This is a genomic window from Veillonella parvula, from assembly GCF_036456085.1.
Taxonomy (GTDB): Bacteria; Bacillota; Negativicutes; order Veillonellales; family Veillonellaceae; genus Veillonella; species Veillonella parvula_E.
In genome coordinates this window covers 1,092,672-1,208,014 of sequence record NZ_CP138632.1, presented here as the reverse complement: position 1 = coordinate 1,208,014, position 115,343 = coordinate 1,092,672, and the positions used below count along the sequence as shown (strand labels likewise).

121 protein-coding genes, 17 tRNA genes and 1 pseudogene (2 of these 139 cut by a window edge) are annotated in these 115,343 nt (G+C 40.6%); 129 read left to right on the top strand and 10 right to left on the bottom strand.

Annotated features, from left to right (window positions below; translation table 11 throughout):
* The 6 genes in view from atpF to atpC are tightly spaced (at most 18 nt apart) and all read left to right on the top strand, a layout consistent with a single transcriptional unit that may run on beyond the window.
* Positions 1-343: the 3' portion of a F0F1 ATP synthase subunit B gene (atpF, locus tag PK1910_RS05810; RefSeq protein ID WP_004697511.1), read on the top strand. The gene continues 155 nt to the left of window position 1, outside the view; 343 of the gene's 498 nt are visible here — the last part of the coding sequence; its start codon lies off the left edge, out of view; it ends in the stop codon at positions 341-343.
* Positions 344-347: 4 nt separating this feature from the next.
* Positions 348-899 (top strand): ATP synthase F1 subunit delta, encoded by a 552-nt coding sequence (gene atpH / locus PK1910_RS05805; RefSeq protein WP_004697545.1) that lies wholly within the window; start codon positions 348-350, stop codon positions 897-899.
* 16 nt (positions 900-915) lie between these two features.
* On the top strand, positions 916-2,454 hold the full coding sequence (atpA, locus tag PK1910_RS05800) for a F0F1 ATP synthase subunit alpha (protein ID WP_004697546.1): 1,539 nt from the start codon (positions 916-918) through the stop codon (positions 2,452-2,454).
* A 3-nt stretch (positions 2,455-2,457) separates the two neighbouring features.
* The gene (gene atpG, locus PK1910_RS05795) at positions 2,458-3,312 is read left to right on the top strand and encodes an ATP synthase F1 subunit gamma (RefSeq protein ID WP_004697537.1); all 855 of its coding nucleotides are present in this window, start codon (positions 2,458-2,460) and stop codon (positions 3,310-3,312) included.
* Positions 3,313-3,330: 18 nt separating this feature from the next.
* The gene (gene atpD, locus PK1910_RS05790; protein WP_004695069.1) at positions 3,331-4,755 is read left to right on the top strand and encodes a F0F1 ATP synthase subunit beta; all 1,425 of its coding nucleotides are present in this window, start codon (positions 3,331-3,333) and stop codon (positions 4,753-4,755) included.
* Between the two features lie 3 nt (positions 4,756-4,758).
* Positions 4,759-5,166: an ATP synthase F1 subunit epsilon gene (atpC, locus tag PK1910_RS05785; RefSeq protein WP_024060190.1), complete on the top strand. Its 408-nt coding sequence runs from the start codon at positions 4,759-4,761 to the stop codon at positions 5,164-5,166.
* 47 nt (positions 5,167-5,213) lie between these two features.
* Here the strand turns inward: atpC and PK1910_RS05780 are convergent, their stop codons facing one another.
* The 4 genes from PK1910_RS05780 to PK1910_RS05765 form a co-directional block, all read right to left on the bottom strand.
* Positions 5,214-6,122, bottom strand: coding sequence for a hypothetical protein (locus PK1910_RS05780; protein WP_058948096.1), 909 nt, complete (start codon positions 6,120-6,122; stop codon positions 5,214-5,216).
* Between the two features lie 109 nt (positions 6,123-6,231).
* Positions 6,232-6,307, bottom strand: a tRNA-Val gene (locus PK1910_RS05775).
* Positions 6,308-6,311: 4 nt separating this feature from the next.
* Positions 6,312-6,386: transfer RNA gene (locus PK1910_RS05770), tRNA-Glu, on the bottom strand.
* Positions 6,387-6,390: 4 nt separating this feature from the next.
* A tRNA-Asn gene (locus PK1910_RS05765) sits at positions 6,391-6,466 on the bottom strand.
* A gap of 740 nt (positions 6,467-7,206) precedes the next feature.
* On the opposite strand from PK1910_RS05765, the gene PK1910_RS05760 reads away from it, so the two are divergent.
* The 4 genes from PK1910_RS05760 to PK1910_RS05745 all read left to right on the top strand — a co-directional run bounded on the left by PK1910_RS05760 (position 7,207) and on the right by PK1910_RS05745 (position 11,149).
* The gene (locus PK1910_RS05760; RefSeq protein WP_004695072.1) at positions 7,207-8,049 is read left to right on the top strand and encodes a fumarate hydratase; all 843 of its coding nucleotides are present in this window, start codon (positions 7,207-7,209) and stop codon (positions 8,047-8,049) included.
* A 19-nt stretch (positions 8,050-8,068) separates the two neighbouring features.
* A complete protein-coding gene (locus PK1910_RS05755) occupies positions 8,069-8,629 on the top strand; it encodes a Fe-S-containing hydro-lyase (RefSeq protein ID WP_004695073.1) in 561 nt (186 codons plus the stop codon).
* Positions 8,630-8,800: 171 nt separating this feature from the next.
* On the top strand, positions 8,801-9,352 hold the full coding sequence (locus tag PK1910_RS05750) for a TIGR01440 family protein (RefSeq protein ID WP_058948095.1): 552 nt from the start codon (positions 8,801-8,803) through the stop codon (positions 9,350-9,352).
* A 9-nt stretch (positions 9,353-9,361) separates the two neighbouring features.
* Positions 9,362-11,149: an LPO_1073/Vpar_1526 family protein gene (locus PK1910_RS05745; RefSeq protein WP_058948094.1), complete on the top strand. Its 1,788-nt coding sequence runs from the start codon at positions 9,362-9,364 to the stop codon at positions 11,147-11,149.
* Positions 11,150-11,314: 165 nt separating this feature from the next.
* Here the strand turns inward: PK1910_RS05745 and PK1910_RS05740 are convergent, their stop codons facing one another.
* The gene (locus PK1910_RS05740) at positions 11,315-12,040 is read right to left on the bottom strand and encodes a Crp/Fnr family transcriptional regulator (protein WP_004695080.1); all 726 of its coding nucleotides are present in this window, start codon (positions 12,038-12,040) and stop codon (positions 11,315-11,317) included.
* A 272-nt stretch (positions 12,041-12,312) separates the two neighbouring features.
* On the opposite strand from PK1910_RS05740, the gene hcp reads away from it, so the two are divergent.
* The 24 genes from hcp to rplL all read left to right on the top strand — a co-directional run bounded on the left by hcp (position 12,313) and on the right by rplL (position 32,225).
* The gene (hcp, locus tag PK1910_RS05735) at positions 12,313-13,878 is read left to right on the top strand and encodes a hydroxylamine reductase (protein WP_004695081.1); all 1,566 of its coding nucleotides are present in this window, start codon (positions 12,313-12,315) and stop codon (positions 13,876-13,878) included.
* A 1,008-nt stretch (positions 13,879-14,886) separates the two neighbouring features.
* Complete coding sequence (sdaAB, locus tag PK1910_RS05730; protein ID WP_058948093.1) at positions 14,887-15,549, top strand: L-serine ammonia-lyase, iron-sulfur-dependent subunit beta; 663 nt, start codon at positions 14,887-14,889, stop codon at positions 15,547-15,549.
* Between the two features lie 11 nt (positions 15,550-15,560).
* Entirely contained in the window at positions 15,561-16,433 is an 873-nt protein-coding gene (gene sdaAA, locus PK1910_RS05725) for an L-serine ammonia-lyase, iron-sulfur-dependent, subunit alpha (RefSeq protein WP_178886035.1), read from the top strand.
* A gap of 68 nt (positions 16,434-16,501) precedes the next feature.
* Positions 16,502-17,920 (top strand): CCA tRNA nucleotidyltransferase, encoded by a 1,419-nt coding sequence (locus PK1910_RS05720; protein WP_058948091.1) that lies wholly within the window; start codon positions 16,502-16,504, stop codon positions 17,918-17,920.
* The gene (locus PK1910_RS05715) at positions 17,920-19,887 is read left to right on the top strand and encodes a penicillin-binding transpeptidase domain-containing protein (protein ID WP_058948090.1); all 1,968 of its coding nucleotides are present in this window, start codon (positions 17,920-17,922) and stop codon (positions 19,885-19,887) included. Before PK1910_RS05720 ends, PK1910_RS05715 begins: the two co-directional genes overlap by 1 nt.
* Positions 19,888-19,987: 100 nt before the next feature.
* Positions 19,988-20,815: a bifunctional 5,10-methylenetetrahydrofolate dehydrogenase/5,10-methenyltetrahydrofolate cyclohydrolase gene (locus tag PK1910_RS05710; protein ID WP_004695088.1), complete on the top strand. Its 828-nt coding sequence runs from the start codon at positions 19,988-19,990 to the stop codon at positions 20,813-20,815.
* Positions 20,808-21,149: a hydrogenase maturation nickel metallochaperone HypA/HybF gene (locus tag PK1910_RS05705; RefSeq protein ID WP_008714928.1), complete on the top strand. Its 342-nt coding sequence runs from the start codon at positions 20,808-20,810 to the stop codon at positions 21,147-21,149. The genes PK1910_RS05710 and PK1910_RS05705 overlap by 8 nt, the downstream gene beginning before the upstream one ends.
* Positions 21,150-21,164: 15 nt before the next feature.
* Entirely contained in the window at positions 21,165-21,818 is a 654-nt protein-coding gene (hypB, locus tag PK1910_RS05700; RefSeq protein WP_004697543.1) for a hydrogenase nickel incorporation protein HypB, read from the top strand.
* Entirely contained in the window at positions 21,815-23,236 is a 1,422-nt protein-coding gene (locus PK1910_RS05695; RefSeq protein ID WP_004697547.1) for a hypothetical protein, read from the top strand. Before hypB ends, PK1910_RS05695 begins: the two co-directional genes overlap by 4 nt.
* Before the next feature lie 28 nt (positions 23,237-23,264).
* Positions 23,265-23,729: a BREX-3 system P-loop-containing protein BrxF gene (gene brxF, locus PK1910_RS05690; protein ID WP_004695092.1), complete on the top strand. Its 465-nt coding sequence runs from the start codon at positions 23,265-23,267 to the stop codon at positions 23,727-23,729.
* A gap of 447 nt (positions 23,730-24,176) precedes the next feature.
* Positions 24,177-24,252 (top strand) — tRNA-Thr (locus PK1910_RS05685).
* Positions 24,253-24,262: 10 nt separating this feature from the next.
* A tRNA-Tyr gene (locus tag PK1910_RS05680) sits at positions 24,263-24,347 on the top strand.
* A 5-nt stretch (positions 24,348-24,352) separates the two neighbouring features.
* Positions 24,353-24,428: transfer RNA gene (locus PK1910_RS05675), tRNA-Met, on the top strand.
* Between the two features lie 31 nt (positions 24,429-24,459).
* A tRNA-Thr gene (locus tag PK1910_RS05670) sits at positions 24,460-24,535 on the top strand.
* A gap of 5 nt (positions 24,536-24,540) precedes the next feature.
* Positions 24,541-24,617 (top strand) — tRNA-Met (locus PK1910_RS05665).
* Between the two features lie 180 nt (positions 24,618-24,797).
* Positions 24,798-25,985, top strand: coding sequence for an elongation factor Tu (gene tuf, locus PK1910_RS05660; RefSeq protein ID WP_012864763.1), 1,188 nt, complete (start codon positions 24,798-24,800; stop codon positions 25,983-25,985).
* Between the two features lie 335 nt (positions 25,986-26,320).
* Positions 26,321-28,558 (top strand): nitric-oxide reductase large subunit, encoded by a 2,238-nt coding sequence (locus tag PK1910_RS05655; protein ID WP_004693527.1) that lies wholly within the window; start codon positions 26,321-26,323, stop codon positions 28,556-28,558.
* A gap of 277 nt (positions 28,559-28,835) precedes the next feature.
* Positions 28,836-28,985, top strand: coding sequence for a 50S ribosomal protein L33 (gene rpmG, locus PK1910_RS05650; protein ID WP_004693530.1), 150 nt, complete (start codon positions 28,836-28,838; stop codon positions 28,983-28,985).
* Positions 28,986-29,028: 43 nt separating this feature from the next.
* The gene (gene secE / locus PK1910_RS05645; RefSeq protein ID WP_004693531.1) at positions 29,029-29,250 is read left to right on the top strand and encodes a preprotein translocase subunit SecE; all 222 of its coding nucleotides are present in this window, start codon (positions 29,029-29,031) and stop codon (positions 29,248-29,250) included.
* Positions 29,251-29,262: 12 nt separating this feature from the next.
* A complete protein-coding gene (gene nusG / locus PK1910_RS05640) occupies positions 29,263-29,799 on the top strand; it encodes a transcription termination/antitermination protein NusG (protein ID WP_004696753.1) in 537 nt (178 codons plus the stop codon).
* Between the two features lie 101 nt (positions 29,800-29,900).
* Positions 29,901-30,326 carry a 50S ribosomal protein L11 gene (gene rplK / locus PK1910_RS05635; RefSeq protein WP_004693535.1) on the top strand — a complete coding sequence of 142 codons (426 nt, stop codon included), beginning with the start codon at positions 29,901-29,903 and terminating at the stop codon, positions 30,324-30,326.
* A gap of 76 nt (positions 30,327-30,402) precedes the next feature.
* Positions 30,403-31,113 (top strand): 50S ribosomal protein L1, encoded by a 711-nt coding sequence (rplA, locus tag PK1910_RS05630; protein ID WP_004693536.1) that lies wholly within the window; start codon positions 30,403-30,405, stop codon positions 31,111-31,113.
* Between the two features lie 175 nt (positions 31,114-31,288).
* Entirely contained in the window at positions 31,289-31,786 is a 498-nt protein-coding gene (gene rplJ / locus PK1910_RS05625) for a 50S ribosomal protein L10 (protein ID WP_008602491.1), read from the top strand.
* A 70-nt stretch (positions 31,787-31,856) separates the two neighbouring features.
* Positions 31,857-32,225, top strand: a complete 369-nt coding sequence (gene rplL, locus PK1910_RS05620; RefSeq protein ID WP_004693540.1) for a 50S ribosomal protein L7/L12 — start codon at positions 31,857-31,859, stop codon at positions 32,223-32,225.
* A gap of 42 nt (positions 32,226-32,267) precedes the next feature.
* Here rplL and PK1910_RS05615 read toward each other — a convergent pair whose 3' ends face one another.
* Positions 32,268-33,908: an ArnT family glycosyltransferase gene (locus PK1910_RS05615; RefSeq protein WP_058948089.1), complete on the bottom strand. Its 1,641-nt coding sequence runs from the start codon at positions 33,906-33,908 to the stop codon at positions 32,268-32,270.
* A 262-nt stretch (positions 33,909-34,170) separates the two neighbouring features.
* Here PK1910_RS05615 and PK1910_RS05610 point away from each other — a divergent pair, with 262 nt between their 5' ends.
* The 3 genes from PK1910_RS05610 (at position 34,171) to rpoC (ending at position 44,308) form a co-directional block, all read left to right on the top strand.
* Positions 34,171-35,586, top strand: a complete 1,416-nt coding sequence (locus PK1910_RS05610; RefSeq protein WP_058948088.1) for an aspartate ammonia-lyase — start codon at positions 34,171-34,173, stop codon at positions 35,584-35,586.
* Positions 35,587-35,915: 329 nt separating this feature from the next.
* Positions 35,916-40,076: a DNA-directed RNA polymerase subunit beta gene (gene rpoB / locus PK1910_RS05605; protein ID WP_058948087.1), complete on the top strand. Its 4,161-nt coding sequence runs from the start codon at positions 35,916-35,918 to the stop codon at positions 40,074-40,076.
* 29 nt (positions 40,077-40,105) lie between these two features.
* Entirely contained in the window at positions 40,106-44,308 is a 4,203-nt protein-coding gene (gene rpoC / locus PK1910_RS05600; RefSeq protein WP_004693548.1) for a DNA-directed RNA polymerase subunit beta', read from the top strand.
* A 124-nt stretch (positions 44,309-44,432) separates the two neighbouring features.
* Here the strand turns inward: rpoC and PK1910_RS05595 are convergent, their stop codons facing one another.
* Positions 44,433-46,454, bottom strand: a complete 2,022-nt coding sequence (locus PK1910_RS05595) for a BCCT family transporter (protein WP_058948086.1) — start codon at positions 46,452-46,454, stop codon at positions 44,433-44,435.
* Positions 46,455-46,809: 355 nt separating this feature from the next.
* Between PK1910_RS05595 and PK1910_RS05590 the strand changes: the two genes are divergently transcribed.
* From PK1910_RS05590 to PK1910_RS05325, 54 genes are all read left to right on the top strand, one after another.
* Complete coding sequence (locus PK1910_RS05590) at positions 46,810-47,055, top strand: L7Ae/L30e/S12e/Gadd45 family ribosomal protein (protein WP_004693552.1); 246 nt, start codon at positions 46,810-46,812, stop codon at positions 47,053-47,055.
* 76 nt (positions 47,056-47,131) lie between these two features.
* On the top strand, positions 47,132-47,506 hold the full coding sequence (rpsL, locus tag PK1910_RS05585; RefSeq protein ID WP_004693554.1) for a 30S ribosomal protein S12: 375 nt from the start codon (positions 47,132-47,134) through the stop codon (positions 47,504-47,506).
* Between the two features lie 52 nt (positions 47,507-47,558).
* A complete protein-coding gene (rpsG, locus tag PK1910_RS05580) occupies positions 47,559-48,029 on the top strand; it encodes a 30S ribosomal protein S7 (RefSeq protein WP_004693556.1) in 471 nt (156 codons plus the stop codon).
* 15 nt (positions 48,030-48,044) lie between these two features.
* Positions 48,045-50,120, top strand: a complete 2,076-nt coding sequence (gene fusA, locus PK1910_RS05575) for an elongation factor G (protein ID WP_004693557.1) — start codon at positions 48,045-48,047, stop codon at positions 50,118-50,120.
* A 50-nt stretch (positions 50,121-50,170) separates the two neighbouring features.
* A complete protein-coding gene (tuf, locus tag PK1910_RS05570; RefSeq protein WP_012864763.1) occupies positions 50,171-51,358 on the top strand; it encodes an elongation factor Tu in 1,188 nt (395 codons plus the stop codon).
* Between the two features lie 180 nt (positions 51,359-51,538).
* Positions 51,539-51,850 carry a 30S ribosomal protein S10 gene (gene rpsJ / locus PK1910_RS05565; protein WP_004695100.1) on the top strand — a complete coding sequence of 104 codons (312 nt, stop codon included), beginning with the start codon at positions 51,539-51,541 and terminating at the stop codon, positions 51,848-51,850.
* A gap of 12 nt (positions 51,851-51,862) precedes the next feature.
* Positions 51,863-52,504, top strand: coding sequence for a 50S ribosomal protein L3 (rplC, locus tag PK1910_RS05560; RefSeq protein ID WP_004695102.1), 642 nt, complete (start codon positions 51,863-51,865; stop codon positions 52,502-52,504).
* Between the two features lie 26 nt (positions 52,505-52,530).
* Positions 52,531-53,154, top strand: coding sequence for a 50S ribosomal protein L4 (gene rplD / locus PK1910_RS05555; RefSeq protein ID WP_004695105.1), 624 nt, complete (start codon positions 52,531-52,533; stop codon positions 53,152-53,154).
* Positions 53,154-53,438 (top strand): 50S ribosomal protein L23, encoded by a 285-nt coding sequence (rplW, locus tag PK1910_RS05550; protein ID WP_004695108.1) that lies wholly within the window; start codon positions 53,154-53,156, stop codon positions 53,436-53,438. Before rplD ends, rplW begins: the two co-directional genes overlap by 1 nt.
* A gap of 26 nt (positions 53,439-53,464) precedes the next feature.
* Positions 53,465-54,295 carry a 50S ribosomal protein L2 gene (gene rplB, locus PK1910_RS05545; protein ID WP_004695109.1) on the top strand — a complete coding sequence of 277 codons (831 nt, stop codon included), beginning with the start codon at positions 53,465-53,467 and terminating at the stop codon, positions 54,293-54,295.
* A 23-nt stretch (positions 54,296-54,318) separates the two neighbouring features.
* The gene (rpsS, locus tag PK1910_RS05540; RefSeq protein ID WP_004695110.1) at positions 54,319-54,600 is read left to right on the top strand and encodes a 30S ribosomal protein S19; all 282 of its coding nucleotides are present in this window, start codon (positions 54,319-54,321) and stop codon (positions 54,598-54,600) included.
* A gap of 13 nt (positions 54,601-54,613) precedes the next feature.
* On the top strand, positions 54,614-54,949 hold the full coding sequence (rplV, locus tag PK1910_RS05535; protein WP_004695112.1) for a 50S ribosomal protein L22: 336 nt from the start codon (positions 54,614-54,616) through the stop codon (positions 54,947-54,949).
* A 16-nt stretch (positions 54,950-54,965) separates the two neighbouring features.
* Complete coding sequence (gene rpsC, locus PK1910_RS05530) at positions 54,966-55,634, top strand: 30S ribosomal protein S3 (protein ID WP_004695113.1); 669 nt, start codon at positions 54,966-54,968, stop codon at positions 55,632-55,634.
* Positions 55,634-56,071, top strand: a complete 438-nt coding sequence (gene rplP / locus PK1910_RS05525; RefSeq protein WP_004695114.1) for a 50S ribosomal protein L16 — start codon at positions 55,634-55,636, stop codon at positions 56,069-56,071. Before rpsC ends, rplP begins: the two co-directional genes overlap by 1 nt.
* Entirely contained in the window at positions 56,061-56,264 is a 204-nt protein-coding gene (gene rpmC / locus PK1910_RS05520; RefSeq protein ID WP_004695115.1) for a 50S ribosomal protein L29, read from the top strand. The genes rplP and rpmC overlap by 11 nt, the downstream gene beginning before the upstream one ends.
* 39 nt (positions 56,265-56,303) lie before the next feature.
* Positions 56,304-56,564 carry a 30S ribosomal protein S17 gene (gene rpsQ, locus PK1910_RS05515; protein ID WP_004695116.1) on the top strand — a complete coding sequence of 87 codons (261 nt, stop codon included), beginning with the start codon at positions 56,304-56,306 and terminating at the stop codon, positions 56,562-56,564.
* Positions 56,565-56,588: 24 nt separating this feature from the next.
* A complete protein-coding gene (rplN, locus tag PK1910_RS05510; RefSeq protein WP_004695117.1) occupies positions 56,589-56,957 on the top strand; it encodes a 50S ribosomal protein L14 in 369 nt (122 codons plus the stop codon).
* A gap of 18 nt (positions 56,958-56,975) precedes the next feature.
* A complete protein-coding gene (rplX, locus tag PK1910_RS05505; protein ID WP_004695118.1) occupies positions 56,976-57,296 on the top strand; it encodes a 50S ribosomal protein L24 in 321 nt (106 codons plus the stop codon).
* 23 nt (positions 57,297-57,319) lie between these two features.
* The gene (gene rplE, locus PK1910_RS05500) at positions 57,320-57,859 is read left to right on the top strand and encodes a 50S ribosomal protein L5 (RefSeq protein ID WP_004695119.1); all 540 of its coding nucleotides are present in this window, start codon (positions 57,320-57,322) and stop codon (positions 57,857-57,859) included.
* Between the two features lie 16 nt (positions 57,860-57,875).
* On the top strand, positions 57,876-58,145 hold the full coding sequence (gene rpsN / locus PK1910_RS05495) for a 30S ribosomal protein S14 (protein WP_004695122.1): 270 nt from the start codon (positions 57,876-57,878) through the stop codon (positions 58,143-58,145).
* Between the two features lie 27 nt (positions 58,146-58,172).
* Entirely contained in the window at positions 58,173-58,559 is a 387-nt protein-coding gene (gene rpsH, locus PK1910_RS05490) for a 30S ribosomal protein S8 (protein WP_004695128.1), read from the top strand.
* A gap of 24 nt (positions 58,560-58,583) precedes the next feature.
* Positions 58,584-59,129: a 50S ribosomal protein L6 gene (gene rplF, locus PK1910_RS05485; protein ID WP_004695131.1), complete on the top strand. Its 546-nt coding sequence runs from the start codon at positions 58,584-58,586 to the stop codon at positions 59,127-59,129.
* 17 nt (positions 59,130-59,146) lie between these two features.
* Positions 59,147-59,527 (top strand): 50S ribosomal protein L18, encoded by a 381-nt coding sequence (rplR, locus tag PK1910_RS05480; protein ID WP_005385510.1) that lies wholly within the window; start codon positions 59,147-59,149, stop codon positions 59,525-59,527.
* A gap of 18 nt (positions 59,528-59,545) precedes the next feature.
* Entirely contained in the window at positions 59,546-60,049 is a 504-nt protein-coding gene (gene rpsE / locus PK1910_RS05475) for a 30S ribosomal protein S5 (protein ID WP_058948085.1), read from the top strand.
* A gap of 14 nt (positions 60,050-60,063) precedes the next feature.
* On the top strand, positions 60,064-60,243 hold the full coding sequence (gene rpmD / locus PK1910_RS05470; RefSeq protein WP_004695138.1) for a 50S ribosomal protein L30: 180 nt from the start codon (positions 60,064-60,066) through the stop codon (positions 60,241-60,243).
* 22 nt (positions 60,244-60,265) lie between these two features.
* Positions 60,266-60,712 (top strand): 50S ribosomal protein L15, encoded by a 447-nt coding sequence (gene rplO / locus PK1910_RS05465; RefSeq protein WP_004695141.1) that lies wholly within the window; start codon positions 60,266-60,268, stop codon positions 60,710-60,712.
* Position 60,713: 1 nt separating this feature from the next.
* Positions 60,714-61,976: a preprotein translocase subunit SecY gene (gene secY, locus PK1910_RS05460; protein WP_004695143.1), complete on the top strand. Its 1,263-nt coding sequence runs from the start codon at positions 60,714-60,716 to the stop codon at positions 61,974-61,976.
* A gap of 12 nt (positions 61,977-61,988) precedes the next feature.
* Entirely contained in the window at positions 61,989-62,552 is a 564-nt protein-coding gene (locus tag PK1910_RS05455) for an adenylate kinase (RefSeq protein WP_004695145.1), read from the top strand.
* A 3-nt stretch (positions 62,553-62,555) separates the two neighbouring features.
* Complete coding sequence (gene map / locus PK1910_RS05450) at positions 62,556-63,326, top strand: type I methionyl aminopeptidase (protein WP_004695146.1); 771 nt, start codon at positions 62,556-62,558, stop codon at positions 63,324-63,326.
* 22 nt (positions 63,327-63,348) lie between these two features.
* On the top strand, positions 63,349-63,567 hold the full coding sequence (gene infA / locus PK1910_RS05445) for a translation initiation factor IF-1 (protein ID WP_004695147.1): 219 nt from the start codon (positions 63,349-63,351) through the stop codon (positions 63,565-63,567).
* Positions 63,568-63,593: 26 nt separating this feature from the next.
* A complete protein-coding gene (gene rpmJ / locus PK1910_RS05440; RefSeq protein ID WP_004695148.1) occupies positions 63,594-63,707 on the top strand; it encodes a 50S ribosomal protein L36 in 114 nt (37 codons plus the stop codon).
* Positions 63,708-63,730: 23 nt separating this feature from the next.
* Entirely contained in the window at positions 63,731-64,099 is a 369-nt protein-coding gene (gene rpsM / locus PK1910_RS05435; RefSeq protein ID WP_004695149.1) for a 30S ribosomal protein S13, read from the top strand.
* A 19-nt stretch (positions 64,100-64,118) separates the two neighbouring features.
* A complete protein-coding gene (rpsK, locus tag PK1910_RS05430; protein WP_004695151.1) occupies positions 64,119-64,508 on the top strand; it encodes a 30S ribosomal protein S11 in 390 nt (129 codons plus the stop codon).
* Between the two features lie 70 nt (positions 64,509-64,578).
* Positions 64,579-65,583 (top strand): DNA-directed RNA polymerase subunit alpha, encoded by a 1,005-nt coding sequence (locus PK1910_RS05425; RefSeq protein ID WP_004695153.1) that lies wholly within the window; start codon positions 64,579-64,581, stop codon positions 65,581-65,583.
* Between the two features lie 12 nt (positions 65,584-65,595).
* Positions 65,596-65,931: a 50S ribosomal protein L17 gene (gene rplQ, locus PK1910_RS05420; RefSeq protein ID WP_004695155.1), complete on the top strand. Its 336-nt coding sequence runs from the start codon at positions 65,596-65,598 to the stop codon at positions 65,929-65,931.
* A 283-nt stretch (positions 65,932-66,214) separates the two neighbouring features.
* Complete coding sequence (locus PK1910_RS05415) at positions 66,215-67,123, top strand: energy-coupling factor transporter ATPase (RefSeq protein ID WP_058948084.1); 909 nt, start codon at positions 66,215-66,217, stop codon at positions 67,121-67,123.
* Positions 67,123-67,983: an energy-coupling factor transporter ATPase gene (locus PK1910_RS05410; RefSeq protein ID WP_058948083.1), complete on the top strand. Its 861-nt coding sequence runs from the start codon at positions 67,123-67,125 to the stop codon at positions 67,981-67,983. The genes PK1910_RS05415 and PK1910_RS05410 overlap by 1 nt, the downstream gene beginning before the upstream one ends.
* On the top strand, positions 67,973-68,776 hold the full coding sequence (locus PK1910_RS05405) for an energy-coupling factor transporter transmembrane component T family protein (protein WP_008602525.1): 804 nt from the start codon (positions 67,973-67,975) through the stop codon (positions 68,774-68,776). The genes PK1910_RS05410 and PK1910_RS05405 overlap by 11 nt, the downstream gene beginning before the upstream one ends.
* Positions 68,773-69,558 carry a tRNA pseudouridine(38-40) synthase TruA gene (truA, locus tag PK1910_RS05400; RefSeq protein ID WP_058948082.1) on the top strand — a complete coding sequence of 262 codons (786 nt, stop codon included), beginning with the start codon at positions 68,773-68,775 and terminating at the stop codon, positions 69,556-69,558. The genes PK1910_RS05405 and truA overlap by 4 nt, the downstream gene beginning before the upstream one ends.
* 295 nt (positions 69,559-69,853) lie before the next feature.
* A complete protein-coding gene (locus tag PK1910_RS05395) occupies positions 69,854-71,605 on the top strand; it encodes a 2-oxoacid:acceptor oxidoreductase subunit alpha (protein ID WP_004698101.1) in 1,752 nt (583 codons plus the stop codon).
* Position 71,606: 1 nt separating this feature from the next.
* A complete protein-coding gene (locus PK1910_RS05390) occupies positions 71,607-72,479 on the top strand; it encodes a 2-oxoacid:ferredoxin oxidoreductase subunit beta (protein WP_008602530.1) in 873 nt (290 codons plus the stop codon).
* A gap of 205 nt (positions 72,480-72,684) precedes the next feature.
* Positions 72,685-74,031 (top strand): MATE family efflux transporter, encoded by a 1,347-nt coding sequence (locus PK1910_RS05385; protein WP_058948081.1) that lies wholly within the window; start codon positions 72,685-72,687, stop codon positions 74,029-74,031.
* 107 nt (positions 74,032-74,138) lie between these two features.
* A complete protein-coding gene (locus PK1910_RS05380; RefSeq protein WP_058948080.1) occupies positions 74,139-75,026 on the top strand; it encodes a prephenate dehydrogenase in 888 nt (295 codons plus the stop codon).
* 123 nt (positions 75,027-75,149) lie between these two features.
* Positions 75,150-76,187, top strand: a complete 1,038-nt coding sequence (gene cobT / locus PK1910_RS05375; RefSeq protein ID WP_058948079.1) for a nicotinate-nucleotide--dimethylbenzimidazole phosphoribosyltransferase — start codon at positions 75,150-75,152, stop codon at positions 76,185-76,187.
* On the top strand, positions 76,184-77,302 hold the full coding sequence (locus PK1910_RS05370; protein WP_058948078.1) for a nicotinate-nucleotide--dimethylbenzimidazole phosphoribosyltransferase: 1,119 nt from the start codon (positions 76,184-76,186) through the stop codon (positions 77,300-77,302). Before cobT ends, PK1910_RS05370 begins: the two co-directional genes overlap by 4 nt.
* Before the next feature lie 200 nt (positions 77,303-77,502).
* A tRNA-Gly gene (locus tag PK1910_RS05365) sits at positions 77,503-77,577 on the top strand.
* A 5-nt stretch (positions 77,578-77,582) separates the two neighbouring features.
* A tRNA-Asn gene (locus PK1910_RS05360) sits at positions 77,583-77,658 on the top strand.
* Between the two features lie 3 nt (positions 77,659-77,661).
* A tRNA-Lys gene (locus PK1910_RS05355) sits at positions 77,662-77,737 on the top strand.
* Positions 77,738-77,742: 5 nt separating this feature from the next.
* A tRNA-Glu gene (locus PK1910_RS05350) sits at positions 77,743-77,817 on the top strand.
* A gap of 5 nt (positions 77,818-77,822) precedes the next feature.
* Positions 77,823-77,898: transfer RNA gene (locus PK1910_RS05345), tRNA-Val, on the top strand.
* A 3-nt stretch (positions 77,899-77,901) separates the two neighbouring features.
* A tRNA-Gly gene (locus PK1910_RS05340) sits at positions 77,902-77,976 on the top strand.
* Positions 77,977-77,983: 7 nt separating this feature from the next.
* Positions 77,984-78,059 (top strand) — tRNA-Asn (locus PK1910_RS05335).
* Between the two features lie 8 nt (positions 78,060-78,067).
* Positions 78,068-78,142 (top strand) — tRNA-Glu (locus PK1910_RS05330).
* A 3-nt stretch (positions 78,143-78,145) separates the two neighbouring features.
* Positions 78,146-78,221 (top strand) — tRNA-Val (locus tag PK1910_RS05325).
* Between the two features lie 235 nt (positions 78,222-78,456).
* Here the strand turns inward: PK1910_RS05325 and PK1910_RS05320 are convergent.
* Both PK1910_RS05320 and PK1910_RS05315 read right to left on the bottom strand, forming a co-directional pair.
* Positions 78,457-78,780, bottom strand: a complete 324-nt coding sequence (locus tag PK1910_RS05320; RefSeq protein ID WP_058948077.1) for a YnfA family protein — start codon at positions 78,778-78,780, stop codon at positions 78,457-78,459.
* Positions 78,781-79,002: 222 nt separating this feature from the next.
* Entirely contained in the window at positions 79,003-79,902 is a 900-nt protein-coding gene (locus PK1910_RS05315) for a LysR family transcriptional regulator (RefSeq protein ID WP_004695178.1), read from the bottom strand.
* A gap of 298 nt (positions 79,903-80,200) precedes the next feature.
* On the opposite strand from PK1910_RS05315, the gene rpsD reads away from it, so the two are divergent.
* Positions 80,201-80,788, top strand: coding sequence for a 30S ribosomal protein S4 (gene rpsD / locus PK1910_RS05310; RefSeq protein WP_004695181.1), 588 nt, complete (start codon positions 80,201-80,203; stop codon positions 80,786-80,788).
* 86 nt (positions 80,789-80,874) lie between these two features.
* Here the strand turns inward: rpsD and PK1910_RS05305 are convergent, their stop codons facing one another.
* Complete coding sequence (locus PK1910_RS05305; protein ID WP_058948076.1) at positions 80,875-82,080, bottom strand: MFS transporter; 1,206 nt, start codon at positions 82,078-82,080, stop codon at positions 80,875-80,877.
* Between the two features lie 217 nt (positions 82,081-82,297).
* Here PK1910_RS05305 and PK1910_RS10325 point away from each other — a divergent pair.
* The 37 genes and pseudogenes from PK1910_RS10325 to PK1910_RS05125 form a co-directional block, all read left to right on the top strand.
* A pseudogene (locus PK1910_RS10325) lies at positions 82,298-82,676 on the top strand (WapI family immunity protein).
* Positions 82,677-82,833: 157 nt separating this feature from the next.
* On the top strand, positions 82,834-83,274 hold the full coding sequence (rplM, locus tag PK1910_RS05300) for a 50S ribosomal protein L13 (protein ID WP_004695186.1): 441 nt from the start codon (positions 82,834-82,836) through the stop codon (positions 83,272-83,274).
* A 20-nt stretch (positions 83,275-83,294) separates the two neighbouring features.
* Entirely contained in the window at positions 83,295-83,687 is a 393-nt protein-coding gene (rpsI, locus tag PK1910_RS05295; protein ID WP_004695188.1) for a 30S ribosomal protein S9, read from the top strand.
* A gap of 205 nt (positions 83,688-83,892) precedes the next feature.
* Positions 83,893-84,684 carry a trans-2-decenoyl-ACP isomerase gene (fabM, locus tag PK1910_RS05290; protein ID WP_058948075.1) on the top strand — a complete coding sequence of 264 codons (792 nt, stop codon included), beginning with the start codon at positions 83,893-83,895 and terminating at the stop codon, positions 84,682-84,684.
* A 170-nt stretch (positions 84,685-84,854) separates the two neighbouring features.
* Positions 84,855-85,610 carry a 6-phosphogluconolactonase gene (gene pgl / locus PK1910_RS05285; RefSeq protein ID WP_058948074.1) on the top strand — a complete coding sequence of 252 codons (756 nt, stop codon included), beginning with the start codon at positions 84,855-84,857 and terminating at the stop codon, positions 85,608-85,610.
* Positions 85,611-85,646: 36 nt separating this feature from the next.
* Entirely contained in the window at positions 85,647-85,889 is a 243-nt protein-coding gene (locus PK1910_RS05280; protein WP_004695192.1) for a Sec-independent protein translocase subunit TatA/TatB, read from the top strand.
* 14 nt (positions 85,890-85,903) lie between these two features.
* Positions 85,904-86,212, top strand: a complete 309-nt coding sequence (locus PK1910_RS05275; protein ID WP_021148497.1) for a heavy-metal-associated domain-containing protein — start codon at positions 85,904-85,906, stop codon at positions 86,210-86,212.
* A gap of 68 nt (positions 86,213-86,280) precedes the next feature.
* Complete coding sequence (locus tag PK1910_RS05270) at positions 86,281-86,724, top strand: cupin domain-containing protein (RefSeq protein ID WP_058948073.1); 444 nt, start codon at positions 86,281-86,283, stop codon at positions 86,722-86,724.
* 16 nt (positions 86,725-86,740) lie between these two features.
* Positions 86,741-88,144, top strand: a complete 1,404-nt coding sequence (locus PK1910_RS05265) for a DASS family sodium-coupled anion symporter (protein WP_058948072.1) — start codon at positions 86,741-86,743, stop codon at positions 88,142-88,144.
* Positions 88,145-88,678: 534 nt separating this feature from the next.
* The gene (gene ilvD / locus PK1910_RS05260) at positions 88,679-90,349 is read left to right on the top strand and encodes a dihydroxy-acid dehydratase (protein ID WP_004695202.1); all 1,671 of its coding nucleotides are present in this window, start codon (positions 88,679-88,681) and stop codon (positions 90,347-90,349) included.
* Positions 90,350-90,391: 42 nt separating this feature from the next.
* Positions 90,392-91,615 (top strand): threonine ammonia-lyase, encoded by a 1,224-nt coding sequence (ilvA, locus tag PK1910_RS05255; RefSeq protein WP_024061815.1) that lies wholly within the window; start codon positions 90,392-90,394, stop codon positions 91,613-91,615.
* Between the two features lie 18 nt (positions 91,616-91,633).
* Positions 91,634-93,343: a biosynthetic-type acetolactate synthase large subunit gene (ilvB, locus tag PK1910_RS05250; protein WP_058948071.1), complete on the top strand. Its 1,710-nt coding sequence runs from the start codon at positions 91,634-91,636 to the stop codon at positions 93,341-93,343.
* On the top strand, positions 93,343-93,831 hold the full coding sequence (gene ilvN / locus PK1910_RS05245) for an acetolactate synthase small subunit (RefSeq protein WP_058948070.1): 489 nt from the start codon (positions 93,343-93,345) through the stop codon (positions 93,829-93,831). Before ilvB ends, ilvN begins: the two co-directional genes overlap by 1 nt.
* An 11-nt stretch (positions 93,832-93,842) precedes the next feature.
* Positions 93,843-94,628 carry an ABC transporter ATP-binding protein gene (locus PK1910_RS05240; RefSeq protein ID WP_058948069.1) on the top strand — a complete coding sequence of 262 codons (786 nt, stop codon included), beginning with the start codon at positions 93,843-93,845 and terminating at the stop codon, positions 94,626-94,628.
* Positions 94,629-94,769: 141 nt separating this feature from the next.
* A complete protein-coding gene (ilvC, locus tag PK1910_RS05235; protein WP_004695212.1) occupies positions 94,770-95,777 on the top strand; it encodes a ketol-acid reductoisomerase in 1,008 nt (335 codons plus the stop codon).
* Between the two features lie 173 nt (positions 95,778-95,950).
* Positions 95,951-96,412, top strand: coding sequence for a DUF3290 family protein (locus tag PK1910_RS05230; protein WP_021148487.1), 462 nt, complete (start codon positions 95,951-95,953; stop codon positions 96,410-96,412).
* A 12-nt stretch (positions 96,413-96,424) separates the two neighbouring features.
* Positions 96,425-97,144 (top strand): DUF421 domain-containing protein, encoded by a 720-nt coding sequence (locus PK1910_RS05225; protein ID WP_021148486.1) that lies wholly within the window; start codon positions 96,425-96,427, stop codon positions 97,142-97,144.
* A 120-nt stretch (positions 97,145-97,264) separates the two neighbouring features.
* Positions 97,265-98,992, top strand: coding sequence for a TIGR03960 family B12-binding radical SAM protein (locus PK1910_RS05220; protein ID WP_058948068.1), 1,728 nt, complete (start codon positions 97,265-97,267; stop codon positions 98,990-98,992).
* Positions 98,993-99,001: 9 nt separating this feature from the next.
* Positions 99,002-99,856 carry a purine nucleoside phosphorylase YfiH/LACC1 family protein gene (locus PK1910_RS05215; RefSeq protein ID WP_058948067.1) on the top strand — a complete coding sequence of 285 codons (855 nt, stop codon included), beginning with the start codon at positions 99,002-99,004 and terminating at the stop codon, positions 99,854-99,856.
* A gap of 175 nt (positions 99,857-100,031) precedes the next feature.
* Positions 100,032-100,718, top strand: a complete 687-nt coding sequence (locus tag PK1910_RS05210) for a YggS family pyridoxal phosphate-dependent enzyme (RefSeq protein ID WP_058948066.1) — start codon at positions 100,032-100,034, stop codon at positions 100,716-100,718.
* A 53-nt stretch (positions 100,719-100,771) separates the two neighbouring features.
* Positions 100,772-101,269 carry a cell division protein SepF gene (locus PK1910_RS05205; protein ID WP_004695224.1) on the top strand — a complete coding sequence of 166 codons (498 nt, stop codon included), beginning with the start codon at positions 100,772-100,774 and terminating at the stop codon, positions 101,267-101,269.
* Between the two features lie 26 nt (positions 101,270-101,295).
* Complete coding sequence (gene proC / locus PK1910_RS05200; RefSeq protein WP_058948065.1) at positions 101,296-102,090, top strand: pyrroline-5-carboxylate reductase; 795 nt, start codon at positions 101,296-101,298, stop codon at positions 102,088-102,090.
* Between the two features lie 2 nt (positions 102,091-102,092).
* The gene (locus tag PK1910_RS05195) at positions 102,093-102,878 is read left to right on the top strand and encodes a YlmH family RNA-binding protein (protein ID WP_058948064.1); all 786 of its coding nucleotides are present in this window, start codon (positions 102,093-102,095) and stop codon (positions 102,876-102,878) included.
* Between the two features lie 57 nt (positions 102,879-102,935).
* Positions 102,936-103,583 (top strand): precorrin-2 dehydrogenase/sirohydrochlorin ferrochelatase family protein, encoded by a 648-nt coding sequence (locus PK1910_RS05190; protein ID WP_058948063.1) that lies wholly within the window; start codon positions 102,936-102,938, stop codon positions 103,581-103,583.
* The gene (gene hemA, locus PK1910_RS05185; protein WP_004696829.1) at positions 103,552-104,823 is read left to right on the top strand and encodes a glutamyl-tRNA reductase; all 1,272 of its coding nucleotides are present in this window, start codon (positions 103,552-103,554) and stop codon (positions 104,821-104,823) included. The genes PK1910_RS05190 and hemA overlap by 32 nt, the downstream gene beginning before the upstream one ends.
* A gap of 4 nt (positions 104,824-104,827) precedes the next feature.
* Positions 104,828-105,766, top strand: a complete 939-nt coding sequence (hemC, locus tag PK1910_RS05180; protein WP_058948062.1) for a hydroxymethylbilane synthase — start codon at positions 104,828-104,830, stop codon at positions 105,764-105,766.
* The gene (cobA, locus tag PK1910_RS05175; protein WP_058948061.1) at positions 105,763-107,271 is read left to right on the top strand and encodes a uroporphyrinogen-III C-methyltransferase; all 1,509 of its coding nucleotides are present in this window, start codon (positions 105,763-105,765) and stop codon (positions 107,269-107,271) included. Before hemC ends, cobA begins: the two co-directional genes overlap by 4 nt.
* A 9-nt stretch (positions 107,272-107,280) precedes the next feature.
* Positions 107,281-108,255, top strand: a complete 975-nt coding sequence (gene hemB / locus PK1910_RS05170; RefSeq protein WP_058948060.1) for a porphobilinogen synthase — start codon at positions 107,281-107,283, stop codon at positions 108,253-108,255.
* A gap of 9 nt (positions 108,256-108,264) precedes the next feature.
* Positions 108,265-109,569, top strand: a complete 1,305-nt coding sequence (hemL, locus tag PK1910_RS05165) for a glutamate-1-semialdehyde 2,1-aminomutase (protein WP_008602585.1) — start codon at positions 108,265-108,267, stop codon at positions 109,567-109,569.
* Between the two features lie 46 nt (positions 109,570-109,615).
* Positions 109,616-110,077: a helix-turn-helix domain-containing protein gene (locus PK1910_RS05160; protein WP_008602586.1), complete on the top strand. Its 462-nt coding sequence runs from the start codon at positions 109,616-109,618 to the stop codon at positions 110,075-110,077.
* Positions 110,078-110,243: 166 nt separating this feature from the next.
* Positions 110,244-110,624, top strand: a complete 381-nt coding sequence (locus PK1910_RS05155; RefSeq protein WP_058948059.1) for a hypothetical protein — start codon at positions 110,244-110,246, stop codon at positions 110,622-110,624.
* A gap of 40 nt (positions 110,625-110,664) precedes the next feature.
* Complete coding sequence (locus PK1910_RS05150; protein WP_058948058.1) at positions 110,665-111,552, top strand: immunity protein YezG family protein; 888 nt, start codon at positions 110,665-110,667, stop codon at positions 111,550-111,552.
* Positions 111,553-111,673: 121 nt separating this feature from the next.
* Entirely contained in the window at positions 111,674-112,294 is a 621-nt protein-coding gene (locus tag PK1910_RS05145) for an immunity protein YezG family protein (protein WP_331299596.1), read from the top strand.
* A 156-nt stretch (positions 112,295-112,450) separates the two neighbouring features.
* Positions 112,451-112,882, top strand: a complete 432-nt coding sequence (locus PK1910_RS05140; protein ID WP_058948057.1) for a hypothetical protein — start codon at positions 112,451-112,453, stop codon at positions 112,880-112,882.
* Positions 112,883-112,905: 23 nt separating this feature from the next.
* Positions 112,906-113,295: a hypothetical protein gene (locus PK1910_RS05135; RefSeq protein WP_058948056.1), complete on the top strand. Its 390-nt coding sequence runs from the start codon at positions 112,906-112,908 to the stop codon at positions 113,293-113,295.
* A gap of 201 nt (positions 113,296-113,496) precedes the next feature.
* Positions 113,497-115,194, top strand: coding sequence for a ShlB/FhaC/HecB family hemolysin secretion/activation protein (locus PK1910_RS05130; protein WP_058948055.1), 1,698 nt, complete (start codon positions 113,497-113,499; stop codon positions 115,192-115,194).
* A gap of 44 nt (positions 115,195-115,238) precedes the next feature.
* A protein-coding gene (locus PK1910_RS05125) for a two-partner secretion domain-containing protein (protein ID WP_287511608.1) crosses the window boundary here: on the top strand, positions 115,239-115,343 show its 5' end (the start). Its footprint extends 6,372 nt past the window's final position; 105 of the gene's 6,477 nt are visible here — the first part of the coding sequence; the start codon lies at positions 115,239-115,241; the stop codon falls past the right edge of the window.

Sequence of the window (115,343 nt, the reverse complement as noted above, 5' to 3'; positions counted from 1 at the left end):
TCGCGCAGAAGCAGAGGGGTTTAAAGCTGATTATGCAGCTCAAATTGCTAATGCTCGTATAGAGGCACAACAAATTGTTGAAAAAGCAGTTCAAGAAGCAGAAAATACAACACGTGAACAATTGTCAACAGCACGCGAGCAAATTGAACAAGAAAAAAATCGTGCTCGCCAAGATATCGCTATTGAACGCGATCGTGCTATGAACAGCTTGCGTAACGAAGTGGTATCTTTATCTGTAGCTATGGCTGGTAAAGTTGTTGCTAAAGATATGAACAGCGAAACTAATACAAAATTGATCGAAGACGCTATTCGTCAACTTGATAGTAAAACGATAGGGTTGTGATACGATGAGCATAGAAATTGTAGCAGATAAATACAGTTCAGCTATGTTTGAATTAGCTCAAGAACAAAATATTTTGGAACTCATGGAGGAGCAATTAGGTTATGTAGCGTCCGTTATGGCGGAACAGCCTGAACTTCGTTCATTCCTTGAAAATCCAATCGTTACAGAAGATGCAAAGATTAAGTTAGTTGGTTCTATCTTTGAATCTAGTATCGACAAAGTTGCTTTACATTTTATCTATGTGATGATTAAACGTGGGCGCCATCGTTATATTGCGCAGGCTATTGCAGCGTTTATTCAAAAATCACGAGAAGCTCGTGGTATTTTGGAAGCTACTGTAACTGTAGCAGAACCAATCACAGCTGAGGTAGAAGCATCTGTACAAGCTAAATTACGAGAAGTAACAGGGAAAGATGTTATTTTATCTGTGCGCCAAGATCCATCAATTATGGGTGGTATCGTTATCCAAGTAGGAGATAAACGCATTGATGGTTCTGTATCTCGTCGTTTAGAGGAATTAGAAAAATCTTTATTAAGAACGAACTCTATTAGATAGGGGTGAATGGGTATATATGAAAATGAAGCCTGAAGAAATCACTGCTATAATCAAACAGCAGATTCAGGACTATGATGTTGACCTCAATGTCGATGACGTGGGTACTGTTCTCGACGTAGGGGATGGCATCGCCCATATTTATGGTCTTGAAAGAGCCATGGCCGGTGAGTTGCTAGAATTACCACACGGCGTATATGGCTTGGTTTTGAACTTAGAATTAGATAATGTTGGTGCCGTACTATTAGGTGATGACTTCTTGATTAAAGAAGGAGACCAAGTGCGTCGTACTGGCAAAATTATGGACGTTCCTGCTGGAGATGCCTTGATTGGTCGTGTAGTAAATCCTCTTGGTCAACCTCTTGATGGCAAGGGTGCTATTCAAGCTACAGAACGTCGTCCTATCGAACATCCAGCACCTGGTATTGCGGATCGTCAATCCGTAAATGAACCATTGCAAACAGGTCTTAAAGCGATTGATGCGATGGTACCAATCGGCCGTGGTCAACGTGAGCTTATCATCGGTGACCGTGGTACAGGTAAAACTGCGATTGCCTTAGATACTATTTTGAACCAAAAAGGCAAAGATGTTATTTGTATTTATGTAGCTATTGGTCAAAAAGAATCTACGGTTGCTCGCGTAGTGCAAAAGCTTGAAGAAGCAGGCGCTATGGAATATACAATCGTAGTTTCTGCGAGTGCTTCCACAGGTGCACCTCTTCAATACATTGCACCATATGCTGGTGTTGCCATGGGTGAATACTTTATGTACCAAGGTAAACACGTATTATGCGTATATGATGACTTAACAAAACAAGCGGCTGCATATCGTGCTATGTCCCTATTATTGCGCCGTCCACCAGGGCGTGAAGCATATCCAGGTGACGTATTCTACTTACACAGTCGTCTATTAGAGCGGGCTGCGAAACTTTCATCTGAACTTGGTGGAGGTTCTATTACAGCGTTGCCAATCATTGAAACACAAGCAGGTGACGTATCTGCATACATTCCAACAAACGTAATTTCCATTACTGATGGTCAAATTTTCTTGGGAACAGATATGTTCTATTCTGGTATTCGTCCAGCTGTTGACGTAGGTTTGTCCGTATCCCGTGTAGGTGGTAGCGCACAAACTAAAGCGATGAAGCAAGTGGCGGGCCAATTGCGTTTGGACCTTGCTCAATATCGTGAGTTGGCTGCTTTCGCTCAGTTTGGTTCCGACCTTGATGCGGCTACACGCGCTCAACTTGATCGTGGTGAACGCTTAACTGAAATGTTAAAACAAGGTCAATATGAGCCTATGAGTGTAGCGGAAATGGTTATCAACCTTTACGCTGGTACTAAAGGGTACTTAGCAGATATTCAAGTGGCAGATGTATTGTCCTTTGAAGCTGAACTTTTACGTTATGTAAAAGCAAATTACCCTGAAATCATCACTAACATTGAAACGTCTAAGAAAATTGACGAAGAAACTGAAAATCTATTGAAGCAAGCAATCCCAGAATGTGTTGAAGCATTTGGCTCTACACATACATTAGTGTCTCGTAAGGAGGCGTAATGTATGGCTAGTGCACAAGATTTGCGAAAACGCATAAAAAGTGTTACCAATACGCAACAAATTACAAAAGCGATGAAGATGGTAGCTTCTGCTCGTCTTCGTAGGGCACAAACAAAAGCGGAAGCTACTCGTCCTTACGCAGAAAAGATAGGGCAAATCTTGCGTCATATGTCTAATAGTGATTTAGAAGGCTTTGAAAGTCCTCTCTTAGATGTGCGACCTGTAGAGCGCACTTGCTATATTGTAGTAGGTGCAGATAAAGGTCTTGCAGGGGCATTTTCGTCTAATGTGTTGAAATTTGCTATGGAACAATTACATGGTAAATCTCCTGATACATACCGTGTTATCACGGCAGGCAGAAAGCCTAGAGATAGCATGAAATCTAGAGGTATTCGCATCGATAAGTCTTATGCGGGCTTTTCTGATAAACCGTCCTATGAACATGCGCGTGCCATCATGCATGAAGCACTTTCACTATATGAACGTCATGAAGTAGACGAAGTCATCATGATCTATACACGTTTTGTAAATTCTATGACGCAAATTGCACAGGCTGAGCGCTTGTTGCCAATAGAGCAACCACAAGATGAGGTAAAAGGCGAAGAGTATGATTTTATGCCGTCCGCTGTATCCGTCTTGGAGGCGTTGCTGCCAAAATACTTAGAAATTACAGTTTATAATGGATTGTTGCAATCTGCAGCTAGTGAATTGGGTGCTCGTATGACGGCCATGACATCGGCTACAGATAATGCAGGGGAACTCATTGAGTCCTTAGGCCTTGAATATAACAAGTTGCGTCAATCTAGCATTACAAACGAAATTTCTGAAATCGTTGGTGGCGCTAATGCCTTGCAATAGATAAGGAGACATCTGTCGATGAGTAATAATATTGGTAAAGTTGTGCAGGTCATCGGCCCAGTTGTAGACGTGCGCTTTGATGCTGGTCATTTACCAGCTATCTACAACGCCATCCACATCTACCATGACCACAAGGCACACGATAGACAAAAAATCGTAGTAGAGGTTATGCAACACTTAGGCGACGATACAGTTCGTTGCGTTGCCATGAGTTCTACTGACGGTATGACACGTAATATGGAAGCGGAAGATACTGGTGCTCCAATTTCCGTTCCTGTAGGGGAAGGTGTATTGGGTCGCATCTTTAACGTACTTGGTGAAACTGTAGACCATGATCCAGCACCTGTGGTGGCTGATGAAAAATGGCCTATTCACCGTCCGGCACCTAAATTTGATGACCTTTCTCCAGATACACAAATCTTGGAAACAGGTATTAAGGTCGTTGACCTTATCGCTCCATATGTAAAAGGTGGTAAGATTGGTCTCTTCGGTGGTGCCGGTGTAGGTAAAACCGTATTGATCATGGAATTGATTCACAATGTTGCTACAGAGCACGGCGGTTATTCCGTATTCTCTGGCGTAGGCGAACGTACTCGTGAAGGTAACGACTTGTGGAACGAAATGAAAGAGTCCGGCGTTATCAACAAAACAGCTCTCGTATATGGACAAATGAATGAGCCACCAGGGGCTCGTATGCGCGTAGGTCTTACAGGCCTTACAATGGCTGAATACTTCCGTGATGTGAAAAAACAAGACGTGCTCTTGTTCATTGATAACATCTTCCGCTTTATCCAAGCGGGTTCCGAAGTATCCGCCCTCTTAGGTCGTATGCCATCTGCCGTAGGTTATCAACCTACATTGGCTAATGACGTAGGGGCATTGCAAGAACGTATTACATCTACAAAAGAAGGTTCTATTACCTCCGTACAAGCTGTATACGTACCTGCCGATGACTTGACTGACCCTGCTCCAGCAGCGACATTCGCTCACTTGGATGCGACAACAGTATTGTCTCGTTCCATTGCGGAACTTGGTATCTATCCGGCGGTGGATCCTCTGGACTCTACAAGCCGTATTTTGGACCCACATGTACTTGGTGAAGAGCACTACGCAGTAGCTCGTGGAGTACAAGAAGTATTGCAAAAATATCGCGATCTTCAAGATATTATCGCAATCCTCGGTATGGAAGAATTGTCTGACGAAGATAAACTCACTGTATCTCGCGCTCGTAAGATTCAACGTTTCTTGAGTCAACCATTCTTCGTAGCAGAAGTATTTACCGGTTCTCCTGGTAAATATGTGCCATTGTCCGAAACATTGAGAGGCTTCAGAGAAATCTTGGATGGTAAACATGATGAATTGCCAGAAGGTGCATTCTACATGGTTGGTACCATAGATGAAGCCGTTCAAAAAGCAAAGGAAATGCAAGAGAAGGGGGAATAATCCATGGCGGAACCTATGACCCTACAGATAATTACACCTGATGCGATTGTATTCGAAGGCAAATCTACATTCTTTGTAGGTAAAGCTATCGATGGTGCTTTTGGTATTTTGCCAAACCATGCACCTATGATTATCGCATTAGACTTGGCACCTTTACGCATTGATCAACCAGATGGAACATCTCGTGAATATGCTGTATTTGGGGGCTTCTGTGAAATTGAACATAATAAGGTGAGTATTGTAACCCCTGACTGTCAAGATCCAACATCCATTGATGTGGAACGTGCTCGTCGAGCTAAAGAGCGTGCTGAAGGTCGGTTATCAAATCCTACACCTGATATTGATGTAGAAAGAGCGGAAGCAGCATTGCAACGTGCCTTATTGCGCTTGCATGTTACAAAAATGTTATAAGAAAAAGGCTAGCCAGCTGGCTAGCCTTTTTATCTTTCTAATTTTGATTATAAAACGCTCACACCTTTTAAGGAGTACGCAGTATTCTTAGGTTGTTCTACTTGAAAATCTAGTACAACAGGTGCCTCAGAATTGATACCAGGTGCTTGGTAACGGTCACGGTCTGTTGGAATTCGTTTATATGGTAATTTATCAAGTAATATAGTCATAACTTTGTTCCAAACTGATTTATGTGTTGGCATAGTCAAAGAGTCATCAGTTTGGTTGAAGCCCGTACGAACAGTATGGATTATCTTATCGTTTACATCATAATAGTATAAAAGGGCATTAACCTTTGCGGCGATATAAATTTCATGATTATCCTTATTATACGGATCTGGGCTATTAATAGTATTAACTTGTACATATACGTCTTGTAATGGTACAGGCATAATAACGATTTCAGAATTTTGGGCCTCTGCAATTTGAGCAAGATCAGCGGCTTTAATTTCTGCAGTTGGTGTGTTAGTACTTACGATGGTTGTATTATAGTAAGGATATTTAAGTGTATTTGATAAGCGATCTGTCATGTAGCGACCAAATTGAGCTGTGTTTTCATTGCGCAAATTTGCTGGTACAACAATAGTAACTTTACGGCTCGGAAAGTTTTCTAAGTGTCCATCATGACTTGTACTAGAAGTATTAATTGTGGCTTTTTCTGGAGCTCCAGAAATCGGTGTAGATGTTGGTGTTGCAGCCACTTTTATGACAGGCTCCATATTCGTTTCAGGGGCTAATGTAGGAGCTTCATTACTTGTGCTACTTTGTATAGTGCTAAGAGCTACAGGTTGTGTTGTATTTGGTGTTAACTGACTCAAATCGATCATAGCGGCACTGGCTGTTGTAAATGCAGTTGTGAGTAGTACAGCAAGTACTGTAAGTAGTGGACGTTTATAGAGTCCGAAGTTATGTAACATAATTCCTCCTCTTAATAAAACTCTTTTAAAATTACAAATTATACAATTTATATTATTATATCATATATACAAAAAAAAGAAGCAAGCTTAATAGCTTGCTTCTTTAGTCTGGTGGACGATGACAGGATCGAACTGCCGACATCCTGCTTGTAAGGCAGGCGCTCTCCCAGCTGAGCTAATCGTCCATGGTGGTGACCCGTCCGGGAATCGAACCCGGGATACCGCCGTGAAAGGGCGGTGTCTTAACCGCTTGACCAACGGGCCAAAATGGCTCCTCGAGTAGGACTCGAACCTACGACCGATCGGTTAACAGCCGATTGCTCTACCGACTGAGCTATCGAGGAATGGTACGATTGTTATTATATGTTAGTTTAATTATAAAAGCAAGCATTTTTTTTAGAACACTATAAAATAGATATTGTCAATTATGACTAAAAGACATAACTTTATAAATAAAATTAGTTATCAATAATTTTGATGAGAGAGTCATTAAAATTAATAAAATCTATAGAGCTTATTAACTATAGATATTTACTGCGTTCTAAGGTGATTGTATGGCTCTAAATGAATGGGAGTTAGCAATATAAGTATATTGAAGATAATCGGTATACATATGCATTATAGAAAAGTTTAAAAGATTTAGTTGAAAAGTAGTATCAGTTAAGATGAAAGTGTATTTATCTTATTAGATATAGTCTATGTTTGTGGTTCATTTTAAACCAAATTTATATATAAGAAAGTAGGTAAAAATATAAGATATTAAAATCTTATTGATATGTGATAGACTATGACTTTTATCACAGAATGGGGCTTTTTTAGTGACTGGAGAATAAAGTCTATGTAGGCTATTGAAAAACCGAAATATATACAAAAATATTCATGAAAACAATTCTCAAAAACTGGAAAAGCATTGAGAAAACTGTATAGGTGAGACGTTGAATCCCCTTATATTGTGTGCTACGATTTATGTATAGAGTTAATCTCATCGGTTTGAGATAGATATTCTTTCATATGTTTGAGAATTTTATTTTATCTCATCGGTATTAGAATTAATATTCAACTATTTTCCTGAGGAGGGATTATCTTGCGCGAGATTCAAGTATCTGAAATCACAAAAACAGTCCGTCAAATGTGTATGGACGCAGCTTACCACTTGCCAAAAGACATCTATGAAGGTTTGAAAAAAGGCCGTGAAACAGAAGAGTCTTCGGTAGGTCGTATCGTTCTTGATCAAATTATTAAAAATGCAGAAATTGCCGATGCTGAAGATCGTCCATACTGCCAAGATACTGGTATGACTATGGTATTCTTAAAAGTTGGTCAAGATGTTCATTTCGTTGGTGGTGATCTTACAGAAGCTATCAATGCTGGTGTTGCAGCTGGTTATGTTGAAGGTTATCTTCGTAAATCCGTTGTAGCTGAACCATTGTTCAACCGTAAAAATACACAAAATAACACACCTGCAATCATCTACACTGAAATCGTTCCTGGCGATAAAGTAGATATTCAAGTAGAATTAAAAGGTTTCGGTTCTGAAAATAAATCCGATGTAGCTATGCTCGTACCTGCTGATGGTGTGGAAGGCGTTAAAAATGCAGTCCTTGAAATCGTAAAACATGCAGGCCCTAACCCATGCCCTCCAATCGTACTCGGCATTGGTATTGGCGGTACTATGGACCAAGCAGCTGTTATGTCCAAAAAAGCGTTGCTTCGTGACATTAGTGTACCTCATAAAGATGCAGACTATGCAAAATTAGAAGAAGAAATCATGGAAATGGTTAACAAAACTGGTATTGGACCACAATTGGGTGGCACTACAACTTGTATCGGTGTAAACATCGAATGGGGTGCAACTCACATCGCAGGTCTTCCTGTTGCAGTTACTATTATGTGCCATGCTGCTCGTCATGCTCACGTAGTACTTTAATCGATAGGAGGTAAATACAATGGCTGAATCAATTCGCATTAATACTGAAGAATATAATGAAGAGTTTTCCCGCAAATTAAAAGTTGGTGATAGTGTTCTTATTACTGGTAAAATTTACTCCGCTCGTGACGCTGCTCATAAAGTTATGACTGAAGCTTTAGCGCGTGGTGAAAAATTGCCAATCGACTGGACAAATAAGTTTGTTTATTATCTTGGACCAACACCTGCAAAACCTGGTGATCCAATTGGTTCCGCTGGTCCTACAACTTCCGGTCGTATGGATGCTTATACACCAACAATGCTTGATCAAGGTATCAAAGGCATGATTGGTAAAGGTTCCCGTAAACCAGAAGTAGTTGAATCCATGAAGAAAAATGGTTGCACATACTTCGCAGCAGTTGGTGGCGCGGCAGCATTGATTGCAAAATCCATCAAAAAATATGAAGTACTTGCTTATGGTGAACTTGGACCAGAAGCTTTGGCTGAATTGACTGTTGAAGATTTCCCTTGCATCGTAGTTGGCGATACTGAAGGTAATAACTTCTACGAATTAGGCCAAAAACCTTACAGAAAAATCTAATATCACCATTGAGTGATTGAAAGAGGCTTGCTAAAGCAAGCCTCTTTTTGTTGTTAAGCCATAATCATAAAATGTTCATCCGTTACGTGTAGAGTTTAGTCTACCGATTCTGTCGGTTTTATGATAATATACATATAGATTTTATACATTCAATTTGAGTGAGGCGATAACATGACTTCTGTAGAAACTATTCGTCAGTCAACTCGCAACGCGATGGCTGAATTACTTGATTTAGCAAAGGTTCGCGAAGGTCAATTATTCGTTGTTGGCTGTTCCACTAGCGAAATTGTAGGTAAAAAAATCGGCACTGACTCTCACCTTGATGTGGCTCAGGTCGTATTTGATGAAATATACAATGCTGTTAAGGCTAAAGGACTTAACTTGGCGATTCAATGTTGTGAACATATTAATCGTGCACTTGTTATGGAACGTAGCGCTATGACATGGGAGGAGGAAGTTAATGTTGTTCCTCAACGTCATGCGGGTGGTGCCCTGGCTGTGATGGCGTACGAACATTTTGATGATCCTGTGATGGTTGAATTTATTCAAGCTGATGTAGGCATCGATATTGGAGATACTTTCATTGGTATGCACATGAAACACGTTGCAGTGCCTGTACGTCTTTGTGTGAAAGAAATTGGGAAAGCACATGTGACCGCTTGTCGTGTTCGTCCGAAGAGCATTGGCGGTGAGCGTGCTGCATATAATGAAGCATTGATGTAGGGGGATAGTATGTCAAACCTAATACCGTATTTTGTATTAGCCGTCGTGGCATTGGGATTCTTTGCTGTTTGCTATGCTGTTTTTAGCGGTGGTGATGGTGAAAGTAAGGCAAAAGAAAAATCCTATAAAAACATAAGTAATAAAAATAATCTTAAAGAGCATCATGATGTTATATTTGCAACGGAGTCGCAAGAGGGCAATGTAACAATCACACATACGAGTGGGACTAATGTATATACTGCATCAATTCCGGATACAGTTGAAACGGTGGTCGGTGAAGAGCGAGAACCGGCTGAATCTCTGGTTGATCCTATAGATACCTCTTATAATAGAAGAAGTACTCTAAAGTCTAATTCAAGTCATGTTTCAGAGGGAGAATATGCGTTAGCATTAGGTTCGGATAATGGAACACCAATAGGTTCGGATAATGGAACACCAATAGGTTCGGATAATGGCACACCAATAGGGGATGAAACCATTGTGATGACAGCCGTATCAGATCTTAATCAAGCTAATCAAGCTAATCAAGGTGTTACTCCGTTGGTGGATAAAACTATTGTCCTCGATGTTGTTACAGATGAACTTCTCAATAACGCAAACTCTGTTGAAGATACAATTGCTATGGGTGAATCTGTGGAAGCCTTTGAAGCTTATGAAGCGGGTAGCATAGATGCTACGCAGATGATAGGTGGTGCGAACGAAATACAAACCGCGGAAGGCCCATCGGTATTAGATGAAACGCGTTTGTTTGATGCTTCTGAAATTGAAGCACAATTGGCGGCAACAAGTTTAACTGAAGAGGAGGAACCGCATGGTCAATGGGCAAAAGCGGCGCATGAGGATAAATGCGTTGAGTTGGCTATAGCACCATTTGTTCATTCCTTTGGGGTGTTACATGGTGATACGCAACACTATGTAGAATCTATTACAAGAGATGCTTTAGCAGCTCTCAATATTACAAAAATTGTTGAAGTGAATGCATTACTAGAGAATATTGTTATTCAAGAAGCGTTGATGAGTATGCAAAAGGCATATGCCGCTACAAATACAGAGTGGATGAAGTCCGCTGCGTTAGGTGCTTTTCTAGATGTGGTTCAATCTCCTAAATCTAGTACGCCATACCTCGTAGCTTTTGATGCATTACGTGTATTACCTCATTTAACTTTAGGTCACTTCCAAGTTATGGCCTTAACATTATTGTTACAATATTCTAGAAACTCTAATAACTATGGATTGATTCATTTCCAACATTATGTGGAAAAATATATTGAGCCATTCATCTCTGATTTGCCTCGAAATGATTCCTTCTATCGCCAGCTAGACTATTTACGCTGTACACAAGAAGAACAAGAGCCTATCACTTTATGCCAAGTGTTGTCTAATTCATATCCGTTTGTATTTAACTATCGTGGTTTTTCTAAGGAAGAACTCTTCCGTGCTACAGATGGTCATGGTGTAGATCCACGTTATGTGGTGCGTAGCTTGAATTCCAATCTTTATAAATTAGCCTTGGTAGATGAGTCTTTGGCACCACAATTCTTTAGACAAACACGAATTTCTAATGCGATGGTTCAACGTGATCTTTTAGCTCTGATGAAGAGCAAACCTACTGCTTTCAGGGGCCAAGAGGCGCGTGATATTATGGATGATATTTCACCGGTTCTATTGGATTTAGCTGATGTCTTTGATAGCACGCCAATGTCTAAAATTAGCTTAACATTGTTAGGCCTTTACTTAGGCCGTGCTCATGTGAAAGCAACCATTGGTGAAGAATTTGATTTGTCTCATTGGTTCTGATGTATAATTTTAAGTACTATATAGTTTGAAAAATTATATAATATAGTTATTAATATGGGTATATACTTAAAACCGTTATATACTTTATGAGTCGTGTAATAAAAAAGTCTCTCAAGATAATCTTGAGAGACTTTTTAGTTTGTTAAATTTAATAGCCATTAAGTATTAAAAGGTGTTAAAGCCGAATTCTTCAATGTCTTCAATGTTTTTAATTGTTACGGTGCGCCCTGTAATATCAATGAGACCTTCATCGCGAAGGCGCCCTAGTTCACGGCTAAGGGCTGTGCGAGATACATTGAGTACCTCAGCCATTTGCTCGCGGTTGTGGGGTAATTGAATTGTGTTAGAATGCTGACGTTTATAAATATCTGTTAAGTACGCAAAAATCTTTTCGCGCATCCCTTTTAATGTGAGGTAGTGGACTTTTCTGGTTAATAGAATTGCTTTTTCAGATAAATCCTCTAATAGATTAGATAGGATTTTAGTTTGGCATTGATGACAATCCGGCAATGTTTTAATAAAGGTTTCAAGGGGAATAAACATAATTTTAGTTGCTTTTGTTGCCTTAATGGTAGCAGGCCATAAAGGCTGTTTACTAAATAGTAGTGCTTCTCCGAAAATATCTGATTGTTCTAAGTTTGCCATAATAACCCGTTGGCCCATGACATTTTCACGAGTTAGTAAAGCGCTGCCCTCAAGGATGACGCCGATACCCTCCATAGGATCTCCAGCGAGGGCTATAAAATCGTTTTTTTTGTAACTGTGGATGATAACTTTGGCATTATTTAAATAGCCACGCAGCTCTGGCTCTCCTAATGTATTGAATAAAGGACATTTCACGAGGGTGGGCATATATTGATTAATGATATCGTTTGAAAGTATTTGTTTCATAGGCACCTCCGGTGTGATAAAGTCTATAGCAATTAAAAATGATTATTGTATAATAAAAGTATAAGACCGAATGGTCTACCTGTTCCATAAGGGGAGTCAGGAAAATTTTTGAAAAAGTTTTTATTTGTTGCTCAAGCTACAGAAATTGTATCATCTTTACGTTATACTTTCAAATGTAATCAATCAGACAACTGATAAAACATCAGTGTAATGTATAGGTTTTATATTATCTAGCTTGACTGCGAGGAAGTCTCGCAAAGGAGGATTTTCAAATGAGCATGTTCTGTTATCAATGCGAACAATCTGCAGCACCAGGTGGCTGTACTGTACAAGGTGTATGTGGTAAAACTGCACCAGTTGCTAACTTACAAGACGAATTAACTGCTGCTTTAGTTGGCTTGGCTCGCGCTTTAGACGTAAAGGGTCATACTAAAGAAGGTATCGATTATATTATGCGCGGTTTGTTCATGTGTGTAACAAACGTAAACTTCTCTGAAGACCGCGTTCAAGAATTCATTGACGAAGTAAATGCTTACCATGCAAAAGTGGATAGCGCTCAACAAAACTTTGATTGGGAACAATTGTGGAAAGGTGAAGAAGACATCGTATCCCTTCGCTCCACATTATTGTTAGGTATGCGTGGTATGGCTGCGTACGCATGGCATGCTGCTCGCCTTGGCTTCCACGATGCTGATGTTGACGCTTGGTTCGTTAAAGGCATGGTAGAATTCGCTAAAGATCACAGCGCTGAAGAATGGCTTGATCTTTTGATGGAATTTGGTCAAATTAACTTGAAATGTATGGCTGTTCTTGATAAAGCTAATACTGAAACATATGGTACACCTGTACCAACTACAGTTCCTTTGACTGTAGAACCAGGTCCTTTCATCGTTGTAACTGGTCATGACCTTCATGACTTGAAACAATTATTGGAACAAACTGATGGTAAAGGTGTAAATATCTATACTCATGGTGAAATGTTGCCTTGCCACGCTTATCCTGAATTGAAGAAACATCCTCAATTGAAAGGTAACTTCGGTACAGCATGGCAAAACCAACAAAAAGAATTTGTTGATGTTCCTGGCGCATTCTTGTTCACTACAAACTGCATTATGCCACCAAAAGAAAACTACAAAGCTAATATCTTCACTACAGATATGGTAGGTTTCGATGGTTGTGCACATATCGAAGAAAAAGAAGATGGTACTAAAGACTTCTCCGCAGTTATCAACCGTGCTATCGAATTGGGCGGCTACAAAGAAGCTCAAGAATTCACTGGTATCAACGGTGGTCATGAAGTAACCACAGGTTTCGGTCATGGCACAGTATTGGGTATTGCTGATAAAGTAATTGATGCTGTAAAAGCTGGCGCTATTAAACACTTCTTCTTGGTAGGTGGTTGTGACGGTGCTAAAGTAGGCCGTAACTACTACACTGAATTCGTTAAACAAACTCCAAATGATACTGTAGTATTGACATTGGCTTGTGGTAAATTCCGTTTCAACGACATGAATATCGGCGAAATCGGTGGTATCCCTCGTATCCTTGATATGGGTCAATGTAACGATGCTTACTCCGCTATTCAAGTAGCAGTAGCTTTAGCTGGTGCATTTGAATGTGATGTAAACGACTTGCCATTGACATTGGTATTGTCCTGGTACGAACAAAAAGCGGTATGTATCTTGTTAACATTGTTAGCATTGGGTATCCGTAACATTTACATCGGACCTTCCTTGCCTAAATTCTTCTCCAGCAATGTATTGAACATTTTGGTAGAAAAATTCCAATTACATCCAATTACAACTCCAGAAGCTGACATGAAAGCTATCTTGGGCTAATAGGATCTATTAATCTGTTAACTACAGTCCTACGTCCCCTCTCTTTTATGATTTAGGACTGTTGTTATAAATAACGCACCTAGGGTTATCCTTAGGTGCGTTTTTTTACTATTATTGTGAAAGCTATCTATCGAGTGTTTGTATATTGATGGGGCCAAAAATTATTTCGACAACTTGGTTACTAACAGGCACAACCTATCTCATGCCTCCATACGGCGCGTAAGTCGGCCCTCAATAGGTTGTGCCTGTTAGTAAAACGTTTCTGAAATATAAGTCCCATCAATATACAAACTCATAAAATAGCTTTCATCAGAATAGTGAGGTGAGGGGGAGATATCGCTGCATAAGTATAGTCTTTCCTTTTTATAACTGTAGATATAAAGACGTCCCATCAATATACTACTCTGTAGATAGCTTTATCCAAAATAGTATGTGGTGGTGATAGAGGCGCTTCGGCCCTCAATAGGTTATGCCCATTAGTAAAACGTTTCTGAAATATAAGTCCCATCAATATACAAACTCATAAAATAGCTTTCATCAGAATAGTGAGGTGAGGGGGAGATGTCGCTGCATAAGTATAGTCTTTCCTTTTTATAACTGTAGATATAAAGGCGGCCCATCAATATACTACTCTGTAGATAGCTTTATCCAAAATAGTATGTGGTGGTGATAGAGGCGCTTCGGCCCTCAATAGGTTGTGCCCATAAGTAAAACGTTTCTGAAATATAAGTCCCATCAATATACAAACTCATAAAATAGCTTTCATCAGAATAGTGAGGTGAGGGGGAGATGTCGCTGCATAAGTATAGTCTTTCCTTTTTATAACTGTAGATATGGATGCGTCCCATCAATATACAAAGTTTTAGAACAGCTTTCACAAGAATAGTAGTCCTCTGTAGACAAACAAATATGCCTCTAATGTGCATATAGACAAGGCTCGATATTGGTTGCTATACTATAGGTGAAATAGGATTTTTTCACATGGTTTATGTGTATATAGAGGTATGTATGAACAGTATTTTTGATATTATAGGGCCTATTATGATTGGTCCGTCTAGTTCGCATACAGCGGGTGCTGCTCGGCTAGGCAAGATGGCGCGGTGTATTTTTCGTGCTACTCCCAAAAAGGTAGATTTAACATTATATGGATCTTTTGCAAAAACCTATAAAGGGCATGGTACGGATCGTGCTTTGATTGGCGGCTTATTAGGTTATAAAGAGGATGATGCGAACATCCGAGTTGCCCATGAATTAGCGAAAAAAGAGGGGATGGAGTTTTCTTTTATTGAGTCTCCTCTTGATGTAGGGCATCCGAATGTGGTGCGTTTTGATATGTATGATGAACATAATCGTCATATGACTGTTATTGGTCGCTCTCTCGGCGGTGGTCAGATTATGATTACCGAAGTAGATGGAAATGATATGTCCATTACAGGAGATGAGTTTACGCTCGTTGTGTTCCATGAGGATAGACCTGGTGCGATTTCTCTCGTGAGCCAAGCATTGAGTGAGTCCGATATTAACATCGCTACGATGCGCGTATTCCGTAAGGGCAAGCATAAGGATGCAGTCATGGTTATTACTACAGATACAGTGGTAAATCCTATTACAGTTCAGTTTATGCGCGAGTTTCCAGGCATCCAGGATGTGATGACCTTTGAAGCGTTATAGGAGGGCGAATGATGAGTTATGCATACGATACAATTGCAGATATTATTCGCTTAGCTGAGGAAAATAACATTTCCTTTGGCGATGTAGTACTGCGCTATGAATTAGAGAATTATGATCGCAGTGAAGAAGCGGTTATTCGTGAAATAGAGCATCGTTTAGATATCTTTGAAGGTTCTATTCAGGATGGTATAGACTATGCAGAAAAAACGGCCTCTGGTATGTCTGGTGGCCAGGCGGCACAGCTTAATGGCCAAGCACCAAGATTTATGAGTGATATTGCGTACAAGGCTATGACCTATGCTATTGCTGTTAATGAAGCAAATGCAAAGATGTTCCGCATTGTTGCGTGCCCTACGGCTGGCTCTTGTGGTGTTATGCCTGGTGCGGTGAAAGCAGTAGCGGACCATTACAAGCTAGATAGAGCAACTATGGTAAAGGGCTTCTTGGCTGCCTCTGGCATTGGCAATGTCGTAGCGAATCGCGCTTGTGTGGCCGGTGCCGTTGGCGGTTGCCAAGCAGAAATTGGTACGGCCGCTTGTATGGCTGCCGGTGCTATTGTAGAAATGATGGGTGGTACGCCTCGTCAAGTAGGACATGCTATCGCATTGTGCATGAAAAACTTATTGGGCCTTGCTTGTGATCCAGTAGCAGGGCTTGTAGAGGTACCGTGCGTTAAACGTAATGGTTTCTATGCAGTTCATGCCATTACTGCATCTGAATTGGCTTTGATGAATATTGAAAGTCAAATTCCACCAGATGAAGTTATTGAAGCAATGAATAATATCGGTCGCGCTATGCCAGCAGCATTGCGTGAAACAAGTGATGGCGGCCTTGCGGTAACACCGACGGGTACAGCTATTGCAGAACGAGTGCAATCCTTATAGGATTGCACTTTTTTCATGCTTTCATTTGTAGTAAAATAAAGGTTAGACTAGTTCAGAAAGGAGTGTGCATGATGGAACAAGCCAATCGAATATTGACTGTATTGGAAGAAGCAGGTTATGAAGCCTATATCATTGGCGGAGCAGTGCGTGATATTTTGATGCATCAAAAGCCTCATGACTTTGATATTGTGACGTCTGCACGTCCTAATACGGTAATTGAAGTCCTACGCGGTCAAGATATTCAAACGACAGACTTAGTAGGAAAATCCTTTGGCGTAGTAGTAGCTACACTAGAAGGAAAGCAATATGAAATTGCAACGTATCGCACTGAACGATATGGAGCGGATAGTCATCGACCAGAAGAAATCGCTTATGCCGATACCTTAGAGGAAGACGTGTTGCGTCGTGACTTTACGGTCAATGGTATGGCTATGAATCGTTTTGGTGAGGTCATAGACCTAGTAGGGGGACGCCGAGATATCAAGCATAAGACATTGCGAACCATTGGGAATGCACAGCAACGCTTCGAAGAAGACGCATTGCGATTATTTAGAGCATGCCGCTTTGTGGCAAAGCTAGATTTCTTACCTACCGAAGATTTATTAGAAGCTATGCCAAAGGCATTTCATCGTGTGCCTGGGTTATCTCTCGAGAGAGTCCGTAGTGAACTGGACCGACTCATGTTAGAGCCCGCTGTGGCTAAGGGCCTTGATGTATTAGTACAATCTCGCTTGGCCGAGTGTTCTTGTCGCGTTGTAGAAAATGGCGTCGCTCGTGAAGTGCCTATTTTACCAGAGCTATACCATCTTGTGAATTTACCACAAGAAAAAGACTTTCACGAATTTGATGGTTGGTATCATACATTAGCCGTTGTATCTCATACAGAACCAGATTTAATATTACGTTGGGGTGCACTGTTACACGATGTAGCAAAGGGTATGCCGGCGGTACGAGCTGTTATTAACGGACGTTTGACGGATCGTGGCCATGATACATTAGGTGCTGAAATGACAGAAACCTTGCTTACTCGTTTAGGTTATCCTAAGGCTTTTGTGCGCCGTGTAGCTTGGATTGTAAAAAATCATATGCGCTTTCACTATTTTGTACAAAATGGGGAAGCTAATGAGAAAAAGTGGATCCGTAAAGAGGCTCGCAGCGGTGAGTTTCGAGATAGTCAAATTATGCGAACTGCATGGGAGCAATTATCTAAGGTTTGTGCTGCTGATGTGTTAGGCTGTGGGAAGCCTTATGCATCGACTGATGGAACCTTAGCCTTTGGTGAATGTATGGCAGATCTGAGCCTAGAGATGCCTATCCATACAAAGGATTTAAATTATGATGAACGTGTTATTAAGCTTGCAGGGAATAAAGTGGGGGAAGGATTGCAGTATTTATTAGGTCAGGTACAAAATGGAGTGATTACCAATGAACCAGATGCGCTATATGATGCATTAGACCATAAGTTACGCCGTCCAGTGGAGAAATGATGAAGTTATTAAATAAAGCGTTATTACGCATGAGTGATTGGAGTCGCACTACATGGTGCCTTGCCATACTCATGACCGTTGCTTTCGTCCTTATCGGTCGTTTAGCACAGTTACAGGTCTTTGATACCTTTGACCTAGAGAAGAAAAACTTATTACAAGTTCAAGTAGATAGAAAATTACAATCGCCGCGGGGTACAATCTATGACCGTAATGGCAAGCCATTGGCGATGAGTGTAGTTACAAAATCTTTATATGCGGATCCGAAGATGATTAAACAGTCTCCTCAAGAGATTGCGGAGCTCATCTCACCGTATGTAACGATGTCAAAAGAGAATATTGTAAAAGCTTTGCAAGAGGATACCGCCTTTGTCTGGTTGAATCGTATGATGGATGCAGACAAATCAAAAGCGGTACAACAAGTTATTAAGGATAATAATATTGCAGGCCTTAATTTCGTTGAAGAATCTAAGCGCTATTATCCAAATGGTGTCTTAGCGGCACAAGTATTAGGCTTTGTCGGCACTGATGATAAAGGGCTTGATGGTCTAGAAATGGTTCTCGATGACGAATTAAAGGGGGGCGTACAACAAGAAATTGTAGCTACTGATAATAAAGGGAATGCCATCTTTGGTTCCGTACTATCTAAATTTTTACCAGATAAGGGTAAAAGCGTAACCTTAACCATCGATGCAACAATTCAATTTATTGCAGAACGCGCTCTTGATAAGGCGATGGTTGATACAGGAGCTAAGCATGCCAGCGTTATCGTTATGGATCCAAAGACCGGTGAAATATTAGCGATGGCCAATCGTCCAAGTTATGATCCTAATAACTACAACCAAAGTGGTGAAGAGGCTTTCAAAAATATTGCGGTTACCAATTTATATGAACCAGGTTCTACATTCAAACCTATCATTGCATCTGCAGCTCTTGCAGCAGGCAAATGGAAGTTAGACACTGTGTATAACGATAAAGGGGCCTTCGCTGCCAATGGACATATCATTAGAAACTGGAATGGTGAGGGATATGGTCCTGTTCGTTTGCTAGATATTTTGAAGTACTCTATTAATACTGGTATGGCTGAAATTGGTACATTAACAGGGGCAGATATTCTCTCGAAATATGTACGTGATTATGGCTTTGGTTCTGAAACAGGTATTGAATTGCCTGGTGAAGGAGCAGGTATTTTGTATAATCCAGAGGATATGAGTAAGCTAGACGTTGCTACAATGTCTATCGGTCAAGGTATTGCGGTTACACCATTACAAATGGTTCGTGTCTTTGGTGCACTTTCTAATGGTGGGGCTATGATGAAACCACATATCATCAAGTCTTATAGTAACTCTCAAGGCGATGTAACAAGTACGACTGAAACATCTGTTGTGGGACAACCAGTTCCGGCGGAAACCGCTAAAACCATTGTAGATATTCTAGAAAAAGAAGTATCCGAAGGTGGCGGTACAAAAGCGATGGTAGAAGGTTATCACTTCGGCGGTAAAACTGGTACGGCGCAAAAACTAGATACCAAACATGGCGGTTATCTCGACGGACAATACATTGCGTCCTTTATTGGCTTTGGCCCTGTAGAGGATCCAAAATTTGTAGTTCTTGTCGTTATTGATGACCCACAAAAGGGTTCTTATTATGGTAGTCAAATTGTAGCCCCTGTATTTAAGGACATCGTATCTCAACTTGTACGGTATTACCAAATGAGTCCGTATGTTAAAGAAAGTACACCAGTAGCTGTTAAAGCTGCTAATACATTACCTGAACCAAAACCGGGAAGTGATGGTTCTGTTACATTGCCTAACTTTACTGGTTTTACCTATGGTGAAGTACGTGATTGGTTACATAAGGCGGGGCTTGCGTTTAAGCCAGATGGAACGGGTATTGCCGTTTCTCAAGATGAAAGTGGGGGCACTACTGTTCAACCCGGGACGGCAATTACCGTTCACTTTAGTAGATAATTAGAAATTATAGACAGTTCGTTATATAATAGAATAAGAGACTTTGGTGCCTCTCAGGAGGCACCTTTTTTATAAATAGTTTGAATGAATGGAGATACTTATGATCGAATTACGAGGGAAAGCGGTAGCAGATGCCCACAAGGCGATTTTACAAGAAAAAGTTGCAGCAGTAGGCAACTCTGTGATTACTATGGCAGTGTTACTTGTCGGTGAAGACCATGGCGCTCATATGTATGCTACATTTATGGAAAAAACAGCTAAAAATTTTGGCTATGGTTTTGTGCTAAAGCAATTGCCTGAAACGGCAACGCAAGATGAAGTAGTAGCGGCGTTGCATGAATTAAATACTGATCCATCTATTCATGGAATTTTACCGCTAATGCCAATGCCTAAACACATTGATACAGAAGCTCTTATCGATATGTTAGATCCTAAAAAAGATATTGATGGTCTTACAACATATAACATCGGTTTAGTAACAGCTGGTAAGGGTGGCTTTGCTCCTTGTACGGCTAAGGCTTGTATGGCTATTTTAAATCACTATAATATTCCTTTAGAAGGAAAACATGTGGTTGTAGTCGGTCGTAGCCAAGTTATCGGTAAACCTGTAGCGCTTATGGCACTCGCTGCACATGGTACTGTTACAATGTGCCATTCTAGAACTTCTGATCTAGTAGAGCAAGTAAAGCGTGGTGATATTATTATTGCTGCGGCTGGTCGTGCTCATATGATTACTGCTAATATGATTAAGCCTGGTGCTGTTGTTATTGATGTAGGTATTAATGAACTGGACGGCAAAACTGTAGGTGATGTTGATTATGATGCGGTAAAAGATATTGCATCTGCCATTACTCCTGTACCAGGAGGTGTTGGATCCGTAACAACGACAATGATGCTAGAAGCGGTATACGAGGCATATCATGCATGAGATGTCTATAGCAGAAGGTATTCTTGATGTAGCGCTCGATACCTTACGTCAACATGATGCGACAGTCATTCATTCTATTCAACTAGACTTAGGTTTAATGAGTGGGGTAGAACCGGATTCATTGCTATTTTGTTGGGAAGCCATTACGAAGGGAACACCTGCGGAAGGCTCACGCATAGAAATCAATACAGTTCCTATTGAAGGAAAGTGTTTAGATTGTGATAAAATATTTTTTGTAAAAAATTATACGTTTATTTGTCCTTATTGTGACAGCCATTTCGTACAAACTATAGGCGGTCGCGAGCTACAAGTGACCTCTATAGATATCGATTGATAGAAAGGTTAGGGCATGCAAGTTCAAGTTAAAACTAATGTACTGGCAAAAAACGATGCTATTGCAGAGTCCTTACAACAGTTGTTTAAGGAAAAGAATATATTTGTATTTAACCTGTTAGGTTCACCTGGGGCAGGTAAGACCTCCCTTTTGGAGGCAACCCTACAAGATTTAAAAAAGGATTATCGCTTAGCCGTTATTGAAGGCGATTTATTTACGGCAAAGGATGCCAAGCGCATTCATGAGTTGGGTGTGCCTGTTATCCAGATTAATACAGTTGGTGGGTGCCATCTCGATGCACAGATGATTCAAGATGCCTTAGGTGATCTTAATCTTGATGATCTCGATATGATTATTATTGAAAATGTAGGCAATTTAGTCTGCCCTGCGGAATTTGAGATTGGTGAAAGCATGAAAGTAACGATTTTATCTGTTACCGAAGGTGAAGATAAGCCCCTTAAGTATCCGTTAATCTTTAAAGAGTCTAAGGCCATCCTTATTAACAAGATTGATTTATTGCCTTATGTGCCTTTCAAAAAGGAGCAGGCAATACAAGATATCCGTAATTTAAATCCAAATGGAGAAATTTTTGAAGTAAGTTGCACGGCCCACAACGGTCTTGAAACATGGTTGAATTGGTTGCGTGCACAGTTGGAGAATAATCGATGAACTATTCTATGAAGAGCCGTATTGTAGCAGCCCTCCTTGTGGGCTTGTGTGCTACTACAATCAGTTATGCAGCAGAGCCTGCCATTTCCACTGTTAACCCAGTTGCAGTAGAAACTACTGATGACACTAACGTTGTAGCTCAAGATTCCGCTAATGCGAGCAATGATGGTAGTGTAGATGGAACTGGTGAGGTTGATAGCTTGTCTTACCTTGATAATGCACCAGTTAGAGTTGTTAAGCTAGACCCAAAAACGAAACAGGAAGGTTCTAAAACTGGATGGCTCGCAGAGCAAATGGCTGTAACTGAATTTGGTGATTCTATACAATTCTGGCAAGCGGCTAGTGAGAACGAAGGTCCTTTGCCGAGTATCACTCAGAATAATTTAGCTGATATTGGTAAGTCTTATACGGCAAACAGTTTACCGCCTTTAGGTTCTCAAGATGACTATGCTATTGGCACATACCGATTGGGGAATCAGTTTGAAGTCCCAAAAGATGTAGAAAAAACTGAGGTACGTGATAACTTTACTACGTATTACATGAAAGATGTAGCAGTAACTGTATATACTGGACCTGCTCAAGAATTGTTGGTTAACAATCAATTACGTGGGCAAGGGGCGACTTACTTCTTTGAACCAAATACTATTACAAATATTCATAGTACGAAAAAAGGCGCTAATACAGTACGCGACATTGGTCCTGGTAGCACACGGATGGAATTGATATTTGCCTATGGCAGTCCTAATGCGATGTGGCGTGATAAGAAAAATGAGACGTATATTTTCCTTTATGAGGGGCATTCCGAAAATTCATTGCCTCAAAAAAAGGAGTTTAAGAGTCCCGTAGAGAATACAAATAGTAATAGCCAACAACAATCTATGCTTGGTCAGCAAAAAGAATATATTGCTTTCACCATTAAACAAAGCAATATAGAGGCTGTAGATATTATTAGTGGACAAGTATGGCCTAGATTTGGATTGCCGAAAGCTGAAGTGTATGATTTTGAAGCTGGTACACTTACGGCTGATGATTTTGTATTGCGTGGGTTCAAGTTGAATGACCATTTTGTTAATGATCCTAATAATGATTGGAAACATCAAGGCATATTGTTTGGTTCCACTTTTATTGGCTATAATGAATACGGTGTGAGTGTAGATAAAAAAGATCTTATCAATCGCGTATTATTAAATGTGTATACGCCTACACGTCGTGGAATCGCAATGGGTGATACCAAATATTTATTGCTCTTTGTGTATGGTATGCCAACTCGTATTGTTGAATCTACAACAAAGGCGGGGACGTCTACCGTATATGAATATAAAAATCCAGCGGCAAGCAACTCTTATTTACAGTTTGCCCTAGATGATAAAAACCAATATATCAAATCCGTTATGTTATCTGACCGCCCTGTAAAATAGGATAGGTCACAGCGAGGAGGCAAAGGGTATGGTTACTGTACAAGATGTAAAAGAACGTTGGGAAAAGATTCAAGGTGATGATGAACGTATATTGTTTATCGTTGGTGGTCCAGGTTCTGGTAAAAGTTTGCTAATTCGTGAACTGTCTGAGCAGAAGGGCTGGAAATACTTGGAAGCTAAGCAACTCATCGAGGAAGAGTTTTTGCTCGTGCCTCGTGATGAACGGCCTCAATTAGCGGAAGAAGTTATTTGCCGTGCTCTTAGCCGTAGCGATACGGAAGTAGTTCTGCTAGATGGCATTAATGTATTCTTTGCACCTATCTTAAATCTAAAACCATTTGAGTTGTTAAAAACTATTAGTAAGAAGTATCCTATTGTCGTTGGCTGGCGTGGACATATTGAAGGGGACCAGTTGTACTTAGAACATAACAATAATCCTAAACATGCTGTAGTTAGTATTGCACATCCAGATCATGTTATTGCAATCGACTAAATGTATGTTTGAACATATTGGTTGAATATAGAAAAAACTATAAATGTATAGAAGGAGATAGCGGTCTATCTCCTTTTTTAGTTATATAATTACAGTTATTAGGTAAAAATATAGTTTTGTAACTTCCTATTATTTGATTCTACTAAACCTGAAATATGGATGGTAGTAAGTATGGACTGGCAAGGAATGCAACTATGTAAAGGTATATAAAGAATATACTAGTAAATAAAAGTTGATTACTGGATATATCCTGAAAACAAGGCATTTTATAGAGGATTGATAAAATATAAATTTTTTTTGACAAAATACTTGCATAGGGTATCGTTTCATGTTATTATGATTAAGCACTAAGGGTGACCACAGTGAACGAAAAAACTTCAAAAAAGTTTTTAAAAGGTTCTTGACACTTAGTGTGCTAGGTGATACAATTCATCTTGTCGTAATGATGCTGGCGTAGCTCAATAGGTAGAGCAGCTGACTTGTAATCAGCAGGTTGTGGGTTCAATTCCTATCGCCAGCTCCATTTTATTTATGGAGGGATTCCCGAGCGGCCAAAGGGAGCAGACTGTAAATCTGCCGTCTTCGACTTCGAAGGTTCGAATCCTTCTCCCTCCACCATTCATAGCGGGGTGGAGCAGTTGGTAGCTCGTCGGGCTCATAACCCGAAGGTCGCAGGTTCAAGTCCTGTCCCCGCAACCATAAAAACCACAGTGAAATGATCGTTCATTGTGCTGGTGTAGCTCAGTCGGCAGAGCGTATCCTTGGTAAGGATAAGGTCACCGGTTCAATCCCGGTCACTAGCTCCATACATGGCGGCATAGCTCAGTTGGCTAGAGCAATCGGTTCATACCCGGTGTGTCCGCGGTTCAAATCCGTGTGCCGCCACCATTAAACCTCACCTTGGTGGGGATTTTTTTATTTCTTTACATATGACATGCTATTCTAAGACTTTGTATATATGGTATAATAATAGGTAAGGAAATCTTATATTCCATTGATAAATTAGGGTTAATATATTATATTAATACTAGAATGTAATTTGTTTTTGTGAAGGAGGATATAATCCTAATGGCAAAAGAAAAATTTGAACGTACGAAACCGCATGTTAACATCGGTACAATCGGTCACGTTGACCATGGTAAAACTACTTTGACTGCTGCAATCACTAAAGTATTGGCTGAAAAAGGTCAAGCTGACTTCCAAGATTACAGCATGATTGATAAAGCTCCAGAAGAACGCGAACGCGGTATCACAATCAACACTGCACACGTTGAGTATGAAACTGCTAACCGTCACTATGCACACGTTGACTGCCCAGGCCATGCTGACTATGTTAAAAACATGATTACTGGTGCGGCTCAAATGGACGGCGCTATCTTGGTTGTATCCGCAGCTGACGGCCCTATGCCTCAAACTCGCGAACACATCTTGTTGGCTCGCCAAGTTGGTGTTCCTGCAATCGTAGTATTCTTGAACAAAGCTGACATGGTTGACGATGAAGAATTGATCGAATTGGTAGAAATGGAAGTTCGTGAACTTCTTTCTTCCTACGAATTCCCTGGCGACGAAGTACCTATCGTTGTAGGTTCCGCGTTGAAAGCTTTGGAAGGCGATGCTCAATATGTAGCTAAAATTGACGAATTGATGGATGCTGTAGACTCCTACATCCCAACACCAGTTCGTGATACTGATAAACCATTCTTGATGCCTGTGGAAGACGTTTTCACAATCACTGGTCGTGGTACAGTAGCAACTGGCCGTGTTGAACGTGGTCAAGTAAACGTTGGTGATACTGTTGAAGTAGTAGGCTTGAAAGAAAAAGCTGAACAATACGTAGTAACAGGTCTTGAAATGTTCCGTAAAGTGTTGGATTCTGCAGTAGCAGGTGACAACGTAGGTGCATTGCTTCGTGGTGTTGATCGTAAAGACATCGAACGTGGTCAAGTATTGGCTAAACCGGGCTCCATCAACCCACACACAAAATTCAAAGCAGAAGTATACGTATTGACTAAAGAAGAAGGTGGCCGTCATACTCCATTCTTCTCCAACTACCGTCCACAATTCTACTTCCGTACAACAGACGTAACAGGTGTTGTAAACCTTCCTGAAGGTGTAGAAATGTGTATGCCTGGCGATAACGTAACAATGGAAATCGAATTGATTACTCCAATCGCTATCGAAGAAGGTCTTCGTTTCGCGATCCGCGAAGGTGGCCATACAGTAGGCGCTGGCGTAGTAACAGAAATCGAAGGTTAATACAAGTTTATAGCTCAATGGATCGATACATTAGCTATATAATTGAATTTTAGATTCAATAAAAGGGACCCGTTGGGTCCCTTTTATTTTGTATATATTAATGATTAAGAGTATAGGATTGAATCGCTAATATATTGAAACAATGATGATTTTGTAATGTGACATATACGTTGTATTCAGGCTTCAAAGGATAATCATACTATTGATACAAATTGAGAAGAAATTTTAATATATTGTAACCTTAGATACAACTTTATTTATAAAATTAGTGTATATTATATATGAGGAGAGCATAGGCTCTCTTTTTGTGCTTTTATAGAAAAGGAGGTAATGTGATGGGCGAATACAAAAAGTATTGGATAGCCGTAGTAGCAGTTCTTATTATTGGATTCTCTATTCTTGGCTATTTGGGTACTGATGTATATCATCAAGCGCCACCGGTACCAACCGCGTATGTATCTCAAGATGGACAGGTTTTGTTCACTAAGGATGATATCTTACATGGTCAATCGGCTTGGCAATCTACAGGTGGTCAATCTGTAGGGACCGTACTAGGTCATGGCGCATATCAAGCCCCGGACTGGACAGCTGATTGGTTGCACAAAGAAGTGTCCGTAATGCTTGATATCAAGTCTCAAGAAGCTTTTGGTGTTCTTTATGAACAGTTAGGTGATGTGCAGAAAGCGGCTGTTAAAGAAGCAGTTAAAGCAGAGTACTTTAACAGTGCTGTTCGTGAAGATGGAACTGTTGTGCTTTCACCGGAACGTATTACAGCGATGAATTTAACCGGACAATATTTTATTGAACTTTATGGTGATAACCCTAAATTGTCCGAAACACGCGATCATTTTGCGATGAAAGACAATACGTTGCCAGAATTAAAAGATCGTATTGATATGGCACGATTCTTCTTCTGGACTACGTGGATGGCATCGACTCAACGTCCTGGTACAGATGCAACATACACCAACAATTGGCCTCACGAGCCATTGTTAGATCATAATCCAACACCGGAAAGCGTAGCTTGGTCTGTTGTGAGTGTTATTATTTTACTTTGTGGTATTGGTATTGTCGTATGGATGTGGGCATTCGGTCGCAAACAAGATGAACATGAATTAACACCGCCTGCGGAAGATCCAATTTCCAAATTGCATCTCACACCGTCTCAACGGTCTTTAGGAAAATATTTATTTACGATTTTGGCATTATTTTTACTCCAACTTGGTATGGGTGGTATCATTGCGCACTACACCGTAGAAGGACAGGCTTTCTATGGCATTCCATTGGCGCAGTATTTCCCATATTCTATTGCTCGTACTTGGCATATTCAAGCATCCTTGTTCTGGATTGCGATGGCATTCTTGAGTGCCGGTTTATTCTTGGCGCCGATTATTAATGGCGGTAAAGATCCTAAGTTCCAAAAATTGGGCGTGGATATTTTGTTCTGGGCACTCGTTGTGTTGGTAGTGGGTTCCTTTACAGGTACATATTTAGGTGTTGCTCATGAGATTCCGGCGTCTCTAAACTTCTACTTGGGTCACCAAGGCTACGAGTTTATTGAGTTGGGCCGCGTATGGCAATGGATTGAATATATCGGCATTCTATTTTGGCTTGTGCTCATGGTGCGCAGCATCATTGGTGCTTTCAAAAATAAAGGGGATAAAAACCTTATTGCCGCCTTTATTTTCTCTGTTGTGATGGTCGGTATTTTCTATGGCCCAGGTCTTTTCTACGGGGAACACAGCCATTTGGCAATCATGGAATACTGGCGTTGGTGGGTTATTCACCTTTGGGTAGAAGGCTTCTTTGAAGTATTCTCTACTACGTTGATGGCCTTTATTTTCGTAACTCTTGGTCTTGTATCATATCGTGCAGGTACCATAGCAGCGATTTCGTCCGGTGCTATTTACCTTATCGGCGGTATCCCTGGTACATTCCATCATCTTTATTTCACCGGTGTTACATCGACTATCGTGGCCACAGGGGCATCATTCTCCGCATTGGAAGTAGTGCCTCTTGTTCTCTTGGGATATGAAGCGTTTGAAAATTATACACGCCTTCATAGTGCTCCTTGGATGCATCGACTAAAATGGCCTGTATACTGCTTCATTGCCGTATCCTTCTGGAACTTGGTGGGCGCAGGTATCTTCGGCTTCTTAATTAATATGCCGGTTTCCTTATTCTACATTCAAGGTTTAAATACGACAGCTGTTCATGCTCATACGGCGTTGTTTGGCGTATACGGGTTCTTGAGTTTAGGCTTTGTATTCCTCATCGCTCGTTATATTCGACCTGAAGTGGAATTTAACGATAAGTTGATGAAATTCGGTTTCTGGGCATTGAATTGGGGCCTTGCGTTAATGGTTCTTATCAGCCTATTGCCAATTGGCTTGATTCAAAGTTGGGCAAGTGTTACACAAGGCTTATGGCTCGCTCGCAGCGAAGACTTTATGCAACAACCATTGTTACAAAATTTGCGTTGGCTTCGCATGGTTGGCGATACCATCATGATATTGGGGGCATTGGCCTTCTTCTGGCAAATCGTGAAAGTAACTTTCACAAAGAAACAGTAATAAACAAAGCAATAATAGTAAATATGTAAATATAATATTAAATATAATATATAGACATATAAGCTAACTATAAGCTAATATGACATGGCGTTCTTTGGGTAGACAAGGGGCGCCATTGTCTGTTATACTATCCATGTCAGGCATACGTGCCTGGCTTTTTTGAGTTGCTTAATTTCTTGACATCGCTTGCTACGTATGATATAGTTTTTTAGTATGTAGTCGAGCGTTTTCGAGTACAAGAGACAGATTTAGTAAATATAAAGCGAGGTGTATCCGGATGCGTAATGCCATTACTTTAGCTTGCACAGATTGCAAACAACGCAACTATCAAACGAACAAGAATAAAAAGAACAATCCTGATCGTATTGAAATGATGAAATATTGCAAATTCTGCGGTAAACATACATTACACCGTGAAACAAAATAATTCTTATCATTCATTACCTGTTGATTTGAGGATGTGAAACACAATGGCAAAGTCTAACTCAGCAGTGCAGCAGCGTGGTGGATTTGGAAAATTCTTCCGCGGTGTGAAAGCTGAACTAAAAAAAGTAGTCTGGCCAACAAAAAAAGAGCTTATCAATTACACAATTGTAGTATTCTTAGTGACCATATTCATCGCTTTGATTATTTCTGTGCTTGATGGACTCTTTGCCCAACTTTTTAATACGTTGTTGCACTTTGTTGGATAAGGGGGCCATTACATGGAAGCAGATAAGAAGTGGTATGTAATTCATACCTATTCAGGCTACGAAAATAAAGTAAAAACCACTCTTGAACTTAAAGTTCAATCTATGGGCCTACAAGATGTAATCAGCCGAATTTTGGTACCTCTTGAAGACGAAATAGATGAAAAAGATGGGGTTAAAAAAGTAGTAAAACGCAAGATATTTCCTGGGTATGTATTGGTGGAAATGGAAGTTAATGACCGTTCTTGGTATGTTGTACGCAACACGCCAGGTGTAACAGGTTTCGTTGGCTCTGCTACAAAACCAGTTCCACTTTCTGATTCCGAAGTAGAACATATACTTAAGTCTCAGGGCTTGGATAAGAAACCAACCATAAACGTTGATGTAGAAGTTGGTGAAACGGTTCGCATTACGTCCGGTGCCTTTGAAGATAAACTAGGTGTTATTACCGAACTTAACCCTGAAAAAGGAACATTGAAACTTAGTGTGGAAATGTTCAATCGAGATACCGAGGTAGAGGTAGAGTTCTCTCAAGTTGAGAAAGCTCTTTAATATATAAATATAACTCTAAAAAGAGCAATCGCTTTTGGTTGCCAGTGGGAGGATGTATATCCGTTACCACCACAGTATAAGCATAGGAGGTTTAATTACCCATGGCTAAGAAATTAGTTAAACAAGTAAAACTACAAATTGAAGCCGCTAAAGCTACTCCAGCACCACCAGTTGGTCCTGCATTAGGTCAAGCAGGTGTTAACATCGTTGCTTTCACAAAAGAATTCAACGAACGTACTGCTAAACAAGCTGGCTTAATTATTCCAGTAGTTATTAACGTATATGAAGATCGTAGCTTCGACTTCATCACTAAGACTCCACCAGCTGCAGTATTGTTGAAAAAAGCTGCAGGTATTCCAAAAGGTTCTGGTGTACCTAACCGTGATAAAGTAGCAAAAGTAGGTCGCGATAAAGTTCGTGAAATTGCTGAATTGAAAATGCCTGACTTGAATGCTAATACCGTAGAACAAGGTATGCGCATGGTGGAAGGTACTGCTCGCAGCATGGGCATTGAAATCGTTGACTAATAAGCGTACGACTTGCGCATAAGGCGCAAATCGGTGGGAGGGAATTCCCGTTTGACCACATAAGGAGGATATTATAATGGCAAAAGTAGGTAAGAAATACGCTGAAGCAGTAAAACTTATTGAAGCTGGTAAATTCTACGAACCAGTAGAAGCAATTGAGTTGGTTAAGAAAACTGCAACTGCAAATTTCGATGAAACAGTTGAAATTGCTTTCAACTTGAATGTCGACCCTAAATACGCTGATCAACAAGTTCGTGGTGCAGTAGTATTGCCTCATGGTACTGGCAAAACTAAACGCGTTCTTGTATTCGCAAAAGGCGACAATATTAAGGCAGCTGAAGAAGCTGGTGCAGATTTTGTAGGTTCTGAAGAGTTAGTAGCTAAAATCCAAGGTGGTTGGAGCGACTTCGACGTAGTAGTTGCTACACCAGACATGATGGGTCAAGTTGGCCGTCTTGGTAAAATCTTGGGTCCTAAAGGCTTGATGCCAAACCCTAAAGTTGGTACAGTAACTCCAGACGTTGCTCGTGCAGTAAACGAAATCAAAGCTGGTAAAATCGAATACCGTACTGATAAAGCAGGTATTATCTCTTGTTCTATCGGTAAAGCATCTTTCGATGAAGAAAAATTACTTGACAACTACCGTACAATCGTTGATACTATTATCAAGGCTAAACCTGTAGCAGCTAAAGGTCAATACATTAAATCTGTAACCTTGTCCGCTACAATGGGCCCTGGTGTACCTTTGAACGTGTTCAAATTGAGCACTGTTTCTAAAGAGCAATAATTAAATATGTCTCTTAGCTGTAGACGGCTGGTATGTATAATGGATGAAAATCCGCCCGCTGAGGCTGACACTAGAACAACCTAGGACTAGTTACGACCTCATCGCGTGCGATGGGGTCGTTTTTACGCTAAGATAGTACATAGAGCACCAAAAAAATCTACAAGGAGGTAATCTAATGGCTGTCACTGAATCAAAAAAAGCAATCGTTGCTCAAATGAAAGAAACTCTTTCTGAAGCAAAAGGTGCTGTATTGATTGGTTACTCTGGTTTAACTGTTGCGCAAGCAACTGATCTTCGTCGCAAAATGTTGGCTGAAGGTGTTGAATACAAAGTAATCAAAAATACTTTGACTCGTATCGCTGCAAACGAATTGAATCTTGAAGGTTTCGCTGAGCATTTAGAAGGCCCAACTGCGTTGGCTACTTCTAAAGATGATGCTGTTGCACCTGCTCGTGTAATCGAACAATTCATCAAAGCAACTGAAAAAGAAGTTGTAACAGTTAAAGCTGGTATCGTTGAAGGCGAAGTTATGGACGCTGCAGGCGTTAAAGCAATTGCATCTCTTCCAAACCGCGAAGGTATGCTTTCCATGTTGCTTTCCGTATTGCAAGCTCCTGTTCGCAATGTTGCATACGCTGTCAAAGCTGTTGCAGAAGCAAAACCTGCAGAATAATATTTTTTGCAAAGTATTCGTTGGCCGCTTGAGGCTGGCACTATAAACTAATTTATGGAGGAAATCTAAAATGGCATTGAACATTGAAAACATCGTTGCTGAATTGAAAGAAGCAACAATCCTTGAACTTAATGATCTTGTAAAAGCAATCGAAGAAGAATTTGGCGTAACTGCAGCAGCTCCTGTAGCTGTAGCAGCTGCTGGTGGTGCTGAAGGCGGCGCTGCTAAAGATTCCTTCGACGTAATCTTGAAAGATGCTGGCGCATCTAAAATCAACGTAATCAAAGTTGTTCGTGAAGCAACTGGTCTTGGCTTGAAAGAAGCTAAAGCTATCGTTGATGGCGCTCCTGCACCTGTTAAAGAAGGCGTAGCTGCTGAAGCTGCTGAAGCTTTAAAAGCTCAATTAGAAGAAGCTGGCGCATCCGTAGAATTGAAATAATTCTGGACATATTAAAGGCGTACCTTATGGGTACGCCTTTTTTTATTGAAGCTTATAAATTGATGCGAGTTTTGTTTTGTTGACTAATTTTGCCTTTGGATACGGTAAGGCATTAGAAAAGTCTTTGTCATATTTTTTCGGAACGATGACATAGGCACCACGATTATTTGATACATCTTTTAGAAATGTTTCTTTAGTTATGGTAGGCATTAATGTTTTGCCTTCAGTCCATATAGAATCATCAGTTGTATCTACGAAAACTTGGGTAGGTGTAGTGTCCATGTAATATACAATGGAAGTATAGTAACTGCCATATACATATATTGGTTTTGATGTATCTTCGATGAATGCTTTGAACTGTAAACCAGACTGATTAAACAATATTGGTGGTACTGTAATCGTAATAACCGAGTACAACGTAATTAGTGGAACTAAAGCATATATTGCTAGTTTGAAAAATGATGTTATGTAGTATCGACCGATTAAAATTATACATACTATAATAAAGGAACCAACGATTAATGGTTTACTATCAAGACTTTGATCAAAAGCTGTAGCAAATGTAAAAATCATGTAGTAAATACCTAGTGGTAGGGTAATTAAATAATTAAACTTTTTGAATGATTGAGTAAATTCACCGGTTTCTTTGTCAGTAACTAATTCACAAATTTTTACAGCCGCCCATATTATACAAGGGATAATGGCAGGTAATGTGTAGGTTAGATACTTTGTAGCTACTAGAGAGTAGAATAGAACTATAACTATAAACCATATAATACCTAATAGATCAAAATCATCTTTCCAGTTAAGATCTTTTAAATGATAGACTATTACAGGTGTCCATGGTAATAGTGAAAGGGGTACAATTAATAGATAGTAATACCATACATTAAATTTAGGATGCTCAGATATAAGAGCTCGATCTACATTGTGTAGACCTAAGAATCCGGAAATAAACTGCTCACCGTGAATGGAATACATAGCGATATACCAAGGGCTAGCTATCGCTATAAAGGCTAATAGTCCTAAGGGATTAAATAGTAATTTAATATCCTTTGAAAGCTGATAACTTTCATCTTTTCTATGGACTATATAGCGAGCGCATACATAAATGAGTAATATCAGGCCGGGCAAGATGATGCCTATAGGTCCTTTGGTAATTACAGCTAAGGCAGCAGCAATGTAAGCTTTCACCATAGCTGACTTGTCATTATTGGTAAAAGCTAAATAGCTATATCCAAATATAGCTAAGGTGAAGAGAAGTAGAAATCCGTCGGTTATAATTGCATGAGATATGTACCAAAACTGTAGTGTACTCATTAATAGAATAGCACAGAGTACACTAGCAAAAGTATTTTTAGATATGCGGTAAATTATATGGTACATTAGGGCCACGCTGGCTCCCGCAACAAGCGTATTTGGTATACGAGATGTAAAGTCAGATATGCCAAATAGTTTGTACGTAATCATAAGTGCCCAATAGGTGAGCGGTGGTTTATCATACCATACGTGATCGTATATCATGGGGGATATCCATGAGTTATGTTTTAGCATGGTGATGGCGGAGAGAACATAGTTGGACTCCACCGGATCAGTGATTGGCAAATAGGCATTATAAAAGCCGTAGCTCAAAACGGTCAATAAAAAAAGCGCACCTATGCGCAGCATGTGATTGTTAATCATAGTGACTCCTTACTTACATAGTTTATATTATTGTACTATAGGGCGTGTAATAATTAAACCAATGAAAGATAAAGCTTTTATCAATATGGAAATAGTTATAAAAAAAATATTTATGAAATAATATATTGTATAGAATATTGTTTGTACAGAATACATGAAATGACTTTTATGTATACAAAATACATGCTATAATGAGCGCGTAAGATAAAACCGTTTCATTGAAATACTATTTTGTATAAAAATAGTAGAAAGAGGATTTATTATGAGAAAAGAACATGATTTCTTAGGTGAATTAGAAGTAGCTGATGAATTATATTACGGTGTACAAACAATTCGTGCATTAGAAAACTTCCATATTACAGGAAAACACTTGGACCAAGATTTTATCAAAGCCTTGGCAATGGTAAAAAAAGCATCTGCTTTAGCAAATATGAAAACTGGTCGCTTAAATGTATCTATTGGTAAAGCTATTGTACAAGCTGCGGACGAAGTAATTGAAGGTCAATTTGCTGACCAATTCCCTGTTGATCCAATTCAAGGTGGTGCAGGTACTTCTGTAAATATGAATATGAACGAAGTATTGGCTAACCGTGCTTGTGAAATTTTGGGTCATCCAAAAGGAAGCTATGATATTGTAAGCCCTAACAACCATTGTAATATGGCACAATCTACAAATGATGCTTTCCCAACAGCTATCAAGGTATGTGCGATCTTAAAATCTAAACCTTTACTTGAAGCATTACAACGCCTTGTTGACGAGCTTGAGAAAAAGGCTGATGAATATAGCGAAATTTTGAAGATGGGGCGTACTCACTTACAAGATGCGGTGCCAATTACATTAGGCCAAGAAATGGGTGCCTATGCATCCGGTGTTCGCCGCGGTATTAAACGTATTAAATCTGCCGTTGAAGGTGCACATGTAATTAACATGGGTGCTACTGCAGTTGGTACAGGTCTTAATGCGGAACCTAATTATATTCATGATGTAGCATACGAACTTAGTGAAGTAGTAGGCGAACCATTCTACACTGCGGAAAACTTAATTGATGCTACAAACAATACAGATATCTTTGCAGATATTTCCAGTGGCTTGAAAGTAACAGCTCTTGTTTTGATTAAAATGGCTAACGATTTCCGCTTGATGGCATCTGGCCCTCGTTGTGGTATTGGGGAATTGAAATTACCAGCACGCCAACCTGGTTCTTCCATCATGCCAGGTAAGGTTAACCCTGTTATCGCCGAAGTATTGAACCAAGTTTGTTACCAAGTTATCGGTAATGACCTTACAATTACATTGGCTGTAGAAAATGGTCAATTTGAATTGAACGTAATGGAACCTGTATTGGCATACAACTTGTTCAATAATCTTTGCTACCTCAAAAACGGTGTAAATACATTCGTTGATAAATTGCTTATCGATCTCGAAGTAGACCGTGAACAATGTGAATACTGGTTAAACCGTTCCGTTGGTATCGTAACAGCCTTGTTACCACATCTTGGTTACGAAACAGCATCTGCACTTGCGAAAGAAGCATATGAAACAGGTCGTGCTATCCGCGATATCATTTTAGATCAAGGATTATTGACTGAAGACGAAATCAATCATATTCTTTCTCCTAAGGAAATGACTCGCCCTGGTATTGCTGGTGCCAATCTTTTAAAACAAAAAGGCAACTAATAGAGTAAGTTGTTTTGATACATGAATAAAGCATGAAAATGAAAGACTGTCAACCCTTTTGGTTGACAGTCTTTTTTAATACTGATAGAATTATATATTGCAAAAGTAGCGTTTCCTGCTTTTGGATATAAAACTATAACTTGAATAGTGATGAGGTTTTCTTCCAAGGTTGTGCTTGGTTAATGGAAAGCAAGGTTATTTTAAAAATAAAATGGGCCTTGCTTTATTTGGCGTTATCTGAGCAGGAAAACTGAGACCTGTAAGATGTCTTTTCCGTGCCGTTATAGAAAATGGTAGACCAGTGTGTTTTGATAGGGGTGAAAGCAAATATGTTCAAACCTGAACAGGTAGGCAAACGAACTCGTTATACGTACGCTAAAATTAACGAAGTTATCAAGATGCCGCATTTATTGGACATTCAGCGTAAATCGTATGAGTGGTTCTTGGAGAGTGGTTTACAAAATATTTTCAACGATATTTCTCCGATTAAAGACAATTCAGGTAATCTAGTACTTTCTTTCGAAGGTTTCAGCTTAGGTGAACCTAAGTATGATATTAATGAATGTAAAAACCGTGATGCTACTTATGCAGCACCACTTCGTGTAAATGTTCGCTTGGTAAATAATGATCCAGAAAATATGGACATTAAAGAACAAGAAGTATTCATGGGCGATTTCCCATTGATGACTGATACAGGTACTTTCATCATCAATGGTGCAGAACGTGTTATCGTATCCCAATTGGTACGTTCTCCAGGCGTTTACTACAATAAAGAAATCGATACAATGGGTAATCGTTTGTACGATTCCACAGTTATTCCTAACCGTGGCGCATGGATCGAGCTTGAAACTGATGCAAGCGAAGTTGTGGCTGTTCGTATTGACCGTAACCGTAAATTACCAGCTACTGTATTGGTACGTGCATTAGGTTGGGATACTAATGAAAGCATCCTTGACCTCTTCTGGAATGGTAAAACTGATGAAGATGGTTTACCAGTATATGATGAACGCATCGTTCGTACATTAGAAAAAGATACAACTCAATCTGCTGATGAAGCATTGGTTGAAATCTATAAAAAATTACGTCCAGGCGAGCCTCCTACTGTAGAGTCCGCTCGTAACTTGTTCGATAACTTGTTCTTCGATGCACGCCGTTATGACTTGGCGCGCGTTGGTCGTTACAAATTGAACAAAAAACTTGGCTGGCGTCAACGTATGTTGGGTCAAACATTGGCACAACCTATCGTAGATCCAGAGACTGGCGAAATTATCCTTGATGCAGGTGTACAAGTTGGGGAAGAACAACTTGATATCGTTGCTAATAGCCATGTATTCGATGGCGAAGGTTTCGCTGAATTCTACATCGTAAATAACGATGGTGTAGAGTCCAAAGTTATCTGTAATAACTGCAACTTGCCATTCGATCACCGTACAGTAACTCGCGAAGATATGATCGCTAACATCTCTTACTTGCTCAACCTTATGGATGGTGCAGGTCATACAGATGATATCGACCATTTGGGTAACCGTCGTCTTCGTTGCGTAGGTGAATTGTTGCAAAACCAATTCCGTATTGGTTTAACTCGTATGGAACGTGTTGTTCGTGAACGTATGACAATTCAAGAAATCGAATCTATCACGCCTCAAGCGTTGATTAATATTCGTCCTGTAGTGGCAGCAATCAAAGAATTCTTTGGTTCTTCCCAATTGTCTCAGTTCATGGACCAAACAAACCCATTAGCAGAATTGACTCACAAACGTCGTCTATCTGCCCTTGGCCCTGGTGGTTTATCTCGTGAGCGTGCAGGCTTCGAAGTTCGTGACGTGCATCACTCTCACTATGGCCGTATGTGTCCAATTGAAACTCCAGAAGGTCCAAACATCGGTTTGATCAACTCCTTGTCTAACTATGCGAAAGTAAATGAATTCGGTTTCATTGAAGCTCCATACCGTAAGGTTGAAAAAATCTATGGTACAGGTGAAGATGCAGACAAAGTTATCAAAGTTCGTGTATCTGATTCCGTTGTATATATGACAGCTGATGAAGAAGAAGGCATGACAATTGCCCAAGCGAACTCTCCAATCGATGCTGAAGGTTACTTTACTAATGAACACGTAGCTTGTCGTCGTGGTCATGATGTACTAGAAGTTACACCTGATAAGGTTGACTACATGGACGTTAGTCCAAAAGAAGTTGTATCTATTGGTACAGCTATGATTCCATTCCTTGAAAATGATGATGCTAACCGTGCCTTGATGGGCGCGAACATGCAACGTCAAGCGGTACCACTTTTGTGTGCTCAAGCACCACTTGTTGGTACAGGTATGGAATATACAGCAGCTACTGACTCTGGTGTTTGCGTATTGGCGCGTGAAGCGGGTAAAGTTGTACGTTGTTGGGGTAATGAAATCCACGTTCTTCGCGATAGCGATGGTCGTGTTGATACATACCATTTGAATAAATTCCTTCGTTCTAACCAATCCACATGCTTTAACCAAAAACCAATCGTTAATCGTGGCGACCATGTTGTAAAAGGCCAAGTATTGGCTGATGGTCCTGCTACAGATGGCGGCGAATTGGCATTAGGTTATAACGTTCTTGTAGCGTTCATGCCTTGGGAAGGTTATAACTATGAAGATGCTATCTTGCTTAGTGAAGAACTCTGCAAAGAAGATATCTATACATCCATTCATATTGAAGAATACGAATGTGATGCTCGTGATACCAAATTAGGCGCTGAAGAAATTACTCGTGAGTTGCCTAATACAGGTGACGACACACTAAAAAACTTAGACGAAGATGGTATTATCTGCATTGGTGCAGAAGTACATCCTGGCGATATCCTTGTAGGTAAAGCTACTCCAAAAGGTGAAACTGAGCTTACTCCAGAAGAACGTTTGTTGCGTGCTATTTTTGGTGACAAAGAACGTGAAGTTCGCGATACTTCTTTGCGCGTGCCTCATGGCGAATCTGGTAAAGTCGTAGATGTAAAAGTCTTCACCCGTGAAAATGGCGACGAATTACAACCAGGCGTAAATAAACTTGTTCGCGTATATATCGCTCAAAAACGTAAGATTCATGAAGGCGATAAAATGGCGGGCCGTCATGGTAACAAAGGTGTCGTTTCTCGCGTTATGAGAAAAGAAGATATGCCATTCCTTCCAGATGGTACTCCAGTACAAATCGTATTGAACCCATTGGGCGTACCTTCTCGTATGAACATCGGTCAGGTTCTTGAAACTCACTTGGGGTGGGCTGTTCAAGGCTTAGGTATGAAAATCAAAGCTACAGACCTTCACATTCAAAACGTGTTGAAAGAAGCCCGTACTGATGCATCTTACTGGGAACAAATCGATGCAATCCGCGACCTTTATGCTCAAATTGAGGTATTGGAAGCGAAAGTTGCGGAAGATGTTACGGTAAATCATTTCGAAGAAAATGAGCAAATCATTGCTTTGAAAACTAAAATTTTAAAACATGTAGAAGCAGCAGCGCAAAAGAAATTGGATGCTATGGGTGGCGAAGCTCGTTACCAAGAGCTTAAAGCTATTGAAGCTAAATACAATGCACTTCATGTAGAATTCTTTGATTCTGAAGAAGAGGCTCCTGAAATGGATCCTGCGCTTGTAGAAGAATTAGAGGCAATTAGCAAAGTCAAGAATACTCTTAACAACATTCACTCTGCTGAAGAAAAACGCGTTGAAATTCGCAAAGAGTTGGAAAGCCTTGGCTATGATTTTGACAAATATGGCATGCCAAAACCAGATGTAGCAGGTATTCATATTGCTACACCTGTATTTGATGGTGCTCACGAAAAGGACGTATTCGAAACATTGGCGATTGCAGGTCGTCCTGATGATGGTAAAACTGTTCTATATGATGGTCGTACTGGTGAACCGATGGATAACCGCGTCACTGTTGGTTACGTTTACATGCTTAAACTCCATCATTTGGTTGATGACAAAATCCATGCTCGTTCTACAGGTCCGTACTCCCTTGTTACACAACAACCTTTGGGCGGTAAAGCTCAGTTCGGTGGCCAACGTTTCGGGGAAATGGAAGTTTGGGCTCTAGAAGCATATGGCGCAGCCTATACCCTTCAAGAGCTATTAACTGTTAAGTCTGACGACGTTGTTGGTCGTGTGAAAGCATACGAAAAAATCGTTAAAGGCGAAAACATCCCTGAACCAGGTGTACCTGAGTCCTTCAAGGTATTGCTTAAAGAACTTCAAAGTATCGGTCTCGATGTAAAAATCTTGAACGAAGATCAAGAAGAAGTTGTTATGAAAGAACTTGAGGACGAAGATGAGGTGGTAGAAACTGGTATTGAAGAAGTTATGGAAGGCAGTGCTGTAGAAACTGATGAAGTAACTGTAGTAGAACCAGAAGTAGAGGAAGAGGAAGAATTACCAGCTGATAATGGCGGTGAAGATGATATCCTTAGCCAATTGGCGTACCCAATGGGCGACTCCTCTAACGATGAAGACTAAAACTATCTATAAGGAAGGGAGCGATAGTAGTGCTAGACGTAAATGAATTCGATTCCATGCGAATCGGTTTAGCCTCTCCAGAGCAGATTTTATCCTGGTCTCATGGGGAAGTTAAGAAACCTGAAACAATTAACTACCGTACGTTGAAGCCAGAACGTGATGGTCTATTCTGCGAACGCATTTTTGGACCAACAAAGGACTGGGAATGTCACTGCGGCAAATATAAACGCATCCGCCATAAAGGCGTAGTCTGCGACAAATGTGGTGTAGAGGTTACTCGTGCGAAAGTACGTCGTGAACGTATGGGCCATATTCAATTGGCTACTCCTGTATCTCACATTTGGTACTTCAAAGGAATCCCATCCCGTATGGGTCTTATCCTTGACATATCACCACGTTCTTTGGAACGCGTATTATACTTTGCTTCCTACATCGTAGTAGATCCAGCTGGTACACCATTGACAAAACGTCAATTGTTGTCCGAGCAAGAATACCGCGAATACGAAGCTCAATTTAATGAAGACGGTTATACTATCGGTGGTAAATCCGTCGTAATCGAAACAGTGGCTCAACGTAATGAACGTTTAGCTATTGTTCGTGAAGCACAACGCAAAGAGCGCTATAATGCGGCTCTTCGTGATGATGCAACAATACCAGAAGCTGATAAGGAATACGAAGAATTAACTCGCGAAGAACGCTATGAGTTAGGCGCTGCTGAAGAGGTTCTCTTCGCATGTATCGACATGGGTGCTGAAGCGGTAAAAGCTCTCTTATCAGAACTTGATCTTGAAGCATTGAATGCCGAATTGCGCGAAGAGTTGAACACTGCTAGTGGTCAACGTAAAATCCGTGCAGTTCGTCGTTTGGAAGTAGTAGAAGCATTCCGTCAATCTGGGAACCGTCCAGAATGGATGATTATGGACATCGTTCCTGTAATCCCACCTGAATTGCGTCCTATGGTCCAATTAGATGGTGGCCGTTTTGCTACATCTGACCTCAACGATTTATACCGTCGTGTTATCAACCGTAACAACCGTTTGAAACGTTTACTCGACTTGGGTGCTCCTGATATCATCGTGCGCAACGAAAAACGCATGCTTCAAGAAGCGGTTGATGCATTGATTGATAATGGTCGTCGCGGTCGTCCTGTTACAGGTCCTGGTAACCGCCCATTGAAATCCTTGTCCGACATGCTTAAAGGTAAACAAGGTCGTTTCCGTCAAAACTTGCTCGGTAAACGTGTTGACTACTCCGGTCGTTCCGTAATCGTAGTAGGTCCTGAACTTAAAATGCACCAATGTGGTTTGCCAAAAGAAATGGCATTAGAATTGTTCAAACCATTCGTTATGAAACGTTTGGTAGAACGCGGTCAAGCATCCAACATCAAGGCTGCTAAACGCCAAGTTGAAAGAATTGGCCCTGGCGTGTGGGAATCCTTGGAAGAGGTAATTAAAGAACATCCAGTTCTCTTGAACCGTGCCCCTACATTGCATAGACTTGGTATCCAAGCCTTCGAACCAATCCTTTGGGAAGGTCGTGCTATCAAATTGCATCCATTAGTATGTACAGCCTTCAATGCCGACTTTGACGGTGACCAAATGGCGTGTCACTTACCATTGTCCGTAGAAGCACAAGCGGAAGCTCGTACATTGATGCTTTCTAGCCATAATATTTTGTCTACTAAGGACGGCAAGCCAGTAGCAGTACCTTCTCAAGATATGATCTTAGGTACATATTACCTAACAGTTGTACGCGAAGATACTCGTGATAAAGCAAAAACATTTGCTACCTATGATGAAGTTATGCTTGCCTATGAGTCTCATATCATTGGTTTGCAAGATATTCTTTATATCCGTTTACCTGATCATGGCCGTGTAGAAACAACAGCAGGTCGCTTGATCTTCAACAATGCTTTATTCCCAGAATTGTGGCAATACGAGAAACGTGAAGATGGCACTTACTCTTTAGGTAAGGTTATGGATAAGAAAACAGTTGGTAAATTGGTTGATCAATGTTTCCAATTGTTTGGTAATGAAAAAACAGCAGAACTATTGGACCGCATCAAGTCCTTGGGTTACTCCTTCGCTCGTCGCGCAGGTATGACTGTAGCTATTGCTGATATTAAAGTACCAGAAGTTAAAACTAGCTTGTTAGATACAGCGGAACAAGAGGTAGAAAAAGTATCTCGTATGTACCGCCGTGGTCTTATTACAGAGGAAGAACGTTACCGTAAAACTATCCAATTATGGACAAAGGCAACAGAAGATGTTACCGATGCGATGATGGATAATATGGCGTGCGATAAAGACGGCTTTAACCCTGTTTACATGATGGCTATCTCTGGTGCCCGCGGTAATAAACAACAAATTCGTCAGCTTGCTGGTATGCGTGGTTTGATGGCCGATCCATCTGGTCGTATCATCGACTTACCAATCAAAGCAAACTTTAAAGAAGGTTTGACTGTATTGGATTACTTTACATCCTCTCATGGTGCGCGTAAAGGTTTGGCCGATACAGCGCTTCGTACAGCTGACTCTGGTTACTTGACACGTCGTCTTGTTGACGTATCTCAAGATGTAATCGTTCGTGAGGACGATTGTGACGTTGTAGGTATCGATCTCGTTCGTGAACGTGCTCGTTTGGCTACATCTCCACGTCAAGCATTAGAATTGCTTAAGGATAAACTCATTGGTCGCGTTTTAGATAAAGATGTTGTGAATGCTGAAACAGGGGAACTTGTTGTACCAGCTGAAACTATCTTGGATGAACAATGCTTGGCAGATATTGCTGAAGCTGGTGTTACATCTATCGCATTGCGCGGTGCACATTTGGGCTCTGATAGCGATATTAATCATACTAACTTGGTTCAAAAAATTATTCTTGGTGAAAGCGACGATAGTATCCGTGCAACATTGAAAGAAACTATGGTTCAAAATATGTTGAACAAGGATACTGTACAAGCAATCGTTGACAGCGAAGGTGTAGAAATCTTCCCAGCTGATACACGTCTTACAGAAGAAGGCATCGAAGCTATCCTTAACTCCGATGTAAAAGAAGTACAAGTGCGGAACAATGAAATCCACGGTATTGAAGTGGAAGCTATCGTTGAAGGCACTGGTGTTATCGAGCCATTAAAAGACCGTATCGTAGGTCGTATTGCAGCTGAAGAATTAGTTAATAAGGAAACTGGCGAAGTCATCGTTCCTCTTAATGGTGAAATCACAGAGGCGTTAGCTGATGAAGTTGTAAAACATTATGAAACAGTAAAAATCCGTTCCGTATTGACTTGCCGTAGCCCATATGGCGTATGCCGCAAGTGCTATGGTCGTGATCTAGGAACTGGCAACCAAGTTCAAGTTGGTGAAGCTGTAGGTATCATTGCGGCACAATCCATCGGTGAACCTGGTACTCAGTTGACAATGCGTACATTCCATACTGGTGGTGTCGCAGGTGACGATATTACACAAGGTTTGCCACGTGTCGAAGAATTGTTCGAAGCTCGTAAACCAAAACGTAATGCTATCATTGCCGAAAACGAAGGTACAGTTCGCGTTGTACCTAATGAAGGTAAGAAAGGTACGAACACTATCTTTATCACTGGTGAAGATGGTATTGAACTTGATTACCTCATTCCTTACGGTTCGCGCATTATCGTTAAAGACGGTGACGTGGTATCCTTGGGCGCTCGTTTAACAGAAGGTTCCATCAATCCTCATGACATCATGCGCGTCATGGGTACTGAAGCGACTCAACGTTATCTCGTATACGAAGTACAAAAAGTATACAAATCCCAAGGTGTAGAAATTAACGATAAACATATCGAAGTTATCGTTCGTCAAATGCTTCATAAAGTTAAAATTGAAACAGCTGGCGATGCGGATATGCTTCCAGGGGATATGGTGGACGTTAATACCTTTGACGAAGAAAACCGTCGTCTTACCCTCAATGGTCGTGAAAATGCTACAGGCAAACGCACGCTATTGGGTATTACGAAAGCCGCTTTGGCAACGGACTCCTTCTTGTCCGCTGCGTCCTTCCAAGAAACAACACGTGTTCTTACCGACGCTGCTATCAAGGGTAAAATCGATCCATTGTTGGGCTTGAAAGAAAACGTAATTATCGGTAAGTTGATTCCTGCTGGTACAGGCATGAGTCGTTACCGTAAGATTGAAGTTGTAAAAAATACACCTGAAATCATTGATATTACAGAAGAGGTTATGTCTGAAGATTAATTACTTTGGATTAGCCGTTAAGCTATATTAACTGTATAGACCTGTTGCATAGTTGATATTGTGCGACATAATAAAAAGGGTGCACCTGCGAGGTGCACCCTTTTGTTATAGGTATTATTGGTTTCTATTCAGCTGCTTCTTCCGCGTCATGAGACATGATGTCATAACCGACGTCATCCGATAAAGTAAGATATCGTTCGTACTGTCGAATGATATCGGTAATGATATCCTCCCGTGTCATATACTGTGCATCGTATCCGGCGCGCCCGTCACTGAAATATGTCATAGGGATTGCGTTGGTACTTTCAGTAATGTGAGGAATGTTAGGATCTTCGATGAGATGATCCGATACCTCTTGCGTAACGAGTTTGATGCCATAGGTAAAGTTGCGCATTGATTCTTTTTCGATGGTTAACTCTACGGAGGCGTCGTTACCATTGAAATGTTTGTCAATTCTCGTAGTTAATCCGTACTCTTCGGTTAATTCTTTATTGAGCTGATACATAGCAGGCAATGCTGTTGTTTTCATAAAGGAAATAACATCTTCCGATTGCGTTTGGTTGAGTATTTTGGCAAGACCTTGTTTCCAGTTCTTGCTGTCCCAGTAGATGGATGTGGTTGAAAGTTTTGTGTTAAAGTATTGCGTATCTGTTAATAATCCTTGCCATAAGCTGTAGCACATGATAACCATCAAGGCTGCAAATGGTAAGGCGAGAATGAGCGTTACCGATTGTAGTACATTAAGCCCACCAATGCTGAGCAAACTGATGGCAAGAAAGGACATTACAGAGCCCCACATTAAGCATTGCCACTTTGGAGATGAAGTGGATTTATCATAGGCCGCAATATTATTTAACACATAAATGCCTGAATCGGCAGATGTGATAAAAAATAATGCTAATACGATAATTGATAGAAGACTAGTTAAACTGGATAATGGTAAATATTCAAGGAATGCAAAGAGTAGTTGTTCTGGTTTATCGGTTAATGCACCGAGTGCACCGTTTGCTACTGTTTCATCGATATAAATTGCAGTATTACCAAAGATAGTAAACCAAACGATAGTAAAAACAGTTGGAATAATGAGTACCCCAAAGATGAACTCTCGAATAGTCCTACCTTTTGAAATACGCGCAATGAACATGCCCACAAATGGTGCCCAAGATAACCACCAAGCCCAGAATAGTATGGTCCAGCTGAAGAACCATGGACGGGTTTCTGGTGTATAGATAGATGTATAGAAGCTTTGCCCTAAAATATGTGATAGATAGTATCCAAAGTTTTCTACCATTGTATTTAATAGGAGTAATGTAGGACCTGCACAGAGTACAAAAAGCATTAAGACTAATGCAACAGATATATTAATTTCGCTGAGCAGCTTAACGCCTTTATCAATACCTGTAACAGCAGATAGAACGGCAATGGACATAATGATGATAATGATGACCGTTTGGGCGGAAAAGTCATTAGTGGAGATGATATCAATATATAGGAACCCTGCACCTAGTTGGGCCGCACCAAATCCTAAGGTGGTTACGATACCTAATAAAGTTACACAAAGTGCGATGATATCGATAATGTGCCCTCGTGGGCCATTGATCTTATCCTTCCACAGCGGATAGAAACATGAACGTAGTGATAAAGGCAACTTATAGCGAAAACCAAAATACGCTAATGCTAAAGCCATAATTCCGTATACCGTCCATGCATTGATGCCCCAGTGGAAGATGGAGCGGAATAACGCTTCCTTGGCGCTAGGAGCACCATCGACTAAGCCTACAGCGGAGTGATAATGTGAGAGCGGTTCAGCAGTACCGAAGAACATGAGACCTACACCAGTACCTGCCGCAAATAACATGGCGAGCCAAGCTGTATAAGAGAATTCCGCTTCTTCATCGTCGCTACCAAGTTTGATGTCACCTAGCGAACTAAGTGCAAGAAAGATATTGAAGATAAAGAAGAGACTTATGGATAAAACATAAAACCAGCTGAAATCTTCAAATATAATATCACGAATCCCTTGGAGGATCGTTTGAGATATTTGCGGAATCAGAAGGGCACATAAGCTCAGCCCTAAGACGATAGACAAGCTACCTATAATTACAGGGGGATTAAAGTTTGAATAACGTTTAATGAGTTTAATCATATAATCTCCTTTCTTTAGTAACTTATAAATACAAATATTTGTTCTGTATTAATTTATATCATAATAAAATGGTGTTTATATTAATTTTGCATAATTGGTAAAAGAAAAAATAATAGCAAATGCATAGAATGATTATTTATACATGAAAATAATGATATATGAATAAAAAATCACTCTTCATTTATAATTTAAGATTGAATGAAACACACGGATGAGTGTACACATAAAATGCAGCTGTAGAGCGGTGTGTGACATTGGAAATTGTTTGACATGGACTGCTGTAATTGATATACTTACATAGTGCTTTAGGCGAGGTATGCCTAATGGGCATAATTTCGTAAGGAGAATTAGTACAATGGACATTGCCCATCTGAAGTCGGTGAACAAAACAATCGGTGCCAAGCAAACGTTGAAACAAATTGCTAAAGGTGCTGTGAAGTACGTGTTCCTGGGTTGTGATAGTGATGAACGTGTGGTACAGCCTTTACGGATTGCTTGTGAAGAACAGGGAATACCTGTGAATGACAAACACACCATGGATGATCTCGGTCGTGCGTGTCGCATTAAGGTGCGGGCCACAGCTGTAGGCGTCCTACGTTAATCTTGGTAATATCCGATGTAACACTTTGTTATGACGGATCAATTATAAATCTCAAATTTGGAAAGGAGGTGCCCAAATGCCAACAATTAATCAGCTAGTACGCAAAGGCCGCATGAGCTTGACTAAAAAATCTACAGCTCCTGCCCTTCAAGAATCTCCACAAAAACGTGGTGTATGTACTCGTGTGTACACAGCTACTCCAAAGAAACCAAACTCCGCGCTTCGTAAAGTTGCCCGTGTACGTTTGACAAACGCTATTGAAGTAACTGCTTACATCCCAGGCATTGGTCACAATTTACAAGAACACAGTGTTGTACTTATCAGAGGCGGTCGTGTAAAAGACCTTCCAGGTGTGCGTTATCACATCGTTCGTGGTGCATTGGATACAGCTGGCGTACAAAATCGTATGCAAAGTCGTTCCAAATACGGCGCGAAAAAAGCTAAAAAATAATTTTAGCCATTAAACGAAATTAACACACATCATTATAAAGGAGGAATTGAACATGCCAAGAAAAGGCCCTGTTCCGAAACGTGATGTACTTCCAGATCCGGTGTACAACAGCAAATTAGTAACACGTTTCATTAACAAAGTTATGTACGATGGTAAAAAAGGCATTGCTGAAACTATCGTATATGATGCATTCGAAATTATTCGTTCCAAAATGGGTCAAGACCCAATGGAAGTTTTTGATCAAGCATTGAAAAATGTTATGCCTGTACTTGAAGTGCGTGCTCGCCGTATCGGTGGTGCGAACTATCAAGTGCCAGTTGAAGTTCGTGCTGATCGCCGTCAAACCCTCGGTATTCGTTGGGTTGTAAATTATGCTCGTCTTCGTGGTGAACGCACTATGAAAGAACGTTTGGCAGGCGAATTGATGGACGCTTTCAACAATGCAGGCGCTGCAATCAAGAAAAAAGAAGATACTCATAAAATGGCAGAAGCTAATAAAGCATTTGCTCATTATCGTTGGTAATAAGAGGTGACAACTGTGGCAAGAGAGTTTTCCTTAGCAAAAACTCGTAATATCGGTATCATGGCTCACATCGATGCTGGTAAAACAACAACTACAGAACGTATCCTCTACTATACAGGTATCGTTCACAAGATCGGCGAAGTACATGAAGGCGCTGCTACGATGGACTGGATGGAGCAAGAGCAAGAACGTGGTATCACAATCACTTCTGCTGCAACAACTTGTCAATGGAAAGAACATCGTATCAATATCATCGATACTCCTGGTCACGTTGACTTTACTGTAGAAGTAGAACGTTCTCTACGTGTACTTGACGGTTCTGTTGCGGTGTTCAGTGCTAAAGGTGGCGTTGAACCTCAATCCGAAACAGTATGGCGTCAGGCTTCTAACTACGGCGTACCTCGTATCGCTTATGTAAATAAGATGGATACTGTAGGTGCTGACTTCTTCAACGTAGTTGACATGATGAAAGCTCGTTTGGGTGCAAATTCCGTAGCTATTCAAGTACCAATCGGTGCTGAAGATACTTTTGAAGGCATCATTGACTTGATGACTATGAAAGCGGAAATTTATAAATCCGATGACGGTAAAGAATATGAAATCACTGATATCCCTGCTGAATATCAAGAAGTAGCAGAAGCTCGTCGCGAAATGATGATCGATGCTATCGCTGAAACAGATGATGATATCATGATGAAATATTTGGAAGGCGAAGAAATTTCTGTGGAAGAATTGAAAGCGGCATTGCGTAAAGCTGTTATTGCTAATCAATTATTCCCAGTTCTTTGTGGTTCTTCCTATAAAAATAAAGGTGTTCAAATGTTATTGGATGCTGTTATCGATTACATGCCAGCTCCAATCGACATCCCACCTATTAAAGGTGTTGTTCCTGGTACTGAAGAAGAAACAACTCGTCCTTCTTCCGATGAAGAGCCATTCTCCGCATTGGCATTCAAAATCATGGCTGACCCTTATGTTGGTAAATTAGCGTTCTTCCGTGTGTACTCCGGTACATTGGAATCCGGCTCCTACGTTTTCAACTCCACTAAAGGTAAAAAAGAACGTATCGGTCGTATTCTTCAAATGCACGCTAACTCCCGTAAAGAAATCGAACGCGTATATTCTGGTGACATCGCTGCGGCGGTGGGCTTAAAGGATACTACTACAGGCGACACATTGTGTGATGAAAAATCTCCTGTAATCCTTGAGTCCATGGAATTCCCTGAACCAGTTATCTCCGTTGCTGTTGAACCTAAAACAAAAGCTGACCAAGAAAAAATGGGTACAGCTCTTGCTCGTTTGGCAGAAGAAGATCCTACTTTCAAAGTTCGTACTGATGAAGAAACAGGTCAAACTATTATCTCCGGTATGGGCGAACTTCACTTGGATATCATCGTTGACCGTATGAACCGTGAATTCAAAGTAGATTGTAACGTAGGTAAACCTCAAGTAGCATACCGCGAAACTATCCGTAAAGCTGTTAAGGCTGAAGGTAAATTCGTACGTCAATCTGGTGGTCGTGGTCAATATGGTCACTGCTGGTTGGAATTGATTCCTCAAGAACCAGGTGCTGGCTTCGAGTTTGAAAACAAGGTTGTAGGTGGTGCGATTCCTCGTGAATACATCGGACCTGTTGAAAGCGGTGTTAAAGAAGCTATGGAATCCGGTGTTATCGCTGGGTACCCTATGGTTGATGTTAAAGTTATCGTATTTGATGGTTCTTACCATGACGTTGACTCCAACGAAATGGCCTTCAAAATTGCTGGTTCTATGGGCTTCAAAGAAGGTGCTCGCAAAGCAGACCCTGCATTGCTTGAACCATACATGGCTGTAGAAGTAGACGTTCCTGAAGAATACATGGGCGACGTTATCGGTGACTTGAACTCTCGTCGTGGTCGCATGGACGGCATGGAAGCTCGTAATGGTTCCCAACATATCAAAGCATATGTTCCATTGAGTGAAATGTTCGGTTACGCAACTGACCTTCGTTCCAAAACGCAAGGCCGTGGTAACTACTCTATGACATTCGATCATTACGAAGAAGTTCCTAAGAAAATTGCTGAAGAAATTCAAGCAAAGAAAAACGGTTAATCTCATATTAGATTAATAGAATTACTATTTTCCTCGGAGGATAATTTAAAATGGCAAAAGAAAAATTTGAACGTACGAAACCGCATGTTAACATCGGTACAATCGGTCACGTTGACCATGGTAAAACTACTTTGACTGCTGCAATCACTAAAGTATTGGCTGAAAAAGGTCAAGCTGACTTCCAAGATTACAGCATGATCGATAAAGCTCCAGAAGAACGTGAACGCGGTATCACAATCAACACTGCACACGTTGAGTATGAAACTGCTAACCGTCACTATGCACACGTTGACTGCCCAGGCCATGCTGACTATGTTAAAAACATGATTACTGGTGCGGCTCAAATGGACGGCGCTATCTTGGTTGTATCCGCAGCTGACGGCCCTATGCCTCAAACTCGCGAACACATCTTGTTGGCTCGCCAAGTTGGTGTTCCTGCAATCGTAGTATTCTTGAACAAAGCTGACATGGTTGACGATGAAGAATTGATCGAATTGGTAGAAATGGAAGTTCGTGAACTTCTTTCTTCCTACGAATTCCCTGGCGACGAAGTACCTATCGTTGTAGGTTCCGCGTTGAAAGCTTTAGAAGGCGATGCTCAATATGTAGCTAAAATTGACGAATTGATGGATGCTGTAGACTCCTACATCCCAACACCAGTTCGTGACACTGATAAACCATTCTTGATGCCTGTGGAAGACGTTTTCACAATCACTGGTCGTGGTACAGTAGCAACTGGCCGTGTTGAACGTGGTCAAGTAAACGTTGGTGATACTGTTGAAGTAGTAGGCTTGAAAGAAAAAGCTGAACAATACGTAGTAACAGGTCTTGAAATGTTCCGTAAAGTGTTGGATTCTGCAGTAGCAGGTGACAACGTAGGTGCATTGCTTCGTGGTGTTGACCGTAAAGACATCGAACGTGGTCAAGTATTGGCTAAACCAGGTTCCATCAACCCACACACAAAATTCAAAGCAGAAGTATACGTATTGACTAAAGAAGAAGGTGGCCGTCATACTCCATTCTTCTCCAACTACCGTCCACAATTCTACTTCCGTACAACAGACGTAACAGGTGTTGTAAACCTTCCTGAAGGTGTAGAAATGTGTATGCCTGGCGATAACGTAACAATGGAAATCGAATTGATTACTCCAATCGCTATCGAAGAAGGTCTTCGTTTCGCGATCCGCGAAGGTGGCCATACAGTAGGCGCTGGCGTAGTAACAGAAATCGAAGGTTAATTTAACCTTTTATGTTCATCGTAGAATGCGTTGAGCACAATACATGCAGCACTCAGAGCGGCAGATAATGCCGCTCTCGTGTTGTGTTTTTAAACTATGAAGTAGAAGGTTGCCTCTGCGGAGGAGAATTTCTATGGAGCAGCCCATTCACGAAATGGACGACAGGAGGAATTATTAATAATGGCTAAACAGCAAAAAATCCGTATTCGCCTTAAGGCATACGACCACAAAGCTCTCGATCAAAGCGCTGCTAAGATCGTAGACACTGCAAAAAGAAATGGCGCTATGGTATCTGGTCCGATTCCATTGCCAACAGAAAAGAATATCTTCACAATTCTTCGTTCTGTACACGTAAACAAAGATTCTCGTGAACAATTCGAAATGCGTACACATAAACGCTTAATCGATATTCTTGAACCAAATTCGAAAACAGTAGATGCTATCACTCGTTTAGATTTACCAGCTGGTGTATCTATTGAAATAAAACTATAAGGAGGTGCGATAATGTCTAAAGCTATTTTGGGTAAAAAATTAGGAATGACACAAGTCTTCACAGCTGAAGGCCAATTAGTTCCTGTAACAGTAGTGGAAACTACCCCAAGCGTTGTAGTGCGCGTAAAGACTGTAGAAACAGACGGCTACGAAGCAGTACAAATTGGTTACGGTTCCATTAAAGAAAAACATTTAACAAAACCTGTAAAAGGTCAGTTCGACAAAGCTGGCGTAGCTCCAGTAAAATATCTTCGCGAAGTTCGCGTAGCTAATGCAGCTGACTACACAGTAGGCCAAACTCTGGCAGCTGATATCTTCGCAGAAGGTGAATTGGTGGACGTAGTGGGTACAGGTAAAGGTAAGGGTTTTGCTGGCACAATTAAACGCCATAACTTCTCCCGTGGTCCTGAAACTCATGGTTCTAAATCTCACCGTGAACCTGGTTCCATCGGTCCTATGATCTCCGGTGGCGGCGGTAAGGTATACAAAGGTAAAAAACTCCCTGGACAAATGGGTGGTTACAGAGTTACCGTACAACGCTTATCCGTTGTGAAAGTTGATGCTGAACGTAACCTTTTATTGGTTAAAGGTGGTATCCCAGGCGCTAAAGGTAGCTTGGTTATGGTTCGCAACACGGTTAAACCTGTTAAATAATCATTTGTCGAAAGGAGGATTATGTAATGCCTACAGTAGCAACATATAATCAATCCGGCGTTAAAGTCGGTGAAATACAGTTAAACGATGCAGTATTCGGCGTTGAAGTTAACGAAGCCGTAATGCATCAAGCCGTAGTTCGTCAATTGTCTAACGAACGTCTCGGCACACATGCAACAAAAACTAGAGGTATGGTTCGTGGCGGTGGCCGCAAACCTTGGAAACAAAAAGGTACTGGCCGTGCTCGTGCAGGCTCTAGCCGTTCCCCAATCTGGATCGGTGGTGGTACTACATTTGGTCCACAACCTCGCAGCTATTACAAAGCTATGCCTCGTAAGGCTAGACGTTTAGCAGTTAAATCTGCTCTTAGCGATAAAGTGAATAATAGCGAATTATACGTTTTGGAAGAAATCACATTAGCAGCTCCTAAAACAAAAGAAGTGTTGAACATTATTAACAGCTTCAACGTTGGTGATGCAAAAGTATTGTTCATCACTGAAGGTGATGTAAATGTTGAACGTTCCGCTCGTAATATCCAAGGTGTTAAAGCTTTGGCTTGCGAAGGTATGAACATTTTCGATCTTCTTCATTACGATAAGCTCTTCATTACTAAAGGCGCTGTCGCAAAAATCGAGGAGGTGCTCGGATAATGCAATTACATGATGTACTAATCCGCCCGGTTATTACCGAAAAATCCACTATGCTTATGGAAGAAGGCAAATACACTTTCCGTGTGCCTTTGACTGCAAATAAAGTGCAAATCCGTCAAGCAGTTGAAAAAATCTTCAATGTAAAAGTAGAAAAAGTAGCTACTATTCGTGTTTTAGGTAAGACTAAACGCATGGGTCGTACACAAGGTAAACGTAGCGATTATAAAAAAGCTATCGTAACCTTAAAAGCTGGCGAATCCATTGAATTCTTTGAAGGTGTCTAAGAGTCTAGTTGTAAGGAGGCCCACTAATGGCAATTAAATCATTTAAACCGTACTCCGCTGGTCGCCGGTTTATGACAGTATCCGCCTTCGACGAAATCACAGCAAGCAAACCAGAAAAATCCTTGCTCGCTAAGATTTCTCAAAAAGGTGGTCGTAACAATACTGGTAAAATGACAGTTCGTCACCAAGGTGGCGGTCACAAACGTCAATACCGTATTATTGACTTCAAACGTACTAAAGATAATATTCCAGCTAAAGTAGCAACAATCGAGTATGATCCTAACCGTTCTTCTCGTATCGCTTTGCTTAACTACGCTGATGGTGAAAAACGCTACATTTTAGCTCCTAACGGTCTAAAAGTTGGTGACGTTGTATTCTCCGGTCCTGAGTCCGATATTAAACCTGGTAACTGCTTACCATTGGCTAATATTCCAGACGGTACACAAATCCACAATATCGAATTGAAAATCGGTAAAGGTGGTCAAATCGTTCGTTCCGCTGGTACATCTGCTCAATTGATGGGTAAAGATAATGGCTACGCTATTCTTCGTTTACCATCTGGTGAAATGCGTCGTGTTCGTCAAGAGTGCCGTGCAACAATTGGTGTTGTTGGTAACGCTGACCACAGCAACCTTGTAATTGGTAAAGCTGGTCGTCATCGTTGGATGGGTGTTCGCCCTGGCAACCGTGGTGTTGTAATGAACCCTTGTGACCATCCACATGGTGGTGGTGAAGGTAAATCTCCTGTTGGTCGTAAACATCCTGTTACACCTTGGGGCAAACCAGCACATGGTGTTAAAACTCGCGACAAGAAAAAAGCTTCTAACAGCTTAATTATTAAACGTCGTACAAAATAGGATAAAGGAAAGGAGATAAAATAGTGTCCAGATCTATTAAAAAAGGCCCTTTCGTAGCAGATCATTTGCTTAAGAAAGTTGAAGCTTTAAACGAAACTAACGAAAAGAAAGTTGTAAAAACCTGGTCCCGTGCCTCTACTATTATCCCAAGTTTTGTAGGCCACACAATTGCTGTGCATGATGGTCGCAAACATGTACCTGTATTCATTACAGAAGATATGGTAGGTCATAAATTAGGTGAGTTCGCTCCTACACGTACTTATAGAGGTCATGGTAAGGACGAAAAATCTACAGGCAAAAAATAGGAGGAAATAATACATGGAAGCAAAAGCAATCGCTAGACATATCCGAATCGCGCCTCGTAAAATCCGTATCGTTGCAGATTTAGTGCGCGGTAAAAACATCGGCGAAGCATTTGCCATCTTGAAGTTCACTCCGAAAGTTGGCGCTGATGTAGTAGAAAAAGTTATGCGTTCTGCAATCGCAAACGCTGAACATAATTTCGATATGAATGTTGACAATCTTTACGTATCCGAGATCTTCGTTGATCAAGGCCCTACATTAAAACGCATTCATCCTCGTTCCCGTGGTCAAGCTTTCAAAATTTTGAAACGTACTAGCCACGTAACAGTAGTAGTTAAAGAAAGAGCTTAAGAAGGAGGGAAACAGAGTGGGTCAAAAAGTTAATCCACACGGTTTGCGTGTCGGTATCGTAAAAGATTGGGACGCAAAATGGTATGCAGATAAAGATTTCGCTGCTAATCTTCATGAAGACGTAAAAATTCGTAACTTCTTGAAAGAAACCCTTTTCATTGCTGGTATTTCCCGCATTGAAATCGAGCGTACAAATAAACGTATTAAATTGACTATCCACACTGCGAAACCAGGTATGGTTATCGGTCGTGGTGGTGCTGGTATCGAAGATATCAAAAAAGCAATGACTCGTTTCACTGATAAACAAGTGGACGTTAACATTGCAGAAATTAAACAAGCAGACATGGATGCAACATTAGTTGCTGAAAACATTGCGGGCCAATTGGAACGTCGTATCGGCTTCCGCCGTGCAATGAAACAAGCTGTAGGTCGTACAATGCGCTTAGGTGCAAAAGGTATTAAAATCATGGTAAGCGGTCGTCTTGGCGGTGCTGAAATCGCTCGTAGCGAATCCTATCGTGAAGGTTCTATTCCTTTGCATACACTTCGTGCAGACATCGACTACGGTACTGCTGAAGCTCATACAACATATGGTTGTATCGGCATTAAAGTATGGATTTACAAAGGTGAAGTTTTGCCAGAAGCAAAACAAGCACCTGCTAAGAAGGAAGAAGGTGGCAAGTAATGCTTATTCCAAAGCGCGTAAAACATCGTAAGCAATTCCGCGGCCGTATGAAAGGTCGTGCTATGCGCGGTAATACAGTGTCTCATGGTGAGTTCGGCTTGGTAGCATGCGAACCATCTTGGATCACTAACCGTCAAATCGAAGCTGCCCGTATTGCTATGACTCGTTATATCAAACGTGGTGGTAAAGTATGGATTAAAATTTTCCCTGACAAACCAATCACAGCTAAACCAGCTGGTACTCGTATGGGTTCCGGTAAAGGTTCTCCTGAATACTGGGTAGCAGTGGTTAAACCAGGTCGTGTAATGTTTGAAATGGACGGTGTGCCAGAAGCTACAGCTCGTGAAGCTATGCGTCTTGCAAGCCATAAACTTCCAATCAAATGCAAATTTGTTGTTAAGGGTAAAGAATTGGGTGGTGACGTAAATGAAGGTTAATGACATTCGCAATATGAGCGCTGCCGAAATGGAACAAAAAGTTTCCGGTCTTAAGGAAGAGTTATTTAACCTCCGTTTTCAGCTTGCAACAGGTCAATTAGAAAATCCTATGCGCATTCGTGAAGTTAAGAAGACAATCGCTCGTATTAAAACTGTACAACGTGAAGTTGAACTTAAATCTGAAAACGCATAATAACAGATTTGTTAAAGTTTGAAAAGGAGGCTTAAAATCGTGGCAGAAGAAAGAAACGTACGTAAAGTCCGCGTAGGTAAAGTTGTTAGCGACAAAATGGACAAAACTGTTGTTGTTGCTGTTGAACGTAAAGTACCTCACGCATTATATAACAAGCCAATGGTTAGCACAAAACGCTTCAAAGCTCATGATGAAAATAATGAGTGTCAAATTGGCGATACAGTTAAAATTGTAGAAACTCGTCCACTTTCTAAAGATAAATGTTGGAGAGTTGTTGAAATTCTTGAAAGACAAAAATAAGAGTGATGTAAGGAGGAATAGACGATGATCCAGCAACAAACAATTTTGAATGTTGCCGACAACACTGGTGCTAAACGTATTATGTGCATCCAAGTCATGGGCGGTTCTTATCGCAAATTCGGCAATATCGGTGACGTAATCGTTGCTTCTGTAAAAGATGCATCACCCGGTGGCGTTGTCAAGAAAGGCGACGTAGTTAAAGCTGTTATTGTTCGTTCTAAAAAAGGTATCCGCCGTCAAGACGGTTCCTATATTCGTTTCGATGAAAACGCAGCAGTAGTTATTAAAGATGACAAGACCCCTCGTGGTACTCGTATCTTTGGACCTGTAGCTAGAGAACTTCGTGAAAAAGACTTCATGAAAATCGTTTCTTTGGCTCCAGAAGTATTATAAGAAGGAGGAACGCAGCATATGGCTAAGCTACAAATCAAAAAAGGCGATACAGTTGTTGTTATCTCCGGTAAAGATAAAGGTAAGCAAGGTACAGTTATCGCAACTGAACCTAAAAAAGAACGCGTATTTGTTGAAGGCGTTAACACTGTAAAACGTCACACAAAACCTTCCCAAGCTAACCCACAAGGCGGCATCGTTACTAAAGAAGCTGGCATTCATGTTTCTAACGTAATGGTTGTCGACCCAGAAACTAAAACAGCTACTCGTATCAAAAAGGTAGAAGGCAAGGACGGTAAATTCGTTCGCGCTACTGTTAAATCCGGTACAGTACTTAAATAATCAGGAAAGGAGGAGCTACATAAATGTCTCGTTTGTTTGAACAATACAACTCTGAAATCAAAAAGAGTATGCAAGAAAAATTCCAATACGGCAATGTAATGGAAATTCCTAAATTGGAAAAAATCGTTATCAACATCGGCGTAGGTGATGCAGTAGGCAATGCAAAAGCATTGGAAGCAGCAGTTAATGACTTGACTATTATTGCTGGTCAAAAACCTGTTATCACAAAAGCTAAAAAATCCATTGCGAACTTCAAAGTTCGTGAAGGCATGGCGTTGGGTACAAAAGTTACTCTTCGTGGCGAACGCATGTATGAATTCCTTGATAGATTGATCAATGCGGCATTACCTCGTGTACGTGACTTCCGCGGTATCAGCGCTACTGCATTCGATGGCCGTGGTAACTACGCTTTGGGTCTTAAAGAACAGCTCATCTTCCCTGAAATCGAATATGATCAGGTAGAACGTGTTACTGGTATGGATATCATTATCGTAACAAGTGCTAAGACAGATGAAGAAGCTCGTGAATTGTTGACTCAATTCGGTATGCCTTTTGAAAAATAATAGGAGGAACATATAGATGGCTAAAAAATCTATGATTGAACGCGAAAAGAAACGCGCTAAAATCGTTGAAAAATATGCAGCTAAACGTGAAGCGTTAAAAGCAGCAGGTGATTATGAAGGCTTATCCAAATTACCAGCAAATGCATCCCCAACACGCTTGCACAACCGTTGCAACTTAACTGGTCGTCCTCACGGCTATATGCGTAAATTCGGTATCAGCCGTATTGCGTTCCGTGAATTGGCGTACAAAGGACAAATTCCTGGTGTTAAAAAAGCCAGCTGGTAATATTAGACGAGAGGAGGTTTTTAGATTATGGTAATGACCGATCCTATCGCGGATATGCTTACGCGCATCCGTAATGCAAACGCTGCACTTCATGAAACGGTAAACATTCCTGCATCTAGAATGAAAGCAGCCGTTCTTGACATCCTTTTACAAGAAGGCTTTGTAAAGAACGTTGAAAAAGAAGAAAACACTTTAAAAGTAACTTTGAAATATGGTTCCAATAACGAGAAAGTTATTACAGGAATTAAACGTATTTCCAAACCAGGTTTACGTGTTTACGCGAAAAAGGAAGAACTTCCTCGTGTACTTGGTGGTTTGGGTATCGCAGTTATTTCTACGTCCAAAGGCGTTATGAGCGACAAACAAGCTCGTAAAGAAGGTCTTGGTGGCGAAGTAATCGCATACGTTTGGTAATAGTAGCAATAGGAGGTAGAAATAATGTCACGTATCGGTAGAATGCCTATCGAGATCCCTGCAGGCGTTACTGTTACATATGATAACCATCATATGAACGTAAAAGGCCCTAAAGGTGAATTATCTCGCGATTTGCATCCAGATATGAATATCACTGTAGAAGGTAACACAATCACAGTAACTCGTCCTTCCGACGATAAAAATCATCGTTCCCTTCACGGTTTGACTCGCGCTCTTGTTGCTAATATGGTAACAGGCGTATCTGAAGGATTTACAAAAACTCTTGAAATCAACGGTGTTGGTTACAGAGCGGCTAAACAAGGCAATAAATTAGCTCTTACACTTGGCTTCTCTCATCCAGTAGAAATGGAAGCTCCAGCTGGTATTACAATCGACGTTCCAGCTCCTAACAAAATCGTTGTGTCTGGTGCAGACAAAGAAGTTGTAGGTGCAGTAGCAGCTGATATCCGTAAATGGAGAAAACCTGAACCTTACAAAGGTAAAGGTATCCGCTATGAAGGCGAAGTTGTTCGTCGCAAAGCTGGTAAAGCTGGTGCAAAAGGTAAATAGTAATATCATCTATATGAATGAAAGGAGTGAATATCTTGCCTCGTAAATCTAGTAGAAATATCGCTCGAGCAAAACGTCATCTTCGTATTCGCCGTCACATCTCTGGTACGGCAACTTGCCCACGTTTGAACGTTTACCGTTCTTTGAGCAACATTTACGCACAAGTAATCGATGACGTAGCAGGTACAACTTTGGTTGCTGCTAGCTCTTTAGATAAAGATTTGAACTTATCCTATGGTGGTAACGTAGCTGCTGCTAAAGCTGTTGGTGAAGCAGTTGCTAAAAAAGCTATCGCTAAAGGCATTGACACTGTAGTGTTTGACCGTGGTGGTTACATTTACCACGGCCGCGTAGCAGCCCTTGCAGAAGGTGCTCGTGAAGCAGGCTTAAAATTCTAAGAAGGAGGAACTATAGACATGGCGAGAATTGACTACACCAGTCTTGATCTTAAAGAAAGAGTAGTATTCATCAACCGCGTAGCCAAAGTAGTTAAAGGCGGTCGTCGTTTTTCCTTCAGCGCTCTTGTAGTTGTTGGTGATGGCAACGGTTATGTAGGCGTTGGCTTAGGTAAAGCAGCGGAAGTACCAGAAGCAATTCGCAAAGGTATCGATGATGCTAAGAAAAATATTGTAAACGTAGCTATTAAAAATGGTACAATCCCTCACAGCGTAACAGGCGTATTCGGTGCAGGCCGCGTATTCTTGAAACCAGCTGCTGAAGGTACTGGCGTTATCGCTGGTGGCCCTGTTCGTGCCGTATTGGAATTAGTAGGTGTTCGTAACATCTTGACTAAATCTTTGGGCTCTTCTAACCCTAACAATATGGTTCGCGCTACAATCGAAGGTTTGAAAGATTTGAAACGCGCTAGCGAAGTTGCTGAGCTTCGTTGTAAAACCGTTGAAGAAATCTATAACGCGTAATAAGGAGACAAGAAATGGCACAAGTTAAAGTAACATTAACAAGAAGCTTAATCGGTCGTCCTGAAGATCAACGCGCGACAGTTAAAGCTTTGGGCTTGAAAAAAACTAATTCTCAAGTCGTAAAAGAAGTAACACCTCAAATCGAAGGTATGCTTCATAAAGTTAGACATTTAGTAAAAGTTGAAGAAGTTTAATACTGATAAGGAGGTGCACTGAATGAAACTTCATGAATTACAACCAGCAGCTGGTTCTAAAAAAACTCGTACTCGTGTAGGCCGTGGTTTAGGTTCTGGCTTGGGTAAAACATCTGGTCGTGGTCAAAAAGGTCAAAACTCCCGTTCTGGCGGTGGCGTTCGCTCCGGTTTTGAAGGCGGCCAAATGCCTCTTTATCGTCGTTTACCAAAACGCGGTTTCAACAACAGCGTTTTTGCTAAACAATATGCTGAAGTTAACGTAGCACAATTAAATCGCTTTGAAGATGGTGCAACAGTTGATCCAGTAGCTCTTATTGAAGCTGGCATTTTGAAAAATGTACGCGATGGTATTCGTATTTTAGGTAACGGCACATTGGAAACTAAAAACTTGACTGTTATCGCTAATGGCTTCACTAAAGCTGCTGAAGAAAAAATCACAGCAGCAGGCGGAAAAGTTGAGGTGATCTAGGGTGCTAGATAGCCTCTCGAACATCTTTAAGATTACTGAGTTACGTAACAAGATTTTGTACACATTGATGATGTTTGCTGTGTTTAGAGCCGGCATTCACATCCCAGTACCAGGTGTAGATGCATCTGTTATCGAATCCTTGTTTACATCCGGTAACCTATTTGGTCTATTAGACTTGTTTGCTGGTGGTGCGCTAAGTAAGTTCTCTATCTTTGCGATGAGTATTACCCCTTACATTAATGCTTCCATCATCATGCAACTGCTTCAGTCTGTAGTTCCTCAGTTTGAAGCATGGAGTAAAGATGGTGAAGACGGGCGTAAGAAAATAGCGAAGGTAACTCGTTATGGCACCGTAGTCCTTGGCTTTGTACAAGCCGCTGGTATGGCATTTGCTCTTAGAGCAAACAACGCTTTGGTAAATAATGATTTCCTTAGCGTATTCGTTGTGGCCATCATCCTCACAGCAGGCACATGTTTGTTGATGTGGATTGGTGAGCAAATCACAGCATATGGTATAGGTAATGGTATTTCCTTGATCATCTTTGCTGGTATCGTAGCTCGATTGCCAGATGGTCTCGAAACTATTTATCAATATATCCAAAACGGAACCATTAACATGTTCCAAGCATTCTTATTTGCTGTAATTGCACTTGCGATGATCGCTGTCGTAGTGGCAGTTACACAAGGCCAACGTCGCATTCCTATCCAATACGCAAAACGCGTAGTAGGGCGTAAAATGTACGGTGGTCACTCTACATTCTTGCCGTTGAAAGTCAATCAGGCAGGTGTAATCCCAATTATCTTTGCGTCATCTGTGTTGATGTTCCCTGTAACAATTGCACAATTTATTGACAATGAATTTGTTCATAAAGCTGCTGATTTATTTACATGGGGGACGCCGTTACAAACGGCATTGTATGCGATATTGATCTTTATCTTTACGTATTTCTATACTGCAATCTCTATCAACATTACAGATATGGCAGATAATATGAAAAAATACGGTGGTTTTATCCCAGGTATTCGTGCGGGTAAACCAACTGCTGATTATGTGGATAACGTGATGACCAAGATCACTTTGGCTGGCGCTGTATTCTTAGCTGTCGTTGCTATTATACCGAATTTCCTCGGTAGTATAACCGGCGTCCAAGGCGTATACTTTGGTGGTACGGCTCTTCTTATCGTTGTAGGTGTAGCACTTGATACAATGCAACAAATTGAGTCGCTCATGGTAACACGCCACTATAAAGGCTTTGTGAAATAGGAGGGAAACGATATGTATATTTTATTAATGGGACCTCCTGGTGCAGGTAAAGGCACTCAGGCAGCTCGACTTATTGAAAAATACGGTATTCCCCAAATTTCAACAGGTGATATGTTCCGCGCTGCGATTAAGAACGAAACACCTCTTGGAGTTGAGGCTAAGAAATACATCGATGCTGGTCAATTGGTACCAGACAGTGTAACTGTTGGTATCGTACGTGATCGCTTGGTGAAAGATGACTGCAAATCTGGATTTATTCTTGATGGATTTCCAAGAACTACAGCGCAAGCTGTATCCTTGGATGCAATCCTTAAAGAATTAGGAATTTCTTTGGACGCTGTACTTAACTTAAACGTTCCTTCCGAGGAATTGGTTAAACGTATTAGCGAACGAGCTGTTCTAGAAAATCGTGCTGATGATAACCCTGAAACAGTACAGAAACGTCTAGCTGTGTACGAAGAATCTACTAAACCGTTAATTGATTACTATCGCAATAGCGGATTATATCAAGAAATTAATGGTTTACAAGATGTAGACGCAGTATTTGCTGACATCATTAAGGCGTTGGAGAAATAATCTATGATTATTTTAAAATCGCCCCATGAGATTGAATGTATCCGCAAGGCAAGTAAGCTTACAGCAGACACGTTGTCCTTGTTAGTAAAAAAGGCTAAACCTGGCATCACGACGCTTGAGTTAGATACAATTGCCGAAGAATATATTCGCAGCCACGGTGGTATACCAAGTTGTAAAGGGTACTATGGATTCCCCGCTACAATCTGTGCTTCTATTAACGAAGAAGTCGTTCATGGTATTCCGAGCGCTAAGCGTAAGCTTAAAAACGGCGATGTCCTCAGTATTGATCTCGTATCATCTATTGATGGATATCACGGCGATTCGGCTGTGACGATTCCTATCGGTCACGTCAAACCCGATGTGATGAAATTGTTAAAAGTTACAGAGGAAAGTCTGTTCAAGGGAATTGAACAAGTGAAAGTCGGTAACCGTATTGGTGCTATCGGTCACGCTGTTCAAACGTATTGTGAGAAACATGGTTACGGTGTCGTACGCGACTTCGTAGGTCATGGTTTAGGCCGCGAAATGCATGAAGATCCGCAAATACCAAACTATGGTAGTCCTGATCAAGGACCTCTTATGAAACCAGGTATGGTATTGTGTATTGAACCGATGATTACATTAGGTACTCACCGTGTTCGTGTATTAGGGGATGACTGGACAGCAGTTACAGTAGATGGTAAACCTGCTGCTCATTTCGAACATACAGTGGTTGTTACAGAAAACGGCCCTGAAATATTAACTATGCGGGAAGAACCGCGGTTAATTAAATAAACAGGTAACCGGAGGAAAAGATATGTCAAAAGAAGACGTTATTGAGGTGGAAGGTACGGTCGTTGAGGCATTACCGAATGCCATGTTCCAAGTTGAATTGGAAAATGGTCATATCGTATTGGCTCATGTGTCAGGTAAAATGCGTATGAATTTTATCCGTATTCTTCCTGGTGATAAAGTTACTATGGAACTGACACCGTATGACTTAAATCGTGGTCGCATCACCTATCGCTTTAAATAAGCATAGGGTCCACAAAGGAGGTACTAATGAAGGTTCAACCATCAGTTAAAAAGATATGCGAAAAATGTAAAATCATTAAACGCAAAGGCCGTGTAATGGTTATTTGCGAAAATCCAAAACATAAACAAAAACAAGGATAATCTGATAGGAGGTGGATGATTAGATGGCACGTATCGCCGGTGTAGATTTACCTCGTGATAAACGAGTGGAAATTGGTTTAACTTATATTTATGGTATTGGTCCGACTTTAGCATCTGAAATTATTGCTAAAACTGGCATCAATCCTGACACACGCGTTCGCGATCTTTCTGAAGATGAAGTAGCGAAAATCCGTGAATTGTTAGATGCTGATTACAAAGTAGAAGGTGACCTTCGTCGTGAAGAAGCTCTTAACATTAAACGCTTAATTGAAATCAACTCCTATCGAGGCAAACGTCATCGTATGGGTTTACCACTTCGTGGTCAACGTACTAAAACGAATGCACGTACTCGCAAAGGTCCTAGAAAAGCAATTGCTGGTAAAAAGAAATAAGATAAAGGAGGGATAAAGCGTGGCTAAAAAAGTTGTTAGAACTAAAAGAAAAGAAAAGAAACATATTGAATCCGGTGCGGCTCATATTCGTTCTACATTCAATAACACTATCGTAACTTTGACAGATACAAACGGTAATGCGTTGTCTTGGGCTTCCGCTGGTGGCTTGGGCTTCCGTGGTTCTCGTAAATCCACTCCATTTGCTGCTCAAATGGCTGCTGAACAAGCTGCTAAAGCTGCAATGGAACATGGCCTTCGCACTGTTGAAGTATTCGTAAAAGGTCCTGGATCCGGCCGTGAAGCTGCAATCCGTGCTTTACAAGCTGCAGGTCTTGAAGTTACTTCCATTAAAGACGTAACTCCAATTCCTCACAATGGTTGTCGCCCTCCAAAACGCCGTCGTGTATAATTTATAGCGACCGATATGATACGGTGCTATAATTAACTATGAACGTGTGTTATATAGGAGGATGTTCCTGATGAGCGAAGAAAAGAAACTTAAAATCGAGAAAGTGGACATCGCCGATGGCGGTCGTTATGGTAAGTTCGTATGTGAACCATTAGATCGTGGTTATGGTATCACTCTCGGTAATAGCTTACGCAGAATTTTGCTTTCATCCTTGGATGGGGCAGCTATCACCTCTATCAAAATTGATGGAGTTCTTCATGAATTCTCTACTATTCCTGGTATTCGCGAAGACGTTACGGATATCATCCTTAACTTAAAGCAATTGTGCATCAAAGTTGAAGAAGAAGCACAATTACCTTTGGAAGTTCATTTTGACTTCCAAAAGGATGGAATATTGACAGCTGCTGATTTGGCTGAACAATTCCCACCAGAGGTAGAAGTATTGAATCCTGAACTCGTGATTGCGACAATGGATGAGACAGCTCATCTCGTAATGGACGTAGTAATCGAACGAGGTAAAGGCTATGTTCCTTCAACGAAGAATAAAAAAGATACTGATGTTATTGGTTGTATTCCAATCGATTCCATCTTCTCTCCAATTCTTCGTGCTAAATACGAAGTGAGTGATGTTCGTGTAGGCAATGAAATGGACTTCGACAAACTTACATTAGAAGTTTGGACTGATGGCTCCATTACTGCTGCTGATGCAGTGGCAAAATCTGCTGCCATTATGATTGGTTATTTAGGGAACTTCACTAAATTAGCGCATTCTGCAGATGTTGTAGATGTAAACACTGGTGAAGGCGGTATCGTTATAGATCCAGTAGGTTCCGATAATGAAGAACCAGCTGTAGATGACGGCCCAGCAAAGATTTCCATCGATGAGTTGGAACTCTCTGTTCGTGCGTATAACTGCTTGAAACGTGCTGGCATTAATACAATTGCAGACTTGCTAGACAAAACCATTGATGACTTAGGAAAAGTTCGCAACTTAGGTAAAAAATCTATCGATGAAATTGAGGAAAAACTCAATAATCATCCAGGTGGTTTTCAACTTAAACAAAAAGGCGAATAAGGAGGAAGACGAATGTACAGAAAATTAGGCCGCGACAGCTCCGCTCGTAAAGCGTTGTTCCGTAGCATGTTAACATCTTTCTTCCAATATGAGCGTATTGAAACGACTGAAGCTAAAGCGAAAGAACTTCGTTCTTTAGCTGATCAAATGGTAACTTTGGCTAAACGTGGTGATCTTCATGCACGTCGCCAAGTTCTTGCATACCTCATGGATGAAAGTGTAGTAAAAAAATTGTTTGATACAATTGCTCCAAAATATGCAGACCGTCAAGGTGGTTACACTCGTGTAATCAAAACTGGTCTTCGCAAAGGTGACGCTGCACCTTTGGCTATTATCGAGTTAGTTTAATCAAACTCATACGGTGTTGTAACTTATGTTGCAGCACCGTTTTTTTATTGTCAATTTTATGGTACAATCGACTAGTATAATATCGTAATATGTTAGCAGTTATCGTAAAGGATGAATATGTATTGTCAACCTTTTGCATAATATCTAAGACATTATTAAATTCAAGTTCTATTAATAGGATAAATTGAAATATGGGGATTATGCACCACATGAGTATGATAGAAGATGCAAATGGTTCTACTTTCATAGAAACGAAATTGACTAGAAAGATATGAGGTTATCCATGAATGAACAAGACATTATGATTGAGGTCAATCATATGAGTCATATTTATACTGATGAAAACGGCAATGATGTACGTGCCTTGGATGATGTGAATCTATCCATTAAGCGTGGTGAATTTGTTTGTATCATTGGCACTAATGGCAGTGGTAAAAGTACGCTTGCCAAGCATTTTAATGTGTTATTACAACCTAGTGAAGGTCATATCAATGTATGTGGCTTTGATACGCGGGATGAAGCGCATATTTGGAATATTCGCCAACATGTAGGAATGGTATTCCAAAATCCTGATAACCAAATTGTAGCGGCCGTTGTAGAGGAGGACGTTGCCTTTGGCCCAGAAAACTTAGGTATTCCTAGTGCAGAAATTAGACAACGTGTCGATGCAGCGTTAGCTGCTGTTAATATGACTGAATATAGAGAACATGGTCCCCATTTATTATCGGGCGGACAAAAACAACGTATTGCTATCGCAGGTGTATTAGCGATGAAGCCTGATTGCATCGTTCTTGATGAACCAACAGCGATGCTCGATCCAAAAGGTCGCCGCGAAGTGCTTGAAACGGTTCACAAGCTCAATAAGGAAGAGGGCATTACGATTGTATATATTACGCACTTCATGGAGGAAGCTGTTACGGCAGACCGAGTTGTGGTTATGAAAAATGGTGTGAAATTACATGATGGTACGCCTCGTGAAATTTTTAGTCATGTAGATACTTTAAAAGGGCTGGGCCTCGATGTACCGGTAGCCTCTGAGATTGCTTTCAAATTGAATGCTAAAGGTTATGAAGTGGGTAAGAGTATCATTAATAATGAAGAGTTAGCAAAGGGCCTTAAAGGCTCAAAGTTAGGTAAACAATTATCCGCTATACACTCAACAGATGCTTCAAGAGGGGAGGCAACCCACTAATGGCAATCGTACTAGATAATATTACATATACCTACGGCGTGGGCACCCCTTTTGAAAAGACTGCGCTTCGTGGTGTATCTCTTACCATTGAAAATGGGGAGTTTCTAGGGGTTATCGGTCATACTGGTTCCGGTAAATCCACCTTTGTACAACATCTAAATGGGCTATTACATCCTACAACTGGTACAGTTACTGTCAATGGTGTAGATATTAGCGCTTCTACAGAGGAAGCAAAAAAAATGCGTCATAAGGTGGGGATGGTATTCCAGTATCCAGAACATCAATTGTTTGAAGAAACCATCGCTCAAGATATCGCCTTTGGTCCTAAAAATTTAGGGCTTAGTGCTGATGACGTAGACGAGCGTGTGCGAGATGCGATGAAGTTCGTAGGACTCGATTATGACACATATGCAGAACGTTCTCCATTCCATTTATCTGGTGGTCAAATGCGCCGTGTGGCTATTGCTGGCGTAGTGGCTATGGACCCAGATTTTCTCGTGCTCGATGAACCATCTGCTGGTCTTGATCCATTTGGACGGGAAGAAATCTTTGAAGAAATCATTCGACTTCATAAAGAAAAGGGAATCACTGTAATTCTTGTATCTCACAATATGGAAGATATTTCTCGCATGGCTTCTCGTCTTGTAGTACTCGATAAAGGGCGTATCGTTCTCGATGGTGAACCGATGGACATCTTTAATAATCATCGTGATGAATTACAGGCTGTCGGTGTAGATGTACCGCCAGTGTCTGTTACCATGGAATATTTGCGTGAACAAGGCCTTGATGTGTCTAATCGCGTACTGTCTGTAGATGATGCGGTACAAGCAATTCTAGAGGGAGGTAGCCATGTTAAATAACATTACTATTGGTCAATACTTCCCAGGGAATTCCTTCTTGCATCGCATGGATCCGCGAGCAAAGATTATTGCTACTACCATCTTCGTAGTGGCTATCTTCTTGGCAAATTCTCCACTAGCCTATGGCATAGTAGGTGGTTTCACCATCTTTGCAATGCTATTATCGCGTTTGCCATTACGCCTGATGTGGTCTGCCATTAAACCGCTTTGGATTATCATCGTATTTACCATGGGTATTCATATTTTTACGACGCCAGGTAATCCAATTTTCCAATGGGGAATTATTAATATTACAGATCATGGCGTGGCAATGGGCCTTCAAATGGCGGCACGATTAATCTTCTTAATCTTGTTCTCTTCATTGTTGACCTATACCACATCACCGATTCGCTTAACTGATGGCATCGAGCACTTGCTCAATCCGTTCCGTCGCATAGGTGTTCCTGCTCATGAACTAGCCATGATGATGACTATTGCGTTGCGTTTCATTCCTACCTTATTGGATGAGACAGATCGTATTATGAAAGCACAATCTGCTCGTGGTGCAGACTTTGTGACAGGCTCTATTATTCAACGAGCGAAAAACATGGTGCCACTTTTAGTGCCATTATTTATCAGTGCGTTTCGACGGGCCGATGAATTAGCTATCGCTATGGAAGCGCGTTGCTATAGAGGTGGTGTCAACCGTACGCGTATGAAGGAATTACAAGTTACTTATGTCGATTATATTGGTGTTGGCGCTGTTGTTTTGGTAACTATTGTACTTGTCGCATTGTGGTGGTTAGATTTATGAGAAATATACGGATCATAGTGGCTTATGATGGTACAGATTTAGCAGGTTATCAAAAGCAACCTAATGATAAGGGGTTAACGGTACAAGGTTGTTTGGAATATGGTTTATCACGTATTTGTAATGAACCCATTCAAATTTATGGTGCCTCTCGTACTGATGCGGGGGTGCATGCTAAATTTCAAGTTTGTACATTTCAAACGTCGGGCACTATACCAGTAGAAAATATTCCTCGTGCTATGATAGCTCATATTCCTAAGGATATAGTCGTTCTAGAAGCGGAAGAAATTCCGCTAGATTGGAAGCCACGGTGGAATATATACGGTAAAGAGTATGTATATACGATTCATAATCAGCTCATTGCAGATCCTTTGACGCAGCGGTATCATTGGAATGTGAAAAAGCCCTTAGATATTGATCGGATGCAGGCTGCAGGTAATGAACTAGTAGGTACGCATGACTTTACAACCCTAAAGGGAACGAATTCAACCCCTGCGGATCCTGTAAAAACAATCCTGGGAATCCATGTTGAGGCAAAGGGGGCTCACGTAACGATTTCTGTGGTCGGTGATGGGTTCTTATACCATATGGTGCGTAATATTGCGGGATTACTCGTAGATGTCGGACTTGGTCGCCGTAAGGTGGAGGACATTAAAGGGTACTTAGTAGCTAAGGACCGCCGTGTTATAGGGAAAACTGCACCTGCTCAGGGTTTATGTTTAGAAGAAATATTCTTCACTGAGGAGCGACAACAAGAGGTGTTACGAAATAAATATTTTAGATGATTCGAGAATAAATATTCTATATAATTTTATATAGACTCTTTTTTGCCGTCTGAATATAAAACGATAAGCATAAATACTAAAAGGATACTACTTAAAAAGTGGTATCCTTTTTCTCTTATAATTTTTAGTTATAATACCTTAATTTATACCTATTATTATGTGAAATGATACATTGTAAACCTAAAATATACATGATACAATGACGATATAAGACAGGTTCGTACTATAAAACATTAACATAGTAAGGTAGACTCTTGTCAGCAGTGTAATTTTTATCCTAAGGAGGGTGAATCTCTTGCAAAAACGTAAAGATTTTATCTGGAAAATGGGCGGCCAACAAGGTGAAGGTATCGAGAGTTGCGGCGAAATTATGGCCACAATCCTTGCTAAAGAAGGCTACTCTTTGTATAGCCAACGTTTATTTGCATCTCGCATCAAAGGTGGTCATACTACATTCGCATTGCGCGTAGCATTGGAACAAATTATGTCCATTGGTGAAGGGGTAGACTTCTTGCTTTCCCTTGATCAAGAAACCGTTGATATGCACGGTTCCGAAGTACGTGATGGTGGATATATCATCTGTGATAGTAAAGTTAATCCAGACTTTTCTAAATTTGAAGGTACAAAGATTAATTGCTTATCTTTGCCTATCTCTGAAACAGCAATGAAACAAGGATCCTTGTTGATGCGTAATATCGTAGCACTTGGAATGTCCGTAGCGCTTCTTGGCTTTGATACTAAGATGTTTAAAGATGCTATTACTGAGAAATTTGCAAAGAAATCCCAAGAGATTATAGATAAAAACTTGGCTGCTTTCGATGATGGTCATAGCCTTGTAATGGAAAAGTTAGGCGATGTTGAGATCGATACATTGCCAGCGCCTGGTAAGAAAGATCAAATGTTCTTATTAGGTAACGAAGCATGTGCTCTTGGTGCTATTGCAGCAGGCTCCCGTTTCATGGCATCATATCCTATTACGCCAGCATCCGAAGTTATGGAATACATGATTAAAACTATGGATAAGTTGGGCTCAACTGTTGTTCAAACAGAAGACGAAATCGCAGCATGTATGACAGCTATGGGTGGTGTATACGCAGGTGTTCGTGGCTTTACATGTACTTCTGGTCCAGGCCTTTCCTTGATGGCAGAATCCTTGTCTATGGCTTCCATGGCTGAATTGCCAATGGTTGTTATCGACGTTCAACGTTCTGGCCCATCCACTGGTATGGCTACAAAAGTTGAACAATCCGATATTGATGCAGCTTGCTACAATGCACATGGCGACTACTCTGGTATCGTAATTTCTCCAACATCTATTGAAGAATGTTTCTATGAAATTCAAAAAGCTTTCAACTTGGCAGAAATGTACCAATGTCCAGTTATCTTTATGCCTGACTTACAACAAGGTTTGAATAAACAATCCGTTCCTTCTTTCGATTTGAACCGCGTACCTATTAATCGCGGTAAAATGATGAAAGAAGCTGAGCTTCCTGAATTGGTACAACCTAACTACTTCAAACGCTTTGAATTGACTGAAGATGGCATTTCTCCGCGTACAATTCCAGGCATGAAAAATGGTCTATTCCTTTCCACAGGTTTAGAGCATAATGAAGAAGGTAAACCAGCAGAAGCGCCTACAATGCACGTAGCGCAAACTGATAAACGTTTCCGCAAATTGGAAACTGTAGCTGATAACTATGAACCATTCTTGAATAATGCTAAATACGACGAAGCAGATGTACTCGTTGTAGGTATGGCTTCTAGCCGTGGTGCTATTGAAGAAGCTGTTGCTGAATTTGATCAAGAAGGCGTTAAAGTTAATCACTTACAATTGCGCTTAATTAAACCATTCCCAGCAAAGCAATTACAACCGTTCTTTGATGCGGCGAAAAAAGTAGTTATTGTAGAACACAATAAAACTGGTCAATTGGCTAACTTATTTAAAATCAACATGCATAAGAAACATAAGATTTCTAGCTGCTTGAAATACGATGGTAATCCATTCACAAAAAGTTATGTGAAAAATGCGATTAAGGAGGTCCTATAATATGACAACAGCTAAAGATTACAGAAATGATATTCGTCCTAACTGGTGTCCAGGCTGTGGCCATTATGGGGTTCAAGCGGCGATTACTGATGCTGTAGTAGCGAAAAATATTCCACCAGAAAAATTAGCCGTAATTTCCGGTATTGGTTGTTCTAGCCGTATCGGTGGCTATTTCTATGCTTATGGTGCGCATACAACTCATGGCCGTGCGCTTCCTTATGCGCAAGGCGTTAAGCTTGCTAACCAAGACTTAGAAGTTATTGCATTTTCCGGTGACGGTGATGCGTTTGCTATCGGTATGGGTCACACCATTCATGCTTTTAAACGTAATGTAAACATGACATATGTAGTAATGGATAACCATGTATATGGTTTGACTAAAGGTCAAGCATCCCCTCGTTCTGACATCGGTTTTGTTACAAAAACAACTCCTCATGGTGCGTTTGAGTCTCCATTGTCCGTTTGTGAAACTGCGATTGCAGCAGGTGCTACATTTGTAGCGCAAAGCTATATGGTGAATCGTAAAGAGCTCGTTGATTTGATTCAACAAGCTATGGATCATGAGGGCTTCTCCTTCATCAATGTATTTAGCCCATGTGTTACATACAACAAACGCAATAGCTATGATTGGTTCAAAGAACATTTAGTAGCATTGCCTGAAGGTTATGACCCAACAGATCGTGCAACAGCGCTTAAAACTTTGGGTGATACTGATGGTTTGGTTACAGGCCTTATCTATCAAAATACATCTAAACCTTCCTTTGAAAAAGCAATGGCTGCAGCAAATGGCGGACCACATCCTCGTCCATTGACTGAAGATGTTGTAAAACCTGACCAAGCATTATTTGATAGTCTTTGCAATCAATTTAAATAATATTAGTATCGTACCCATTAGGTAGGATGCTGATTAAAGAAACGTGTCACTTTCGGGTGGCACGTTTTTTGTATGTACTATTTTATGAAAAACTATTTAGTATATTGCTTTCTGCGATTTGTCCCATGTGGTTATATAACGTGATATAATAAGGACATTGTATGATATTCATTGCAATTGTATCGTATTCATTGCAGAGGTTTTTATGAAAGCATACGAAAAGGGGATTAGTCTATCTATCTGGACTTTGAGCTGGCCTATATTTATTGAAGTGTTCCTACAGATGCTAGTAGGTAATATAGACCAATTGATGATGAGTCACTACTCGCCTCAAGCGGTAGCAGCGGTAGCTAATGCCAATCAAATTTTAAATATCTTTATTATGCTCATCATCGTCATGAGTACAGCTACGACGATTTTGATTGCCCAATATTTAGGAGCGAGAAACCAGTCCAAGCTATCAGAGGTATGTACGGTCAGCTTAATGATGAATTTTCTCTTTTCATCTATAGCGGCAGTATTCTTTATTACTTGCCATGAATGGATCTTTACATGGCTAGGTATACCACCAGAAACGATGAGTGATACGTCGATATATACTACTATCGTTGCTGCAGGGCTACCGATACAAGCGATGTATTATGCGTTAGTAGCCGTATTTAGAGGTCACTCATTAACACGCGTTACCATGTACATTGCCCTTGTGATGAATATCATTCATATTCTAACAAACTATGTATTAATCTTTGGACATGGTCCAATACCAAGCCTTGGTGTATTAGGTGTTTCTATTTCAACATGGCTATCTAAAGTCGTAGGGCTCGTGATTATTGGATATACTTTTAAGAAATTATTAACCTTAGAGGTAAACTTTAAATTCTTAAAACCATTTCCGTGGCATACGGTTAAATCTTTATTGCATATTAGTGTTCCTTCTGGTGGAGAAACATTGAGCTATCAATTATCTCAAACTACGATCATGAAAATGGTCAACATGTTAGGCTTAGCAGTTATTAATACTAAAGTTTATGTATCTGTTATCGCCATGCTTTGTTATGTATACACCATAGCGCTATCCAATGCTTCACAAGTTATCGTAGGTTTCCTAATGGGCGCTAAACGCCAAGAGGAGGTTACTAGTCGTGTATGGAAGTCCATGTATTTAGCGATTGCTATTAACGTAGGTCTTGCTACATTCTTCTATGTGACTAGTGATTTTGTTGTATCTGTGTTTACTTCGGCTCCGGAAATCCTAGAGTTAGCACATAATGTATTACTAGTTGAGATCTTTCTTGAGTTAGGACGTGCAATAAATATCGTTATGGTTGGTTGCTTGCAGGCTGCCGGTGATATTCGTACGCCTATGCTAGTGGGAATCTTTGGCATGTGGTTATGCGCCGTGCCATTATCGTATCTATTTGGTATTTACTGGGGGTGGGGCCTTGTTGGTATATGGATTGCCATGGCCGCTGATGAAATCTTGCGAGGTTTATTGTTTATATATCGTTGGTATAGCGGTAAATGGAGAAACAAGCATCTTATCGAAGCTTAATTTCATTCTCCCTAATTTTGATTTACAATTAGCTAAATAATAATGTAATATAACTAGCATTATATTGGAGAATAGACATTGCTAGTTTTACTTGAAAGTAGGTTTATATGAGTAAGACCGTAGGCATTATTGGCTTAGGCCTATTAGGTGGATCCTTGGCAAAGGCCTTAAAGGAATATACAGATTATGAGGTAGTAGGCTATGCACGTCGTCAAGAGGTCTGTGATGCGGCCATTCAAGATGGTGTGGTAAAAGCTGCGTGGACTGAAGTTGAGCCATTGATTAAGAACTCAGATATCGTTGTGTTCTCCTTGCCACCTGATACAAATGCACGACTTTTTACTGAAACGGCTCATCTATTTAGACCGGGACAAGTCGTAACCGATGTATCTAGTGCGAAGGAAAATTTTGTACGAGCCGTTTATGAATCGATTCCTAAGGGGACCGTTTTCGTATCTGTCCATCCTATGGCAGGATCCGAAAAGGGTGGGTATGAAGTATCTCATAAAAACCTATTCAAAGGTATGGGCTGGATCGTGTTAGAAGATAAGGCATCTGATGTATATAGTGAAGAAGTAGCTCAAGAATTAGCTGACATGGGTCGTGCCTTAGGGTCTCGTATCGAGTTTGTCGATATTTATGCTCACGATGCATATCTGGCTATGGTTAGTCATATGCCTCACTTATTGGCCTCTATTTTAACACAAGTTTCGGGAGGCGATGAATTGGGCGAATTACGCATGAAGTTATCTGCTGGCGGTTTCCGTGATTGCACCCGTGTTGCAGGTGGATTACCATCGATGTGGCGTGAAATTATTTATGGGAATCGTCGTAATGTCATTGAAGGGCTCACACAGGTTGAAGCAGAAATTCAACGTGTAAAAAAGATACTTTTACAAGAGGATGACGGTCAAGAATTAGAAATCTATCTTGAACGAAGTCGCGAGATTCGAGGAAAGTTACCGTATTTAACTGGTCAAATCAAGGATAATTAAAATGGCGTAGTTTTGTATCCTATAAGAGAGTAAATGTAACTGAAAAAACATGAAATATATCTAGAATCGTGTATACTATATATCGATATGAGTATGTAAATATATTATGTTAAGGGAGCTTTTATGAGTTTGTTACAAGAAACTTGTGGCGCTATTACAGGTCGCAGCTTAAAGATTGAACAACATATATTTAATAACTGGAATGCAGAATCGCCGGTGGAACTATATGGTCGTCTTGTAGATGTTGTGGCTCAATATGGAGCGGCTACGAATCAAGAGCAGGTAACCGTGCCAAAACCATGTATGATTATTGCTTCTGCGGATCATGGCGTAGCTGATATGGGGGTCAGTGCGTATCCCAAGGAAACAACTGTTGGGATGACACAAAATTACCTGATTCCTAAAGGGGCGGGTGCTAATTCTCTAGCGAATTACTGTGGTGCTCAAATGGAAGTTATCGATATGGGCATTGATGCGGATATGAGTTGGGTTCCAGGCCTTCGTAGTCATAAACTGGGGATGGGTACAAAAAACTTTGTAGAAGAGCCCGCCATGACGCGCGAACAAGCCGTGGAGGGCATCGAAACAGGGATTCGTCTAGTAAAAGAAAAAATCGATGAAGGCTTTAACGTATTTTTGGTAGGTGAAATGGGCATATCAAATACGACAGCTAGTGCTCTTATGACGGCTAAGTTTGCAGGACTTACAGCGGAAGAGGCGACAGGACGAGGAACGAATATTTCCGATGAACGACTTAAACTAAAGCAACGCATTGTTCATGATGTACTGGAGAAATATAAGGATATTCCTAAAGACGATGCCATTGGAATTTTATCTTCTGTAGGTGGCTTTGAATTTGCTTGTATTGTGGGTGTTATCTTAGGCGCTGCAGCAAATCATGGGTTAGTTATTATCGATGGATTTAATACATCGGCTTGTGCATTGGTGGCTAAAACATTGGCTCCAAAAGCGATGGATTATGTGATGGCTTCACATTTATCTGCTGAAAAAGCGGCCAAATCTTCCTTAGAAAATTTAGGCCTTGAAGCCTATGTAGATTTAGGTCTTTGTTTAGGTGAGGCTTCTGGTGGATCCATACAAATGGGGATGCTAGATCTTGCGGTGCATATGTATATGGCCATTACAGGAGGTAATAAATGAGAACTTTCAAAGTTGAGCCGTTAGATACACAAGCAATGGAAACATGTCGATTCCGTATTGATAATTTGACAAAGCCTATCTATAGCCTGGCTATGTTAGAAACTATAGCGGAGCGTTTTGCAGGGATTTTAGGAGACCCTAAACCAAATCATTTGCGTCAAGGTGTGCTCGTTGTGGCAGCTGATCACTTGGTAGATGGACCGCAAAATGATCAACATGGTAGTGAAAGTTATGCTGCTATAAAACGCTTTAATGAGGGAAGAACAGCTACACAAGGGGCTGCAGCTAAATTAAATGCTACAGTACATGTGGTGAATGTAGGTCTAGAACAAGACACTTCTGATTTAACAAATATTGAGCAACAGGTGATTCGGAATGGGTCCCATTTCTTTGGCGTAGAACCTGCTATTTCTCGCGATGAATTAGACCGTGCTATTGAGCTAGGTTTTACCTATGCAGATAAGTTACATAGAGATGGATTACAAGTGGTGGCTATTGGCAATATAGGGGAGAGGACCTTTCTGGACTCTCTTGTAACGACGGCGACAATCACAGGTTGTGCCTATGAGAATATTCTCGTTCATAATGAATATGGCCCTACGATAGAGCAACGCGCTGCTCATATTCATTCTTTTGTAGATCGATTTAATATTTCTGTGGATGATTGGTCTGCTTTGAGTGAAAGCGAGCGCCGTAATGCGGTATTGAACTTGCTTCACGTAGCGGGTGGTTTAGATATTGCATTTTTAACGGCCTTTATCTTAGGGGCTGCTAGCCATCGCATGGCTGTAGTCTTTGATAATATAGTAACTGGTGCAGCTGTTTTAGCGGCGGTTACCATTGAACCGCTAGTTAAGAACTATGTGTTCCCGTCGGCTGCCTATGATGAGCCTATACATGATGAGCCCATACATAAGGAACAATGTCGCTTCTTAGGGGTAAAGCCTTATTTAGACTATAAACTGCTAATTGATGAAGCCTTAGGTTCTACCATGGGCCTATCTGTTATCAATGCATCTATGCATATGCTAAATGACATGAAAACCTTCGTTGAAGCGGAGGTGAGTGTAGCCGAAGATGGGGCTGGTAAAGGTAGACAAAAGGATAAAGAATAACCCGTTTTAAAGGGGGATTGTACCATCGCTCTTTTTCTTATGTGGGCGATGGTCTTTAAACCAATATTTACTAGCATTTTATGGAAAAACCATTGACACTATATGTGTAAATTGATATTATTATATGGCAGTCAGGACGGACTTAATTCATCCTTGACGACAGATTGATAATTATGTTATAGTAATTATCGGTTCTGTATGCGGGAATAGCTCAGCGGTAGAGCACCGCCTTGCCAAGGCGGGGGTCGCGAGTTCGAATCTCGTTTCCCGCTCCATACATTCCTCGATAGCTCAGTCGGTAGAGCAATCGGCTGTTAACCGATCGGTCGTAGGTTCGAGTCCTACTCGAGGAGCCATTTGACTCACTAGCTCAGTTGGCAGAGCACCTGACTTTTAATCAGGGTGTCCCGCGTTCGAGTCGCGGGTGAGTCACCATTTCTGGCCCGTTGGTCAAGCGGTTAAGACACCGCCCTTTCACGGCGGTATCCCGGGTTCGATTCCCGGACGGGTCACCACATATGGACGATTAGCTCAGCTGGGAGAGCGCCTGCCTTACAAGCAGGATGTCGGCAGTTCGATCCTGTCATCGTCCACCATTTGCGGGAATAGCTCAGCGGTAGAGCACCGCCTTGCCAAGGCGGGGGTCGCGAGTTCGAATCTCGTTTCCCGCTCCATAAACATTCCTCGATAGCTCAGTCGGTAGAGCAATCGGCTGTTAACCGATCGGTCGTAGGTTCGAGTCCTACTCGAGGAGCCATTTTTATTGGCCCGTTGGTCAAGCGGTTAAGACACCGCCCTTTCACGGCGGTATCCCGGGTTCGATTCCCGGACGGGTCACCACATGGACGATTAGCTCAGCTGGGAGAGCGCCTGCCTTACAAGCAGGATGTCGGCAGTTCGATCCTGTCATCGTCCACCAAAGCAAACGGTTATCTTCGGATAGCCGTTTTTTTAGTATGTAAAAAATACATATGGTCATGTAGATAAATAAAGGAGTACAACTGTTATAGTTGTACTCCTTTTGCTGTAATGCTTATATAGTTTTATGTAAAAAATATATAGTTGCTATGGTTGTACTTTCAAAATATATAGTTAGTTATTGTTATATCTAAAAAATATAAATTTTATTATAGTTATATCTGGAAACTACATATTTACCGTGGCGCATACATGATGATATATACACCTACGAGACATACAAGACCGCCGATGATATCGTACATATCTGGTCGTAAGCCATCCACAAGCCAGCCCCATAGAATAGAGAGGGCAATGAATACGCCGCCGTATGCTGCGTATACTTTCCCAAAGCTAGCTTCTGGCTGGAAGGTAGGGATGATGCCATATAAGAATAAAATAAAAGCACCTGCGATTAGGTAAACTAGACCTTTGTCGTCACGCATGTAGAGCCATACGAGATAGCCGCCACCGATTTCCGCAAGTCCTGCTAGTATAAAGAATAGAATAGATAAGAGCATAGTAACCTCACTGTATTCTTACTGTATTAATTGAAATCTATTCTCTATTGTACAACCTGAGTTAGAAGAGAGCAATTATTTTATATCCTTAGACTATTAATCGTTTAGAGTGAAAGAGAAAATTTACTTAAATATAGATTTTAGTAGTGATGGAATTGAGTCGTGTTGTGAATATAATAAAACCCCGTACACCTAAAAAAGTATACGGGGTTTTGTTATTTTTTATAAACGTGGTGGTGATTCGCTTTGTACATAATCCATGAAGGTATGCATAGTTTCTGTTTTAGAATTATTCTTCTTAAATGCGAAGCACACTTGTAGTTTGAATGGTTTTTCTAAAGGTACAAAGCCATCATTGATGTTTAAAGAACTTAAAATTTGGCGTGCTACGATGCAACCAGATTTATTCTTTTGACAGTAGTCGATCATTGTATATGGATTGGATAGACGGCTACCGCGGATATGTAGGTTTTGTTGACCGTTCCCAACATAGTTTTTTAATGTGCGATACATAAAGTATTTAGGTGGATACATGAGCAGTGGTTGTTGCTGGATAGCTTTTAAACTGGCTGTTTCCATACCGTTCACTAAGTTTGGTGCATAGTATACAAATTCGTCTTCTCTAAGCGCGGTGGATTCGTATGCGGACATATCCTTATTATTAGGTAAATAGAGTAATGCAATATCGATGCGGTTTTCTCGCAAGTCGAGCATCAATTCTTCTTCTTCCATATCGTAAATACTAACAGAGAATTCAGGATGGTTTTGGAAGAAGTGGGAAACGTAACCGTTTAGACGGATATCCCCAAGACTACGTAATACGCCAATGTTTAGAATTGGGCGTTCAACCTTGCTAGCTAAACGAATGGATTGGATAGCGCGTTCCAATGTGTCGAGAACTTGTTCTGCTTCTGGTAGGAACAACTCACCTTCTGGTGTTAAACGGCTACCTCTTGTAGAACGGGAGATTAATTTCACACCAACTAAACGCTCTAATTTTTTCATTTGAGCGCTGAAAGCTGATTGTGTAATATTCATAGATTGTGCAGCTAATGTAAAGCTTCCTGTTTTATTATAGGTAATAAAACTTTGTAGCTCTTGCATTGTAGGTAACTCTTTCATGTTATTCCCCCAACTTAGACATAAGACTCCAATGATACCTATTACCTTACTTATTCATATTGTAGCATACTATAATTGATTTTTCATCTAAATCTATAAAATATGATGAAACATGCACAATCGATATAGTGCGTCGTATTATCGTAAAAAAGTGTAATTAAAAATTGTGATTATGCACTTATTTCAATGACTTTCACAAGTATCGATAATTGACATAACTAGATGAAAATGATATTATACTTGGGTACCATTATGTGTAGGTACAGGTTTATTTTTAATCTTATGAGGTGATAATCACATGGCAACGAGAAGAGAGGCTCGATTCAAACTTTGTCGTCGCTTTGGTGTGAACGTATTCGGTCACGCAAAAGCCTTGAATCGCGTCAAAAAAGACCAACGTCAGAAAAAAATGTCTGAGTATGGCACACAATTATTAGAAAAACAAAAAGTTAAAGCTTACTACAACTTGCTAGAACGCCAGTTCGTACGCTATTATGATAAAGCGAAAAAAATGCAAGGTGTTACAGGTCAAAACATGTTGATCCTTTTGGAACAACGCCTTGATAACCTTGTATATCGCATCGGCTTTGGTAACTCCATTCGTCAAGCTCGTCAAATGGTAAACCATGGCCACATCTTGGTAAACGGTCGTCGCGTAGACATTCCTTCCTTCTCCTGCAAACCAGGCGATGTAATCGAATTGCGCGAAGCATCTCGTGATAACGAAATGTTCAAAACTAACTTCCAAGAACTTCGTTCTTTCGAACTTCCTTACATTGAAAAAGACTTGGAAGGCTTCAAAGCTACTTTCACTCGTCTTCCTCAACGTGAAGAACTTCCTATCGAAGTTAACGAAACACTTATCGTCGAATTGTACTCCAAATAATTTGGCGCTATTGCCCGCAGTGCTATGCACTGCGGGTTTTTGTATGTTGTGGGTATTGTTTATAAAAGTAGAGCTATCATAAAAAATTAAATTTTAGAGTTTAATCGAGTATAACCTATTATAATAGCAGTGCTTATGATTATTCCAAATCCACATATAAAAAATATATCATGTAAAGGTAATACATTTGCTAAGCTTGTAAATATAGTTATTGATAATATTGATCCAATAGAAAAACCTGTACTTACAGAACCGCTAGCTAATGTTAACTCTTCCTGTGAAAAAATAGATTGTATATATGCATGGACTAAAACAACGGCTGTAAATAATAATATTTCAGATATGCTATATAGAATATAAAGTTCTTCTATTGTTTTTATATAACCTATGCAAAAAATACTTCCCCCATATAGTAAAAAAAGAGGAAACAAAATCTTTTTAAAACTCGTTACTAAGTTAATGGTGAAATATTTAGCAAGAATTCCAAAAACAATGAATGATGCCAGCCTAGAGATTGTTTGTGTATATCCATACTGACTATCAGTTAAATGTAAGATATCTTTAATAAATATTAATAGTAGAATCGGAATACACATATAAAATATTCTAGCTAATATACCCAAATAAACTATAAAATTAATTTTTTTGTTTAGGAATAATAATTTATATCCCTTTATTAAAAGTTGAATTCGATCATATATGTTTTGTCTAATAGTTTTTTGGGAGATAGTTGAGTATGATTGTATTTTCACATTTCTATTTAATTGATAAAGTAGGTAGGCTGAAATAATATAAGTAATTGCATCAATAACGAATACCATCGTTAAAGAGTAATTAATTATAACGCTAAATAATAAGGAACCACTTATCAATGCAAAACGATTAATAGACCGGAGCAGTGCATTAAATTTGACTAGATCATTTGTAATATTAGGTATAAAAGAAAGTCTAGCGATTCCTAAAATTTTATTATTAAAACCTATAAGAAAAGCTATGATATATACTAGATAAAGGTTATCTATGAAAATAAAAATTAATAATATAAAACCCGAAACTATTTCAGGAACTACCATAGACCACATTAAGCCTTTTTCTTTTACAAGTATCCCTAAAAATGGGCCTAATAACATTCCAACTAATAATGTTGCTATCGTAACTGCCCCTGTATTAAAAGGACTGTGGGTGGTATTAAATATATATGTTATAAAGCCTAGTGTTGTTGCAGTGCTTCCCATTGTTGAAAAAAATAGAGCACTATTTAAGAGAAATGAGTTTTTATTTTCTAGATTCATATTATCATCTCCTAGATTATAGAAGTACAGATATAATATGTGTTGTTTTACAAAATCTAAATTAAACTTTTATCAATTTTTGATATTATATATTCATAATTCTATATAAATATATAAATTTCCTGCACAATATAAAGTTATATGTAATATAAGTAGGTTTTTGCTAAGGCAAGATAATAAAGGGGACTATTCATTCTTTATTATTTAGAGGAGATTAATGGATTTTATACGTGTTGAGTTAGAAGAAAAATATATTGCTGATGTTGAGTCTCGAGAGGAGTGTATTGCCTTTAGTGTGTATATTAAAAGTGGTGATTTTTCCGGACGAGGCACATTTGTTTATACTGTAAATCAATTTAGACAATTAATCAGTCAACTCAAAATTAATATATATTACATTAGATGGAGAGGTTCGTATTGCTTATGATGATTCGGATGATTATGTCCATATTATATGCAAATCATATGGACATATAAAAGTAGACGCTCAATTGGGAGGTAGTTGGCGTGATAATTGGGTTAAACTTGTTCTTAATACTGATCAGACCGTATTGAATGAGGTAATACAGCAATGTAATTCTATATTAAAAAATTAATTTGATGATAGCGTATAACTACTAAATTTTAATTGACACAAACCCATAAAATCTGTATACTATTTTGAGTAAGCTTTAGTCGTGTTTCCATTAGCCCCGGAAGCAAAGGACAAGCTGATTTTGGTAGAATTATGACGTTATTAGGAGGATATGCAGCATGAAAACTACATATATGGCCAATCCGAACACAATCGAACGGAAATGGTATGTTGTTGACGCTGAAGGTAAAACTTTAGGACGCCTTGCTGCCGAAGTTGCAAAAGTTCTTCGGGGCAAAAATAAACCAACTTTCACACCACACGTAGACACTGGTGACCATGTGATCGTTGTAAACGCAGAAAAAATTCGCGTAACTGGTAAAAAATTGGAACAAAAGGAATACTTCCGTCACTCTGGTTACCCAGGTGGTTCCCGTTTCACTAAATTGTCCATGATGCTTGAAAAACAACCTGAACGTGTTGTTGAAATGGCAGTTCGTGGCATGCTTCCAAAAAACAAATTGGGTGCACAACAATACCGTAAATTAAACGTATACGCTGGCCCTGAGCATCCACATGCAGCTCAAAAACCAGAAGTGTTAGAAATTTCCGTACGATAATCTAGAGGGAGGAATATATAATGGCAGTAGCACAATATTACGGCACTGGTCGTAGAAAATCTTCCGTTGCTAGAGTTCGTCTGGTACCGGGAACAGGTAAAATCACTGTTAACAAACGTGAACTTAATGATTATTTCGGTCGCCAAACTTTGGAATTGATCGTAAAACAACCTTTGAACTTGACTAACACAGTTGAACAATATGATGTTATCGCAACTGTAGCTGGTGGTGGTCCTTCCGGTCAAGCTGGTGCAATTCGTCACGGTATTTCCCGTGCGTTATTGGACGTAGATGGCGAACTTCGTCAATCTTTGAAAAAAGCTGGCTTCTTGACTCGTGACCCACGTATGAAAGAACGTAAAAAATACGGTCTTAAAAAAGCCCGCAAAGCAAGCCAATTCTCCAAACGTTAATATTGGGAATACAGGATATTACACCTGCAGACAATGTCTGCAGGTGTTTTTGCATCATATATAGTTTTTAACTTAGATTATATTTATCTTAAGTTTTAATTCATAGGATTATTTAATTCTATCATTTACACAGACATTTAATTCTCCTATAATAGAGATATAATCGAATTTTTTCGAAAATAGATTTTCATATAGGAGAACTCATATGATTTATAATACAATTCAGTACGTAGTGGACAACGGCATTGGTACGTTGACCTTTAATCGTCCGACGGTAGCCAATGGTTTTAATATCGAGATGTGCAAGGAGATTCTTGAGGTTTTAGATAAAGCTCATAATGATGAAAGTGTTCGTGCATTGCTTATCAATGCAGAGGGGAAGGTGTTCTCTGCGGGTGGCGATTTAACAGAGATGGAGCGCGCTGTAAACGAAGGGGATACTGAGTCTTTATTTGAAATCGTTGAGCTAGTAGCTGAGATTTCTATGGCTATGAAGAAGTTACCAAAACCTGTTATCATGAGCCTTCAAGGGGCTGCAGCAGGTGCTGCCTTCAATATGGCTTTGGCGGCAGATTTTGTTGTAGCTGCTAATAACGTACGCTTTATTCAAGCCTTTGTAAATGTTGGCCTTGCTCCTGATGCAGGCGGTTTATTCTTGTTGACGCGTTCTATTGGTATGAACCGTGCTATGCATATTGTCATGACCGGTGAAGCCGTATCTGCTGAAAAGGGTAAGGAACTTGGCTTTGTGTATAAGGTTTGTGAATTAGAAGATTTAGAGACTGCTACAAGACGCCTTGTTGAGAAGTTGGCAAAAGGGCCTGCACAATCTTACCGCGTTATGAAGGAAATGATGTGGAATAGCTTCTTAGCGGGTTGGGAAGAGTACAAGAAGTTTGAAGTAGAGAACCAATGTAAATTAGGTCTTTCAGAGGACTTCAAAGAAGGAGTCCGTGCGTTTACAGAGCGTCGCCGTCCTAAATTTGGTCAACAATAATATTGATTTATGAATATACGGAATGGAATTTCCTGTAATTCATAAGAAAATACAAATATAATTAGAACCGATGTGGCTCCAACTATTGAGTTACATCGGTTTTGCTTTCATTACACAGAAAAAGTGTATATAATAGAACTATTGAAATAGTTTTAGGAGGTCATTATTACATGGCTCAAGATACAATTAAATGTTATGACAGCCCTAGCGATGTAGTTCAAGCATTGGCAGAGGATTTTATTGCTTTTACCAACGAGGAAATCAATCGCACTGAAACGTGTGTTGTTGGTATTACGGGCGGGACTGTTATTAATGGTTTATTAGAATTGCTTAATTCCCCAGAATATATTGAACGCCTAAATTGGGAACGCATATTCTTTGTGTGGACTGATGAGCGATTCTTGCCGCAATCTCATGAGGATAATTACTTCAATCGCGTGAAACCTTACTTGTTGTGTAAGGCGAAAGGGGCGGCTCATTTCTTGCCAATTAATACAGATTCTAAAACTGTAATAGAAGCGGCAGCGGAATACGAGAAAGAGGTTAAGAATGTTCTCAAGGCTTGTAAAAAAAGTGGACTAGATTTGGCATTGCTCGATCTTGGCGAAGATGGTCATACAGCCGGTCTATTTGCAGGTTCTCATGCATTGCGTGTCACAGATCAAGAGGTGGTAGCCGTTGAGGATGGAAAGGTATGGGAACGTATTTCTATGACCTTTTCGTTCTTAGCAAAATCCGATGCTATTTGGTTTACCGTAACTGGTGAAAGTAAGCGAACTGCTTTGACAAAGGTATTGTATCAACGCGAAGATTACGAGGATTTACCTTGGGAAAAACGCATTGGTCGTGTATTGCCTGGAGCGGTGCTTTCACAAGAAGCCATGACCTGGTATGTGGACAAGGCAGCCTATGATGATGTACACTAAAGAGTATAAGTAGTAGTAAAAATAAAGGAGATACATATGGGGTCTATAGGAACACCTGAATTAATAGTTATATTAGTGATTGCTCTAGTTATCTTCGGACCTGGTAAATTGCCTGAAGTCGGTAAAGCTATTGGTAAAGGCATCAATGAGTTTAAAGATGCTATTTCGGGGCCTAAAAAGGCTGTTGATGAAACGAAAGAAGCCGTTAAGAAAGCGACTACTATCGATGTGACAGCAGGGGCTAAGAACGACGATAAACATAAAGAAGCTAACGATTAATAGGAGGTAACACTATGTGCAAAGATTGTGGTTGTGGCGAAGATAATGGCGTTGTAACAAAGGTATTTACTGTACCGGGGATGATGTGCAACAACTGTAAAGAAACAGTTGAAGGTGCATCTCTAGGTTTGCCTGGTGTATTAAGTGCAGAAGTAGATTTGCCAGAAAAGACTGCTACTGTTTCTTTTGATCCAACAAAAGCATCTGTAGAAGTTATTACAAAAGCCATTGAACGAACTGGCTTTGAAGTGGCAGGCGTTGCAGACGGTGTACAAAAACATAGTCATGGATTACTAGGCACTTTGAAACGTCTCTTCAAATAATCGAACCGATGGAGCTGTATTGAAACCTTGTTTCGATGCAGCCCTTTTTTGTTTAAAGAGGTAATACGATGATACGTAAGTTTGATGCTAAAAATTTTAAGTGGGATGGTATCGAAACCTTGGTGTATAAGCAAGATGGTAGTCCTTTTAAAGATGTAACACGTCAAGTATTATACGATGGGGCTTATGATATTCCATGTCAATTCCGCTATTTTGAATGCTTGCCTGGGGGCTATTCCACCTTAGAATATCATGAGCATACTCATATGGTTATGATTTTCCGTGGTAAGGGGCAATTGTTATTAGGCGATGAGATTCATGATGTAAAATCTGGCGACTTTATCGAAATTCCCGGTAACACAATCCATCAATTCCGAGCTAATAAAGGGGATTATATTGGATTCCTTTGTTTAGTTAATCAAGATCGAGATAAGGTAAAATTATTATCCCCTGAAGAAATGGATGCGTTAAGAGCAAATCCTAAGATCAAAGAATTTTTGGAAAGTTGTTAAGCCTAATGGAGGTTCTATGAATACTTTTACACGAGCGGCCCTTACCGTTTTAGTGGGCCTCGTCATTTGGTTTTTACCTCATACAGAGGCAATCAAGCCGGAAGGTTGGCATTTATTAGCTATCTTTACGGCTACTATTGTGGGCTTTATATTGCGACCTTGGCCAACGGGCATTATGGCGCTTTTTGGTATTGTTGTAGCCGTAGCCACTAACTCCATCACTATGGTACAGGCACTAGGTGGCTATGCAGAAGCGAATGTGTGGCTTATCGTAGCAGCCGTATTCTTTTCTCGCGGTATTATTAATTCTGGCCTTGGCAAGCGCATTGCGTACACCTTGATTCGCTCCTTTGGCACAAGCTCATTAAAGCTTGCCTATGCTTTGGCTTGTACAGATTTGATTATTTCTCCAGCTACACCATCTAATACGGCGCGTGGTGGTGGTATCGTATTCCCCATCGTACAAAATATTTCCTTAGCATTTGACTCTGAACCATATGGTAATACGGCTCGCCGCATTGGGGCGTACTTGATGACGACGGCACATACTATTAACACCATTACAGTAACGATCTTCTTGACTGCATGTAGTGGTAACTTGCTTATTACGTCCTTAGGTGCTAAACTGTTTGGCTATGATATATCTTGGTGGGAATGGTTCCAAGCCGGTGTGATTCCTGGTGTGATTTGTATGATTTTGATGCCTTGGTTTATCTATAAAATCTATCCACCAGAAATCAAGGAAACACCAGAGGCTGCAGCAATGGCTCAAAAAGAACTAGATGCTCTTGGACCTATTACGAAGGCTGAAATTTCTGTTGCCATTATTTTTGTTCTTTGCATCTTGCTTTGGGCTACAGCGATTTGGACTAAGCTTCATCCTACAGTTGTTGCGATGATGGGGGTTCTGGCGTGTGTTGTAACAGGCTCTCTTACGTGGGAGGATATTTTGGGTGAACGAACCGGTTGGGATATCCTCATCTGGATGGGCACGCTTGTGGGCATGGCTGGGTTGCTTGGTAAACTCGGTGTAGTAGCTGTCTTTGCAGATTTTGTAAGTCAACATTTAGCTGGCTTTGACTGGTTCTGGGCGTCCTTTATCATTTCCGCTACCTTTGTGTACTCTCAGTATTTCTTTGCCAGTGGTACGGCGCGTATTACGGCTCTGTTCTCCGCCTTTGCAGCCATTTTAGTGGCGATGGGGGCTCCTATTCCGTTTACGATATTGCTCTTTGGTTTGATGAACAGTCCTGGCTGTACATTGACTCACTATAGTTCGGGTGTAACACCGATCTTCTTTGGTGCTGGCTATGTGCCACAAGGTACGTGGTGGCGCGTAGGCCTTGCTATCTCTGTGGTGAGCTTCCTCATTCATTTCTGGGGCGGCACCTTTGGCATGTGGCTCTTTGGTATTTTATAATATATTCAATCCCTCACTACGGTGAGGGATTTTTCTTGTTATATCTATATTTTTTATACCTTACTAGGTTTGCTATAGTTTTTGGGTATGGTGAACTTCACAAAAAACTATGATGAATCTATAGAATTTATTGTGAATTATCTTGCGCGGGATAATATAACGTGTTATTATTATTCCGTGATTAATATTACAGAATATTTTAGGAGGAAACATGTTAGGTTTAGTCATTAGCTTATTGATTATTGCGCTAGTCGTGATTATTAATGACATTCGAATTATGAACAACAACTTAACACGTTTTTGTCTTAGAAGTTCCGCGAATGGTTTAATATACAATCAATAAGATTTGACTATATGGTTTGTTTCTTATGTGTATTTATTCCAAGGGGTACATAGGATTATTTATGTATATAGGAATTCTGTAAACAAAAGGAATATCATTTGTAAACTTTTAAGACGATTCATTGGAATCGTCTTTTTTTATGCGTCGTGAAAGCTGTCCAAGTGGATGCTTTCAAAAGTGAGGAGATTAACATGAGTTGTAGAAGTGACAATTTGAAAACAGGCGTAGCACGTGCACCACACAGATCTTTACTAAAAGCTCTAGGTTTTGTTGATGAAGAAATGGGTAGACCCGTCATCGGTATTGCCAACTCTTTCAATGAAATCATCCCTGGTCACGTAGGCCTGAAAAATATTGTACAAGCCGTAAAAGACGGTATCCGCAACGCAGGTGGTGTGCCAATCGAGTTCAATACTATCGGTATTTGCGATGGTTTGGCAATGAACCATATCGGCATGAAATACTCCTTAGTTACACGTAATATCATTGCAGATTCCATCGAAGCTACTGCTATGGCTACACCATTCGATGCGATGGTATTTATTCCAAACTGTGATAAGGTAGTGCCAGGCATGTTGATTGCAGCTGCGCGTCTTAATATCCCATCTGTATTCGTGTCTGGTGGGGCTATGCTCGCTGGTGTACATAAAGGTAAAAAGATTGGTTTGTCCGACGTATTCGAGGCCGTAGGCAAACATCAAACTGGTGAAATGGATGATGCTGAGTTAGCCGATATCGAAAATACGGCATGTCCTACATGTGGCTCTTGCTCTGGTATGTATACAGCAAATACAATGAACTGTTTAACAGAAGCTCTCGGTATGGGCCTTCCTGGCAATGGTACAATCCCAGCGGTATATTCTGAACGTTTGCGCTTAGCTAAATTAGCAGGTATGCAAGCGGTAGAGGTATTAAAAGCAAACCTTCGCCCTAAAGATATTATGACTCGTGAAGCCTTTGAAAATGCGGTAGCTCTTGATATGGCTTTGGGTGGTTCCTCTAATACGGCGCTTCATTTACCGGCTATTGCTCACGAAGCAGGTGTACCATTATCCTTAGACGATTTCGATCGCATCGCTCAAAATACACCTCAATTATCTAAATTATCTCCATCTGGCGTATATTTCATTGAAGACTTGTACGCTGCAGGTGGTGTATCTGCCGTGTTGAAACGTTTAGCAGAAAATGGTCGTCTTCATACAGATTGCAAAACTGTTGCTCTTAAAACACAAGGTGAAATTGCAGCGGCCGCTCATGTTGTGGATGAAGATGTTATTCATCCATGGGATAATCCAGTACATGAAACTGGTGGTATCGCGGTTCTCAAAGGGAACCTTGCTGTAGATGGTTCCGTTGTAAAAGCCGGTGCCGTAGATGCAGATATGCTTGTTCACTCTGGTCCAGCAAAGGTATTCAACAGCGAAGAAGAAGCGGTTGAAGCTATTACGGGCGGTAAAATCGTAAAAGGTGATGTTGTAGTTATCCGCTACGAAGGCCCTAAAGGCGGTCCTGGTATGCGTGAAATGTTGACTCCAACATCTATGATTGCTGGTATGGGCCTAGATAAAGATGTAGCTTTGTTGACAGATGGACGCTTCTCTGGTGCGACTCGTGGTGCATCCATCGGACATGTATCTCCAGAAGCAGCTGCAGGCGGTACCATTGCTATCGTTGAAGATGGTGATATTATCAACATCGATATTCCAAACGGTAAATTGGAACTAGCTGTATCTGATGATGAAATCGCTCGTCGTAAAGCTGCATTGAAACCATTCAAATCCAATGTAACTGGATATCTTAAAAAATACGCTCTTCACGTATCCTCTGCTGCACAAGGTGCTATCGAAGTATTTGAAGACTAATACTCGACTTTCATTTAATACTAACTAGAGGAGACCGTGTATATGTATAAGTTATATGATTTTATGGAGGCTCGTGAGCGATTGAGCACAATCACTGTGAAAACGAAGTTACTTCATAGTGATGTGTTTTCTGACGAGTGTGGAAATGATGTATACATCAAGCCAGAAAACTTGCAAATAACAGGCTCTTTCAAGGTTCGTGGAGCTTATAATAAAATTGCAAAACTAACAGAAGAGGAAAAGGCGCGCGGTGTTATCGCTGCGTCTGCCGGTAATCATGCACAAGGCGTGGCCCTTGCTGCGAAACGTCTTGGTATTAAAGCGACTATTGTCATGCCGAAACACACGCCTCTTATCAAGGTGAATGCTACAAAACAATACGGTGCAGATGTTGTACTATTCGGCGAGATTTATGACGAAGCCTATCAAAAGGCGATGGAGTTGCAAAAAGAACACGGCTATGTGTTCGTTCATCCGTTTAATGATGAAGATGTAATAGAAGGGCAAGGTACGATTGCCCTTGAGGTGCTTGATGAATTGCCTGATGCGGATATTTTGCTCGTTCCTGTTGGGGGCGGTGGTATCGTATCTGGTATTGCGGCTGCGGCGAAATTAAAAAATCCGCGTGTTAAGATTATCGGTGTAGAACCAGAAGGTGCAGCGAGTGCCCTAGCTGCCTTAAAGGCTGATCATCCTGTACCTCTCGATGAAGTGGCGACGATTGCAGATGGTACGGCAGTACGTCAAATTGGAGAAACTACATTAGAATATATCAAGCAATATGTAGATGAAATTATTACCGTTTCTGATTATGAATTGATGGAAGCATTTTTATTGCTTGTTGAAAAACATAAGTTAGTAGCAGAAAACTCTGGTATTTTGCCACTCGCTGGTCTCAAGAAATTAGAGTGCCGCGGTAAAAAGGTGGTAGCTATCGTCAGTGGTGGTAATATCGACGTACTAACTATTTCGTCAATGATTAATAAAGGCCTCGTATTGCGCGGTCGTATCTTTACCTTCTCCGTTAACCTTCCTGATAAACCTGGCCAGTTAGTGGCTGTATCTCAAATGTTAGCAGATGCAGATGCAAATGTTATTAAACTCGACCATAATCAGTTCAAAAACCTTGACCGTTTCCATGAAGTGGAATTGCAAGTAACGGTAGAAACAAATGGTGAAGAGCACATCCAACACATTATTGATACTTTCAAACATAATGGCTACATTATTAAACGTTTAAATTCCAGCGAGATATTGTCTGAATAGCTGGGTGAAAGGTTTCCTATGAGCGCAGAAACAATCAATGGGGCACGCATTGTCCTTGAAACATTGCATCGCCTTGGTGTAACCGATATGTTCGGCTATCCAGGTGGCGCGGTAATTCCAATTTATGATGAAATATATAGTTTCCCTGAAATTAAACATTACTTTGTTCGCCATGAACAAGGTGCTGCACATGCGGCAGATGGCTATGCTCGCGTATCTGGTCGCGTAGGTGTATGTCTTGCTACGTCTGGTCCTGGCGCAACGAATCTTGTGACAGGTATTATGACTGCGTACATGGATTCCGTACCTATGGTGGCCATTACTGGTCAGGTTGGACGGCCCTTTATCGGTAAGGACTCCTTTCAAGAGGCGGATATCCAAGGTATTACGATGCCTATAACCAAGCATAACTATCTTGTTCAAGATATTCATGATTTGCCTCGCATCATTAAAGAGGCGTACTTTATTGCTGGTACAGGTCGCCCAGGCCCTGTACTCATCGATATTCCAAAGGATATTCAAACAGAAAAAATATCCATGGCGGAATACAACAAATTGTACGAAGTACCTATTCATCTTGAAGGCTATGATCCAACCTATAAAGGTCATCAAGGTCAAATTAAAAAAGCAGCTACTCTCATCAAAAACGCAAAGCGCCCACTTATCATTGCTGGAGCAGGTGTATTGAAGTCTGGCGCTATGGATGAGCTTAAAGAATTAGCTGAAAAGGCTCAAATCCCGGTGACGAATACATTAGTTGGTCTTGGTGGCTTCCCAGGAGATCACGAATTGGCTCTTGGCATGGTTGGTATGCACGGTTCTGTAGCCGCTAATAATAGTACAGATGAGGCAGATCTCGTGATTGCTGCAGGGATTCGTTTCCATGACCGCATCACAGGCCATCCAGATTTCTTCTGTAAAAAAGCTAAAATCATCCATATTGATATCGACCCAGCTGAAATTGATAAGAATGTTACAATCAACGTGCCTATCGTAGGGGATTTAAAACAGGTATTAACGGAGCTTAATGCTCTTGTAGAACCTACAACTCATGAAGCGTGGCTTGAGCAAATCCGAGAATGGCAAGTGGAATACCCTATGGTAATCCCTGAGTCTAAAAATGGTGTATTACATGCACAATATGTGTTATCTGAGCTTAATAAAATTGCTAAGGATGATGCCATAATCGTAAGTGATGTAGGCCAACATCAAATGTGGGCGGCTCAATTCTTAACTCATAAAAAACCTCATACTATCGTTACCTCTGGCGGTGCGGGTACCATGGGGTATGGCTTGCCGGCGGCTATCGGTGCTCAAGTAGGGGCGCCTAAGAAACAGGTTATCCTCGTTGTCGGTGATGGTGGATTCCAGATGACTTGTGAAGAGCTCATGATGGTGCGCCAATATAATTTGCCAATTAAGATTGTTATTATTAATAATGGCTATCTTGGTATGGTTCGTCAATGGCAAGAAATATTCAATGATAGACGCTACTCCTATGTAGATTTGGAAGTGAGTCCGAACTTCTTGAAACTCGCAGATGCATTTGACTTGAAAGCAGCTCGTCTAGATAATGTTGAAACTTTCAATAAAGAATTTAAATCATACATTACATCGGATGAAAGCATTGTCTTGGATTGTCGCGTTGAACGAGAGGATAATGTATTACCAATGATTCCAGCAGGCGGCACGATAAGCGGTATGATGGGTAAGAAAGGGGTGCTATAATGGCGAAAGAACATCAAGTCTTAATCATTGCAAAAAATGCACCGGGTATTGGTACACGTATTTTGGCACTCTTTAACCGTCGTGGCTTTAACGTTACAAAAATGACATCTGGCATTACAAATCAGCCAGGTTATGCACGTATTACTATTACTGTAGAGGCCGATGACCAAATTCTCGATCAAGTGCAAAAACAAATCTACAAGCTTATCGATGTTGTTAAGGTTAAAGTGTTTGAAGATCATGATGTGGTATGCCGTGAGTTAATGCTTATCAAGGTAAAAGCATCTGCTTCTACAAGATCACAAATTGTACAGATTGCCGATGTATATCGTGGTAATGTGTTAGATATTTCTCCTACATCTATGATCATTGAAGTCATTGGCAGTGTAGAAAAATTACGTGGCTTCATTCAAATTATGGAAACTTATGGTATTCTTGAAATTGCCAAAACAGGTATCACCGCTATGAGTCGCGGAGAAAAAATGTAGGAGCTGATAACGTGGGGCGTGAATTACTCCATTATGAAAATGTCTGCTTTCGCCGTGATGGCAGACCTATTTTAGATAATGTAAATTGGCATATAGAGGAAGGTGAACATTGGGCCTTATTAGGGCTCAATGGAGCTGGCAAATCAACGCTACTTAGTATGCTACCGGCTTATCAAATTCCTACAACGGGCACTTTGCGTGTGTTTGGTAAGGAGTTTGGCAAATATGCGTGGCCTAAAATCAAATCTAGACTAGGATTTGTCAGTTCTGCTCTTGGACAATTTCAGTCAACCTTGGATAAACAAGTCGTTGAAGATATTGTTATTTCTGGTGCATTTAGTAGCATTGGTATATACCAAGAGGTAGCACCTGAGGTCCATCAGCGAGGGATAGAACTACTATCTGAATTTGGACTAGGCTATTTGGAAGGGCATCGTTTTTATACCTTATCTGCTGGTGAGCAGCGTCGTGTATTGTTAGCGCGGTCTATTATGGCAAATCCGGAATTATTGATTTTGGATGAGCCTTGCTCTGGCTTGGACTTACCAGCGAGGGAGCGGTTTTTACGCACCGTATCTACCTTGGTGGCGGAGCAGCAGACGCCGATTATCTATGTGTCGCATCAAATTGAAGAGATACTACCGTTTATTACTCATGTAGCTATCTTGCGAGAGGGTAAGATGATTCATGCAGGTCCTAAACACAAGGTACTAACTGATGATATTTTATCTGATGTCTTTGGACTTTCCGTACAAGTTGTATGGAAAGATGATCGTCCATGGGTGATGGTTCGGTAGTTATCAAATTTTTTTATCAGAGGCTTAAAACTTGGCTTACTGATACTAAATTAATGTACGCCACATCTTGCAAAAATTTGTTAGATTGTGTACAGTATATATAATCTATATTCTATTGAATATGTTTGGAGGTTGTCTAATATGGCAGGTAAAATTTTAGGTACTACAGTTTATTATGATGCAGATTGTAATTTAAGCAAATTGGAAGGCAAAAAAATTACAGTGTTAGGTTACGGTTCCCAAGGTCATGCTCATGCATTGAACTTGAAAGAAAATGGTATGGACGTAACAATTGGGCTTCGCGGTGGTTCTTCTAGCTGGAAAGCTGCTGAAGAAGCAGGTCTTACAGTAAAAGAAACTGCAGAAGCCGTTAAAGGCGCTGATATCGTTATGGTATTGATTCCAGACGAATTGCAAGCAGACGTATATGCACAAGATATTGCTCCAAACTTGAAACAAGGTGCGTACTTGGCATTCGCTCATGGCTTTAACATTCACTTTGGTAAAATCGTACCTCGTGAAGACATCAATGTATTCATGGTAGCTCCTAAAGGTCCTGGTCATTTAGTTCGTCGTACATACCAAGAAGGTTCCGGCGTTCCTTGTTTGTACGCTGTAGAAAAAGACCCATCTGGCGATACTGAAGAAGTGGCATTAGCATGGGCTTCTGGTATCGGTGGTGGCCGTTCTGGTATTTTGGAAACTAACTTCAAATCCGAAACTGAAACTGACCTCTTTGGTGAACAAGCTGTATTGTGCGGTGGTGTTACTGAGTTGATTAAAACTGGCTTTGAAGTATTAACTGAAGCTGGTTATGAACCTGTTAACGCTTACTTCGAATGCTTGCATGAAATGAAATTAATCGTAGATCTTATCTACGAAGGTGGCTTCCAAAAAATGCGCCACTCCATCTCCAACACTGCTGAATACGGCGATTACCATGCAGGTCCTCGCGTAATCACTGCAGATACTAAAAAAGCTATGGAACAAATCTTGGCGGATATTCAATCTGGTAAATTTGCTGATGAATTCTTAGCAGATTCCAAAAATGGTCAAAAATTCCTTAAAGAACATCGCGAAGCAGCTGCTAATCATCCAATTGAACCAGTTGGCGCAGAACTTCGCAACTTGATGAGCTGGTTAAAATAAGAGTATTATTTAGGTAATCTTTTGTGAGATTATATGCTTATTAAAAGCGACCCCGTAAGGGGTCGCTATTTTTTATCTTTTCTTACATTATTTTGGGCCATCTTGACGATTACATCGAAAATATTGGAATCAAATATGGTATAATAAAAAGTAATATTTGAAAGGAGTGTAGCATGGATTTTTACACATTAGCCTATGTTGAAAGTCAGGCTGTAATAGGTCAAACTTGGGGCTTTATTATAATTGTAGCTGTTCTGTTAGCATTACTCATTTTGGGAGTACAAGTATTGCGAAATGGTTTTACTAGTCGCTATCGTGACCTGATGATTATATTGTCTTTAATCGTAGTGTTCTTCTTAGGGCTTGAATACCAAGAGTATAATCGGATGAAAACCTATTCTGAGGACTCCTCTCGTATGGCTCAATTTTTACATTCTTTTAGTTCAGATCGTTCCGTACCGAGCGACCAATTGGCGGTTAACTCCTTAAAGATTCGTAATGGTATGATTTTAAAAGTAAGTGATGCTTACTATGAGGTTCAATTTAATCCAGAATTTTCAACCTATACTATTACACGTGTTTATAAGGTAAGTCCTATAGATCGAATTCATGATAAAGCGGACACATTACCATAAGGAGGACCACATATGACAGAAGCTATGGCCGTCTATGGGATGGTCTTTGCAAAACTCGCCATCGGTCTCTTGGCGATTATTCTACAAATCAATTTAATGGGTAAGGGCAATTTAGCCCCAACCTCTGCTTTAGACCAATTGCAAAACTACGTACTTGGTGGTATTATCGGTGCCATTATTTACAATGATCAAATTGGCATTTTACAGTTTATGTTAGTTCTTATTTTATGGACTATCCTCGTAATGACTCTTAAGTTTTTAAAAGGGAATCTTCGTATTTTTAAAGCAATTCTTGATGGTCATCCAGTTATAGTAATCGAAAAAGGTCATATTCTAACAGAAGAATGTATGCGTTATGGTATACAAGCGGCTGAACTTAAATTAAAACTTCGTGCTGCCGGTGTTCAATATGTTACGGATGTTAAGCGTGCCGTATTGGAGCAAAACGGTCAGCTCAACGTGGTTCAATTCGGTGAAGATAATATTCGATTTGACCTTATCGATGATGGTCAAATTAATCAGTTTACCCTCGATGTAATTGAAAAAGATAGAGATTGGCTTGAACAAGAAATCCAAGCTCAAGGATACTCTGTTAAGGACATATATATTGCAGAATATAAAGATGAAAAAGTTGTTGTATATCCTTATGAAAGAAAACATCGCCCACAAATTGTAAGCACTCTTAAAAGTAAGACCGCTCATACTAAGGATAAATTGAAATCTAAATTGTAATATCTATTGGTTTTTTATTATAGGCGAAATTAGTATTATGTAATTTTATAGATGTACAAATGATATGTAAAGTGTTATTAAGCCCACTATTCGTAGTGGGCTTATATAGAAAGGAAATTAGTGAATCGTAAAGATTTAATTGATCGATTACAAGAATTATATAAAGATGAAGACAGTCGGGTAACAGTAAATCCTCATGCAGGGCAAAAAGTAGCTATCGTTTATCCGAATACATACTTTGTGGGCATGAGTAATCTTGGACTTCATATCATTTATGAGGAAATCAATTTACGAAATGATAGCGTCTGCGAACGAATCTTCTTGCCTGAGAAAAAGGAATTAGAAGCTTACGATAAGACTAAGACTCCGCTTATGAGCGTTGAAACACAAAGGCCTATGCATCAATTTGATGTAGTTGCTTTTGATGTCACCTTCGAAATGGATTATTTCCATATTCCTTTGATGTTGCGCCATGGCCGTGTACCTATTATGGGAAAAGACCGTACCGAATTTGACCCTATCGTTATTGCAGGGGGCCCTTGTGCGACCTTTAACCCTGAGCCTTTTGCCGACTTTATCGATGCTTTTATCATCGGTGAAGGGGAAGGCATCGTTAGTCGCGTCCTAGATATCATTCGGGACGGGAAAATGGAAGGCTTGGATCGCCATGCTATTTTACGTCAATTAGCGGATATATCGGGTGTGTATGTACCATCCTTATATGTGCCGATTTACAGTGAAGACGGTGAATTTAAAGGCTATGATATTGCAGAGGGCGTGCCTAAAACGATCAAACGTCATTTTGAAATGCTCACTAGCGGTGGTGAAACGGTAGTGGCTACGAACTATACTGAATTTGGTGCTATGTATATCATCGAAGTAGCCCGTGGTTGTGGTCGTCACTGTCGCTTCTGTATGGCTGGGTATTGCTTCCGCGTACCTCGTGTACGTCCTTTAGACATTTTGAAAGAGGGTGTAGAGCGCGCAGAAAAGCTAGGTAAAAAGGTGGGGCTCATGGGCGCTGCTATCTCAGATTATCCTGAGGTAGACGAACTCGTTAATTATATTCGCTCTAAAGATATGCGCTACTCTTGTGCATCCTTGCGCGCCGATTCGTTAACACAAGCCGTGGTGGATGGACTAGCGGACAGTGGACAAAAGACGATTACCATTGCGCCAGAAACGGGCAGTGAACGTTTGCGTCGGGTCATTAACAAGGGAATCAGTGAAGAGCATTTACAAAATGCAGCCACCTTATCTGCAAAGTCAGGTATTCAGCACATGCGCTTATATATTATGATTGGGTTGCCAACGGAAACCGATGAGGACATTGAGGCTATTGTAGGACTTGCGGAAAGAACACAGGCTCATATGGAAAAAGTAGGCTGTAAAGGTCGTTTAACGCTCAGTATTAATCCGTTTATTCCTAAACCTTTTACACCGTTCCAATGGATGGCCATGGATAACCAAAAAGTGGTGGAGAAAAAGTTACAATACATAAAGAAAGCATTGCAAAAGAATCGCCGCATCGAGGTTCTCGTAGAGTCGCCTAAAGAGGCGTATATTCAAGGCGTTCTTGCTCGTGGGGATCGCCGCTTAGGCGCTGTTATTGCAGCATGTGCTGCAGATCGGGGCAGTAAATCTTTTAAGTCCGAAATGAAGGCTGCTGGCCTGGATATGGATAATATGAATTATCGTGAACGCAGTTTTGATGAATTCTTGCCATGGAGTCATTTAGACATGGGAATGCAGGAGGGCTATCTTGAAATGGAATGGCAACGATCTATCGATGAAGCCTATACCCCTCCATGTGCAAAAGGTTGTAAACGCTGTGGCGTTTGTAAATAGGAGGAACAGATGAGTCAATCTGTAAAACGTATAGATGTGAAAGGCCCTTATGGTACTTGGTCTTATGAGGCGCCGAGCTGGGTTGATCGATTTCCCATTGTTATGGGCGATACTTATCGTCATGGTGGCGTATCTAAAGCCCCTTATGAATCATTAAATCTAGCGTTTCATGTAGGCGATGAAGCTCAGAACGTACGAGAAAATCGAGCTATTATTGCGAAATATTTAGGTGTTGAACCAAATCGTATTTCTTGTGGCAATCAAGTCCATGGTTTAAAGGCTGTAGAAATCACAGAAGACCTTGTTGGGGCAGGTGCTTTTGGAGAAGATACCGCTATCGATGATTGTGATGCGGTATTTACAAATCTATCGCATGTGCCATTATTTCTGTTCACAGCAGACTGCGTTGGCGTAGGTATTTACGATGCTAAACATCATGCGATTGCTACGGCGCATGCAGGCTGGCGTGGTGCCATTGGCCGTTTACCAGTCCTTACCATTGAGGCCATGAAAGAGGCTTATGGGACCGAGTTCAAAGATTGCTATATATATCTTGGGCCTAGTATTGGACCTGAGTCCTTTGAAGTAGATGTAGAACTAGGTAAACGCTTTGAATTAGCCTGGAGAGATATGACAGACCGAGATTCATCTGATGTTGTCAATTATTCTGCTGATAAATTGGACAAGGCTTATATCAATTTATGGAACTTTATTGGTGAGGATCTCGTTGTAAATGGCGTTCCTCCAGAGAACATCACGATTGGTGGTACCGATAGTGTAACGGAAGTAGATTGTTATTCCTATCGTCGAGAGGGAGGTCGAACCGGTCGTATGGCCTTATTTGCGATGTTACAAGACCGATAAAATTTGACTTTCACAGGAATCATAATAACGTATGATATTTTAAGTATATACATGCTTGGATTTGTGGAGGGGATAGCCTTAAATCATGTACATTTGAGCCTAAATACTATATAATAGAATAGTCTATACAAATATATTTGTTGATTATGATATATAGATTGAAGGGGGCATTCACGTGATTGAAGAATCCCTACACGCTATACAGCAGCGCATGGCCGATGCTATGGCGCGTGTTGGTCGCGTAGATACAGCATTATTAGTGGCGGTTACAAAGAACCATCCTGTGTCGGCTGTGGAAGAGGTCGCACGGCTCGGTGTCACTCATGTAGGGGAAAATCGAGTACAAGAGGCCAAAGAAAAACAGCTAACCTATAAGGGGCCACAATTAACATGGCATTTGATTGGTCATTTACAGGTTAATAAGGTGCGTCAAGCGGTTCCTATGTTTGATTTAATTCATTCTGTGGATAGCCGTAAATTATTAGATGAAATCGGAAAGGTTGCTGCAAAGCACGACAAGATACAAGATGTATTACTGCAAGTCAATGTGGCCCGCGAAGCTTCTAAAACGGGGATGACCGTTGAAGAGTTTCCAGAAGTACGAGACTATGCAAAAACATTGCCTCATGTACGCGTACGAGGCTTGATGTGTATGGCACCATTTTTCGATGATCCACAGGAAGCTCGTCCAATCTTCCGCGTAGCGAACGCCTTGTTTGAGGATATGAAACGCTACTTTGAAGAAGGGCAGATTCAATATTTATCTATGGGGATGACTCACGACTTTGAGGTTGCTTTGGAAGAAGGGGCTAACATCGTTCGTGTAGGCACAGCAATTTTTGGGGAACGTGTATATTATTAAGGTTCGGGTTACCTGATAATCGGAAGCGTTAATTGTATTAGGAGGAAATCCAAATGGCATTGGGAGATTATTTAGACAAAGCAAAAAACTTATTCTTAGGCAGAACTGATGATGACTATGAATATGATGATTACGAATACGAAGATGAAGAGGAATACGAAGCTGAACCTACCCCAGTAGCAACAGCGGCTCCCGTGTCCGGTGCATCTGAATTTCATCCACGCAAGGTAGGAGGCCAATCTACGATGACACAACGTCCAACAGCTATGAAAGTAGTTGTAATTGAACCAAAAGTATTTGAAGACTCTGAAAATATTACACATCAATTGCGCGACATGCGTCCTGTATTGATTAATTTTGAAAATACAGACCCTCATGAAGCAGCTCGTATTGTAGATTTCGTATCTGGTGCGACTTATGCATTGGATGGCAAATTGGAAAAAGTAGGTAAAGACATTTTCATGTGCGTACCTGTAAATATTTCCATTGATTATAATGACAATGAAAGCAACACAACTGAGCAAAACGAATACTCTTGGGAAAATAAATAATCTCTCTATAAATGGTGGTGATAACTATGTTAGGTAAAACCCTATGTATAGGCGTTGGCTCAATGGGTGGCGCTCTATTGCGCGGTGCATTACAGCATGGTGTTTTGAAAGCACGTGATACACACATTCTAGTGCGTCGCGAAGAACAATGTAAGGCTCTTACAGAGGAGCTTGGTGTAGTAGGTTTTACTACATTGCCTAATGTAAACGAGTACAACACTATTCTATTGGCTGTAAAACCACAAGTGTTACCATCTGTGTTAGAGACTTTAAAAGAAGTACCTTATGGGACTGTTATGATTTCTGTTGCCGCAGGTATAACCTTAGATACTCTTGATGCGGCGATTCCACAAGCTAACTGGTTTAGAGCTATGCCAAATACACCGGCTTCTATCGGTGCGGGCATGACGGCACTTGCCGGGGATGATGTGAATACTGATCTAGGTCGTGCTGTACAAGCCTTATTTGAGGCTGTAGGCGAGGTAGCAGTGGTGAGCGAAGCCGATTTAGATCGCTTAGGCGCACTATCTGGTGCGGGGCCTGGCTATATGTTTGTCATCCTTGATGCATTGGCTGATGCGGGTGTTAGAATTGGTTTACCACGTCAATTGGCGATAAAGGCGGCGGCTCAAACGATGTACGGCGCTGGTAAGATGGCTCTTGAAAGTGGCAATCATCCAGCGGTACTAAGAGATCAGGTGACAAGCCCTGGTGGGACTACCATTGCGGGTATTGGTGCTATGGAAAAAGGTGGACTTCGCAGTGCTCTCCAAGATGGCGTAGTAGCATGTCTTGCTCGGTCGAATGAGTTGGGGAAATAATTTTGGCAGATACTAGTAAATTAATACGATATTTCGAGGCCAGCGGCAGTGGCGAGGAAGCTCGCCGTATGCTAGATTTGGCTGAGCAGGTTGTTAAAGGTCGCCCGTACCGTGTGGCGGACTTTACGAGTCCTGCAGGCCTTGTTATTGCAGATGCTATCAAGGCTAATTACCCACAGTTAACAGTTAAAACTGATGGTGGCTATGAAGGGGCGGAACGCATTCGTATCGCTTTCGTAGACAGCGACTTTAACGGTACTGTGGATATGGGCATTTGCGCCCTTAAGGTGAATTGGGACCCTCGGTTCCGATTGCTCACTCATCGCGATGTGCTTGGCTCCTTAATGGGCCTAGGCATTGATCGCTCCAAATTTGGGGACGTTATCGTCCAACAAGGGGGCGCTCAAATTATGGTGGATGAAAGCGTAGCAGACTTTGTGATTCAAAACTTCACAAAAATCGCTATGGTTTCCGTATCTGTGGAGGCTATTGAGCTTTCAGATATTGCACCAAAAGAAGAAAAAATTAAAGAAGTCCGCACTACAGTTGCTTCTTTGCGCTTAGATGCGGTGGCAAGTTCTGGTTTTAGCGTGTCTCGTACCAAGTTGGTAAGCGCTATTAATGCAGGATTATTGCAAGTAAACTGGCAACCAGCTAAGGGTGCATCCCAAGAAGTTAAAGAAGGGGATGTCATATCCATGCGTGGTCGTGGCCGAATGAAGGTAGAAGCTATTACAGGTACCTCTCGTAAAGGGCGTATCGGCGTATACCTGAAACGATTTATGTAGGCAGTTGAAAATCGGCTTGACCATCAAGCCGATTTTTTTATATATAGTAGGACAGCCATGGTATCCATAACATTTCAACCTACAACCGAAGATATAATCCTATTCGTAGGCGGCGGAGAAGTAGCGGAACGACGGATGCAGCTTTTTATTGAGGAGCCTTGCCAAATTGTCGTTATCGCTCCTGCTGTAACGGATACGATTAGCCAATGGACAAAGGAAAATCGCATCACTTGGTGTGATCGGGCTTTCACAATGAACGACGAAGAGCATATTATTTCGAGTAGTTTGCTGTTTATCTGCACAGATAATCATGAACTAAACGATACCTTGTATGAGCTAGGAAAAAAACATCGTGTGTGGACCAACCGCAGTGATGATCAGAGCGCGTGTAGATTTACTGTGCCGTCATCCCTTGAACTCGGCGATCTTCATATTGCTATTAGTGCCAATAATGTAGGACCTCGTATCAATCGTCTCGTACGACAAGATATGATGAATCGTTATGGTCAGTTGCAAAAGGCTATGCCTAGACTTAAAATATTTAGAGAAGAAGTAAAGTTACTACTTCCTACGCCAGAGGCTCGACAGAAATTTTGGCGAGACAATCTGACGGTAGAAACATTTGAAGCCATTCTCAAGGGAGATTGGATGATTATAGAGGAGAAACTAAACCATGCAATTAGTGGTATTAGGTCTAAATCATAGAAGTGCCGCTGTAGAGGTGCGTGAACGTTTCTCGTTTGATAAAGACGAGGTAGTTGCCGCACTAAACCGCCTCTATGAATTTGACTGTATCTCAGAATGCGTTATATTATCCACCTGTAATAGAACGGAAATTTATGCTGCTTTAGAAGGCGTAGAATTTCCAAAGGATTACATGTTGGCAGTGTTAAAAGATTTAAAAGGCGCAGATTATATTGATGCAGATGCATTCTTCTTCTACGAAGAACGGGACTGTATTGAACATCTATTCCGTGTGTCTGCTAGCCTTGATTCCCTTGTGTTGGGGGAAGGTCAAATCTTGAGCCAATTAAAAGGAGCCTATATTCAGGCTTATAGCGCAGGCTGTACGGGCACAATATTTAATATTTTATTCCAACGTGCTATTGGGGTTGGTAAAAAGGTGCGTACCAATACGGGCATTGCAAATACGCCTGTATCCGTTAGTTACACCGCTGTTAACCTAGCTGAGGACAGCTTAGATAAGCCATTATCTGAAGCTACGGTACTCATTTTAGGGGCAGGTACTATGAGCGAGTTGACGGCTACACATTTACAAGCGAAGGGTGTAAAAACGATTTTCGTATCTAATAGAACCTTTGCTAAGGCTGAAATGTTAGCGGAACGCTTTAATGGTAAAGCTGTTAAGCTCGATAACTTTGTAGACTATGCTAAAGATGCGGATATTCTTATCACATCTACAGGGGCGCCACATTATATTATTACGGAACGAGAAGCCAAGAAAATTACGACTCTTCGTAAGGGTGAACCCATCGTTATGATCGATATAGCGGTGCCTCGCGATATCGATCCTGCGGTGGCAGACTTGGACGGTATTTATCTATTTAATATTGATTCTCTTGAAAGTGTAGTAGAAGAAAACAAGGCACAGCGCGAAGAGGAAGCTCGTCGGGCAGAACCTATTATTCACGATGCTATTGAAGAGTTATTGGATAAATTAAGCTATTTAACAGTGCGTCCGATGATGGCATTGCTCACAGAAAAAGCGGAGCGTATTCGCCGTCGTGAATTACATCGCGCATTAGCAAAATTGCCAGATATTTCCGATAAAGAGCGCCGTGTTATGGACTCGATGAGTCGCATGATCATTCGCAAAATGTTGCGTGAACCGATGATTCACTTCAACGAAATTGCTGGTACGGAGGAAGAAGGTCTGTACTGGGACTTATTCAAAGATATGTTTAATCTTGAGAAAGAAGGCTAATGCCATGAGAGATCATATTCGAATCGGCACGCGAAAAAGTGCCCTTGCCCTATGGCAGGCTGAACATATTAGTGCAGAATTACAACGTCTGTACCCCAATATTACAGTAGAGCTAGTTCACTTTAATACAAAGGGTGACCGTATCCTAGAGAAACCACTGGCTCAAGTTGGTGGTAAAGGTTTATTTACTGCTGAATTAGAAGAGGCTATGCATGCAGGCAACATCGACATCGCCGTACATAGTTTAAAGGATATGCCTACAGAGTTGCCTGAAGGCCTTACTCTTGGTGCCATCTCCGCTCGTGAAGTACCTTATGATGCGTTGGTGAGTCCCGTGTATAAAACACTGGACAAATTGCCACAAGGGGCTCGTGTTGGTACCAGTAGTTTGCGCCGTCAAGCTCAATTGCTACATGTTCGCCCTGACCTAAAGGTAGAGGTTATTCGTGGTAATGTACAGACTCGTTTGAGCAAGATCGAAACGGAAAAGCTAGATGGTGTTATCTTGGCTCAAGCAGGGCTTAAACGATTGGGTTTAGAAGACCAAATTACACAAGTCTTCAAGGCGGATGAAATGATTCCTGCCGTTGGACAAGGGGCGCTCGCTATTGAGTGTCGCGCCGACGATACGGAGATGCTTGATATGTTGGCTCCTATCAACGATGAAGCAACGCGCTATGCCGTTGAAGGGGAACGCAGTTTCTTGCGTCAACTAAACGGAGGTTGCCAAGTGCCAATGGGCGTACATGGTATCATAAATAAAGGACAATTAACCTTGAAAGCCATGATTGCATCCCTCGATGGAAAAACTGTGTACGAAGGGGAAATCTCTGGCCCTGCTAAAAAAGGTGAAATTCTTGGGAAAAACCTTGCAAAAGCTTTATACGAAGAAGGGGGCAAACGTATTGTGGATGCTCTCATAGAGGAAGGAATCATAAAATGACAGGTATGGTATATCTAATTGGTGCGGGCCCTGGCGATGTTAAACTTATCACTGTAAAAGGTCGTGAATGCATCGAAAAAGCAGATGTAATTGTATATGATTATTTAGCAGATGCTCATCTGTTAGAATGGGCACGTCCAGATGCTGAACTGATTTACGCTGGTAAGCAATGTAAAGATCACACAATGCACCAATGGGAAATCAATGAGCTTTTAGTCCAAAAGGGTAAAGAAGGCAAAATTGTAGCGCGATTAAAAGGCGGTGATCCGCTCGTATTTGGTCGTGGTGGTGAAGAAGCGATGGCTCTTGGCGAAGCCGGTGTACCATTTGAATTCGTGCCAGGTGTAACATCTCCTATCGCAGCGCCTGCTTATGCGGGTATTCCTGTAACACAACGCGCTATGGCCACATCCTTTGCGGTTGTAACAGGTCATGAGGATCCTACAAAAGCAGTATCCGGTATCCATTGGGAAGGACTTGCTACGGCGGTAGATACACTTTGCTTTGTAATGGGTGTCGGCAACTTGCCTGTCATTGCCGAAAAGCTGATGGCCCATGGCCGGGCAGCCTCTACACCAGTAGCACTTGTTCGGTGGGGAACAAAACCAGTACAAGAGGTATTGGTTTCTACCCTTGAACATGTCGTTGAAGATGTAGCAAAGGCTAAATTGAAAGCACCAGCTATCATCGTAGTAGGTGATGTAGTCAACCTTCGTGAAAAATTACAATGGTTCGATAATAAACCTTTATTCGGGAAAACTGTTGTGGTCACACGCGCTCGCTCCCAAGCAAGTGCATTCCGCGAAAAATTAGCGGCTCAAGGCGCAAATGTAGTGGAAGCAGCGGCAATCAAAACATCTCCATTGGAATTATTTGATGAAGATAAACGTATCATCAATAATACAAAAGAATACCAATGCATCGTATTCACATCTGGTGAAGGGGTTCGCTACTTCTTCGATGCTCTTTATAAAGAAGGCAAAGATACACGTGCGTTAGGCAATTCTAAGGTGGCAGCTATCGGCTGTGCTACGGCTCGTGAACTCCATAAATATGGCATCGTACCAGATATCATTCCTGTAGATTACAAGGCAGAATCTGCTGTGGAGGCTCTTGAAGAAGAACTCAATGCAGGGGATTCTGTATTGTTGATTCAACCAAAGGTAGCACGCGATGTGATCCCACGCTGCTTGCGTCATCGCAATATGGATGTAGATATTTTGCGTTTATACGAAACAACACAAGATACCTCTCAACAAGACGCATTAATAACAGCTTTAACAGAAGGCACAGTAGATTACATTACCTTCACAAGTTCTTCTACTGTAACAAATACAATCCAATTATTGGGCGATAATGCACTAGAGCTATTAGGCAATACTAAAGTGGCTTGTATCGGTCCAATTACAGCTGCTACGGCTATGAGTGCAGGTCTTAAACCGGCTATCATCAGTGATGTATATACAACTGATGGCTTAGTAAACGCTATTGTAAAAGATATTTAGGAGGATTACATGTACGATTTAACATACCGTCCTCGCCGCTTGCGTATCAATCCAGAAATGCGAGATTTGGTACGCGAAACGACACTCGACGTAACTGATTTGATTTATCCATTATTTATTGTGCCTGGTGAAGGTATCAAAAAAGAAATCGACACATTGCCAGGTCAATATCACTTGTCTGTTGATGAAGCTGTGAAAGTAGCCCAAGAGGCCTATGATCTTGGTGTGCGTGGTGTAGAAATCTTTGGTATTCCTACATACAAGGACGAAAAAGGTTCCTCTGCATGGGATATGTCCCAACCAGTACAACAAGCCATTAAAGCCATCCGTGCAGCTGTACCAAATCTATTGGTTGTAGCTGATGTGTGCTTGTGCCAATATACTACGACAGGGCATTGTGGCATGATTGATGACCATGAAATCTTGAACGATGAAACATTGCCATTACTTTGTAAAGTAGCGGTGAGCCAAGCGGAAGCAGGTGCACATATGGTGGCTCCATCCGACATGATGGACGGCCGTGTAGGTGCTATTCGTGAAGCCCTTGATGCGGCAGGCTATACCAATGTATCCATCATGAGCTATGCTGCAAAATACGCATCTGCTTACTATGGTCCGTTCCGCGGCGCTGTTAATTCTGCGCCAAAATTTGGTGATCGTAAATCTTATCAAATGGATCCAGCCAATCGCTTGGAAGCTTTCAGAGAAATCGAACTCGACATCGCTGAAGGTGCGGATATTATCATGATTAAACCGGCTTTGTCCTACTTGGACATCGTTCGTGAAACGCGTGACCGCTATGAATTGCCGGTTGCAGTATACAATGTATCTGGCGAGTATGCGATGGTTAAATCTGCCGCAGCGGCTGGTCTTATCGACGAAGAACGCCTAGTTATGGAAACAATGCTTTCCATGAAGCGTGCTGGTGCTAAAATCATCATTACGTACCATGCCTTAGATATTGCTAAATGGTTACAACAATAAGGAGGAACTATGTTCCAACTCGGTAAATCTGAAAAGGCCTTTAACGAGGCTAAACGTTATATGCCTGGCGGCGTAAATAGTCCTGTTCGTTCCTATCGCAGCGTAGGATCCAACCCTCCGTTTATTAGCAGTGCCAGTGGTAGCCGTATTTATGACATCGATAATAACGAATACATCGACTATGTATTGAGCTGGGGCCCTATGATCTTGGGCCATGCGAACCCAGAGGTTATCGCGAGCCTACAAGAGGCTATTCCTCGCGGTACTAGCTATGGTGCGCCTACATTACTAGAAACAGAATTGGCTAAAAAGATACAAGCCTTCATGCCATCCATGGAGGTTATCCGCCTCGTAAACTCTGGTACAGAGGCTACCATGAGTGCCTTGCGCGTTGCTCGTGGCTATACTGGTCGTGATCGCATCGTGAAATTTGTAGGCTGTTACCATGGTCATAGCGATGCTCTCTTGGTAAAAGCTGGCTCTGGCCTTGCTACCTTTGGTGTACCAGATAGCCCTGGGGTTCCACAAGGCGTAGCAGAAAATACCATAACATTGCCATACAATGACTCTGATGCGGTTCGTAAATTATTCGACGATATGGGCGATACTATTGCGGCAATCATCGTTGAACCTGTAGCTGGTAACATGGGTTGTGTGCCTCCAGAACCAGGTTTCCTCGAAACCTTGCGTGAAGTAACTAAGGCTCACGGTGCTATACTGATTTTTGACGAAGTCATGTGTGGCTTCCGTGCTAGCAGCGGTGGGGCTCAAAAACGTTACAATATCAAACCGGACCTTACATGCCTTGGTAAAATCGTTGGTGGCGGCATGCCACTTGCTGTATTCGGTGGCTCTCGTGAGATTATGAACCAAATTGCTCCAGCTGGTCCTATTTACCAAGCTGGTACATTGAGTGGTAATCCTATTGCTGTTACTTCTGGTTTGGCAACACTTTCCATTCTGCAACGGGATCCAACGGTGTTTAAACAAGTAGAAGATACGACGATTGCCCTTTGCGAAGGCTTTGAAAGATTGGCGGCACAATACAATGTGCCTGTTGTTGTGCAACGAGTAGGCTCTATGTTCACCATCTTCTTTACTGACAAACCAGTTAAGAACTTTGATGATGCAGCATCTTGCAACGAAGAACAATTTAAAATGTTCTTCCACCATAACTTGAGTCATGGTATCTACTATGCGCCAAGTCCTTATGAAAGTAATTTCGTATCTATCTGCCATAAGAGCAGTGAAGTGGAACGCACATTAGCCGTTGCTGATGAAGCTTTCAAAAAAATCAGTGATACATTATTATAAGAAGTTATAGTTTGTAGTTGTTTATGTATCGATACAGGTGATGAACATGCAGTTTTACAAGAACTTAAAGCGTGCTCGCGTGCGCATGGGTAAAAGCCAAATCGAAGTAGCAAAGGCCGTAGGTATCAGTAATGCGGCGCTTTCAAATTACGAAACAGGGTATCGCGAACCAGATTTAGATACACTCTGTGCTCTGTCTCGATATTATGGATTGACCTTGGATGAGCTGTTGGATGTAAATGGAGAACAACACGAGCCCATCTATGATCTCAGTCCTGTATTAAAAAATAAATACATCGCCTATAAAGGTGAAGTATTCGAGTTGAAAGACTCACAAAAACGTGCGCTCTTGCGTGAGCTAGACAATCTATTTACTAAATTTGAGAAATCAAAAGTAGAAGATAAAGACAGCAAGCCAAAGACGTACAAACATGGGAACCCACATATCAATCGGGCTGGACTAGCTAGCAGTGCTGGTAGTCTGGCGGCACGACGGAATCTAAAATAAAAAGCACCATCTATTTAGGGACTAAACGAAACATAAGTCGTCCCTCGATAGATGGTGCTTTTTTTGCCGTATATAATAAAATATTCGTTGGTGGTATACATTAGTTTAACATATAATTGAATTATAGACGTGGAATAAATATTTACTAGTCTTACAGGAGAAAGCTATGATAGTAGTATTTGCAGGATTTTTAGCATTTTTATTTTGTCTGTATTTCATTAAAAATCCATACTTCACATTACAGCATATTAAAATTAAACGCTCAAAATCTTTGTTAATTTCAGAGCTGCTTTTAGGTGTGATAATTTTCTTATATATTATTTTTGCAGGATATTCTAGACTAGTGCGGTTTTTATTAGAATTGATATCTGTAATTCTGTTTTTATTAGAAATGTGGTTAAGAGTTCCTGCTATTGAATTGGATTGTAGTTTATCACCTGACGTGAAAGTAATGCTCAATAAAAAAGCTAAAAAAGATTTTTATTCTACATTGCCAATGTTATTTTTATTAACATGTATGTTTGTATTTAATTTCATCAAGATTTAAATAAATTTAATTGGAAAAGTGAAGATTAATAGGAATAACTATGAATACATATATTAATAAAATAAGAGATATATTGGTGGAGTGTACGCCTAAATATTGGTATAAGATTTATTTGTTTTTTGAATGTACAGAATCAGGTATGAGTTCGGCTTGTTATTATGTAAAAACCCCGGCTGGTTCAATCATTAGTTATGGAGATTTGCTATATAATTGCAGTGATGAAAAAATAAAATCTATAAAAGCTGGGACTAGTGAGATTTTAACGTATGTACGATTACTACATGAAGCCTCTACAGAGCAATGGACGTGGGGGACAATGTATATTTCACACGATGATTATGAGCCACATTGTGAATTCCATAATGACCCTGTAACTGACGATTGCTGGCTCCAAAATAGATATAAGTGGGTATATAAAAACTTTGGTGTTTTGGAAAATGAAGATGAATTTGAGCCGGATGTATATAAAGAAATGCTCAAAGGTCCACGAGGTGTTTTATTATTGGAAGATATGGAATCTCGTGTATTAGCAAAAAATTATACTGCTATTGATAAGGCGTTTAAGTTAAAGCATAAAAGCTTAGAATCAGAACTTGAGAAACATTATAATAAAGTGGCCAAAAGTATATACAAATTAACGCCTTTAAATTGGCATCGTGCTAAATTACACTTTGAGATGAATGTTGATAATCCCTCTGTAGAGCTTTTGGTTTATAAAACTGAGGATGATTCATGTATTACAAAGTATGTAGAAAATAATGATAAAGAGCCGGCTATTATTTCGGAAGTTATGTATGATTTAAAGAATGAGATTTTAGCGATGATTGAGACTCTTAAATTCTATAATCAAACCCCATTCTCTGGTTTAGTATATACATTAACATCTAATGGTGAGGTATCTTTAGAGCTAACTTATGGAGATAAATGATTTTAAGTTCGTTGATGGAATTGATTGGATGAGCTTTCATGCGGATAGGAAGAAACTCAAAAAAATGGCTTGAGAGAATAGGTCTTTCTTGTTTAATAGTAGTAGGTATTATTTTGGGTGTTTGGCTTTTCTTTACTACAAATTTTATACACCCATTTATCCACTATTTGGATCTAATGATCGCGTAACTGATGAGTATTGGCTTCAAAATAGACATAAGTGGAGATATCAGAATTTTGGTGTTCTGGCTAGAGAAGATGAATTTGAGCCGGATGTATATAAAGAAATGCTAAAAGGTCCTCGAGGTGTTTTATTATTGGAGGATATGGAATCTCGTGTATTAGCAAAAAATTATACTGCCATTGATAAGGCATTTAAGTTAAAGCATAAAAGCTTAGAATCGGAACTTGAGAAACATTATAATAAAGTGGCAAAACATATATTTAAATTAACGCCTCTAAATTGGCATCGTGCTAAATTACATTTTGAGATGAATGTTGATAATCCTTCTGTAGAGCTTTTGGTTTATAAAACTGAGGATGATTCATGTATTACAAAGTATATAGAAAATAATGATAAAGAGCCGGCTATTATTTCGGAAGTTATGTATGATTTAAAAAATGAAGTGGTAGCGATGATTGAGACTTTTAAATTCTATAATCAAACCCCATTCTCTGGTTTAGTATATACATTAACCTCTAATGGTGAGGTATCTTTAGAGCTAACTTATGGAGATAAATGATTTAAAGTTCGTTGATGAAATTGATTAGATAAGCTTTTACGGACCTGTTCATTAGGTATTCGGAATCGATGGGTGGCAAACTATACTACAAAGAGTTAACTAATAGAGTTGACTCTGATATTAGTGATATTGATGAGATAAGAGGGAAAATTAGTGATGAAATTTAAAACAATTTATTCTGTTTTTTGGTACTTATTTTTAGGCTGCTCTTTTGTATGGCTAATTTGTGGATTATGCTACAATTTCTTCTATAATGATAAAGTTGAGCAGTCTAGAGTAGAATTGATACAAGCTTTAAATGCATATTTTCCTCGAGAACAATATTTGAATGCTAGCGAAGTATATGAGTCGAACAGAAGAACTCTTTTCTCAAAAGGTATGGCAAGAAATATAAGGAAAGATTCATTACATAAAGATATAGAATCAATAAAACCCTTGAGTGGGAATTGGGAGTTAATTGACCAAGCTAAAACTCGTTATGTATATGAAAATGAATCGTATAGAGTATATGTATTAGAGGATTTAAGGAATGATGGATATATTGTAGTTTTAGCACGTAATAATTGGTTAGAAAGATTGCATTTATAATTTTATTTTAAATGGAGCTATATATGAAGAGTGGTCTTTCATTATTTTTATTATGTATATATTGTCTATATTTTATTAGGAATCCTTATTTTGTATTAGACAAGGAACAAGTTAAACGTTCTAAATCTATGTTATATACGGAAATAGGAATAGGCTGTCTGGTTTTTATACTCATTAATATTCCTTATGATGGTGATAATTTAATTCATCTTTTAGCTGTTATAGGCATATTGAGTTGGGTATTAGAATTGTGGTTGAGAATTTTGGCCATTAAGTCTGACTCTTCACTTACTTTAGAGAAAATGCCTATTCTATTGAAAAAAGCAAAAAGAGATTTTTATTCTGTAATACCTATATTAGTTATTTTTATGCTTATGATTCTTTTTAATGTGATAACTGATAATTTTAAATAATCTTAAATTGCAATATGAAACTGAATATAACTAAAATTAAGTATATTTTGATTGATTAGTGAAAGAGAGTTGTATGAAGCAACTCTCTTTTGTCATATAAAACATATATATACATAAAATGTTGATTTTATGTTTTCTGAGAGATATAATCGAACTAATAAGTTAATAATTATTTGAAAGTAATATATAGGAGAGAGAATTATGAAAGTAGTATCAATCGCTGCCGGTTGTGTGGGCTTAGTTGGCGTTATGTGTGCAACGACAACTTTGGCAGCGGATGTACCTTCCTCATTTATTCAACAAGAAGCGGCTCGAGCCGATGCTTCTTTGCGTCAACGCGCGGAGGCACCGATGGCAAGGGCCGCTTTGTCGCGTTCAGAATCAAGTTATGACAATTTAAATGGCGCACCTATGGATGCATTGCCACAAGACGCAGTGTCATTTCCAATTGATCAGATTGTGATTACGTCATCAGAACCGGTCTTTAAGAAGTATAGGAATCAACTGAAAATATATAATCATAACAACATTGGGGCAGAGGGGATTGCTGTACTGCAAAAGCAATTACAAGAGCAAATTCTTGCCGATGGATATGTAACGAGTCAAGTGGTAGTTCCGAATCAGGATTTACAATCGGGTACACTTACTTTTGAGATTTTACCGGGCTATGTGGAAGATATTGTTCTTACAAATCCGAAAGCTCGCACAAATTGGCGAAGTGCGTTTCCTGTTCGTCCCGGATATGTACTGCGTCGACAAGCATTAGAGCAAGGTATAGACCAGATGCGAAATGTACCGGAACAAGATGTAAAGCTTAGCATCGAGCCGGGTACAAAGCCACTTCACTCTATTGTGAAACTAATGGTAGAACAAAAAGGCTTTGTGCATGGGTCGTTGATTTTAGACAATGCAGGTTACGAATCGACAGGGAAATACCAAGGTACTATGTATGTATCATTTAGTCAGTTGGCAGGGCTTAATGATACTTTATCGGCTAGTATAACGAAGGATATGGGTCATCATGGTGATGGACATGGATCAAAGCAGTATGCCATAAATTATGCCGTACCTGATGGAAATCGAATGTATCGCTTATCCATGTATCAATATAGTTATCATCAATTGGTATTTATGCCAGAAGCATTCCGTTCTTCTGGGAATACTCGGGGGATTGAGTTTTCTGTAGAGCAGGTTTTGAATCGGACGAGTCGCTCCAAGACCGCTGCTGTCGCTAAGGTGATTCATAAAACACGCCATAGTTACATTGATGATATAGAAATCGGTGTACAAGAGCAACATACCACAGCATTGGAACTAGGATTATCCCATCGTCAATATAGTGGGAATACCATGTCTGATATATACCTCTTTTATCGTCAAGGCATACGAGGCCTAGGTGCTACGGTACGTAGTTGGGAAGGCGTGGCAGATAATCCGACTACGTTATATAAAATGGCAGGACTTGAGGGCGAAGTGCAAAGCGGTGTACGTATCGGTCATAAACAAGGTGTGTATACGATGCGCTTTAGAAGCCAATTTACAAATCAACGATTGTTTGGAACTGATCAATTTAGTATAGGTGGACGCTATTCCGTACGTGGCTTCAGTGGGGAAGAAACACTTCGTGGTGACTCTGGTTACTACATTCAAAATGAATGGGCCTTACCATTTAGACGACAACGAATAACTCCGTATATAGGTATAGATATAGGTCATGTATGGGGGCCGTCCACAGCGACACAAATTGGTAATACCTTAGTAGGTGGGGTTATCGGTGTTCGTGGGAATATCGGTGATGCATTTCGCTATGAAGTGTCATTAGGCACTCCACTTAAAAAGCCGGACGGTTTTACTACTGATACAAGTGTATGGGCTTTCAGATCCAGTTATCAGTTTTAATTAAAAATGTGTGTTATTAAATGAGAGAGTATAAGGAAAGAATAATGAAAATTAAACAGTATACAGCAACCGCATTGTGTGCAGCCTTATTAGTTACAAATTCTGGACCGTGGATTCCGCTAGCAGTGGCACAATCTATTGTACCGAAT

Coding starts and splice junctions, on each gene's coding strand:
- atpH (WP_004697545.1), top strand. CDS start 348: ATGAGCATAGAAATTGTAGCAGATAAATACAGTTCAGCTATGTTTGAA.
- atpA (WP_004697546.1), top strand. CDS start 916: ATGAAAATGAAGCCTGAAGAAATCACTGCTATAATCAAACAGCAGATT.
- atpG (WP_004697537.1), top strand. CDS start 2,458: ATGGCTAGTGCACAAGATTTGCGAAAACGCATAAAAAGTGTTACCAAT.
- atpD (WP_004695069.1), top strand. CDS start 3,331: ATGAGTAATAATATTGGTAAAGTTGTGCAGGTCATCGGCCCAGTTGTA.
- atpC (WP_024060190.1), top strand. CDS start 4,759: ATGGCGGAACCTATGACCCTACAGATAATTACACCTGATGCGATTGTA.
- PK1910_RS05780 (WP_058948096.1), bottom strand. CDS start 6,122: ATGTTACATAACTTCGGACTCTATAAACGTCCACTACTTACAGTACTT.
- PK1910_RS05755 (WP_004695073.1), top strand. CDS start 8,069: ATGGCTGAATCAATTCGCATTAATACTGAAGAATATAATGAAGAGTTT.
- PK1910_RS05750 (WP_058948095.1), top strand. CDS start 8,801: ATGACTTCTGTAGAAACTATTCGTCAGTCAACTCGCAACGCGATGGCT.
- PK1910_RS05745 (WP_058948094.1), top strand. CDS start 9,362: ATGTCAAACCTAATACCGTATTTTGTATTAGCCGTCGTGGCATTGGGA.
- PK1910_RS05740 (WP_004695080.1), bottom strand. CDS start 12,040: ATGAAACAAATACTTTCAAACGATATCATTAATCAATATATGCCCACC.
- hcp (WP_004695081.1), top strand. CDS start 12,313: ATGAGCATGTTCTGTTATCAATGCGAACAATCTGCAGCACCAGGTGGC.
- sdaAB (WP_058948093.1), top strand. CDS start 14,887: ATGAACAGTATTTTTGATATTATAGGGCCTATTATGATTGGTCCGTCT.
- sdaAA (WP_178886035.1), top strand. CDS start 15,561: ATGAGTTATGCATACGATACAATTGCAGATATTATTCGCTTAGCTGAG.
- PK1910_RS05720 (WP_058948091.1), top strand. CDS start 16,502: ATGATGGAACAAGCCAATCGAATATTGACTGTATTGGAAGAAGCAGGT.
- PK1910_RS05715 (WP_058948090.1), top strand. CDS start 17,920: ATGAAGTTATTAAATAAAGCGTTATTACGCATGAGTGATTGGAGTCGC.
- PK1910_RS05710 (WP_004695088.1), top strand. CDS start 19,988: ATGATCGAATTACGAGGGAAAGCGGTAGCAGATGCCCACAAGGCGATT.
- PK1910_RS05705 (WP_008714928.1), top strand. CDS start 20,808: ATGCATGAGATGTCTATAGCAGAAGGTATTCTTGATGTAGCGCTCGAT.
- hypB (WP_004697543.1), top strand. CDS start 21,165: ATGCAAGTTCAAGTTAAAACTAATGTACTGGCAAAAAACGATGCTATT.
- PK1910_RS05695 (WP_004697547.1), top strand. CDS start 21,815: ATGAACTATTCTATGAAGAGCCGTATTGTAGCAGCCCTCCTTGTGGGC.
- brxF (WP_004695092.1), top strand. CDS start 23,265: ATGGTTACTGTACAAGATGTAAAAGAACGTTGGGAAAAGATTCAAGGT.
- tuf (WP_012864763.1), top strand. CDS start 24,798: ATGGCAAAAGAAAAATTTGAACGTACGAAACCGCATGTTAACATCGGT.
- PK1910_RS05655 (WP_004693527.1), top strand. CDS start 26,321: ATGGGCGAATACAAAAAGTATTGGATAGCCGTAGTAGCAGTTCTTATT.
- rpmG (WP_004693530.1), top strand. CDS start 28,836: ATGCGTAATGCCATTACTTTAGCTTGCACAGATTGCAAACAACGCAAC.
- secE (WP_004693531.1), top strand. CDS start 29,029: ATGGCAAAGTCTAACTCAGCAGTGCAGCAGCGTGGTGGATTTGGAAAA.
- nusG (WP_004696753.1), top strand. CDS start 29,263: ATGGAAGCAGATAAGAAGTGGTATGTAATTCATACCTATTCAGGCTAC.
- rplK (WP_004693535.1), top strand. CDS start 29,901: ATGGCTAAGAAATTAGTTAAACAAGTAAAACTACAAATTGAAGCCGCT.
- rplA (WP_004693536.1), top strand. CDS start 30,403: ATGGCAAAAGTAGGTAAGAAATACGCTGAAGCAGTAAAACTTATTGAA.
- rplJ (WP_008602491.1), top strand. CDS start 31,289: ATGGCTGTCACTGAATCAAAAAAAGCAATCGTTGCTCAAATGAAAGAA.
- rplL (WP_004693540.1), top strand. CDS start 31,857: ATGGCATTGAACATTGAAAACATCGTTGCTGAATTGAAAGAAGCAACA.
- PK1910_RS05615 (WP_058948089.1), bottom strand. CDS start 33,908: ATGATTAACAATCACATGCTGCGCATAGGTGCGCTTTTTTTATTGACC.
- PK1910_RS05610 (WP_058948088.1), top strand. CDS start 34,171: ATGAGAAAAGAACATGATTTCTTAGGTGAATTAGAAGTAGCTGATGAA.
- rpoB (WP_058948087.1), top strand. CDS start 35,916: ATGTTCAAACCTGAACAGGTAGGCAAACGAACTCGTTATACGTACGCT.
- PK1910_RS05595 (WP_058948086.1), bottom strand. CDS start 46,454: ATGATTAAACTCATTAAACGTTATTCAAACTTTAATCCCCCTGTAATT.
- PK1910_RS05590 (WP_004693552.1), top strand. CDS start 46,810: ATGGACATTGCCCATCTGAAGTCGGTGAACAAAACAATCGGTGCCAAG.
- rpsL (WP_004693554.1), top strand. CDS start 47,132: ATGCCAACAATTAATCAGCTAGTACGCAAAGGCCGCATGAGCTTGACT.
- rpsG (WP_004693556.1), top strand. CDS start 47,559: ATGCCAAGAAAAGGCCCTGTTCCGAAACGTGATGTACTTCCAGATCCG.
- tuf (WP_012864763.1), top strand. CDS start 50,171: ATGGCAAAAGAAAAATTTGAACGTACGAAACCGCATGTTAACATCGGT.
- rpsJ (WP_004695100.1), top strand. CDS start 51,539: ATGGCTAAACAGCAAAAAATCCGTATTCGCCTTAAGGCATACGACCAC.
- rplC (WP_004695102.1), top strand. CDS start 51,863: ATGTCTAAAGCTATTTTGGGTAAAAAATTAGGAATGACACAAGTCTTC.
- rplD (WP_004695105.1), top strand. CDS start 52,531: ATGCCTACAGTAGCAACATATAATCAATCCGGCGTTAAAGTCGGTGAA.
- rplW (WP_004695108.1), top strand. CDS start 53,154: ATGCAATTACATGATGTACTAATCCGCCCGGTTATTACCGAAAAATCC.
- rplB (WP_004695109.1), top strand. CDS start 53,465: ATGGCAATTAAATCATTTAAACCGTACTCCGCTGGTCGCCGGTTTATG.
- rplV (WP_004695112.1), top strand. CDS start 54,614: ATGGAAGCAAAAGCAATCGCTAGACATATCCGAATCGCGCCTCGTAAA.
- rplP (WP_004695114.1), top strand. CDS start 55,634: ATGCTTATTCCAAAGCGCGTAAAACATCGTAAGCAATTCCGCGGCCGT.
- rpmC (WP_004695115.1), top strand. CDS start 56,061: ATGAAGGTTAATGACATTCGCAATATGAGCGCTGCCGAAATGGAACAA.
- rplN (WP_004695117.1), top strand. CDS start 56,589: ATGATCCAGCAACAAACAATTTTGAATGTTGCCGACAACACTGGTGCT.
- rplX (WP_004695118.1), top strand. CDS start 56,976: ATGGCTAAGCTACAAATCAAAAAAGGCGATACAGTTGTTGTTATCTCC.
- rplE (WP_004695119.1), top strand. CDS start 57,320: ATGTCTCGTTTGTTTGAACAATACAACTCTGAAATCAAAAAGAGTATG.
- rpsN (WP_004695122.1), top strand. CDS start 57,876: ATGGCTAAAAAATCTATGATTGAACGCGAAAAGAAACGCGCTAAAATC.
- rpsH (WP_004695128.1), top strand. CDS start 58,173: ATGGTAATGACCGATCCTATCGCGGATATGCTTACGCGCATCCGTAAT.
- rplF (WP_004695131.1), top strand. CDS start 58,584: ATGTCACGTATCGGTAGAATGCCTATCGAGATCCCTGCAGGCGTTACT.
- rplR (WP_005385510.1), top strand. CDS start 59,147: ATGAAAGGAGTGAATATCTTGCCTCGTAAATCTAGTAGAAATATCGCT.
- rpsE (WP_058948085.1), top strand. CDS start 59,546: ATGGCGAGAATTGACTACACCAGTCTTGATCTTAAAGAAAGAGTAGTA.
- rpmD (WP_004695138.1), top strand. CDS start 60,064: ATGGCACAAGTTAAAGTAACATTAACAAGAAGCTTAATCGGTCGTCCT.
- rplO (WP_004695141.1), top strand. CDS start 60,266: ATGAAACTTCATGAATTACAACCAGCAGCTGGTTCTAAAAAAACTCGT.
- PK1910_RS05455 (WP_004695145.1), top strand. CDS start 61,989: ATGTATATTTTATTAATGGGACCTCCTGGTGCAGGTAAAGGCACTCAG.
- map (WP_004695146.1), top strand. CDS start 62,556: ATGATTATTTTAAAATCGCCCCATGAGATTGAATGTATCCGCAAGGCA.
- infA (WP_004695147.1), top strand. CDS start 63,349: ATGTCAAAAGAAGACGTTATTGAGGTGGAAGGTACGGTCGTTGAGGCA.
- rpmJ (WP_004695148.1), top strand. CDS start 63,594: ATGAAGGTTCAACCATCAGTTAAAAAGATATGCGAAAAATGTAAAATC.
- rpsM (WP_004695149.1), top strand. CDS start 63,731: ATGGCACGTATCGCCGGTGTAGATTTACCTCGTGATAAACGAGTGGAA.
- PK1910_RS05425 (WP_004695153.1), top strand. CDS start 64,579: ATGAGCGAAGAAAAGAAACTTAAAATCGAGAAAGTGGACATCGCCGAT.
- rplQ (WP_004695155.1), top strand. CDS start 65,596: ATGTACAGAAAATTAGGCCGCGACAGCTCCGCTCGTAAAGCGTTGTTC.
- PK1910_RS05415 (WP_058948084.1), top strand. CDS start 66,215: ATGAATGAACAAGACATTATGATTGAGGTCAATCATATGAGTCATATT.
- PK1910_RS05410 (WP_058948083.1), top strand. CDS start 67,123: ATGGCAATCGTACTAGATAATATTACATATACCTACGGCGTGGGCACC.
- PK1910_RS05405 (WP_008602525.1), top strand. CDS start 67,973: ATGTTAAATAACATTACTATTGGTCAATACTTCCCAGGGAATTCCTTC.
- truA (WP_058948082.1), top strand. CDS start 68,773: ATGAGAAATATACGGATCATAGTGGCTTATGATGGTACAGATTTAGCA.
- PK1910_RS05390 (WP_008602530.1), top strand. CDS start 71,607: ATGACAACAGCTAAAGATTACAGAAATGATATTCGTCCTAACTGGTGT.
- PK1910_RS05385 (WP_058948081.1), top strand. CDS start 72,685: ATGAAAGCATACGAAAAGGGGATTAGTCTATCTATCTGGACTTTGAGC.
- PK1910_RS05380 (WP_058948080.1), top strand. CDS start 74,139: ATGAGTAAGACCGTAGGCATTATTGGCTTAGGCCTATTAGGTGGATCC.
- cobT (WP_058948079.1), top strand. CDS start 75,150: ATGAGTTTGTTACAAGAAACTTGTGGCGCTATTACAGGTCGCAGCTTA.
- PK1910_RS05370 (WP_058948078.1), top strand. CDS start 76,184: ATGAGAACTTTCAAAGTTGAGCCGTTAGATACACAAGCAATGGAAACA.
- PK1910_RS05320 (WP_058948077.1), bottom strand. CDS start 78,780: ATGCTCTTATCTATTCTATTCTTTATACTAGCAGGACTTGCGGAAATC.
- PK1910_RS05315 (WP_004695178.1), bottom strand. CDS start 79,902: ATGAAAGAGTTACCTACAATGCAAGAGCTACAAAGTTTTATTACCTAT.
- rpsD (WP_004695181.1), top strand. CDS start 80,201: ATGGCAACGAGAAGAGAGGCTCGATTCAAACTTTGTCGTCGCTTTGGT.
- PK1910_RS05305 (WP_058948076.1), bottom strand. CDS start 82,080: ATGAATCTAGAAAATAAAAACTCATTTCTCTTAAATAGTGCTCTATTT.
- rplM (WP_004695186.1), top strand. CDS start 82,834: ATGAAAACTACATATATGGCCAATCCGAACACAATCGAACGGAAATGG.
- rpsI (WP_004695188.1), top strand. CDS start 83,295: ATGGCAGTAGCACAATATTACGGCACTGGTCGTAGAAAATCTTCCGTT.
- fabM (WP_058948075.1), top strand. CDS start 83,893: ATGATTTATAATACAATTCAGTACGTAGTGGACAACGGCATTGGTACG.
- pgl (WP_058948074.1), top strand. CDS start 84,855: ATGGCTCAAGATACAATTAAATGTTATGACAGCCCTAGCGATGTAGTT.
- PK1910_RS05280 (WP_004695192.1), top strand. CDS start 85,647: ATGGGGTCTATAGGAACACCTGAATTAATAGTTATATTAGTGATTGCT.
- PK1910_RS05275 (WP_021148497.1), top strand. CDS start 85,904: ATGTGCAAAGATTGTGGTTGTGGCGAAGATAATGGCGTTGTAACAAAG.
- PK1910_RS05270 (WP_058948073.1), top strand. CDS start 86,281: ATGATACGTAAGTTTGATGCTAAAAATTTTAAGTGGGATGGTATCGAA.
- PK1910_RS05265 (WP_058948072.1), top strand. CDS start 86,741: ATGAATACTTTTACACGAGCGGCCCTTACCGTTTTAGTGGGCCTCGTC.
- ilvD (WP_004695202.1), top strand. CDS start 88,679: ATGAGTTGTAGAAGTGACAATTTGAAAACAGGCGTAGCACGTGCACCA.
- ilvA (WP_024061815.1), top strand. CDS start 90,392: ATGTATAAGTTATATGATTTTATGGAGGCTCGTGAGCGATTGAGCACA.
- ilvB (WP_058948071.1), top strand. CDS start 91,634: ATGAGCGCAGAAACAATCAATGGGGCACGCATTGTCCTTGAAACATTG.
- ilvN (WP_058948070.1), top strand. CDS start 93,343: ATGGCGAAAGAACATCAAGTCTTAATCATTGCAAAAAATGCACCGGGT.
- ilvC (WP_004695212.1), top strand. CDS start 94,770: ATGGCAGGTAAAATTTTAGGTACTACAGTTTATTATGATGCAGATTGT.
- PK1910_RS05230 (WP_021148487.1), top strand. CDS start 95,951: ATGGATTTTTACACATTAGCCTATGTTGAAAGTCAGGCTGTAATAGGT.
- PK1910_RS05225 (WP_021148486.1), top strand. CDS start 96,425: ATGACAGAAGCTATGGCCGTCTATGGGATGGTCTTTGCAAAACTCGCC.
- PK1910_RS05215 (WP_058948067.1), top strand. CDS start 99,002: ATGAGTCAATCTGTAAAACGTATAGATGTGAAAGGCCCTTATGGTACT.
- PK1910_RS05205 (WP_004695224.1), top strand. CDS start 100,772: ATGGCATTGGGAGATTATTTAGACAAAGCAAAAAACTTATTCTTAGGC.
- proC (WP_058948065.1), top strand. CDS start 101,296: ATGTTAGGTAAAACCCTATGTATAGGCGTTGGCTCAATGGGTGGCGCT.
- PK1910_RS05190 (WP_058948063.1), top strand. CDS start 102,936: ATGGTATCCATAACATTTCAACCTACAACCGAAGATATAATCCTATTC.
- hemA (WP_004696829.1), top strand. CDS start 103,552: ATGCAATTAGTGGTATTAGGTCTAAATCATAGAAGTGCCGCTGTAGAG.
- hemC (WP_058948062.1), top strand. CDS start 104,828: ATGAGAGATCATATTCGAATCGGCACGCGAAAAAGTGCCCTTGCCCTA.
- cobA (WP_058948061.1), top strand. CDS start 105,763: ATGACAGGTATGGTATATCTAATTGGTGCGGGCCCTGGCGATGTTAAA.
- hemB (WP_058948060.1), top strand. CDS start 107,281: ATGTACGATTTAACATACCGTCCTCGCCGCTTGCGTATCAATCCAGAA.
- hemL (WP_008602585.1), top strand. CDS start 108,265: ATGTTCCAACTCGGTAAATCTGAAAAGGCCTTTAACGAGGCTAAACGT.
- PK1910_RS05160 (WP_008602586.1), top strand. CDS start 109,616: ATGCAGTTTTACAAGAACTTAAAGCGTGCTCGCGTGCGCATGGGTAAA.
- PK1910_RS05155 (WP_058948059.1), top strand. CDS start 110,244: ATGATAGTAGTATTTGCAGGATTTTTAGCATTTTTATTTTGTCTGTAT.
- PK1910_RS05150 (WP_058948058.1), top strand. CDS start 110,665: ATGAATACATATATTAATAAAATAAGAGATATATTGGTGGAGTGTACG.
- PK1910_RS05140 (WP_058948057.1), top strand. CDS start 112,451: ATGAAATTTAAAACAATTTATTCTGTTTTTTGGTACTTATTTTTAGGC.
- PK1910_RS05135 (WP_058948056.1), top strand. CDS start 112,906: ATGAAGAGTGGTCTTTCATTATTTTTATTATGTATATATTGTCTATAT.
- PK1910_RS05130 (WP_058948055.1), top strand. CDS start 113,497: ATGAAAGTAGTATCAATCGCTGCCGGTTGTGTGGGCTTAGTTGGCGTT.